Raw genomic sequence first — 111,542 nt, 5'->3', positions numbered from 1 at the left:
CGCGGCAGAGACGTACATCGCGATCGCCCCCGACAACATGGACCCGTGCGATCTGCGCCTGGCCAAGGGCGACGAGGCCGTCCGCGATCTGGTCGAACCCCGCACGCCGCTCTTCGAGTTCGCGCTCCGCCAGATCGTCGGCCGGTACGACCTGGAGACCCCGGCGGGCCGCGCCGCCGCGCTCGACGAGGCGGCGTCCGTCGTCGCCAAGATCAAGACGGGCAGTATGCAGCGCGAGGTCGCCGTCCAACTGGCCGGCTTCGTCGGCATCCTGGACCAGGAGTACGTCGTGCACCGGGTCAACCAGCTCGCCCAGTGGGCCCGTGGGCGGGGCGACCGGCGAGGACCGGATCCGGCCTCCTCCCGCCCCGGCGCTCAGCCCCAGCAGGTCCGGGCCCCCGCCGCCCCCTTTGGCCCCGCGCTCAACCTCCGCAGCCCGGCGCACCGCACCGAGCGCGAGCTGCTCAAGCTCGCCCTGCAGCGGCCCGTCCTGGTCTCCCCGGCCTTCGACGCCTACGGGGTCGACGAGTTCACCGCCCCGCCGTACGCCGCGGTCCGGCAGTGCATCGCGGAGGCGGGCGGCGCGGAGCTGGGCGTCCCCGACACCCGCGAGTACCTCGTCCAGGTGCTCGACGCGACCCCCAACGACACGGTGCGCAAGCTGGTCACCGAACTGGCGGTCGAGGTCTTCCACGGCAAGTCCATCGACGAGGCGTACGCGGGCGAGCATCTGGTCAAGGTCCGCCTGCGCGCCGTGGACCGCCGGATCAACGACGTCCAGGGCAGCCTCGCCCGCCTCGGCAGCAATGTCGCCCCGGATCATCTGGCGGCCGCGCAGAACGAGGTCTGGGTCCTCCAGCAGTACGCCCAGTCCCTGCGCAACAACGGCGCCGACGCGCTCTGAAGCGAGGCTTCCGCGCGCCCCGTGGCCGTGCAGGCATGCCGGGGCCGGCCGGCCGCCGTTGCGTCCTCGGTCGCCGCACGGGCCGCAAGAGCACGCCGTTCCCGGGCCCCGTCCCCGTCCCGGCGCCCGTAACCGGCCGGTCACGGACCGGACTCAGAAAGTCCCCGCACGCCCCTCGTGGCAGCGATGTGTCTTCCCCCACACTGGGGGGCGGTGCCTGAGTCATCGGAGCGCGGCCGGCCCACCGCACGGTGGTCCACCATCCCCCGCGATCCGGCAGCGATCACCTGGAGGTCGCCCCCGTGCAGACCCGGACCGTGACCGAAACCGAGCATGTCTCGGCCATCCCCGCGCAGAACCGGGCCGTGCATCATCCGGAGGCCGCGGTGGAGCCGCAGACACCGTCCGACCCACCCGAGGCACTCATGGAGGAACCGCCGGAGGTGCCCGACCCCCCGGAGCCCAGGGGCCGCCCCGAGACCGCCGGGACGTCCTCCGACCTCTTCCGCCAGTATCTGCGGGAGATCGGCCGGATCCCGCTGCTCACCGCAGCCGACGAGGTGGAGCTCGCCCGCCGCGTCGAGGCCGGACTCTTCGCCGAGGAACGGCTCGCGAGCACCCCGGACCCGGACACCCGGCTGGCCGTCGACCTCGACCGGCTGGTGGTCATGGGGCGGATGGCGAAGCGCCGTCTCATCGAGGCCAATCTCCGCCTCGTCGTCTCCGTCGCCAAACGCTATGTCGGCCGCGGGCTGACCATGCTCGATCTCGTCCAGGAGGGAAACCTCGGACTGATCAGGGCGGTCGAGAAGTTCGACTACGCCCGGGGCTACAAGTTCTCGACGTACGCGACCTGGTGGATCCGTCAGGCCATGTCCCGCGCCCTCGCCGACCAGGGGCGGACGATACGGGTCCCGGTCCACGTCGTCGAGCTGATCAACCGGGTCGTACGCGTCCAGCGCCGGATGCTCCAGGAGCGCGGCTACGAGCCGACGCCCGAGGAGGTCGCCGACCAGCTCGACCTCACCCCGGAGCGGGTCGGCGAAGTCCTGCGGCTCGCCCAGGAACCCGTCTCGCTGCACGCCCCGGTCGGCGAGGAGGACGACGTCGCCCTCGGCGACCTGATCGAGGACGGCGACGCCGCGTCCCCGGTCGAGTCCGCCGCGTTCCTGCTGCTGCGCGAGCACCTGGAAGCGGTGCTCTCCACCCTGGGCGAGCGCGAGCGGAAGGTGGTCCAGCTGCGCTACGGGCTGGCCGACGGGCGGCCCCGCACCCTCGAGGAGATCGGCAGGATCTTCGGCGTGACCCGCGAACGCATCCGCCAGATCGAGTCCAAGACCCTCAACAAGCTCCGGGACCACGCCCACGCCGACCAACTCCGCGGCTACCTCGACTGATCACGCGTGACGGGGCCCGTACCGCCGTCGGCGGTACGGGCCCCGTCATGTTTCCGGCCGCTCCCGTCAGTCGACTTCGGCGACCGCCTGCGCGAACTGCGCCGAATACAGCCGGGCGTACGCCCCCTCGGCAGCCAGCAGTTCGTCGTGCGTGCCCTGTTCGACGATCGAGCCGTTCTCCATCACCAGGATGACGTCGGCATCCCGGATGGTGGAGAGCCGGTGCGCGATCACGAAGCTCGTACGGCCGTGCGCCAGGCGCGCCATCGCCTTCTGGATCAGCACCTCGGTACGGGTGTCGACTGAGCTCGTCGCCTCGTCGAGCACCAGGATCACCGGGTCGGACAGGAACGCCCGCGCGATGGTGATCAGCTGCTTCTCGCCCGCGCTGACGCCGGAGCCCTCGTCGTCGATCACCGTGTCGTAACCGTCCGGCAGGGTGCGGACGAAGCGGTCGGCGTGGGCGGCCCTCGCAGCCTCCTCGATCTCTTCCCGGGTGACCTCGCGCGAAGCGCCGTACGCGATGTTCTGCGCTATCGACCCGCCGAACAGCCAGGTGTCCTGGAGGACCATGCCGATTCCCGACCGCAGGTCGTCGCGCGACATCTTCGCCACGTCGACCCCGTCGAGCGTGATCCGACCGCCCGTCACCTCGTAGAACCGCATCAGGAGATTGACGAGCGTGGTCTTGCCCGCGCCGGTCGGGCCGACGATCGCGACCGTGTGGCCCGGCTCGACGTTCAGCGAGAGGTCCTCGATGAGCGGCTTCTCCGGGTCGTAACGGAACGACACCTTCTCCAGCGAGACGCTGCCCAGCAGCTCCTTCGGGCGCTCACCCGTGCCGGGCGCGGGGTCGGCGCCCTGCTCCTCGGCGTCCAGCAGCTCGAAGATGCGCTCGGCCGACGCGACACCCGACTGCACCAGGTTCGCCATCGAGGCGACCTGGGTCAGCGGCATCGAGAACTGCCGCGAGTACTGGATGAACGCCTGCACGTCACCGATCGACAGCGAACCCGAAGCGACCCGCAGACCACCGACGACGGCGATCAGCACATAGTTCAGGTTGGAGACGAACATCATCAGCGGCTGCATGATCCCGCTGTTGAACTGCGCCTTGAAGCCCGCCTCGTACAGTGCCTCGTTCTGCTCGGCGAAGTCCCGCGCGGACTCCTCCTGCCGCCCGAAGACCTTCACCAGGGTGTGCCCGGTGTACATCTCCTCGATGTGGGCGTTGAGCTTGCCCGTCACCTTCCACTGCTGCACGAACTGCGGTTGCGACCGCTTGCCGACCTTCGCGGCCACGACCACCGACAGCGGCACCGTCACCAGAGCGACCAGCGCCAGCAGCGGCGAGACCCAGAACATCATGATCAGCACGCCGACGATGGTGAGCAGGGAGCTGATGAGCTGACCCATCGTCTGCTGCATCGTCTGGGAGATGTTGTCGATATCGTTCGTCGCCCGGCTGAGCACCTCGCCGCGCTTGGCCCGGTCGAAGTACGACAGCGGCAGCCGCGACAGCTTCGTCTGGATGTCCTCGCGCAGCTGGAACACGACCCGGTTGATGATCCGGATCGACAGCCGGGTGGCCACCAGCATGAGCAGCCCCGCACCGACATAGACCGCCAGCGCCACCAGCAGTACGTCGCGCACCGCACCGAAGTCGATGCCGTGACCGGGGACGAAGTCCACCCCGGAAAGCATGTCGGCGAGGCCGCTGTTGGTCTTGCGCAGGCCCTCCACGGCCTGCTCCTTCGTCGTGCCGTCGGGCATCCGCCGGCCGATGACCCCGGCGAACACCAGGTCGGTCGCCCTGCCGAGGATCTTCGGCCCGACCACCGACAGCCCGACGCTCACCACGCAGGCCGCCAGCATCACGTACAGCGAGGCCTTCTCCGGAGCGAAGCGCTTCAGCAGCCGCTTCGAGGACCCCTTGAAGTCCATGGACCGGTCGGTCGGCGCCCCGCCCGCCATCATGCGTCCGCCAGGACCGGCCATTACGCGGCCTCCGCTTCCGTCAGCTGGGAGAGCACGATCTCCCGGTACGTTTCATTGCCGTCCATCAGTTCGTGATGGGTACCGGAGCCGACGACCCGGCCCTCGTCCAGTACCAGGATCCGGTCGGCGTCGCGGATGGTGGACACCCGTTGCGCCACGATCACCACGGTCGCCTCGGCCGTCTCCTGCGCGAGTGCCCCGCGCAGCGCGGCGTCGGTCGCGTAGTCGAGCGCGGAGAACGAGTCGTCGAAGAGGTAGATCTCCGGCCGCTGCACCAGCGTCCTGGCGATCGCCAGCCGCTGCCGCTGCCCGCCGGACACATTGGTGCCGCCCTGCGCGATCGGCGCGTTCAGGCCGTGCTCCAGCGCCTCGACGAACTCCTTGGCCTGCGCGACCTCCAGCGCGTGCCAGAGCTCCTCGTCGGTGGCGTCCGGGTTCCCGTACCGCAGATTCGTCGCGACCGTCCCGGAGAACAGGTACGGCTTCTGCGGCACGAGGCTCACGGTCTTCGCCAGCAGCGCCGGCTCCAGCGTCCGTACGTCCGTGCCGTCGACCAGCACCTGGCCGTCCGTCACGTCGAACAGCCGCGGTACGAGCCCGAGCAGCGTCGACTTCCCGCTGCCCGTCGACCCGATGATCGCGGTGGTCTCGCCGGGGCGGGCCACCAGATCCACCGACCGCAGCACCGGCTCCTCGGCGCCCGGGTAGCGGAAGTCCGCCCCGCGGACCTCCAGATGACCGTGGGCGCGCAGCTCGCGCACCGGCTTGACGGGCGGAATCACGCTCGACTCGGTCTCCAGGACCTCCTGGATGCGCTCGGCACAGACCTCGGCGCGCGGCACCATCATGAACATGAAGGTGGCCATCATCACCGACATGACGATCTGCATCAGATAGGAGAGGAACGCGGTCAGCGCGCCGATCTCCATGCCGCCGCTGTCGATGCGGTGGGCACCGAACCAGACCACGGCGATCGAGGACACGTTCACGACCGTCATCACGGTCGGGAACATCAGTGCCATCAGCCGGCCCGTGGACAGCGCCACATCGGTCAGCTCGGTGTTGGCACCGCGGAAGCGCTCCTCCTCGTAACGGTCGCGGACGAAGGCGCGGATGACGCGGTTGCCGGTGATCTGCTCACGCAGCACCTGGTTCACCGTGTCGACCCGCTCCTGCATGGTGCGAAACAGCGGCCGCATCCGCTTGACGATCAGGCTCACCGCGATGCCGAGCACCGGCACCACCGCGAGCAGCACCGCCGACAGCGGGACGTCCTGGCCGAGTGCCATGATGATGCCACCGACGCACATGATCGGCGCCGAAACCATCAGGGTGAACGTCATCAGCACCAGCATCTGGACCTGCTGGACGTCATTGGTCGTACGCGTGATCAACGAGGGCGCGCCGAACCGTCCGACCTCACGTGCGGAGAACGACTGCACCCGGTCGAAGATCGACGCGCGGACATCACGGCCGAGGGCGGACGCGGTGCGGGCGCCGTAGAAGACGGCCCCCATGTTGCAGACCACCTGGCCGATGCTGACGGCGATCATGATGCCGCCGAACTCCAGGATGTAGCCCGTGTCCCCCTTGACGACACCGTTGTCGATGATGTCGGCGTTCAGGGTGGGCAGATACAGGCTGGCGCAGGTCTGCAGGAATTGGAGGAGGACCAGCAACAGGATGGGTTTCTTGTACGGACCGAGATGGGCCCGCAGGAGTTTTATGAGCACGCGTGTCTCTCGGAGTCGGCAGAGGTCGGGAGACGACCCATTTTCCGGTACCCCCGAGGGGGACCGCGAACGATTTTCTTCAAGACCAGGTCAAAAAACTGACCGAGTACACATGCGGAAGATCGATCTCCGGCGGGTGTACCCGGTCATGTCACGCAGGGTGTGCGGCTCAGGGCGCGGAGTCGAACGCCCCCGGATGGATCTGGTCCCGCGTCGCCACGTACTGCTGGCGGACCGCCTGCCCGACCGCCAGTTCCTCGCCCGGCTCCAGCACCTGCGCCGCGGCACCCTGCCAGGCCGGGGGAGTGAGCGGATCCGCCGTCCCCTGCGAGACCCCCAGGGCCCAGGCCGCCTGCCGGGCCGCGCCCAGCGCCGCGTACTCGGCGGGCTGCGGCACGACCACCTGCGTACCGAACAGCGCGGGCGCGAGCCCCTGCACGGCGGGCAGTTCGGCCGCCGCGCCCAGCAGGAACACCCGCCGCACCTCGACCCCGCGGCCGCGCAGCACATCGAGCGCGTCGGCCAGCGAGCACAGCATCCCCTCGAACGCCGCCCGCGCCAGATGCTCCGGCTTCATCGACTCGCGCCGCAGCCCGCACAGCGTCCCCGCCGTGTGCGGCAGATGCGGGGTGCGCTCGCCCTCCAGATACGGCAGGAGTACGAGCCCAGAGGCGCCCGGCGTCGACTTCAGCGCCAGCGCGGACAACTCCTCGAGCCCCTCCACGCCCAGCATCTCGGCGGTCCCGCGCAACGCGCGTACCGCGTTCGACGTGTACACCACCGGCAGATGCATGCCCGTCGCGTCCGCGAACGAGGTGATCATCCCGCTGGGATCGGACAACGCCTCGTGGTGCACCGCCATGACCGAACCCGACGCGCCCAGCGACACCACCGCGTCGCCGACCCCGACACCCAGCCCGAACGCCGCCGCCATCGTCTCGCCGGTCCCCGCGGAGATCAGCAGCCCCTCGGGCGTCGTCCCGGCCGCGTCGGAGGGGCCGAGCACCTCGGGCAGCGCCGCCTGGTGCCCCAGCGCGAGCTCCACCAGATCGGGCCGGTAGGAACCGCTGCCCGCCGACCAGTAACCGGTGCCGGACGCCGCGCCCCGGTCGGTGGTCCGCCGGGCCGGCCGCCCCAGCAGCTGCCACACCAGCCAGTCGTGCGGCTGCAGCACCGAGGCCACGCGCCGCGCCGCATCCGGCTCCGCCCGAGCCAGCCAGCGCAGCTTCGCCACCGGCTGCGCGGCCTGCGGCACCGCCCCGACCGCCTCGGCCCAGGACTGCCGCCCGCCGAGCCCGTCGACCAGATCGGCCGCGGCGACCTGCGCACGCTTGTCATTGCCGAGCAGCGCCGGACGTACGAGATTGCCCTGGTGGTCCAGCGGCACCATGCCGTGCTGCTGCGCCGAGACCCCGATGGCCTGCACGCCTTCGAGCAGCCCGCCGTCGGCGGCCTCACCGAGTGAGAGCAGCCACGCCTGCGGGTCGACCTCGGTGGCCTTCGCCTCGACGGGGTGTGCGGCGTATCCCCGGCGCAGCACGGCACCGGTGTCCGTATCGCAGACGACGATGTGCGTGAAGGCGGAAGAACTGTCCAAGCCGGCGACTATGCCCATGCCCAAGATTCTGCCGCACCGCCGGAGCGTTTCCGTACCGGTGATGCGGCAGCGGGCGGGCGGCCCGTTCGGCTACGTGTTGGTGGTGCCCCAGTCGTCCTCGCCGTTCTGGCCGTTCCGCCTGCGGTCCCGCAGCGAGCGCACCCGGTCGGCCACCGAGGCGGGCACTTTCTCGCCGACTTTCCCGCCGACCGCGTGGCAGGCCTTGTCGGCCAGATCGCGGCCGCTGCGGGCCGCGGACTCGGCGGTATTGCGCACGGCCGGATTCTGCGCGAACTGACGTGCGGACTTCTTCATCTGCTCGTAGCGCTCGCGCCCGGCCCGCGTGCCGATCACGTATCCGAGGGCCAGTCCGGCGATGAACGTGAGCCGGTACCGCATGGCTGCCACCCTTCCTTGCTCACTGCGAAGCTTCAGTGCGACGTGTGCTGCCCGCCTACCCGCGGGCGCCTGAGATCACCCCGGGGGATACCGATTGGCAAAGCACCCCCCTGCTTGCGCTAATGTATGTGTCGCAGCGAACGAGCGCCGCCCGGCAGCAGCCAGGTAGGTAGGGTTCGGTGCACATGCAGCAATCCCCTGTAGCTCAATTGGCAGAGCAGCCGGCTGTTAACCGGCAGGTTACTGGTTCGAGTCCAGTCGGGGGAGCGCGATCCCCTGTAGCTCAATTGGCAGAGCATTCGGCTGTTAACCGGAGGGTTACTGGTTCGAGTCCAGTCGGGGGAGCGGAACGGAAGAGGACCCTGCGGGGTCCTTTTTCGCATGCCCACGGCCGTCCGGCGCCGTGGTGTGCGGCGTGGTGCGTGTGGGGCTCAGGTAACTCTTTCGCGTCTACCTCGCACCGTCCGGAACCGGGCAGGGCGCAGCACGGTCTTCATGGTCATGTGTGGCCGACCAGCCGGAGCGAGAGATCGTATGACCGGCTATGCTGCGGCAGACGGCGCGCACACTTGTACGCGCCACGCCGAAAAGGGGCGGTAGCTCAGCCGGTTAGAGCAGCGGACTCATAATCCGTCGGCCGTGGGTTCGAGTCCCACCCGCCCCACTGAGATCCCCAGGCAGAATCGTTCTGACCTGGGGAAACGTGTTTTTCTGGGGTCGTTTTGCGTGTGGCGGACGCCTAACGGGGGTGTGGCGAATGCGAGTCTTCGTGTGCCGTTGATGAGCCTTGGGTGGCTGTGACCTGGTCTTTTGCGGTGACGCCTCTATGGGATGCGTGATGGAGTGATCCCACGGCCGAAGGTGGAGCCCTCTCGGTACCTGGCCTGCCTCCTGCTCAGTGACTGCCGCCGCGAATGTTGGTGACGTATCTTGGCTATGTACGTCATGTACTCGTGGTGAGGGATGGCTGGTATGTCTGTGACGCAGGTCGATCTTGATGACGAGGCGTTGGCCGAGGCGATGCGGCTGATGGGTGCCACGACGAAGAAGGAGACGGTCAACGGGGCTCTGCGGGACTACGTGGCGCGCGTCAAGCGCCTGGAGGCTGCGGAGAAGCTGGCCGCGCGGGGTGAGCGGGGCGAGTTCGAGGCTGCGGCTGCGGCGCACGCGGCGGCGAAGCGAGCCCGGCGGGCAGCGTTCGAGTGATCACGTACCTCCTCGACACATCTGCTCTGTGGCATCTCTTCCGTACGCCGGGGGCGTTGCGGCCCTGGGAGGGACACGTCGCCGCCGGCGTGTTCCATATCTGCGAGCCCACGAGGGCGGAGTTCCTCTACTCGGCTACCAGTCCAGCTCATCGCGATGAGCTGGCCGAGGAGCTGGATGATCTCTGCCGTCTCTCGCCGGTTCCCAAGAACGCGTGGGGCTGGGTCGACACCGCGCAGTACAAGCTCACCCAGAGAGGGCAGCACCGTGCCGCCGGAGCCATTGACCTCCTGGTGTGTGCGACGGCGGTCCATCACGGTCACACGGTGCTCCACGTGGACAACGACTTCGCCACGGTGGCGGCGGTTCTCAAGGAAGTGCAGCAACGGGACGTACGCGGCTGACCCGCAGCCCCACCGAGAGGTTTCCGCAGGGTCGGGGTGTGGTGGCGTAGGGCCTGGCCGGCATCATCGAGGAAGTGAACTGCCCTGGGAGCGTGCGATGGTTCGGCCTACGCCTGGACCGGACATGCAGGGGTGGTCAAGAGCATCGGCCAGTGCCCGTGCAGACCCCCGGCGGGGGTGCGAAGCGGGCCGGGAGAGGAGATTGGTGTCATTGCTGCCTACTGTCAGGGCGCGGCGGCGGGCGGACTGACGGCGAGGTGACGGTCAGGCGGCGCAGTTGTACCGCTTGGCGAGCCTGGTGGCCACTTCTCGCATCACGGTTGCGTTGTTGCGCGTTGCGGTGTTCGGGTCGACGAGACTCTTCTCCTTCAGCCTGGCCAAGCGCTCCTCTTCCTGTGAGGGCACGTCGAGTGACGCTGTGATGTAGGGGGCGGTCGAGCCCATGCGGGCGGCGCAGCCGGCGGGCAGTGTGACCTCGGCCTGGTCGGGGAGTGCCCAGCCGGTGAACCCGGGACCGAGAGGGACGGAGTCCTTCTTGTTGCCGGGGGCGCTCCGGGTGTCTTCGATGAGCAGTTTGTAGACGCCCCGGGGGTAGTCGTTGTCCGGGTTGGCGCGCAGTACGGAGCATCCCTTGAACACTGCGAAGTCAGTGGTCTTGCCCTTGCTCTCCCACTCGTCCGTGCTGACCTCGCCTCCCTTGCCGTCGTCGATCAGTTCTGCGGTCTCCCGGCTGAGCGCACCATGACACAGGGTCTGCGGCAGCGGCGGCTTCTCCGCGTTGTCGGGCCAGAGGCTCGCCGTCACGACGGCCACCCCGGCGGCGCCGAGCACGATGGTCAGCGGCAGCCACTTCTTGTCCATCGGTTATTGCCCCATCCACTTGTCGGCGTCGCCCATGCCGTTTTGGTACCACTGCTCGGTGATCGACTGGAGGTGGTCCTCGTACTCGCCGGGGCTCGCGTCCAGCTCGTCCTTTGAGAGCCCGCGCTCTATCGCCGTCCTGCGCAACATGCCGTACATCTGCTTCTCGCCGTAGTCGTAGTGCTTGATCATGTTGTTGCGGGTCTCGGCGTCGACCTTGGCGTTCTCATCGTTCAGGTGCCCGTTTAGGCCAGCGTCCACCGAACGTTGAATAGCGTCGCCGGCGATCGGGATGGGGGTCAGCAGCCCGCCGACGATGTGGTAGTTGAGCACCCTCTTGTAGGCGTTGGCGTCCTTCTCCGCCTGGCCGAGGTCATAGATGACGTCGCCACGTACGCCGTCGAGGTGGCCGAGCACCGAGGCGGACTGCTTGACCCAGGCCCGCAGCTCCGGGTCCTCCTTGCGGAAGGAGTCCGCCGGGAAGCGGTCGAGCCCTTCGCTGGTGACCACGCTTTGCGAGGCGTGGATCATCTTGTAGGCGTTGGGGTCCTCCGCCGTGGCGCGGATGATCCGTGTGAGGTCGCCCCGGTCGATCTCGAGCTGGTTGAAGTCGGTCGGCCCGTCCATCTTCTTGCCGAGGATCTGGTGCACGTCGGAGCCGTAATCGGCGATCATGTCGGCCATCGGCAGCCGCATGGAGACGGGAACGGCACTCTGGTCCTTGTGGAGCGCCTCCGTGTACTCGCCCATCACCCGCTCGAAGATCGCGGTCTCGGCGGCGTCGTGGTGTACGGGCACCGGGTGTATCGGTGAGCCGGGCACGCGGCCGGTGGACGCGGACTCGAGCGCGAGGCCGAGTTCGGCGCGGGCCGAGGTGTACTGGGTCTCGTCCGGCATCTTGCTCTCGACTTCGCCGCCGGGCCACTCCCGGTCGTCCAGGAAGTACTTGAGATTGTCGGTGGTGTTCGGGTCGAAGTAGTGGGTGGAGGCGGAGGGGTTGCGGCTCATGGCGTTCAGCAGGCCCTTCATCGGGTCCTCCTGCGTGCCCTGCCAGTTCTTCATGACGCCGTCGTAGGCGTCGTCATTGTCCGTCTCCCACTCACGGATGGTGTCACCGACCTCGGTCAGGAACGCCTCGCTGTAGACCGGGTCGCCCTCGTCCTTCCTCCAGGGCGAGGACTTCTCCTTGGGGTCCTTGGTCGGGTCGTACACAGCGTCGTCGCCGGCGTCGGCGGCCATCAGGTCGGTGAGGTTCTTCAGGGTCGCGGCGCCGCCCGCGATGGCCCCGGGGTGCTGGCGGGGCAGACCGTTGCCGTCGCGGGCCGTGGTGATGAGCTTGTCGGTCCAGGCAGAGGTGACCCCGCCGGGGGTACCGATTGAGGAGTCGGGTCCGGTGGCTGTGGCAAGGGAGCCGGACAGTGCCTTGTAGAGGCGGGCGTCGGTGCTGGAGAGCTGGCCGTCGGGGCCGCCCGTCTCCAGGCTGCTGGCGAGCAGCAGCACGGCCTCCTGCTGTTCGCGGCCCCGGTAGCTGAGGTTTGTCATCAGCTGCTCGGCGAAGGCCGGCGAGTCCTTGCCTTCCTCGGCGAGCGTGAGGAGTCGCTCGCGCTCGTTGTCGTCGAGGTGTTCCCAGCGGGCGTAGAGTTTGGCGGCCTCGCGGCCGTTCTCCGCCTGCTGCTGCTCCTCGGCGCGCATCCTTTTGGCATCGGCGACACCACTGAGATCGGTGCTTCCGAAGTCGTTGGGGTGGTTGCGGATCAGTGCCCGCAGGCCCCAGGCGCAGAGCTCATCGGCTTCGTTGGCACGCTTCAGGATCCCGTCGATCTTGCCGCGCAGCGCCTCGAACTGTGCCTCGGTGGCGAGAGGTTCGGTGCTGTCCTTGGACCGGCGGTCAGGGTGTATTCGATGGCTGAGAACGCCGTCGGGGTAGATGGTGATTCCCGGCGGAGGATTTTCATACGTGTGCTTGAGGTCGTCCTGGGCTGTCTTGAAGAGGGTGTGGGCGTCCTTGAGGAGGTCGCGTACTGACTCGGCCTCGGTGACGGCGTCACCGAATTCCTTGGCGGTCTTGGTGACGAACTCTTTGGTGACGGTGGCGTTCTCGCCCTTCCAGCTGGACTTGTCGGCCTTGATCTTCATGGCCGACGCGTCGGTCTGGAGGGGTGAGGTCAGCTTGCCAATCATCTCGGTCCACTGGGTCACCGCCGTGTCGAGCGGGCCGAGTCTGGCAGTGAGGAGCTGCTCGAAGGTGGGCATGGCGCGGCGGCTCCTTACTGGAAGTACTTGCTGATCTGCGAGGCGGGAACGGCACCGTCTGCTTCTGCGGCGACGGGACCGACGATGCGCAGCTGCGTCTCGATCCACTCGTCGTCGGCCTTCTTCGAGACCTTCGTGAAGTCGAGGTGGTTGGAGATATGGGCGCACGCCTGAAGGAGGGTTTTCACCTGCGTCTCCCAGGTCCCGATCACTTCCGTGAACGCCGCGCCGGTGTCGAACCCGTCGCCCTTGAGGCTCGTACCAGCGGTCTCACTCGCTACCTTCGCGTGCTTACCGGTCGACTCGAGGCCGTTGAACAGGTCGAATGCCGCGTGGCCGATGTCCCCCAGCTCGTCGTCCGAGACCACGTAGTCGGCCGAGCCTTTAGCCGGCCCCGGACCGCCACTGTCGCCGACCGTGTTCAGTCTCATCGCGGCGGCGGCCTTCAGCTCGCCCCATTCCTCTTCGAACGACATGATCCACACCCCGTGTACTCATAGATAGTCGCCTGGCGCGCCACGATACCCGCGTGATCAAACGATTCGCCAAGCAAAGGGTCTTCGACATCCTGGGGAGGCGCCGAAGCTCCATCGAGGAAACGGTCACCACAACTCGCGTTGGCTCGGAGGAGCTTCGAGGGAGTCCATCGGCATCGTCGTACTCGTCTACGAGCGGCCCTCGGTCGGACCGGCCGCCGGACGCCGGCAAAGGCGCGCCTCGCTACGGAGTGTCATTCCGTGTGGCCAAGAGGGGCAGCTCGGCCCACCGCCGTGCGGAGACGATCCGATGGTGCTGCAAGGTGAGATTCTTGCCGTGCCCCTCGGAAGCAGGGCGCGTACGCGACGGAGAGCGAGCGGTGTGGCGAACGCCTAACCGAGCCCCGTTCGAGCTGGATCGAGGCGGATGCAGCCGGATGGAAACGGGTGGCTATGTCCGTTGTTTTGGCATCGTCGCAGGTGAGAGGCGTCACCGGTTTGGGTTCGAGTCCCACCCGCCCCACTGAGCAACCCCAGGAAGAATCGTTCTGACCTGGGGAGACGCGTTAACTGGGGTCATTCTGCGTTAGGTGTTCGCCTCACGGTGGTGTGGCGGACGTGGGTCTTCACGCGTCGAAGGCGTCTCCTGCACGGCTGTGACCTGGATTTTTCTGTTTTCGCGGCCGTGGGAGGGTTGGCAGCGGTCCCACGGCCGTGGCGCAGGGATGTGACGGCTGCCCTCCCCAGCCTGCCGCTGACGTTGGCGCAACAGAAAGGCTTCCGGGGATACGCGCTGACCTGCCCGAGGACTCCGGCCCAGGTCTACGCGGGCACACGCGTCGGGCATCGACTGTGTGCTCGGAGGGTGTGTCGATTGGTGCCGGTCATGGCTGGTGAGCGTCAGTCCGGTTGTGGCTGCGGCCACAGGAGCTCGAACTCGGCCGGAGCGAAGAAGCCCGAGGCCGGCAAGATCAACTGCGAGGCAACCGTCCGTGACGACGTCCAGACCGTGTTTGGCCGCCCGGAATCATGCTGGAAGAGTGGGCACGCAAAGCCCTCCGGCCGACCGCGTGAACGGTTCATCCGTATTCGCTGCAAAGCAGTGGCTCACGAACGAAGCGAGCTGAGACGATCGGTACTGACTGAGGGTGTCCGCCTATATCGCGGCACGCAGCTGCAGAGCATCACGGCGGAGTAGCGGTGCTTGAGCGCGCAACGATGACTGGCGTGGCGAGCGGCGCTCGCCGGGTTGGAGGAGGTTCGCGTGCCGCTGCAAGGCCGGGGCGTTTGCTGGGCCGACAGTACGTGCGGGCCCGGTGCCAGCGGCGGCCCCGGGCCCCGCATGCTCTGTTCGCGCCCGCTGCCATCGATGAGCCGGGGCTGACATGCGACCTTGTCTCGCGGTCTGCCTGGTGGCTGATCTCTTGCAGCTTGGCCGGGGACGGTCGCCAGTCATGCGGAATCAGGCGAGCGCCCTCAGGGCCGCTGCGGACGAAACAAGACGGTTCCTGTCGAGTCGCTCGATCACGTCGGCGACCGTGCCGGGTGGGCTCTTCCAACTGTCGGCGATGCGTTGGATCTCTCCGTAGACGATCTCCGGCGCCAGGTCTATCTGCGCTTCGAGGAATGCGTCCGGGTGGACGGCTTCAACGTCCCAGGGCGCCAAGGCTTCCGCAGGGAAATCTTTGAGGTTGAACGTCACGATCACTTGGGCTTTGGTGCGGATCGCCGCAGCCAGGACGTGGCGGTCGTCCTTGTCCGGGAGTTCCAGTATGTCGATGAGCGGCTCGTGCCCCTTGACAAGGCAGTCCCGTACGGCTGCCTTCATCAGCCGCCGTGTCCTGTCGAGGGCTTCGGGGGCGAGGTCCGGCCGGTCGGCCTTCAGGTTGCGAAACGTCTCGTCGAGGATGGTCTCCGTCCACTTCGCCTGCACAAGGCCGGCCCCCGCGACGCGGATGAGGACGTCGCGGAGGATATTCGGGTAGAGCACGTTCGCGTCGTAAACGGCGACGAAGGCCATCGACTACATCATTCCCATCTCCTGGCCGAGCTGAGTGAGCTCGTCTGCTGCTTCACGACGGCGCCGGTCGTCTGCCTGCTTGTACTCCATGAGCGACGACGCCGTGATTCTGCGGTGCGTTCCGACTAGACGGCACTCGATTTCGCCTGCGTCCAAGAGGCCGATGAGGAAGGGCCGGGACACGTTGAGGATGTCTGCCGCTTGCTGGGTGGTGAGCTCCGCAGTGCTGGGGACGATGGACACGCCTCGGCCTGCCCCTAGGTGGGCGAGGAGACCGGCGAGGAGCTCGACGGCTTCACGGGGCAGGGTGAGGGGCTCAAGCTCGTTGTCGTCGAGTGGCTTGACGGCAATCTGTCCGAGGTCGGGGTGCTCGGTGAGGTAGCTGCGGACACGAGTGAGGGCACGGTTCGCTGTGGCGGTCTTCTCGGGCGGGAGCTTAACGGGCCTGATGTCTGTCTTCGTCACGGTGCGCCCCTAAATTTCGTGGCGGGTGGGCGTCATTGCTTGGCGGTGTCTCTAGTATCCGCAATATCCGCAACATGCGCAATAAATAAAACACGGCTGGGTCGAACGTAGGGAGCTGCCGCCGATCCTCGCGAGGGGGATCGAGGGGAACGCAGCCGGATGGAAGCGGCGGCTATGTCCGTTGTTTGGCGTCGTCCCAGGTGAGAGGCGTCACTCGTTTGGATTCGAGTTCCACCCGCCCCACCAGAGCAGAAACGTCGTGACCTGCGGAAACGTCCGTTTGATGGGTGCCGGACAAGCGCGGTACCGCACGGGTCCCTCGTACGCTTGTCTGCACGGCCCAAATTGAGGCGCAAAACTGAGCTCCGGAGGGACCTCTCGCACCGTCTACGGGCGAGCCGACTGGGGCGCACCCCTCGTGGTGCAATGAGACCTTCGGTGATCTCGGCCCCCGGCGGAACGGTTCTGGGGCTTGGTGAAGGGTCACGGACGGTAATGGCCGTCGGGGTGGGTCGAAGGCGTGGCGTTGTCAAGCATGAAGGACCGGCGGTGCAGCCGCGAATCCACGACCTCTGCCGCGCGCGGTTCCTGGCTCATCGCCGGCAAGGTTCCACTGCCCGTGATCCAGGCCCGGGGGCGGTTCTGCCACTCGAGCATGCCGGCGACCACGCTGTCGGTGATCGTGGAGATCGTCTGTTTCGACACGCTTGCGCCGTAGACCTCGGCCAGGTGCGCGGAGATCTCCCCGTGCGTCAGCCCCTTCGCGGACAGTGACAGCACCATCTCGTCCACACCGGTCAGCCGTCGCTGCCGCTTCTTCACCAGCACTGGCTCGAACGTGCCGTTGCGGTCCCGGGGCACCTCGATCTCCACCGGCCCAACCTCGGTCGTCACCGTCTTCGTACGCCGCCCATTGCGGTAGTTCTCCCGGCCTCCCTCGGCCCGTTCCCCGGGTCCGTGCCCCAGGTGATCGGTCAGCTCGCCCTCCAGGGCGGACTCCAGGACCCGCTTCGTCAGCTGCTGCAGCAGACCGCCCTCGCCCGTCAGCCGCAACCCACCCGCCTGAGCACCCGCGATCAACTGCTCGATCAGCCGGTCATCCGCACCCACGGCCAGCACCCCGGCCACCTCCCCGGCACCCGACTCGGCCACACTCAACTCGGTCATCAACTTCCGCTTCCTGCTCGGGAGTTACACCGATCACCGTACAGACCCGAGCCATGGAGGCACTCCACCACCGCAATACACACGGCGCACTCCGTCCTCGACTCCGGTGACGATGCCGCCGCCCAGGGCTACCCGACCGCCTTCGGTGATGCCCTGTACAACATCGCCAGCGCCACGACCCGCCCGCACCGGGCAGAACTGCGAGCGGCGGCCATGGCGTTCAACCGCGCCCGCCGCTCCGCCATCCGCGCCGACCACCAGGCCGCCACCGCTCTGCGCAAGGCCGCCAAGGAACTCGCCTACGCCTCCAGTGAGCCGGGCGGGCTCGCCGTCGCCCTGCTCTTCGCCACCGTGCATCTGGCCCGCGCCGCCGCCAAGTGGCACGAGCAGCGCGGCCACGAACAGCAGGCCGCTGCCGCCGAAGAAGCCTTCCACCACCTACAGGCGGGCTACCAGCAGGCCGCCCCACCCGTCCTGGCCGACCTGGCCCGCCGCGCACCGCGAGCCGCAACCGCCAGCCGCTTCGCGCAGGACGTTCGCGCAGCCCTCCCCGACCACGCCGACCGGATCCTCGCCGACTCCGCTTGGGCCGCCCTGACCACAACCCTCGCCCACGCCGAGACCGCCGGCCACAATCCCCAACGCCTCCTGGCCAAGGTGGGCTCCGAGCGAGAGCTCGACAGCGCCGAGCACCCCGCCGAGGTCCTCAACTGGCGCATCACCGCTCAACCGAACTGGCGGACGCAAGCGGCTCGCAGGCAAAGCACCATCAGCGACACATCGTCCATGTCCGCCACGCCACACCCTCCGGCCACACCAGCAGCCACAAGGCCCGAAGAGCGCAGTCGAGACCGCTGACCCCGGTCAGATGCCCCGCCACGCCTCGTGGCGGGGCATCGGGTCGGGCTCAACGGCAAAGCTTCATGATGGTGTCGTCGAAGTCAGGAAACTCCTGTGTGGCCTGCGCGATGATCGCCGCTGCCGACGCGCGGCGGTCCGGAGTGAATTGCTCCGCGATAGCCGCCAGGTCGCGGTTGACATGTGGAGCCCAATCGGGCTCGGGCTCGTACGAGGTGGCTGCTTCCCACGGGCCGAAGCCGTCAGCCAGCAGCCACAGGAAGGCACCCAGGTCGCGAGCGACGACGCCCGTCTCTCCTTCGGAGCCCAGAAAGACAACGGGCTGCTCGATCAATTCCCGACCTGGACGAACCAGCCAGAATGCTGCGTTCCCGCCGGTGCCGTCCTGGCCAAATACGCGGAAGCCGTCGCCGTTCAGCTCGCCGTTGCCTGTCCACGCGCGGAACCACTCGGTGGTCTCATCGGCAGTCAGAAAGGACTCGTAGGGTTCGAAGTCGACACCGTCCTCGCCAATGCACTCGAGCCGGACCGCCATGGCAGCGGCAAGCGCGGCGGGGAACTGGCGATCTCCGTTCGCGGTCATGCGAAGAGAGTAGCGATCGGCTTGGGCTCGGCGGCACCGCCTCGATCCACCCCAGTCGGCACAGCGACTCAACACCCTCACCGCACTCAGCCGCGCGACCAGGTTCGCTGCCGTCCCGTTCAGAAACTGAACGGCACCCGGGGTGGCGGCGCTCCTTGAAAGCCGCTCTGACCGCAGTTCCGTGAACGGCTGCTGGTAGTGCTGGCGGATCTCCAGCCGAGGTACTCGTGGGGCATGCTGTCACGGTGAGTGAATCCTCAAACGAGTGGCAGGCTTGGTTGAACAGTCTGGACGCGCGTGGAAGGGCGGCAGCGGAGTCGCTGCGCGCCCGATTCGAAGCACTCGGCGCGGCCGATGCTGCCGACTGGGCCAAGTCGGAGATCTGTGAGGGCCTTCCACACCTTGCGCGGTTCGTGCTGCTGCGAAGTCTGTGGCGCGGTCCGATCGGCGGTTGGGCCGATCCGGATGCCTTCGATCAGCTTCCGGTTGCCCAGCGGCTCCTTGCTGCTGGGGCGAACAAGGAGGATCTCGTTCGCCTGGCACGAGCGGTCGCCTATGAGGCAGTGTTCGCAACGCTCGATGAGCTCGACTCCGGGAGTGATGTGAACGTATCGGGCATCGATGTCGGCTGGCTCGTCATGGAGTCAGCCGAAGACGGCGCCCCGACTGGGCGAGCCCTCTCGGGTCTGCACGAAGATCTCTTGACCATGGACCCGAGCGGGCGTGATGGAGCGGATTTCTGGCAGTAGCCCCGGTGCAGGGCCCGCAGCGTACCCTGATGCCCTCGCTGCTCGTGGCGCCGAGGGCATCAGTCGTCAGGCGGCGCGGGAGTTGGGTAACTGCGAGACCCACTTCGTGACCTCGGTCAGGTGCTCGGGCTGCAGCCCGAGGTGTGGGTCGGGTTGAACGAGGAGCGTCGCCGTTCCCTTGGCGGTGCGCTCTGCCGCCCAGGCGTGGTCGAGGCTGGTGAAGTCGTCGTCGATCCAGACAGCGGGGGCGTTGCCCAGCCAGGCGTCGACGTGGTCGCGTTTCCACAGGTAGCCGTTGGGGTGGCTGGTGGTGATCTGGGGACGCGGCAGGTCGACGTGCGGCAGAGGTGGGAGGCTGAGGAGCGGTCCGATCAGGGTGGTGGCGTCCTGCCGCCAGCTGGTGCACCAGACTGGCGTGACGAGACCCGTAGTGATCACGTCCATGAGCGCGGGGCCGTGGCAGGGGTCGAGCCAGACGGTGACCGGGTTGTCGGCGCTCCGGCCGGTGGGGACGACGTCGTGACGGGCGTGGGTGGCCGGGGTCGAGCCGTCCGCGTCGGGGAAGGGTATGAGGACGCCGTCGATGTCGAGGAGCAGGTAGGGCGGGCGCATCGGTTCCTCCAGGGGAAGCCGGGGCGAAGGGCTGGTCAGAGCTTGCGAGCGCGGACCAGCAGGGTGGTGGGCCAGTGGCCCATGCGGGGGTCGTGGAACTCCTGGGCCGAGGTGAGCCAGAAGCCGGCCTGGCTGAGGTGCCTCTCCCAGCGGTCGGTGTCGAACTCCCAGCGGGCAATGGGGAGCCGGGTGCGGTCGGGGAGGGTGACGAAGTCGCGGCGGGGCCGATCGTCGCCGGAGGGGCTGCGACCGCCGCGCTGCGGGTGCGGAACGGAGAAGGCGAGCACCCGGCCGGGCGTGAGGCGTTGGGCGATGGCCGGCAGCAGGAGCTCAGGAGCGACGAGCCCTACGGCGCCGAAGACGGAGTAGATCGCGTCCAACTCCTCGTTGGAGGCGTGCAAGTAGTGCAGGGCGTGCCCGGCAACGAAGGTGAGGTTGTTCAGCCGTCCGTAGTGGGAGCGGGCGCGGCGGACCTGGAGACCGACGAGATCGACACCGGTGACGTGGACGCCGTGACGGGTGGCGAGGTGAGCGGCGTTATGGCCGGGACCGCAACCGAGTTCCAGGAGTCGCTTGCCGCGCAGGTCGGGGCCGAGGATCTCGGCACCGGGTCCTTGGCCGGGCCGGGTCGTCCACTCCATCCGTGCGGGTACGGACAGCGGTTCGGCGAGTCCGGCGGCGGTCCGCTGGAGGGCGTGGGCGTGCCACGGGGAAGCCTGGGCGAGCACGTCAGATCTCCAGGTGGAGGAGCACATCGGTGAGGTGCCGGCGGACGGACTTCATGTAGGCGGGGTCGGTGGCCGGGTCGTCGATCCAGCGGACGGACTGCTCCATGAACCACTCGACGGCCCACATGCGGTGCCAGCCCAGGGCCCAGTTCTCGGCGGTGAGCCCGCCGCGTCGGGAGAGGGCGTCGGGGGTGCCGCCAGCGGTGACGTACTGCTCCAGGAAGACGCGAAGGCGCACGGGGTGCGGGGGTTCGATGGTGCCGTGCCAGCTGGCGAGGTCGAGCAGGCCGGGGCCGGTGAAGGCGCGGGCGAAGTCGAGCAGCCTCCAGCCCTGCTTGCCGATGTGGAGGCTGGTGGGGTGGAACTCGGAGTGCACCCAGCCGAATGGCGCCATCGTCGCTCCGGCCGAGCGGCTCTCGGCTGCCTGGGCGATCCGGTCGAGTGCGTCCTCGACGTCGTCGGCGTCCTGCCACCGGTCGGCCTTGCGCAGCCTGCCGAGGTGCTCCAGCGCCCGGGCGGGCAGCGCGCGCAAGCGCTCCTGGTCGAGTACGGGCAGGGCGGGAGCCGTACGGGCGCCGTGCAGGACCACGGCCGCGGCGACGCCGTCGAGGTCGTCGGCCTCGCGGACGGTGGGGCCAAGGTCGTCCATGAGCATGCCGAGCCAGCCATCCAGGACGGCGGAGGAGTGGACCTTGGGGACGGGGACGCCGAGGGTGTGGGCCAGGCGGAGGGCCTGGTCCTCGTTGTCGAAGGGCCTCTTGGCGTACTTGAAGATGGCCGTGGCACCGTCGGCGAAGGCCACGCGCTCGACGCCGGACATGGACCACACGCGTACCTCCTCCCGTACGGCAGTGGTCTGGCCGGCCACGGTGAGCAGGTTGTCGAGGAGTTCGGCGCTGGGGTTCGTGGTCACGTGAGGGCTCCGGGAATGTTGCGGCGTCCGGGGCGGGCGAGGGATGCCGGCCCGCCCCGGAGCCTGATCGGGTGGTGGGGTTACGCGGCGGGGTTCACGCGGTGGGCGTAGACCTGCTCGATCCAGCCCTCCTTGAACGCGGCGAGGTCGTCGCGGAAGTTGGCCATCGAGGCACCGTAGGGCGCGACGACGCCGCCGGTCTGGTCCGGCACGGACTGGCAGCCGTGCACGATCCGGCCGCCGAGCGCCGTGTGGGCCTTGATGGACTCGATCCGGCGGTGTTCGTTGAACCAGCCGCCGTGGTAGACCTCGTCGAGCATGCCGCCCGTCTCGTCGTCCAGGTCGAAGACGACGGAGGTGGCGGCGGGGAAGAACCAGCACGGGCCGACGTTGGAGATGTGCCCGTCCAGCTCGACCTTGTTGAGCGCCATGAGCGTGGCGGCCTCGCGGAGCATCCGCAGGTGGTCGGCGGTGATCTGCGGCAGGCCGAGGCCGGCCAGGTGCTCGTCGCGGAAGAGGTACGTGTACACCTCGTAGGCGGTGGTCAGCACGCGGGCTGCGTCGGAGGTGGACTCTCCGTACTGCTTGATGAAGTCCAGCGCGAGCTGCTCGACCGCGCTCTCGGTCGTCTCGTCCATGTCCAGGAGCTGGGCCTTGACCAGCTCCCAGTCGGCGACGAGCCACGTGTTCGACTCGAAGCGGAAGAAGTACTCGGCCGGGTCGATGGTGATGCGCCGGCCGTCGACCTGAACGCCGGGCAGGCGGCTCCAGCGCGGGTCGAACGCCTCGGGCAGCTCGACCGTGATGGCCTTGGTGTCGATGGTGGTCACCGTATCTCCGTCTCTGTTGGGCCGGATTCGGGCACAGGAATGCCCGAACCAGGTGTGGGCGTACGGAATTTCGGGTTGCCGCCCGGACCAAGGGGGAGCCTGGATCACGGTCGTGCCGTTCCGGGCGGCTGCTGATAAGTGAACCCGTGGTCACGCTCAGTGGGTACGGTGGAAGGCAGTTGAAGCGGTATACGCGGTTTACAGCTCCGGAGTGGAGGCGATCGTGGCGACGAAGAGCGGCCCCAACTCCCCTCTGCGCGAAGTCATCGACGCGGCCGACTGCACCTACGAGGCCCTCGCCAGAGACGTGCGGCGCGTTGCCGCCGAGAACGGCGAAATCCTCCAGACCAACAAGTCCGCGATCTCTCACTGGGCCAACGGCACCCGCACACCCTCGGGCCAGGTCGGCCAGTACCTCGCCGAAGCCCTGTCCCGCCGCCTGGGCCGCGTCGTCACCCCGACTGCGATCGGCCTCCAGGCGGGTGACGCCGAGGCCACTTCGAACGGCGATCCGGTTGTGACGGTCACCGACCTCGGCCGCGCGGACGTCGAACGCCGACGCTTCCTCGGCATCGCCGCCTTCACCACAGCCGGCGTGGCCATGCCTCTCCTCCATGACCACGAAGCCACCTCCCGGATGCTCCGCGCCCGCACCGGCCGCTCCCTCGTTGGAGCCGAGGACATCGACGTCGTACGCCAGATCACCGCGGCCTTCAGCGCCGCCGACGAACGCCTCGGCGGCGGCCACGGCCTGACCACCGTCACCGCCTACCTCGCCGACACCGCCGCCCCGATGCTCCGCGGACGCTTCCCCAGCGAAGCGTTACGCCGAGCCGCCTTCGGAGCCGTCGCCGAGCTCGCCCACCTCGCCGGGTGGAAACACCACGACCTGGGCCACGAAGGCGCTGCCCAGCGCTACTACCAGGTCGGCTACCAGCTCGCCTGCGAAGCCGACCCCCACGGCCACGCCGCCTGGATGATGCGTGCCCTCGCCCACCAGGCCCTGAGCCTCAAGCAGTCCCACCACTGCGTCGACCTCGTCGAAGGTGCCCTGCGACGCGGCCTCGGCCACGTCGACGGCCAGACAGAAGCCCTGCTCCACATCACCCACGCCCGCGCCTACGCGGCCACCGACGAGAACCCGTCGGCCGCACGTGCCCTCCTCGCCGCTGAAGACGCCCTCCTACGGGACGACGGCCCCCAACCCAGCTACTCCCGCGTCAGCGGCCCCGCCGCCGGCACCGTGGCCAGCCATACCGCCCGCACCCTGACCGACCTCGCCGACCACATCGGCACCGAGCAGCAGCACCGAGACGCTCTCACCCGCTGGGATCCCGAGAAGTACAAGCGCGTACACGCGCTCACCCACGCCGACCTCGGCGACAGCCTCGCCGCCCAGGCCCGCGCCGACGAAGCCGTCGCCGCCTGGACCCAGGCCCTCGTCCTCATGGAGGGCATGACCTCCGACCGCACCCGCAAGGCGATCACCTCAATCCGCTCCACCCTCGCGGTCTACCAGCGCCGCCGCGTTCCCGGCGCCGCCGATCTCGCCCGCCGCGCTCGCGAGGCCCTCGCCTAACATGCCCAACAATCCGCCCGACGAAGGGAACACCGTGGCCCAGCAGACCGACGACCGCTCCCAAGCCCTCAAGCCAGCGCTCGAATCGATGACCCTGCTGGTCGCGGCCGTCATCGTCCACGACAAGGCCACCAACCGTGTCGTGCTCCTCCAGCGCAGCGAGAACGCCAAGTTCGCCCAGGGGCTGTGGGACCTGCCCGTCGGCAAGAGCGAGCCGGGGGAACCCATCACGGAGACGGCGGTCCGCGAGCTCTACGAGGAAACGGGCCTCACGGTGAAGCCCGAGTCCCTCAAGGTCGCCCACATCATCCACGGCGCCTGGGGCGTCGAGGCTCCCAACGGCTTTCTCACGGTCGTCTTCGCCGCCCACGAATGGACCGGCGAACCCGAAAACCGCGAACCCCGCAAGCACTCCCAAGTCCGCTGGGTGGACGCCAACGCTGTCCCGGAAGCCTTCGTCGACACCACGGCAAACGCCCTCCATCAGTACCTGTCTGGCGGACGTACTGTCTCGCTCGGCGGATGGGCCTGAGTCCTGATCCCGGTACGAAAAAAATGGGCCGCCGGCGTGAAGGAGCTCACATGGGGGTGGACAGCCCCTTCCAGTGCCAGGACAGGCGGCGCAGGAGCTCGTCGGGGGTGTCGTCTGAGTGGATCTCGTGGAGCAACTGAGCGAGACGCAGTGCCTGGGCCACCTTCACCCCCGGAGGCAGACCGAGTGCGCGCATGACGTCGGCCGCGCCGACGGCGAGCGATCTGCCCGTGTCGGCGAGCAGGGCCCACTCGGCCATGAGCCGCATGGCCCGGGTGAAATCGGCTTCGTGCGGCAGCTGGGAGACCGCTTTCTCCCAGCGGCCACGGTACTGGTCGTGGATGACGTTGAGCTGCCGGTCACTGAGCTTTTCGAGCCCGAGATCACCCGCAGCCTCCTGGAGGCTCAGCTGGTACCTAGGATAGTCCCGCCGCTCGAGAGCCGACCGCCACTGGTCGACCAGGGTTTCCCGGTCGGGGCTCCTCTCCACGGACTTGGCGGTTTCGAAGACGAACTGGGTGTGCGCCTCGTTCTGCGTGAGCAACCGCGCCAGACACTCGTGCCACTCGTCGGCCGTGTGCGGCACGGCCGACCCGCACGCCCCCTCGAACCACTCGATGCAGGTTTTCTCCGTCTTCTCGTCCTTGGGCCGGCTTCGGTCGACGTGGTGGACGAGGAAGGTACGCAGCCGCCCCAGCACATAGACAAACTTCTCGTCGGGCACCGTGTGCCCCAGTGCGTCAGTCTGGGATTCCAGCCAGCCGTGGCTCACCGACCACGCTTCCTTGTACCAGGCACTCGTCCATACGGTCGTGGCGAAGAACGCTGTCTGCGGATGGGAGAAGTCCGGCGGAGGGAGGCTGACGTCCATGCCTGCCTCTCGCTCCAGCAGACGGCGGGTCAACTGGTCCAGAGACTTGTGTAGTCGGATGATCCGGTTCCAGGCGGCTTCCGGCGCAGCGGCAGGTGTCGTCGTCACAGCGCACCTTTCGTCTCGCGGTGGCGCTCCCCTGCGGGACCGAGGAGTGTGGGGCCGCGCCGTTCACCTGGTTCGCGAGGGGGCTCCAGCCAGGGGCCGCGCATGTTGAACACCACATAAGCGTCGAGCGTGCGGCCGACGATCGTCTGGTCGGTGCCGAACTGGTACGGGTCGAACGGGAACTCCCGCTGGTAGTCCTCGATCCAGCAGCGGCCGCCCCTGAAGTCGGAGTCCACGCGCAGCACCCGGGCCCGGAACACCTTGGGCGTCCCGTCGTCCGAACTCGCCAGGTAGACGTTGATGACGCGGCGGCGGTCGCGCTGCTCCAGAGAGAGGCGATCCAGGCTCCGGAAGGCGTCCAGGGCGTGGTCGACCCGCCCCAGGTGGAAGAGTGCCAGCGCACGCATGAACAGGACCCGCAGCGAGGCCACCGCGTCGTACGTTGTCGCGAGCTCCGTGAGGTCCAGGCATTCCTGCCAGGCCGAGCCGTCCAGCGGAAGCGTCTGACGCTCTCCCGACATGAAGCGTTCACCTGTCCGGGCGAACCACAACAGGTCCACCGCGATACGGATGCACCTCGCGTCCTGCAGCCGGCTAGGCCGTTCGCGGAGATGCGCAAGCGCACGCCGGACGCCCTCGGGCTGAGGGGCGTTCTGAAGGAAGCCGCTCACCTTGAGGGCGTAGAAGAAGGCCGCCAGCGGCTCGTCGTACTCCTCGAGTTTCTTGAGCTGCTGTGCGGCCAGCACTCGGTCGCCGGCCCAGGCTGCTATGTCCTCGAACTTGCTGTGGTAGAGGGCAGCCTGGTGCGGGTCGAGCGTTTCCGGGTCGATCGCCGTCAGTGCGGCCAGACAGTCACCGAGCAGAGTGGCGGCGGCCTCGTCGGACAGGACACCGGTCTTGAGCGTGTCACGGCTTACCCAGCACAGGACGTCGATCGGGTAGTAGTTCGTTCCGTCACAGGACAGGGCGGACTGCACGCTCCGCTGGATGGCACGCAGTTCGTCGATGACATGCGCCTCGTCCGGCGGGGAATCGGGCAGTCGGCCGCCGGGCCCCGAGTGCAGCAGTTCGTACAGCCGGGACCCTCGCACACTGGCCTGCTCGACGTAGAGGTTCAGCATGATCTGTGGCCGACGGCCCAGGCCCTCGGCAGTGCGCAGAGCCTCGTCCACGGCCTCTTGCGCCGCCTCCAGGGCTGCCCGGCGCATGTCGGGGTCCGTGCCCTCACGCCGCTGGTCCCGGACTGCCCATTCCCTGCGCAGATTGACCTCTTTGTGGGTGAGCCTGGCGTGCACCACCGGGTCGGACACATGCATGCGCAACTCCGCGATGGAGTCGGCGAAGGCGAGGTAGTGCGCCCCGTACAGACGCTGCTCGTGGTCCACCTGTGGGCCGATCCGGGTCAGCAGCTCGATCGCGAAGTCGATCTCGGGTCCGCCGTTGCGTGCTCGTGCGTCGGGGCGTGCGAGTTCGAGGACCTCGGCGATCTGGGCCGCCTCCCGATCCTTTCCAGAGCCCCGTGCTTGGGTCAGCAGCCTCGCCTCCAGCTGGTTGCGGCCGCCGAGGGTGTAGTTGCCGAGGTCGTCCTCGTCCCAGTGGATGATGTCTATGCCGCTCAGCAGATCCGGAAGGTTGCGCACGCCGTCGCGGCCGATGGTCCGCAGCGCGAGTTCCAACGGCATGCGAAGCCCGTGGCTGTGGATCAGCAAGATCAGGCTCAGCAGCCGCTCGTAGGGATCGTCCTCCGCGGTGGACGGCGCGTCGCCGGGGTGGTCCAGAAGCACTTTCAGGCCGTTCAGTAACCCGGCCTTCACCAGTGCGTGGGCCATGGTGGTGTTCGCCCGGAAGTCCATGCGGGTGCGGGCGGCGTGGCTGAGCCGCTGCTCCGAGTGCCGCAGCTCCAGGGTCAGTCCGCTCGCCAGGGAGGCGTGCACCTCGGGGAGCAGGCGGTACAGCGCCGACAGGAACGTGTTGTCACGGGAAACCGCTTGCTCGTCACCGGGCTTGAGCCGGACGCCGAAGTCTGCCAGGTACTTGATGAAGCGCTGCAGCTCCTTGCCCACGAGCGTCGCTGGGGCCTCGATGAAGTCGCGCCCCCGCACGTACCGAGGGCCGGCGGGAGCGGACCTGTCGGCCCGGCCGGGTCTGCGGTCCCGGGCGGCGCCGAACAGGTCCTCGTCCCAGTAGCAGCTGCCCACAACGACGACCTTCCGCCCGCGGCTGCGCAGATAGTCGAAGAGCCGCTGGTACTCCTGCGGTTCGAGCATGCAGTCCCAGACGATCAGGGTGCTGCCGCCCGACTGCTCCTCGGCCCAGAGACAGAAGTCGTCCAGTGCCTCGTACTCGGGGCGTGTCGATCGCCGGGGGATGTGCAGCACGACGCGTCGTCCGTTGCGTGCGGTCCGGAACGCCAGACGGGCCAGCGCGACGCTTTTTCCTGTGCCGGACTGCCCGACGACGAGGAGCGGTGTCTGCTGGTCCCGGGAGCCGGCGGTCTGCTCGACGAGATCCGACAGGGTGGGCTCGAAGGACCGCTGGAACGGCAGTCCCCGGGCGTGCGCCCACCACGCCGGAGAACCGTCGCTCGTACCGAGGAACTCCCGGAACTTCTGGTAGCGACGGTCGGCCGACTCGGCGGGCGGATCGTCGAGCAGGTCCACGTCCACGGGGCGGGCGTGCGGGAGGATGCGCTGCCAGCGGCTTCGGTCCATGGTCAGCAGCCGGTCGCCGACACGCAGGGCATGGGCATGCGCGGTCGCTGGGCGCTCCTGGGTCAGCCGGCCCGTATTGCGCGCCTCCACCACGACGGAAGCGAAGGACTCCCGGTGTGGGACGAGGACCTGGAGATCGACGGCTTCTTGGATGTGGTCGTCGGCCAGAATCTCGTCGGTCGCGGAGAAGAGGTGCACCTGGCCGGGCACGGAGTCGCAGATCTGGGCATACAGCGTTTCGGGGGTCAGCCAGTCGTCGAGCCCCCAGCCCTCCACCACCAGAAGCCCCCTCGGGGTGAGGGCGTCGGATACCACACGGCCCAGGGCTTCGGCCGCGATCGCCCGACGGCGGGTGAGCTCGGGCCGGGTCGCGGGAGGCTGGTCGTCGGCGGGCTGGTCCACCCCTCCGAAGAGCATGAGCGCCTGGACGTCGCAGACGTTGCGGGAAACCCGCGTCCGATCGCGCTGTGGGACGCCCTGCTGGACGGTCCGCCACTCACTCTGTAGACCCGCGCGCCATGCCGGGTCCACCGCCGACGAGAGCACACCGTTCCAGGGGAATTCCAGGGTCGTCCTCACCGGAGGCGGCAGCACCAGCGCACGCCCCGCGTCGGTGAGCGCCTTGTACGCGGCCTGGCGTTGGTCCGCGTCGACACTGAGGACCGTCCGGTAGACACTCGGCTGGAGCCCATCGCCCCCCAGAGCCCTGGTAAGCGGACCGGTCAGTGGGTCGGAGCCGGTATCGATCGACAGGTAGCGTTGGCCGAGCAGCAGGAAGCATGGCCCACGGTCCAAGCGTTCGAGCAGGGCCTGCTTTCCCACGGGCATGTCGTCTCCAGCCTGTCGGGTGTGGTGCTGAGTGCAGTCGCAGCGCGCGGCGGTAATTCTGCCTTACAGGAAGGAAGTTGAGGGCAGAATGAGATCGAAGATGTTGGTGGACCAGTCGGTGGCGGAACGCTTCGTGTCTCTCTCGACTGAAGTGCGACCACACTGCGAAATCGCAGGCTATAGCTTGGGGCTTGTGCTCTCAGGACTGGCACGCGCAGGCAGAAGCGCGTCTCCGAGTTCCGCAGCGGTGCGCTGGTCTTCCACCGCGGTCTGGCCGTGGCTGTCGACGACCGTGCCGGAGGGCTGGCCCAGTAGCCCTCCGGAAGGTCGTCGACCTGGTCAATCCCCGAGAAGCCAGCCATACCCAACTGCTTCGCAAGATTGTCGAAGGCGCCGACGAGAAGGCCGGAGCAGCTCGTCGACGAGTTGCCGCGTGGTCGCCGATGCGACACCGGGCACCATCGACGTGCCGGATGTCGCGATGGCCCGCCAGGGCGTCGAGGAGGAACAGCCACGGCTGAGAACGGTCCGCACCCAGTCCGCAGGACACCCGTAATCGCCCGTCGGAGGCCAACGCATACCAACGGGGAAATGCCTGTTCAGAGCGCTGTACGGCGCTCCGCCGCAGGTCAGGATCAGCCCGCAGGCATTCCGCTTCAACGTCTAGTGCTGTGACCGCGTAGGTTCGCCGGGTTGGGTTGGGTCGAGCCGCAGTTTTCAAAGATCTCAGTCTGACCGGAGCCCGGTGTCAGAGCATCCCGGTAGCGTGCCGGCAACCAGATCTGACGACCCTCCGGGAGAACCACCGTGGACATCCTGCTCATCGCTGGCTTGTGGCTCGACGGATCCGCATGGGACGACGTCGTGCCCGAACTCACCACGCTCGGCCACCATCCCGTGCCGCTCACCCTCCCGGGCCAGGGTGACGGCGCCGCCTCCGCGACGCTTGACGACCAGCTGGCAGCAGTGCTTGCCGCGGTTGACGCGGCACCCGGAAAGCCTCTGGTGGTAGGGCACTCCGCAGCATCGACCCTGGCCTGGCTGGCTGGCGACGCACGACCAGAAAAGGTGGCCAAGGTCGCCTTGATCGGCGGCTTCCCCGCCGCCGACGGGCGGGCCTACGCCGAGCACTTCGCGATCGAGGGCGGCGCCATGCCCTTCCCGGGGTGGGATCCTTTCGAGGGCGCGGACGCCGCTGACCTGGACCAGCAGGCCCGGGACCGCTTCGCGTCCGCCGCCGTTCCTGTCCCCGAGGCGGTCGCCAGGGGAGTCGTGCGCCTGACCGACGAGCGCCGCTTCGACGTCCCCGTTGTGGTTGTCTGTCCCGAGTTCACCCCCGCCCAGGCCCAGGAGTGGATCGCCGCCGGTGAGAGTCCTGAGCTGGCCCGCGCTACTCACCTTGAGTACGTGGACCTCGACTCGGGACACTGGCCGATGGCCACCCGCCCCCGCGAACTCGCCCGCGTCCTGGGCGAGGCTGCCAACTCCTAGCGGCGCCGGGTTGGGTCGTCAGGCCCCGGCCGGTAGTGGTCTACCGCCCCAGCGGAGGCCCTTCTCGCTGCGGATGCGGGCACGCTCCTTGCGTTCGGCGGCCAGGACGTTGCGGTGGCGGGCGTTGGCGTTGCGCCATCGCAGGTAGGCGTGCAGAGCCCGGGTCTGCACGGTGTGGTTGGGGTGGTGGGAGTTGGCGATGGTGAACTGTCTCAGCGGTCCGAAGTGGGCCTCGATGGGGTTCGCCCACGAGGCGTAGGTCGGGGTGAAGCACAACTCGACCTTGTTCTTCTTCGCCCAGCGGCGGATGTCCGCCCCGGTGTGGGAGGAGAGGTTGTCCAGGATGGTGTAGATCGGCGCGTCGTCGGGTCGGGTGGCGCGGATCGACTTGAGCGCGGCCAGGGTGTTGGCGGTGCCCTTGCGGCGGCGGTTGACGCCCCACAGGCGGTCGTCGCCGACGGAGTAGCAGCCGCGACTCGATCGCTCGTACGGGCTTGCCGGTGGGTGTCCCGACTGTCTGATAATCGTTGCATCTATAGCCAGGAAGGCTGGATGCGACTCTCGTACTCCTGCCCGTCATGGGGCTCATGTCGACTCCGTCGGCCGGTCTTCTGGTCACCCGCCATAACTGATTAAGAGCTGCGACCTCGATCGCTCGTACGGACTTGCTTCAGGGGTGGCCTGGCACTTCCTGCTCGTGTTCGATCTGGAGAGACGAGATGACGCAACGGCCGCCACAGGTATGGGCCGGGATCGACGTGGGGAAAGGGCATCACTGGATCACCGTGGTCGATGCCGATGGCGACCCACTGTGGAACCGCAAGGTGATCAACTCCGAGCCCGACATCCTGACCGTATTCGGTGAGGTTATGGATACAGCGGACCACGTGACGTGGGCACTTGACCTCGTTGACGGGCCAGCAGCGTTGCTGCTGGGGATCCTGGCCAACCACAGTCAGAGTCCCCGGTACGTCACAGGCTCAAAGTTCGCAGCGTTCAAGAAGAGCTTCAGCGGCCAGGGAAAGTCCGACTTGAAGGACTCCTACGTCATCGCCGAGTTCGCCCGCTGTCTCCGGCGGCAGACAGTCCCTGTGCCGGCGCCTCCGAGGATCACCAAGGAACTCACCCTGATCCTCTCCCACCGCAATGGCCTGTCAGTCGAACGCACCAGAACCATCAACCGCATGAGGGCCATGGTCACCAGCATCTTCCCGGAGCTGGAGCGGTCCTTCGATTTCGCCCGATCCGACGGCCCGCTGGTCTTGCTTTCCGGATACCAGACACCAGCAGCCATTCGGCGGATGGGCGAGAGCAGGCTCACAGCATGGCTCGCCAAGCGCGGTGTAAGGAAAGCAGCAATCATCGCAGAGAAGGCAGTGACGGCCGCTAAGGCGCAGGACTCAACTATTAGCGGAGAGGATCTGGCGGCCGAGCTGGTAGCCGAACTCGCCCAGAAGATCACGCAGATGAACGTCCGCCTGAAGGAGCTGGAAAGCAAGATCAAAGAAATTCTCTCCCAGCACCCCCAGGCGCCCGTTGTCCTTTCCATGCCCGGCTTCGGCGAGCTGCTTGCGGCTGAACTTCTCGCAGCGGTCGGTGATATTTCCAGGTTCCCAAGTGCTGGACGGCTCGCTGTGGCATCAGGAATGGCCCCCGTCTCCAGGGACTCCGGCTCGAACACGGGGAACCGCCAGCGCCCTACCCAGTACAGTCGGCCCCTACAACGGGCCTTCTTCCTGTCCAGCCAGTCCGCATGTCTGACCGCGGAGACGTGGGAGAGGGAGACGTATCTGCGCAAGTACCAGGGCTACACGCACGACAGGGGCCGTCATAAGAAGGCCGTCATCGCTGTCGCCCGCCAACGAGTCTCTATCCTGTGGGCCATGCTCCGAGACGGCCGGCTCTATGAGAGGGAGTACAACCCCCGCGAGAAGGCGGCCGACGAGGCTCAGGCGGCTTGACCAAACCCATTAAGAGTCGTGGAAGTAGCGCACCCCGTGGGTGCGGTGGTAGGTCGCAGGATGCCGCTCCGGCCGGCCCTGCTCGGCCCAGCACGACCCGGCGGTGGGGCGAATCCCGAGCGGCCCGAACTCATCGAACGCGAACACCTGGTCCGGGAATCGCTCCAGCACCTCCTCGATCCGGTCCAGCTTGGCGTCACGCTCCGGGTCGGGCGACTCCTTCCACGTCTTGGTCCGTTGGAACGTGATGCCGCGGCGGGCGAGCAGGCACCGTAACGCCTCGCGTCCGATCCTGATCCCGCGGCCGTGCACTTTCCGCAGGTGGGAGGCGAGTTTGCGGATGGACCAGCGTGTGAAGGGCTGACCGAGCTTGGTCGGGCGGGTAGTGGCCGTCGCCACGACGAAGTCCTCGTCGTCAGGGCTGAGCAGGCGGGGACGGCCTCCCGCCCACCGAGGGTCCAGGCAGGCCAGGCCGATCTCGTTGAACCGATGGATCACGTCGCGGACGGTGTCCTCACCGGCCTGGACCAGCTGGGCGATCACCGGAACCCGGTTGCCTCCGGCCGAGGCCAGCAGCATCATCGCGCGGCGAGTAGCGCACCGAGCTGGTGCTGCCCCGGCGCACGATCTGCTGCAGCTTCTGCCCCTCCTGGTCGGTCAACCTGCGCACACGGACAGGCTCGGCCACCGCACCTCCAGGAGTCGGATCGGACGTCACCGCACATCCAACCGCCACGACCACCGACCCGGCGAACCTATGCGGTCACAGCACTAGCGGTCCTCGACCGGTGCGACAACACCCCTCGATGCACTCCTGTTGGCCAGTCAGTCGGCACCCGGCCCGGAACGTACTGGTGGGAGGTGGTTCAGCAGGTGGGTTATTCGGGGCCGTTCGCGCTGAGTGCCGCGTTCAAGCGGGAACGGGGCGTCAGCCCGCAGGACTTCCGCCGGGGCAAGCGGTCCGAGGAGACTCTGGCCACCGGCTCGGACGGGCGGACAGTTGTCCTCAGATGCTGAGACGCGTCCGGCCGTCGGGCTCCGGTCCGGTGAGCTGAGGAAGGGCGGGGTACGGACCTGGGCGCGGCCCGCGGCGGCCCTTCGGGGTGGTCACCGGACCACCCCGAAGGGCCGGGCTGTTCTTCGCCTACGACATCTCCGTCATGCCGGGCCTCGCGGAGCTGGACGGCCGTTTGCCGGTCAACGATGGCACCCGGGCACCCCGTCCGCCGGCAGAAGAACGACATCACCGCGATGCCCGCGCGGCGCCTTTCCCGGCTTGCTGATCAGGAGGCCAGGCGCGTGAGCGTGTCCTGGAAGGAGACGGTGTTCTTGCGGGGCCGGTTGTGGGGGAGCTTGGCCAGGATTGCGGCCATCCCGCACGTGTTGGTCACCCCGGAGAACACGAGGCCGGCGCCGACCGCGCCGGACAGCCAGTGCGCCGGCTGCCAGGCGAAACCCGCGAGGAAGCCGACGACGACCAGCGACCCGGCGGCCAGCCGGACCTGTCGGTCCATCGGCCAGGTGGAGCGCGCTCCGGCGGGCCGGTCGACGGGGTGGCCCGCGGCCGCCCAGCCGCTGGTCCCGCCCTCCAGGGTCGCGGCCTCGATCCCCAGGGCGGACAGCTGGGTGCAGGCCTTGGCCGAGCGGTTGCCGGAGGCGCACACCACCAGCAGCGGTGCGAGGGCCGAGGCGTCCTTCAGCGCGCCGGCGGCTTCGTCCAGCCGGTCCAGGGGGATGTTGTGGGCTTCGGGGAGGTGGCCGCCGGCGTACTCGCAGGGAGTGCGGACGTCGATCACGGTGAATTCCGCGTAACGGGCGAACACCTGGGAGGAGGTCAGGGAGGCGGGACTGGTCACGGAACAATGCCTTTCGGAAATGGGTTGCCCTCCACGTGCGATACCCATGGGGGTATATGGAGGAGGATATGTGGAACTCGACATGACGGCCACTGAGCTGAAGTCGGCGCTGAACCGGCTTCGGCGTGCGCAGAGCCAGCTCGCCGGAGTGATCAAGATGATCGAGGAGGGGCGGGACTGCGAGGGTGTCGTCACGCAGCTGGCCGCCGTCTCCCAGGCCCTGGACCGGGCCGGTTTCTCGATCACCGCGACCGGGCTGCAGCAGTGCATGACCAGCGACGATCCGCAGGTGCGGGACTCGGCGCAGATGCGGGCCCGGCTGGAGAAACTCCTCCTGTCACTGGCCTGATTCCGGCCACCGGCCTGAACAGTTGCCCCATGGGGTGTCACAGCACGGCACCCACTGCCATCGTCACGGCGACGGCCAGCAGCAGAACGCCGAAGACGAGCTGGAGGGTGCCCGGTGCGACCTTGGCGGTCAGGCGTTTGCCGTCCCAGGCGCCCAGAACCGCCGTCGCGATGAACGGCATGATCAGGGCCCAGTCCAGGGTGACGTCGGTGGCCGTCCTGGCCGCCAGGGCCACGAGCGCGTTGGCGATGATGACCAGCAGACTCGTGCCGACGGCCGCGCTCATCGGTACGGCCAGTACGGCCACCAGTGCCGGGACGGCGAGGAAGCCGCCGCCGACTCCCAGGAACCCGGTGACCGCGCCCAGTCCGGCGCCGGCCCCGGCTGCACGCCCCGCCGAGACCGTCCCGCTGCCCGTGGGGGTCCTGCGGCGCAGCATGCGCAGGGCGGCCAGAGCGGCCAGTACGGCAAAGGCCAGGGTGAGCACGGCGGCGGGGATGTGCGCGGACAGCAGGCCCGCCGCGGCGGCGGGCAGGATCCCCGCGGCCGCGAACAGCAGTCCCGCACGCCAGTTCACGGCTCCCGTCCTCGCGTGGGCCACGAGGGCGGTCAGCGACGTGACGATGACGATGATCAGGCTGGCTGTGGTCGCCTCCGCCGGGCTGAAGCCGAGCAGGTAGATGAGTGCGGGGACCGTCAGGATGCTGCCGCCGGCCCCCAGCGATCCGAGAGCCAGGCCCACCAGGGCACCGGCGGCCAGGGCCAGCACGAACGCGGTCATATGACGGGGCTCGCGAGGACGTGTGCGTGGTGCGTGGCGCCTGTCAGGCCGTCTGTGTTGTGCGCGGGGTCCGCGAGGGCGTGTGCGTGGTGCGGTATGCCTGCGAGGGCGTGTGCGTGGTGCGTGGTGCCTGCGAGGGCGTCTGTGTACTGCACAGTGGGCCCTGTCGTGGTGGGGCGACCGCCCCCGTGTCGGGAAAAGATCATCTTGCGTTCCTTACGTGACGTGCTCCCGCCGGCCGGGCAGTGGCCCGCACCGGACGGGACAGTGCAGTCAGTGCCGGTCAGGGGCTACGACGGCGAGTCCCGCTTCCGCGGCGGCGGCGTAGCCGTCGTCGATGGCGACCACGTCCCGTCCGGCGGCGTCCAGCACGGAGGCGGCGATGGCTGCCCGCATCCCTCCGGCGCAGTGCACCCAGACGGTACCCGCGGGCACCTCGTCCAGGCGCTCGTGGATCTGGTGGACGGGGATGTGGACACTGCCCTCGATCCAGCCGCCGGCCCGCTCGCCGTTCCGGCGCACGTCCAGGACGACCGGCCGCTCTCCCCGCGCCCGTGCGGCGGCGAGGCCGGCGAACGTCGCGCGCGGGAACGAGGCGGGTGCCTCGTCCTCGGCGACCCAGTCGAAGGGCGCGCCGACCGCGGCGGCGGCCGGCCGGTCGATGCCCACGCGGGCCAGCTCCCGCTGGGCCCGGGTGATTTCCTCGGCGCTCTGCGCCAGGAGCGTGACCGGCTTGCCCCACGGGATCATCCACGCCAGATACGTCGCCAGCTGGCCCTCGATCTCGAAGTTGAAGGCCCCGGACACATGTCCTTCGGCGAACGCGACACGGCTGCGCAGGTCGACGACCCACTCACCGGCGGCCAGCCGCCGCGCGATCTCACCGGCGTCGGCCCGCCGCGGCTCGGTCAGGTCCAGCGGCGCGGGGCCCGCGGCGTTGGCCGGGCCCATGTGCGTGTAGTAGGCGGGCACATCGTCCAGGCCCGCGAGGAGGCCGGCCACGAACGTCTCCACGTCCTGCGCCAGCGCGGGGTTCGAGACCTTCTCCGCCCCGATGGTGCTGTGCTCGCCCCCGGCCTGGGTGGAGGAGCAGAAGCTGCCGAACCCGTGGGTGGGCATGACCGCCACCGCATCGTCCAGCTCGGCCGCCAGGCGGTGGGCGGAGGCGTGCTGGGCACGGGCCAGCTGCTCGGTCAGCCGGGGCTCCACGAGATCCGGTCGGCCCACGCTGCCGATCAGCAGCGATCCGCCGGTGAAGGCGGCGACCGCCCGGCCGTCCTCCTCAAGGACGTAGGAGGTGTGGTGCGGCGTGTGGCCGGGCGTGGCGACCGCCTTCAGCTCGATGCCGTCCTCGATCCGCTCGACGTCACCGTCGGCCACCGGCACCCGCTCGTACGCCACCGATGCCCCGGCCGGCACCAGATAGCGGGCCCCCGTGAGCCGGGCCAGTTCCAGCCCGCCGGTCACGTAGTCGTTGTGCACATGCGTCTCGGCGACCGCGACGATCCGCACACCGCGTTCCGCGGCGGCGGCGATGACCCGGTCGATGTCCCGGGGCGGGTCCACGACGACGGCCGCCCGGGCTCCCCCGGCCAGGTAGCTGCGGTTGCCCAGACCTTCGGTCTCCAGGGTGTCGGCAAAGAACACGGCAATCTCCCTCGAAAAATTTACCCCCCGGGGTATCTGTCGTCTACCGTAACAGAGATACCAGGGGGGGTATTTCTGGAGGGCGTGCGACGCCCGTCACCCAGGGGTGCTGCGGGTCCCGGCCTCGGCCTGTTCACGCCATGGACCCGCAGCCCCCGGGGCCGTACTCGTCCTGATGCCGGGTTCAGGCGGTCAGTGGCACGGGCGCCCGGGCGCCGATGCGGCCGGTGCGTGCCAGCCCGTACACGGCACCGGCACAGCCCAGCCCGGTCACCGTCAGCGCCGCCCAGGTCAGCCACAGCGCGCGGTGGGCGGCGGCGAAGTCCCACAGTGCGCCGGTGGCCAGGTTCCCCAGCGTGATGCCGAGGCCGGAAACGGTGTTGTAAAGGCCGTAGTGCGTGGCCACCAGCCGGTTGCCGGAGAGTGCCACGACGGTGTCCATCTCCAGCGGGTAGACCACCGCACTGCCCGCCGCCAGCAGGACGACGGCCGCCGCCAGGGCCGCCAGCTCGACCGGGGTCCGCCACATCCCCGTACCGGCGGCCTGGGCGAGGGCGAGCGGGGTGAACGCCAGGCCCATCGCGGCCAGCCCGCGCACCATCGCCTGTGAACGGCTCCACCGCGCCTTCGCCCAGGCGGTCAGCCTGAGCTGTCCGGCGACCGCCACCGCGGCGGAGAGCACGAACAGGCCGCTCGTGACCTTCGTACCGTCCGCCCCGAGCGCGGCGTCGGCGGCCATGGGCAGGGCCAGGTAGACCTGGAAGGTCAGTACGTAGGCGCCGGTCATCGCGAGCGAGAACAGCAGGAACGGCCGGTTGGCCACCACCTGGCGCCACTGCGCGAGCACCCCGCCCGCATCCCCGCCGTCCTTGGCGGCGGTGGCGCGGCGGGCAGGCAGCGCGCGGCCCTGGAGCACGGTGAGCGCGGCGAAAATGGCGGCCGCGACGGTGCACACCAGGCGGAAGTCGGCCGCCAGCAGGGCGAGTCCGACCAGCGGGCCCAGCAGCATCCCGGCCTGGTAGTAGACGTTGAACGCGGCGAAGGCATCCACCCGCCGCTCACCGGCCTCGGCGGCGAGGTAGGCGCGCACGGCCGGGTTGAACAGGGCCCCGGCGAACCCGGTGGCCGCCGACGCGGCCACCAGGGCGGGCAGGCTGTCGACCCACCCCAGCAGGGCGAACCCGCCGGTGCGCAGCAGACAGCCGACCATGATCGGGACCTTGTAGCCGAAGCAATCGGCGATGGTGCCGCCGATCAGGAACATGCCCTGCTGGGAGAAGTTACGCACCCCCAGCACAAGGCCCACCGCCCAGGCCGCCAGCCCCAGTTGCCCTGCGAGGTGAGCGGCGAGATAGGGCATGAGCATGTAGAACGCGAGGTTGATGGCGAACTGGTTCACCATCAGCAGCCGCACCGCCGGAGAAAAGCTCCGGGTTGTCGCCAGCAGCGCCTTCACCGGGCCACCCCCGCCAGCCCGCGCTCCTCGGCAGCCGTGCGGGCGGTCCCGGCCAGCGGATCGAGGACCGTCGTGCAGCGGCTCCAGCGTGCGACGACCCGCTCACCGGGATGCGCCAGCTCGTCCGGCGCGTCGGCGGGTTCCTGGCCGAGCAGCTGGTGGGTACGGCACCAGGTGTCGTCGAAGACCGTGCCCACATACCTCTGCGGGCCGTCGGGGAACACCGCGGCGATCCGCGTCTCCGCCGCCGATGTGGCGGCAAGCCGGCGGGCGACCAGCGCGACCGCGCCCACGCTCCACCCGCCCGTCGCGTACCGGGCCCTCGCCAGGGCGCGGGCCGACCAGACCGCCTCACCGGCGGCGACCCAGTGCACCTCGTCGAACAGGGCGTAGTCGACGTTGCGCGGGAAGATGCTGGAACCCAGCCCCCGCATCAGCCTCGGCGCGGCGGGCTGGCCGAAGATGGTGGAGCCGCAGGTGTCGACCCCCACGATCCGCAGGGCGGGGAAGAAGCCGCGCAGCACCCGGCCGATGCCGGCCGAGTGTCCGCCGGTGCCCACGCTCACCACCAGGGTGTCGATACGGCCGAGCTGGGCGATCAGCTCGTGGGCCAACGGGGCGTAGGCGGCCACGTTGTCGGGGTTGTGGTACTGATCCGGACACCAGGCGTCCGGCCGGGTCGCCAGTAGCTGGTCGACTTCCTCGCGGCGGGCCTGCTGCCAGCCGCCCACCGGATGCGGCTCGGTCACCACATGCAGTTCGGCGCCGTAGGCGGTGAGCAGGCCACGCATCAGCGGCTCCATGCCGGGGTCGGTGACCACCGCCACCGGATGCCCGAACGTCACCCCGGCCAGCGCCAGGCCCAGGCCCAGGGTGCCGGACGTCGACTCCACGATCGGCGCTCCCGGCAGCAGCTCGCCGCGTTCGCGTGCGCGGGCCACCATGTACAGCGCGGTCCGGTCCTTGATCCCGCCGGGGTTGTGTCCTTCGAGTTTCGCCCAGAACCCGCGGCCGGCGGTGGTGAACGGCTCACCGACCCACAACAGCGGGGTGTCGCCGACGAGTCCGGCCGGTGTTTGCGCGGCTGGTCCGGACGCGAGCAACCGGGCGGGCGAACAGGCGGAAGCAGAAGCGGAAGCGGTAACGGAAGTGGTGCAGGTGTGCGGAGAATTCATGGCGTGTGGTCTCCCGCGACCCCGCCCTCGGCGGGCCGCGTGATCGTGACGGCTGTTCAGGACGCGAACGCCACCACGGCACGACGGGGCCATCCGGCCACTCCCGTCACGCCGCGCGGCGGGTCCCGGTCACGTCCGCCACACGCCCAGCACCGACCGCATCCGTTGCTGCTCGCCCTGATCCCCGGGCGCCCCCGCCTCCGGCGCTCTGCGCCGGGCAATCGCCAGCGACTCCGGCTCCACCGCGCTCGCGGGCGCGATCACCTCCGGCGCCGGTGCCACGCACACGTCCCGGGACAGCACACCGGGGTCATCGCCCCCCGTGCATTCGGCGAACCGCAGCCCCCGCTCCCCGATGGCCGGCGCGGATACCGGGCTCGACGCCGACGCGGCAGTCACGACCGCGGCCGCGGCCGCGACCGGAAGCGAGTCGGACACGGCCGCGCGCCCGAACTCGGGCCCATGGGCGCAGGCCAGCGCGTGCATGAGGGCGGCCAGCACCGCGGCGAGGACCGCAGTGGCCGCCGACCGGGAGTGACGCCGCAACACGAGCACATCACACAGGGTACCTGGTTGATTACACAAAGTGCTTGTTGGATTCGGCCGCACCCTCGGTCGGAGCGGCTCTTCTCCGCTCCTCGATACGCCCGCGGGTGTGACGCCCGGGGCGGTGGAGCCGCTGGTCGGAGTGTGAATACGAATGCGGCGTACGCCGTCGCCCCTTCGCCCGCCTACCTCGCGGTGCTGCGCTCACCGGTCGGTCTGGGACTGGCCGCTTCTCTTCTGCTCGTCGCCGTGATCGTCACGGATGTGCTGTCGCTCGCCTCGGGGGGATACCTGTACGGCCTGCTGCGCGGCGCGGCGGACCCCGGGGCGGCCCTGCTCGCGGTTCCCGGGGTCGAGAAGAGGCAGCTCGTCTACGACCTCTTCGGCCTGCTCCAGAGCATGGTCTACCTCACCACCGGAATTGTTTACCTGTGCTGGCTCTACCGCCTGCGCGACAACGCCGAAGTCTTCGCCCCCGGCACTCACCGACGGGGTCGCGGCTGGACCGGCTGGGGCTGGCTCGTCCCGGTCGTCAACCTGTGGTTCCCGCGCCGGATCAGCCTCGACATCTGGAACGCGAGCCGCCCCGAGGGGCCGTACGCACCCGACCGGCCGGGCCGTGGCCCGATCAACCTCTGGTGGGGCTTCTGGCTCGCTCAGGGCTTCGTGGCCCTGAGCGGGGGAGTGGTCTACGGCATGGCCGAATCGATCGGCACGGCGAACGTGGGACTCGGCCTGCTCACGCTCGCCGACCTTCTCGACATCGCCTGCGCCGTACTCGCCATCCGGTTGGTCCGCACTCTGACGCACATGCAACATGTCAAGGCAATGCATGGGCCGGTCGCCCGGTCCGGAGAACCCGTCGGCTGAGGGCGATCCGGAGGCGGGCCGAGCAGCGAGGTTGACGGGTTCACGCTGACCTGTTGATGCCATGACCTGCGGGTATGCAGGCTGCCGTATCGCTACCGGGTGGCTCGTACGTCCGATCCCCTGCGGCGTCAGGTGACGTACGGACGCACTCGATTGCGGGCGGCGGGGCGTGTTTCCGGGGGTCTCCGGAGAGTCACTTATGACAACGCTCCGAAGATTTACGGTATTTCGTAAGATTTCCGCTGATTGCGGCGTCTACGAGTTGTTGGCCGTAGGGGGCGGACGTAGTGTCGGTAGTGCCGCAGCAAGAACAAGGAGCGGCATGCAGCGTAACCCTCCAAAGGAGGCGAAGATGAAGGTACGCAACATCTTCGACCACAGGGACAGGGACCACGGTGACTACGGACGCGGACGCGGACGGGGTCGTGGAGACGACTTCGGCGACCGCGGCGGACGTGGAGACGACTGGGGCCGTGGCGACTTCGGCGACCGTCGTGGCGGCCGCGGGGGTTACGGGGGTTACTGACCCGAAATTCCCTTCCCATCCCCAAAGCGAGGCGGGCTCGCGCTCCGGCGTGGGTCGGCCTCGCGGTCTTGGGGTCCGCGCCTATGGAGATGGTCCATAGTCCGAGCACCTCTGTGACGTGAGCCCATGCGCCTGCGCAGTTCATCACGAGGCCCAGCGCCCTCCGAAGAGACTTCTCAGGACTCGGTGACGGATGTACCGATTCGCACCGACCCCATCAGCATCATGGTGGCGTTCCGGCGCTTCTGGCCACTGACCGCAGGAGACCGGCGCTGGCTCGTCTTCATCTTCCTGTGCGCCGTCCTCGCCGCCGTCGCCGAGACCATCACCGTCCTGCTCTTCGCCGAACTCACCGACTCGGCCCTGCAGACCGGCTCGGTCAGCGCCTTCTGGAAACCGGCGGGCCAGTGGCTCGCCGTGGCCGTCATCGGCGCGGTGGTGGGATATCTGGGCCACTCGATCGCGGCCTGGACCGCCGAACGCTTCGTGATGCGGCTGCGGGCGCGGGTCTTCAGCCATCTCCAGACCCTCCCGCCGCACTTCTACCAACGCAATCGGCGCGGTGACCTGGTGGAGCGGCTGACCGGTGACGTGGAAGCCATCGAAGCGCTCGTGGTCTCCGGCATCGTCGGGGCGGCCTCGGCCGTGTTCAGCACACTCTTCTACGCCGCCGCGGCCCTGTGGCTGCGCTGGGACCTGGCCCTCGCCACCTTTCTCATGGTGCCGCTCTTCTGGTTCACGACCAGCCGATTCACCCAGCCACTGCGCGCGGTGTCCCGGCGCGGCCGCGCGGCCGACGGCGCCATCACGGCAGTCGTCGAGGAGACGCTGGTCAACGTCGTCATGACGCAGGCGTACAACAGGCAGCCCGACGAGGAGGCGCGGCTCTTCGGCAAGGCACGCATCCGCCTGAAGATGGCGGTTAAGGCCGTCCGCCTCACCGAGTTCTACGAGCAACTCGTCGAAGTCCTCGAAACGTTGTGCGTCCTGACGATCATCGGCCTGGGGGTGTGGGAGATCTCCGCGAAACGGATGACCCTCGGGCAGCTCCTGGCCTTCGCCGCCTTCATCGGCTACCTCTACCCGCCGATCCGCTCCCTGGGCCAGCTCGGTCTGACGGCCACCGCCGCGACCGCGGGAGCCGAGCGGCTGCTGGAGATCCTCGACGCCCGACCCGCCGTCACCGACCCGGCCGCCTCCGTGCCCGCCCCGCCCCGGAGCCGTGCGCTCGGCGAGGTGGAGGCGCGCAATGTCCTCTTCCACTACCCGGGCAGCAGCGAGCCCGTTCTCCGGGACCTCTCGTTCACCGCGAGTCCCGGGGAGCTGCTGGTCATCACCGGCCCCAGCGGCGCGGGCAAGTCGACGCTGGCGGCTCTGCTGCTGAGGTTCTACGACCCGGATGCCGGCAGCATCCATCTGGATGGCGTGTCCGTGGATCAGCTGCCGCTGACCTACTTGCGCGGGAACATCACGCTGCTGCCGCAGGAGACGCTCGTTCTGCACGACACCATCGAGGAGAACATCGGTTGCGGACGCACCGATGCGACCCACCGTGACGTCGTGGAGGCCGCACGGGCGGCCGACGCCCACGCCTTCATCCAGACTCTGCCAGAGGGATATGACACCGTCATATCCACTGGCACGTCCCGGCTCTCCGGAGGGCAGTTGCAGCGGATCGCGATCGCCCGCGCCATGCTGCGCGACGCGCCCGTGCTCCTGCTCGACGAGCCCACCACCGGACTGGACAGACTGGCTGCACAGCGCATCCTCGCACCGCTGCGGCGCCTCGCCGAGGGGCGCACCACCATCGTGATCACACACGATCTGGCCCTTGCCGCAGACGCCGACCGCATCCTCGTCCTGGACGAGGGACGCCTGGTGGAGTCGGGCACGCACACCCAACTCCTGGGCCGGAACGGTCTGTACGCCACCCTGTTCGAGCGCCGTACCCAACCCTGTAACGGCACCGTGTACCCGTCCGCCCGCCCGTCGGGAATCCACTGGCGGTAGGCGGGCGGTCACGGTGCCCAACTTCGCGGCCGGCCACGCTTCCTGACGCGGAGGCCCGCAGGCGTACGAGCCGTACCCGATGGCCGTCGGACCGTCGGACGCACGCCGGTCGCTACCATCCGCTGTGACCGAAACAGCCGAAACAGCCGAAGAACCCGCACACCGCCAGTGCTCCTCGCCGTCGCCTGCTGGGGCACCGCCATCGCGCTCTTCGGCCTGACCCGTCAGCTCTGGCTCGGACTGATCTTCCTGGCGCTCGCCGGCGCCGCGGACACCACCTCGATGGTCTTCCGGAACACCATGCTCCAGGCGGCCGTGCCGGACGAGATGCGGGGGCGGCTGCAGGGCGTGTTCATCGTCGTCGTGGCGGGCGGACCGAGGCTCGGCGACTTCCTCGCCGGATCGGTCGCGGACCTGACCTCGCCCGGCCTGGCCGTGACCGGCGGCGGGATCGCCTGCGTCGTCGCCGTGTCGCTGCTGGGGCTGCGGTGGCGCGGATTCGTGCGGTACGACGCGAAGAACCCGCAGCCGTGACGGCTCGGCACCGGACCCCGGCTCCCGGACCCCTTTCCCGGCTTTCCCGGATCCCGCTCCCGGACCCCGCTCCCGGATCGGGCCGGATCCGTTCTGATCCCGCCTGATCCGGGCGTAAGGCCCTGCCCGTAGCCCGTAGCCCGTGACCCGTAGCCCGTGACCCGTCAGGCAGACAGCGACCGCTTCATGATCTTGCCCAGGTCGTTGCGGGGCAGCGCCTCCAGGTAGCGGACCGTACGCGGGCGCTTGTGCGGGGCCAGCTGGGCGGCCACATGGTCCGCGAGTTCGTCCTTCGCCGGGGGCGCGGCGGGGTCGGCCGGCACCACCCAGGCGACGATGCGCTCGCCCAGATCCGGGTCCGGTTCACCGGTGACGGCGGCCTCGCGGACGCCGGGGTGGTCGAGGAGCGCGTTCTCGATCTCACCGGCGCCGATCTTGTACCCGCCGCTCTTGATCAGATCGGTGGCCTTGCGGCCGACGATCCGTACGTAGCCGTCGGGATCGCGGGTGGCCATGTCCCCCGTACGGAACCAGCCGTCCTCGGTGAGCGCCGCGGCCGTGGCGTCGGGGCGGTTCAGATAGCCGGTGAAGAGGTTCGGGCCGCGCACCTGGATCTCGCCGATGGTGTCGGGGTCGGTGAGTACGGTGCCGTCCTCCTCGACCAGACGGAGTTCGACGCCGCGCAGGGGGCCGCCGACCGTGCCGGGGCGCGGTTCGCCGTCGGCCCGGACGCCGGTGTTCATCAGGGTCTCCGTCATGCCGTACCGCTCGATGACCCGGCGGCCGGTCGCCGCCGCGATCCGCTCGTGGTCGTGGACCGGCAGCGCGGCCGAACCGGACACCAGCAGCCGGGCCCCGGCCAGCGCCTTCGCCAGCCCGGCCGCGTCCGGGCCGGAGCCGTCGAGGGCCTCGGCCAGCCGGTGGTACATCGTCGGTACGCCGAAAAGCATCGTGCCGCCGGACGACAGCTCCCGCGCCACCCCGTCGGTCGAGAACCGGCCCAGGTGCCGCACCGATCCGCCCCGACGCAGCGGCCCGAGCACGCCCAGGATCAGACCGTGCACATGGAACAGCGGCAGGGCGTGGACGAGCACGTCGTCGCCGGTCCACCGCCAGGCGTCCTCCAGCGCGTCCAGCGACGCGGCGATCGCCCGCCGCGGCAGGACCGCGCCCTTGGGCGGGCCCGTGGTGCCGGAGGTGTAGACGATCAGCGCGGGGGACTCGGGGGAGGGCTCGGGGAGCGTGGGGCACGCCGCGCCGTCCGGGGCCGTCCCGACATCGATCCGGTCCAGTGCGTCCAGCACCGGCGGGAGGACGTCGCCCGCCCCGGCCAGCACCATGCCTGGTTCGCTGTCGGCCACGATGTGCCCGAGTTCGCGCGTCCCCGTCTTCGGGTTGAGCGGCACCGCCGGCACCCCGGCCCGCAGCGCGGCCACGACGGCGACCACGGTCCCGGGCGTGGGAGTGGCCCAGACGGCGACCCGTCCGGCACCGGTGAGACGTGCGGCGAGCGCGGCGGAGGCCATGGCCAGCCGGTCGTACGTCAGGGAGTGTTCGCCGAACCGGATGGCCTCACGGACGGAACCGTCATCGGGCACACACAGAAGAGAAGTCACGCACCGCACCCTAAGACCTACCGTCGGTCCAGGGCCTGTCCGGCCATGATCCGCCGGACAGGCCCGGCCGTGGGTCCGCCGGGCTGCGCCGTGCGAGGCAACGCGGCCGGAACGCGGCCCCGGGTACGGCCCCGGTGCGCCTTGCGAGGTCGCGAACCGGACAAAGCTGAGACAATCGCAGCATGGACCGTCTGGACAGGGAGATCCTCGGCATCCTCCAGGAGGACGCCCGGATCTCGTACCGCGATCTGGGCGTACGGGTCGGGCTCAGCGCCAACGCCGCGGCCGACCGGGTGCGCCGGCTGCGGCGCGACGGCGTCATCCGCGGCTTCACCGTGATCATCGACCCGGCCGCCGACACCCGTACGGGTCTCGTCGTCTTCATCGACGTGACGCTGCGGATCGACACGACGAACGAGGTGTTCGAGCGGGCGGTGCTCGCGCTGCCCGGCATCACCGAGGTCGTGCATGTGACCGGCGGCCACGACTACCTCGTACGGGCCACCCTGGCCGACACCGCGGCCCTGGACGGACTGCTGCGCAGGCTCAAGCGGGAGGCCGGTGTCGCCCACTCCAACACCCGCGTCGCGCTCAGAGCGGCGCCTGCCAGATGACGGGTCGCGCGGGCCGCTTTCAGAGCGGCGCCTGCCAGGTCACGGTCGACGAACGCGAGCCGCCCTCCTCGCGGCCGTCGTCGGCGACCGACAGCCGGACCGCGGCCCGCCCGTCGGGGGCGCCTCCGCGTCCGGGGGCCCCGCGCGCGGGTGCGCCGCCGCCCTGTTCTCCGTCTCTTCGGTCATCCGCGCACCCCCGCAGTGCTCAGCAGGCAAGCGGGTCGAGGACCATCGGCTCGATCTTCCCGTCCAGCATCGCACCGAGCCCCAGTACGGAGCACACGTCGGGCCGGTCCGCGATGTGCACGGGCATGCCCGTCGCCTCCCGCAGCATCCGATCGAGGCCGGGCAGCAGCGCGCTGCCGCCGACCATCATGATCCCGCAGTCGACCAGGTCGGCCACCAGGTCGGGCGGGCAGTCGCGCAGGATCTTGCCGAGACCGTCGAGCACGGCGGTCAGCGGGGCGTGGATCGCCTTCCGCACGGCGGCGGTGTCGACCTCCACCGAGCGGGCCAGACCGGTCGCCACGTCCCGGCCGTGGATCTCGGTCGTGGCGGGCCCGTGCGAGCTCAGACCACTGCCGTTGAGCGCCAGTTGCAGCGGTCGTACGGACTGGCTCGGCAGCATCAACTCGTGGTGATGGCGCAGATACTGGATCACCGTGTGGTCGATGGCGTCGCCGCCGACCGGGACACGTACGGCGGTCACGATCGAGCCGAGCGAGAGCACCGCGATCTGGGTGGTCGCCGCCCCGCACACCATGATCATGGTCGCGGTCGGCTGCTCGACGGGGAGCCCGCAGCCGACGGCCGCCGCGATCAGGGTGTCGACCAGCTCGACCCGCCGGGCGCCCAGCCCCACCAACGTCTCGATGGTGGCTCGCTGGGCGAGCGGATCGCTGTCGTGCGGGGTGCAGGCGGCGGCCCGCAGCCGGGGCTTGCGGCGCAGTTGGCGGCGGAGCTTCTCGCCGAGCAGTTGGCGGAGCATCCGCTGGGCCATCTCGATGTCGATGACGGTTCCACCGGTGACCGGGCGGACCACCCGGATGTAGTCGGGGGTGCGGCCCGTCATCTGTTCGGCGAGTTCGCCGACGGCGATGAGCGAGCCGGTACGGGTGTTCATGGCGGCGGCGCTCGGCTCGTCGACGACGAGCCCGAGTCCCTTGACGTACACACGGGTCCGGGCGGCCCCGAGGTCGACGGCGACATGGCAACGGCGCAACTGCTCAAGGCTGACGGTCACGGCAGGTTCTCCCGAGAGCACTGAGGGGGTTCCGGCGGCAGCCGGCTCTCTTCGCATCGTGCGCCGTTCGGAGTCATCGCGCCCGTCGGGATGAGCCGTAGGAGGTACGGGGCTGACGGAGTGACAGCGCAGCCGGTACGCAGAGGTCAGCCGGGCAGCAGTCGCTGGAACAGCCCCCAGGTGAATTCGGCGACATACGATTCACCCGTGTCGGGCGTGTTGATCGCGAGCGCCCACCGGGTGGGCGCGCTGCCCTCCATCGGGCGGGCCGGCGCGAAGGCCCGGGCGACCTCGTCCACCGTGCCCGACCAGGGGCGCAGATCCGCGACCGTACGCAGTTCGGGACCCGGCGCTCCCGGCGCCCGCACCAGCCATTCGTTCCATACGGTCCCGCCCGGCGCGACCATCACCTCGAACCGCAGATCAGGCCAGAGCGGCACCGGCCACAGCAGCGCGTCGCACTCCAGGTCGCCGATCGTGCGGGGTACGGACGACTCGGGCTCACCGAGCACCGAACGGTAGCGCCGCAGCGCGCCCCGCCCCCGCGGCGCCCGCACCATGGCCTGCCAACGCCGATTGGCCTCCCGCATCTCGGCGAGCGAGGCGCTCAGCTCCTGCCGGGCCTCGTCGACGAGGGCGGGCTGATGGTCGGCCATCCGGCGCAGCAGGACGAGCTGGAACTCACGGGGGCCGAAAGGCGTGGGCGCGGTCATGGATTCAACGGTTCCACACAGGATCCTCACATGGGCGGCTTTCTATGTTGTCCTACAGGCATCTAATCTGCGGGCGCCATGGATTATTGCCACCCGTGTCAACGGCATCTCAACGGCGCCCTGGCCTGCGCCGGATGCGGAACCCCCGCGGAGGCGCTGAGCCACTACGCCACGCCCGCGTTTACCGGCCACGAACCGGACGCGGAGCGCGAACCGTCCGCACCGCCCCGGCCCGGGGGACGCCGCCGGGGGCGCGGTGCTGCCCGGCCCACGCGCGGCACTTCCGGTTCCCGCAGGCCGGACCGGAGGGCCGGGGCGCAGCGGCGTGGCAAGCGCGCACACCGCCGTCGGGGCCGGACGGCCCTGCTCGTCGTGCTCGGCGTGGTGCTCGCGGCGGGGCTGCTGAGCCTGGCCGAGCTGGCCATCGAGCCGAACGGCGACGACCGCGCCTCGGACTACGTACGCGAAGCGGTCCTGGATACGACCGAGCCGGCCCCGGTCCTCTCGGCGAGCGACGCGGCCGAACGGCCCGGCCCGGTGGACGGCCCCTCCGTGGTCCCGGCCACCGACACGCACCCCGCCGGTGCCACGGGCGCGGGCGGGGCGACGGGCAGCGCCCGCCCCGAGGGTTCCGGTGCAGTGCCGGTAGTACCGGAAACCGCCGCGCCCGCCACCGGGCCGTCCGCCTCCGCGGACCCGTCGCCCGGCCCCGACGCCACCGAGGGGACGTCCGGCGATCCGTCGCCCCCCGCCCGGCCCGGCAGCGACCCGACACGGTCGGCACCCCCGGCGTCGCCCACCCCGACCCCGACGCCGACGCCGACCCGGTCCGAGACATGCTGGTTCCTCTGGTTCTGCTCCTGAGCGTCCTGCTCGCGGCCCGGTTCTGCTGCTGACCCGGGTCTGCCCCTGAGCCGTTCGCCCGCCCGGCCCCCGGCCACGCCCTGCCCTCAGTCGTGGCGCGGGCCCGGCTCCCCGAGCATCCGCCGCAGAAGGTCCCGCAGCGTCGCCCGGTCCTCGTGCGACAGCTCGGCAAGCGGCTCCCGGGCGAACGTGAGCGAATCGCGCAGCTCCTGCGCCGTCCGCGCGCCCTTCTCCGTCGGGGCGGCCAGCTTCACCCGTCGGTCGGCCGGATCCGGCCTGCGCTCCACCAGGCCGCGGGTCTCCAGCCGGTCGACGATGCCGGTGACGTTCGACGGCTCGCACTTCAGCTTCTGGGCGATTTTGCGCATGGGTATCGGATCCAGGGCGAGCAGCCCGAGGACGCGCGCCTGGGCGCCGGTGAGGGAGTAGGCCGCCGCGGCCTCGTCGTACTCCTCGTGGTAACGCGCCACGACGGTGCCGATGAGCTCGACGACTTCGAGGGTCAGAGGGTCTGTACGGGTGGTGGCCATGACACCCACGATAACCAGTTACTTGACATTGTGAAATATCCAGGAGCATGGTTGTTTCACGTTGTGAAGTATTTTCATCGAGGAGACCCGGAGCCCATGTCTGCAGCACTTCCCGCGTCCAGCCGTGAATGGCACCTCGTGGCCCGCCCGCACGGCTGGCCGAAGGCCGAGGATTTCGCACTGCGTGAGGCCCCGGTCACCGCTCCCGGCGAGGGCCGCGTCCTCGTCCGCAATCTGCACTTCTCGGTCGACCCCTACATGAGGAGCCGGATGAACGACGTGAAGTCGTACACCCCGCCCTTCGAGCTCGATCACCCCATGGACGGCGGAGCGGTCGGCGAGGTCATTGCGTCGAACGCGGCGGGCATCGCGGTCGGTGACCACGTCCTGCACGGTCTCGGCTGGCGCGAGTACGCCGAGGTCCCGGCCGAACGCGTGGTGAAGGTCGACCCGTCGCTCGCCCCGCTCTCCGCCTACCTCGGCGTGCTCGGCATGACCGGTCTCACCGCCTACGCCGGCCTCTTCGAGGTCGCCTCCTTCAAGGCGGGCGACGCCGTCTTCGTCTCCGGCGCGGCCGGTGCGGTCGGCAGCCAGGTCGGCCAGATGGCGAAGCTCAAGGGCGCCTCACGGGTCATCGGTTCGGCCGGATCCGACGAGAAGGTCAAGCTCCTCATCGAGGAGTACGGCTTCGACGCGGCGTTCAACTACAAGCACGGCCCGGTCGCCGAGCAGCTGCGCGAGGCCGCTCCCGACGGCATCGACGTCTACTTCGACAACGTCGGCGGCGAACACCTCGAAGCCGCGATCTCCTCGCTCAACGTGCACGGCCGCGTCACCGTCTGCGGGATGATCGCCCAGTACAACGCGACCGAGCCGACCCCCGGCCCGCGCAACCTCGCCCTCGTCATCGGCAAGCGGCTGCGCATCCAGGGCATGCTCGTCGGCGATCACGCCGCGCTCCAGCCGCAGTTCGTCCAGGAGGTCGCCGGCTGGCTGGCCTCGGGTGAGCTGAAGTACCGCGAGACCTTCGTCGAGGGCATCGAGAACGGCTTCGACGCCTTCCTCGGCCTGCTGCGCGGCGAGAACACCGGGAAGATGATCGTCTCCCTCGCCTGAAGTCGAGCTGTCGGTCGCCTGACCGCTCGCAACCGACCGAGGGCCGCATCCCCGTCACGGGGGTGCGGCCCTCGGCCGTGCACCGGGCCCACCGCGCCGGGAGAGGCCCCCGCCCACACCAGTACCCTGACGCCATGCGTGATCTAGGGGTGGGCTTCGGCTACTTGATCAAGGGACAGCGATGGGTCGGCCGGCACGGACGCTGGTTCGGCTTCGGGCTGCTGCCCGGACTCATCACCCTCGTTCTGTACGCGGCAGCGCTCGTCGGTCTCGGCTACGGCGCCGACGACCTGGTGAGCGGGGCGACCCCCTTCGCCGACGACTGGTCGTCGCCCTGGGCCGGCCTGCTCCGCACCACCCTGACCGTGCTGGTCTTCGCCCTCGGGCTCTTCCTCGCCGTGATCACGTTCACTGCCGTGACGCTGCTGGTCGGCCAGCCCTTCTACGAGTCGCTCTCCGAGCAGGTCGACCGCACGGAGGGCGGTGAGGTCCCCGAGTCCGGACTGCCGCTCTGGCGGGAACTGTGGATCTCCGCCCGTGACAGCGTCCGCGTCCTGGTGCGGGTGGGGCTGTACTCGGTGCTGCTCTTCGCCCTCGGATTCATTCCGGTCGTCGGTCAGACCGTCGTCCCCGCGATCGGCTTCTGCGTCACCGGCTACTTCCTCGCCGAGGAACTCACCGCCGTCGCGCTCCAGCGCCGCGGCATGGTCCTGAAGGACCGGCTCGCCCTGCTGCGCGGCCGCCGCCTGCTCACCCTCGGCTTCGGCGTGCCGCTGGGCCTCGCCTTCCTCGTCCCGTTCGTCGCCGTGTTCCTGATGCCGGGCGCCGTCGCCGGGGCCACCCTGCTGGCCCGCGACCTGGTGGCGCCCGACGAGGACGAGGACGAGGACGACGGCGCGGCCCCCGCCCCGTACACCCTCCACAAGGGCTGAGACGCGAACCGCTGCTCGTCCGGCGGGCGTCACCCCTGGCCGGCCCGGCCCGCCGAGCGGCGCCTGCCGGACACCGGTCAGCTGGTGTGCACCTCCAGCGCGGACCTGACGGCCGACTCCAGGGCCCCCTCGATCCAGGCCGGCTTGATCGAGGTGTGGCAGCCGGCGAAGTGCAGCGGCCCCTCCACCGAGCGCACATCGGCGAACAACTCGGTGTGCTGGCCCGGCAGCAGCACCGACGCCTCGCCGTACGCGTACGGGTCGCGCATCCACGACTGGGTGGCGCCGACGCCCGTGTAGAAGACCTCGACACGCTGCCCGTACACGTCCTGCACCCCGCCCAGGGCGTGCGGATAGCGTTCGTCGTCGTCCAGCGAGTCCCACTTCAGCGCGTCGTCGGCCCAGCTGTACGAGGCGAGGACGACACCGCCCGCGCTGCCCTCGACCGGGTGGGACGGCTGGAACATGAAGCGGTTGGGGTTGTCGGTGACCGATCCGCCGCCGATGACGTGCGCCGCCTCGGGCTGGTCGCGCGCGGTGGCCCGGTACGCCGCGTAGTGCATTCGCTGGTTGGGCGGCAGGTGACCGGGCGGTACGGAGGGGTGGGCGCCGAGCAGTGAACCGTCGGCCGGGGCCCTGCCCAGCCGGTAGGCGTCGTACAGGCCGGGCCTGATGCGGTCCAGCTCGGTCTTCCAGTCCTTCTCCTCGAACTCCCACCAGCGGCGGCTGAATTCGAGCAGCACCTTGGTCGCCGCGTCGTAGTGGATCTCGGTGATCGCGCGCCGCTTGCCGTACGAGAGCAGGGGCGCGACGGGGATGTGGCGCAGCCCGGAGAACGGCACGGTGATGATCGCCCGGTCGCCGGTGAACGTCTCGCGCGCCAGCGGCTTGCCGTCGCGGCCCTCGGAGATCGTCTCGACCCGGACGCTGTTCGCGCCGTAACTGATCCTGGTGGCCCGGCGGTCCAGCCGCACGAGGTCCCGGACCCGCTCGTACATCGCGTCGGCCAGGGTGGCCGTGCCGTCCGGCAGTTCGAAGAACGCGGTGTCCGGGCTGATCAGGGAGGCCCCGATGAAGCTGTGCACAAAGGCGAGATGGAGCCGCGAGGTGAGGTTCTCGACCGTGCCGATGAGGTCGATGGTGCGCTCGTCGAGCTTGGCCGCCTCGGTCAGGAAGCGGAACATCGACCAGTGCCCGTACCGCTGGACCACCCGTGCCCAGCCCTCGACGAGCTCGCGGCCCTCCTTGCCCTCGAACTCCTGCCGCACGGGCTTGAAGGCATCCCGCACGATCGCCGCGGCGGTCTTGTTCTCGAACTCGGCGGGGACGCCGAACGAGCGGTTGATCGCCTGCGGCTTCGCCGCGTAGTCGGCCTTGCGCATCCGGACGCCGTTGACGTGGATCCAGGTGTGGTTGACCGGCCGGCCCTCGGCGTCGACGTCGACCAGGTAGAAGGGGCGGCGCTTCAGGTCGAAGCTGTCGATGAGCCCGGTGACGAGCGGGTGGCTGTCGGGGATCCGCATGGCGCCGGCCTCGGCGTACTGCTTCGGGTCGGCGAACGGCGCCTTCGCGTGCTCGTGGCCGCCCGTGCGGAAGGTCTTGATCCGGCCGCCGACGCGGTTGCCGTTGGCCTCGATCACGGTGACGGTGTGCCCGGCGCTGCGGAGCAGATGGGCGGCGGTGAGCCCGGCCGGGCCCGCGCCGACGACCAGCACCTTCTTGGGGGCCTTGCGGCTGCGCGGCAGGCCCTTGGACAGCAGGATGTCGCGGTACGCGGGGACCAGCGGCTGGTCCTGTTCGTCGCGTACGAGGATGGCGCGGGCGATGGTCAGGCAGGCGTTCCAGTCCGAGCCGGGGGCGGCCGTGGGGGCAAGCACGGCGGCGGAGGCGGCGGCGTCGAGGGCGTGGGGCGCGGCGGCGTTCGCGGAGCCGACGGCGGTCGTGGCGAGGGCGGCGGCACCGGCGGCGGCGCCCGTGATCATCGTGCGCCGGGAGGGCAGGCCGGAGGAGGCTCCGGTGGGCTTGGAAGTCATGCGGCCCACCTTGGGGCGCCCGGAAGGATGCCCTTCGCCCGGACGCGCGTAGAGCGCCCGGAAATCACCCGCAGGTGGGGCTCTCCCCTGCCTTGGCGACGGCGCGTCAGCGCACCGAGAATCCGTACACCGTCGACGAGACGTACTCCTCGCCCGGCCGCAGCACCGTGCTCGGGAACTCCGGCCGGTTCGGGGAGTCCGGGAAGTGCTGCGTCTCCAGCGCGATCCCCGCGCACGGCCCGAACGGCCGCCCGTCGAAGTGGTCCGCCGTGTACAGCTGCATCCCCGGCTCCGTCGTGCCGACGGTCAGGACACGCCCCGACCCCGCGTCGTACAGCTCGGCCACCGGACCCGTCCCCGCCTCGTCCAGCACGAAGTTGTGGTCGTAGTCCGGGCCGAGCGGCCGCGGCTCACGGAAGTCGAACCGGGTCCCGTCCACCGGCAGGAACTCGCCCGTCGGCAGCGACTCGGCGTCCGCCGGGGTGATCCGCCCGGCCGCGATCCGCAGCAGCTGCCCGAGGGCGCTGCCGCTGTCGGCACCCGCGAGGTTCCAGTACGTGTGATTGGTCAGGTTGACCACCGTCGGGGCGTCCGTCGTCGCCCGGTACGCGATCCGAAGCGCCCCGCCCTCGTCCAGCGTGTACGTCACCGACACCGCCAGACGCCCCGGGAAGCCCTCCTCGCCGTCCGCGGAGACCAGGGACAGCCGGACACCGTCCGCCACCTCCCGCGCCTCCCACACGCGCTTGTCGAAGCCCCGGGCCCCGCCGTGCACATGGTTGCGCCCCTCGTTCCGCGTCACCCGGTGCGTGCGCCCGTCCAGCTCGAAACAGGCTCCGCCGATCCGGTTCGCGTACCGCCCGACGAGCGCGCCGAAATACGGGCCGGTGAACGTCTCGTACCCGGCGAGGTCCGGCAGCCCGAGCGCGACACCCGCCCGCGCTCCGTCCCGGCCGGGCACCTCGACCGACTGCACGATGCCGCCGTACGTCAGGACGCGCACCCGCGTACCGCCCCGCTCCAGCGTCCAGCGGTGCACGACGGCGCCGTCCGCGAGGGTGCCGAACTCTTCCGCACGTATCACCGCGCCAGAACCTGTGTCCATGATCACAAAGCCTACGCGGGGGGCCTGGCCGAAGTGACATTGCGGTACGCGATCTCCGCCAGCCTCGCCTGTCCGTTGCGCCCCGGATGGAACCAGTCCCACTGGCTGAGCTGCTTGCCCGTGAACGCGTAGTCGAAGACCGCCCCGCCGTCGTACCGGCAGCGCCGGTCCTTCGCGCACACGTCCCGCAGCACCTCGTTGTAGGCCACGACCCGCTCCTGCACCGAGGCGCGCCGGGCCACGGCGGGCGCCCCCATGTCGTCCGCGTCCCCCAGCATCGACTGACAGATCCCCAGCTTCCAGATCTGCTTGCCCAGCGCGTTGCCGCGCCCCGTCGACCAGAGCCGCTTGAGATCCGGCACGCTCGACACGTACACCTGCGCCTTCGGCGCCCCGGCGCGCAACTGACGCATCGAAGCCTCGAACGACGCCCGGAAATCGGCCACCGGCGTCATCAGCCGCACCGAGTCCCGGCACGCGTCGTTGGCGCCGATCATCACCGTCACCAGAGCCGGCTTCTCCTTCGCGGCCAGCGCCATCTGCTCCGGCAACTGCGCGATCCTGGCTCCTGTCTCCGCGTGGTTCCAACTGCGCGCGGCGGCCCCGGACTCACCGAGCAGCCGCACGGCGAGGCTGCGCACCTCCCGGTCCGTGCCGGTCGCCCAGGACGCCTCCGGACAGTCCGCCAGCACCGAACAGGCGTCGAAACCGCGGGTGATGGAGTCACCGACGGCGGCCACCGACCCCGGACTGCGGTCCCAGACCGGCCCCGGTCTGGCGGACGGCTTGCGCTGCTCGGCCGCCGCCCCCTTCGTCGTCCCGTCCCCATCGGCGTCGCAGCCGGTCAGAGCGACGGCGCCGAGCAACGAGACCGCCGCCAGGACAACGGCCGCGGTACGCGAACGGTGACGGGCGGAACGATCCTGCATCCCTTGGTCCCCTCGGTTATGCCTCCGGCAACCCCCCGCGGCACCTGGCGGCGGGCCCGGGTGCCCCGCAGGGTGAAAGCTGAGCGAATGATGTGCCCAGGACCGACCGTACGTCACACCTCGGCCGCCGCCGCACGGTAGCTTTTCCTCGTCGAACCAGCGGCGCCCTGCCTCGCCCGGCTCCACTCGGGTGGCTTTCCGTAAATCACATCACGTCACATACTGTCCCTTTTCAGGAGATTCACCCCGATGCTGTTTACTGACGAGAACCTCGGGGGCCGGCTGAGAAGAGACGGTACGGGCGCGAGGCCGCTGGGGAAGGCGAACTTCGTCCCACACTGGAGGTCCCGGTGACGACACGTGGAGTTCTGTACGTTCACTCCGCACCGCGCGCGCTCTGCCCCCATGTCGAATGGGCGGTGGCGGGTGTCCTTGGTGTGCGGGTCCAGCTCGACTGGATCAGACAGCCGGCCGCGCCCGGCACCTGGCGCTCCGAGTTCTCCTGGGAGGCCCGCCCCGGCACGGCGTCGAAGCTGGCTTCCGCGCTGCGCGGCTGGGATCTGCTGCGCTTCGAGGTGACGGCGGAGCCGAGCCCCACGTCGGAGGGCGAGCGCTACAGCTCCACACCCCGACTGGGCATCTTCCACGCCGTCACCGGCATGCACGGCGACATCCTGGTGCCCGAGGACCGGCTGCGTGCGGCGCTGGCACGGTCGGTGCGGGGCGAGACCGACCTGGAGGCCGAGATCGCCAAGCTGCTCGGCAAGCCATGGGACGACGAACTGGAACCCTTCCGTCACGCAGGCGAGGGCGCACCGGTGCGGTGGCTGCACCAGGTGGTGTGAGGACGCGAAATTCAGCCCCTCCGGCGTCTGAGAAACCCAGCCCCTCCGGCGTCTGAAAAAAAACCCAGCCCCTCCGGCGATCGAGGAGCGGGGGTCCGGGGGCAGAGCCCCCGAAACGCCCCGTGCAACGGACGAAACCCGTCTCCCCAGCTTGGGGAGACGGGTTTCGGTGTACCGGCCCGCGGACCGCAGGTCAGACGCTGCGGAACGCGAGGACCACGTTGTGCCCGCCGAATCCGAACGAGTTGTTGATCGCGGCGATCGGACCCTCCGGCAGCGGCCGCGGCTCATCGCGCACGATGTCCGCCTCGACCGCCTCGTCGAGGTTGTCGATGTTGATGGTCGGCGGCGCCATCCGGTGGTGCAGCGCCAGGACCGTCGCGACGGTCTCGATGCCGCCCGCACCACCCAGCAGGTGACCGGTCATCGACTTCGTCGCGGAGATCGCGACGTGGTCGAGGTCGTCGCCCAGCACCTTGCGCAGCGCCTTCAGCTCCGCGACATCGCCCTGCGGCGTCGACGTGGCATGCGCGTTGAGGTGGACGACCTCGGACGGCTTGAGGTCCGTCTGGTCCAGCAGGTTCTGCATCGCGGCGGCGATGCCGCGGCCGGTCGGCTCGGGCTGCGCGATGTGGTGGGCGTCCGCGGACAGTCCCTGGCCCAGCACCTCGCAGTAGACCTTGGCGCCGCGCGCGGCGGCATGCTCCGCGGACTCCAGGACGACGACTCCGGCACCCTCGCCGAGTACGAAGCCGTCACGGCCGGTGTCGTACGGACGGGAGGCCTTCTCCGGCTCGTCGTTGCTCTTCGACATCGCCATCATGTTGGCGAACGCCGCGATCGGCAGCGGGTGGATCGCCGCCTCGGTGCCACCGGCGAGGACCACATCGGCACGGCCGGTGCGGATCATCTCGACGGCGTACCCGATCGCCTCGGCGCCCGAGGCGCAGGCGGAGACCGGAGTGTGCACACCGGCCTGGGCGTTGACCTCCAGGCCGACGTTGGCAGCCGGGCCGTTGGGCATGAGCATGGGCACGGTGTGCGGGGAGACGCGGCGTACGCCCTTCTCCTTGAGCACGTCGTACTGGTCGAGCAGGGTGATCACGCCGCCGATGCCGGAGGCGATGACCGAACCCAGCCGCTCGGGCTGGATCTTCTCGTCCTCGCCGGCCTTGCCGGTGAAACCGGCGTCCGCCCACGCCTCACGGGCCGCGATCAGCGCGAACTGCGCCGAGCGGTCCAGCTTGCGGGCGAGCGGGCGGGGCAGGACGTCGCCCGGGTCGACTGCCGCGAGCGCGGCAATCCGGACGGGCAGTTCGGCGAAACGTTCGCCCTCGAGAGGCTTGACGCCGGACCGGCCGGCCATCAGACCTTCCCAGGTCGACGCCGAGTCGCCACCCAGCGGAGTGGTTGCGCCGATACCGGTGACGACCACGGTGCGATTGGTCGAGTTCACTGGAAAATCTTCTCCACGTGTAGAGGGTCGTGAATCAGCGGCGCCACCGCCGGGTGGCGACACAGGAGCCGGGCTGATCAGCCCTGGTGCTTGAGGATGTACTCGGCGGCGTCGCCGACCGTCTTGAGGTTCTTGACGTCCTCGTCGGGGATCTTGACGTCGAAGCGCTCTTCGGCGGCGACGACGACCTCGACCATGGACAGCGAGTCGACGTCCAGGTCGTCGGTGAAGGACTTGTCCAGCTGGACGTCCTCGACCGGGATACCGGCGATCTCGTTGACGATCTCGGCGAGACCGGTGACGATCTCTTCCTGAGTGGCGGCCATGTTGGCGCTCCTTCGGTGTATATCTGCAGGGGTTGGGGCGTCCGGGCCGAAAGGCCTGGTGTGCCTAGGGGAGAGTAACGACCGTCGCGGCGTAGACGAGACCCGCCCCGAAGCCGATGACGAGCGCGGTGTCGCCGCTCTTCGCCTGACCGGTCGCCAGGAGCCGCTCCATAGCGAGCGGAATCGAGGCGGCGGAGGTGTTGCCGGTGGTCTCCACGTCACGGGCGACCGTGACGTTCTCCGGCAGCTTCAGGGTCTTCACCATCGAGTCGATGATCCGCATGTTGGCCTGGTGCGGAATGAAGACGTCCAGGTCTTCCGGGGCGATCCCGGCCGCGTCCAGCGCCTGCTGGGCGACCTTCGCCATCTCGAAGACGGCCCAGCGGAAGACCGCCTGGCCCTCCTGCGTGATGGCGGGGAACTTCTCCGGGCGCTCGGTGTGGAACTCGTCCCACGCCACCGTCTGCTTGATGGTCTCGGACTTGTCGCCCTCGGAGCCCCAGATGGTCGGTCCTATCGCCGGCACCTTCGACGGGCCGACGATGACCGCACCGGCGCCGTCACCGAACAGGAAGGCCGTCGCCCGGTCGGTGAGGTCGGTGAGGTCGCTGAGCCGCTCCACGCCGATGACGAGGACGTACTCCGCGGAACCCTCGACGATCATGCCCTTGGCGAGGGTGAGCCCGTAGCCGAAGCCCGCGCAGCCGGCCGAGATGTCGAAGGCGGCGGGCTTGCCCGCACCGATCTTGTGGGCGATCTCGGTCGCGATGGCCGGGGTCTGCTTGAAGTGCGAGACGGTGGAGACGATCACGGCGCCGATCTGCTCGGGCGTGATCCCGGCGTCGGCGATGGCCTTTCCGGACGCCTCGATGGACATCGTGGCCACGGTCTCCTCGTCGGAGGCCCAGTGGCGGGTGGCGATGCCGGAGCGCGAGCGGATCCACTCGTCGGACGAGTCGATCGTTTCGAGGATCACCTCGTTCGGCACGACACGGGTCGGGCGATAGCCGCCGACACCCATGATCCGTGCGTACGGGGCGCCCTGGCTGGGCTTGATCTTCGACATGCTCTCGGGCTCCTTAGGCACCCGCGTGCTCGATGAGGAGCGCGCGGGCCGCGTCGAGGTCGTCGGGGGTCTTCAGCGCGAGGGTCCGTACACCGGGCAGTGCGCGCTTGGCGAGACCCGTGAGGGTGCCACCGGGGCACACCTCGATGAGCGCCGTGACACCCATCTTCTTGAAGGTCTCCATGCACAGGTCCCAGCGGACCGGGTTCGCCACCTGGCCGACCAGCCGGGAGATGACCTCGTCGCCGAGGGCGACGGCCTGCCCGTCGGCGTTCGAGACATATGTCACGGCCGGGTCGGCGATCTTCAGCTCCATCGCGGCCTCGCGCAGCCGGTCGACGGCGGGCGCCATGTGGTGCGTGTGGAAGGCACCGGCGACCTTGAGGGGCACCACCCGGCGTACGCCCTCGGGCATGTCCTCGGTCAGCGCGGCGATCTGCGCGACGGTGCCCGCGGCGACGATCTGGCCGCTCCCGTTGACGTTCGCCGGGGTCAGCCCGAGCTTCTCCAGGTGCGCGACCGTCACCTCCGGGTCGCCGCCGAGCAGCGCCGCCATACCGGTCTCGGTGACAGCGGCGGCGTCGGCCATGGCGAGCCCACGAGCACGTACGAGACGCAGCGCCGCCTCGTCACCGATGACGCCGGCGAGAGCCGCCGCGGTGATCTCCCCAACGCTGTGACCTGCGACGATGTCGGGCGACGCGCCGAGCGCGGCGGCGGACAGCAGACCGGCGGCAACCAGCAGCGGCTGCGCCACCGCGGTGTCACGGATCGCCTCCGCGTCAGCCTCGGTGCCGTAGTGGGTGAGGTCGAGCCCGATGGCATCGGACCAGGCCGCGACGCGGTCGGTGGCACCGGGGAGGTCGAGCCAGGGAGTCAGGAAGCCGGGCGTCTGAGCGCCTTGGCCGGGAGCGACGAGTACGAGCACCCTCACACTCTCTCTTGTGAACGGTCCGGAACACCCGTGGGGACAGGGACGAAGAACCGTATGGGGAATTGTTGATGTCCGACAAAAGTCTAGGACTGGGGATCTCTGGCGGCCAAGCGCCCCAGGATCAGGGCGATTCGCAGAGTGAACGCCGAGCGAACATCTGAAGGTGACCAACCGGTGACGTCAGTCACACGTCGGAGCCGGTAGCGCACGGTGTTGGGGTGGACGAAGAGCATCCTCGCCGCGCCCTCCAGGCTGCTCGCCTGCTCCAGATACACACTCAGCGTCTCCAGGAGCGCGGAACCCGCCTCTTCCAGCGGTCTGTAGATCTCCTCCACCAATTGGTCCCGTGCGGCGGGGTCACCCGCCATCGCGCGCTCCGGCAGCAGATCGTCGGCCAGCACCGGCCGCGGGGCGTCCTGCCAGGCGCTGCACGCCTTGAGCCCGGCCGCCGCCGCCTGCGCGGAACGGGTGGCCGCCAGCAGGTCGGGCACCACGGGCCCGGCGACCACGGGACCTGCCGCGTACGGGCCGATCAGCGCCTTCGCGACCTGAAGCGGATTGTCGCTGCCACCCGCGATGACGACGAGGCGGTTGCCGAGCACCCCGGTCAGGACCTGGAGCTTCGCGTGCCGGGCGGCCCGCCGGATCGCCTCCACGGTCAGTTCGCTGTCGCCGTCCGGGGCCGTACCGAGCACCACGCAGACGTGCTCGGGGGAGTTCCAGCCGAGAGCCGCGGCGCGTGACACGGCGCCCTCGTCGGCCTCACCGGACAGCACCGCGTTCACCACGAGCGATTCCAGCCGGGCGTCCCAGGCGCCCCGGGCCTCGGCGGCCTGCGCGTACACCTGGGCGGTGGCGAAGGCGATCTCCCGGGCGTAGACGAGCAGCGCCTCCCGCAGTACGGACTCGTCGCCGGGCGCGGCGACCTCCTCGATCGCGGCCTCCATGACCTCGATCGTCGTACGCACCATCTCGACGGTCTGCCGCAGCGTGATCGCCCGGGTCAGCTCGCGCGGAGCCGTGCCGAACACATCGGTGGAGATGGCCTGCGGGGTCTCCGGATGCCGGAACCATTCGGTGAACGCCGCGATTCCGGCCTGGGCCACCAGGCCGATCCAGGAACGGTTCTCCGGTGGCATCGCCCGGTACCAAGGAAGCGTCTCGTCCATGCGGGCGATCGCGTTGGCGGCCAGCCGACCGGAGGACTGTTCCAGTCGTTTCAGGGTCGCGGCATGCAGATGGGCGGCGTTCGCAGCGGGCTGCTCAGGATCGGATCGGGGCACGAACACAAGACTGCCTTATCGAACCACGTGAACGGAGGGCCGGGGCGGTGGCGGGTCGTATCACCGGGTATCGGACGGGGGTCTCATCGCGCTCCGGCCGGGCTACCGTGGGCAGGTGATTTCCGTACACCGCGCCGAAGACCGCTTCCAGGGCGGGGACCAGGAAGCCGGCATCCTGTCCCGGCACGCCTTCTCCTTCGGCAGCTTCTACGACCCGGACAATCTGCGCTTCGGCGCGGTCCTGGCGTGCAACGAGGAGCGGCTGGAGAGCGGTGCGGGTTTCGAGGAACACCCGCACAGCCATACGGAGATCGTCACCTGGGTCGTCGAGGGCGAGCTGACCCACCGCGACTCCACCGGCCGCGCCACGGTCGTACGGCCCGGTGACCTCCAGCACCTTAGCGCCGCCTCCGGCGTGCGCCACGTCGAACGTAACGACGGCGACGCCCCGCTGACGTTCATCCAGATGTGGCTGGCCCCGCTCGAACCGGGCGGCGAACCCTCGTACACGACCGTCCCCGACATCGCCGACTCCACCCCGTACGCCCTCCCGGCGGCCGGTGCGATGCTGCATGTGCGCCGGCCGGGCGCGGGGGAGCGGGTGGAAGTGCCGGACGCGGCGCGGGTGTACGTCCATGTGGTGGCCGGGGGCGTACGGCTCGGCGACGAGGTGCTGGAGCCGGGCGACTCGGCGCGGATCACCGGCGAGGAAGGGCTGGAGCTGGTGGCGGAGGGGACGGCCGAGGTGCTGCTGTGGGAGCTCAGCGGCTGAGAACAGGGGGGTGGGCTACACCTTCGGAGTGTCGGTGAACCTGTCCAGCTCGCGCATCGCCTCGGAGTGGGCGCTCATCCGGCGGCTCACACTGCCACTGGTGAAGAGCGCCACACCGACGATGGACACCGGAAGGGACAGCCCGAGCACGGCTACCGCCTCGGGCCAGTCGCGCTCGTCGGCGCAATAATCCCCGCGCTGCAAGCCCTGGTTGGCTGTGCCGTACTCGGTGAACAGCCGGGATTGGCACTCTGCGGGGTACTTGTCGTCGGGCTTCCTGTCCACCTCGTACGGCGTCAGCAGCAGTACGGCGCACCAAACCCACAGCAGTGCGGCGAGGGACAGCAGACCGATGCCCCAGGCCCGTATCCGCGTGGCCCGGTCGCGGAAGTCGAGGTCGTACTCACGTGATCGCATGGCGGACGAATCTAGCAGCGCCCGCACATGCCCCACCGCGGCCCGTCGGCCCAGGTCAGTCCGCGGCCCGTCGGCGCCACATCGACCACATCGGCGGCCCGGACCGAAACGTCATCTCCTCGTGCACGACGAAGTCGTGCCGCTGGTAGAAGGTGAGATTGCGGCGGTTGCTGGACTCCAGGAAGACCGGCCGCCCGTCCGCGTCCGCCCGCTCCAGCAGCCCAGCGAGCACCCGCGCCCCGCGCCCCGTGCCGCGCGCGTCCGCATGGGTGCCGATGTACTCGACGTACCAGTGCTCGGGACCGGCCGGATGGCGGTGCTCCATGGCGAACAACCGAGCGGCGGTACGCGGGAGTTGACCCCTTGCCGCGCGTACGAGCGGCCCCGCGTTGCGCAGCAGGTACGTCACCGGCAGCTTCCACTTCCCAGGCTCCGCCCACACCGCCGCGACCGTGCGCTCCGGATCGGTCCACACCCGGCCGGCCGGGACCTGCTGCGCCAGATGCGCGGTGAACAGCAGCCGCAGCCGCCGGTCCCGGTCGTGCGGCATCAGCCAGGACCAGACGGGGTCCTCGGCATAGGCGTTGGCGAGTACGGAGGCGAGCGCCGGGACGTCGGAGGCGGCGGCGCGGACTATGTCGGCCATGGCCGAAGAGAGTAGCGGTTCCCCGGGGCGGAGGGCACGGCGTCGGGGGCGCCTATCCAGAGGGACAGGAAGGGGGCTCGGGGACGACCATGGGTGGTCGTCCCCGAGCCCCCTCCGTCGCACAGGGCTTCCGGTGACGTCAGCGGAGCCCGTCCACGAAGCTCTGCCAGGCGTCGGCCCCGACGGTCATGACGGGGCCGTCCGGGTTCTTGCTGTCGCGGACGGGGACGGCGCAGGGGAGGCCGTCGGCCACCTCGACGCAGTCGCCGCCGGTGCTTCCGCTGTAACTCGACTTACGCCAGGCCGCGCTGCCGGTGACGGTGCACTCGACGCATTCGCCGCCGTTGGTTCCGCTGTACGACGACTTCCGCCACTGTGCTCCGGTCAGGTCATGCCTGATCTCCATAGCGTTCCTCCATCACACGAGCGATCAGTGTCGCCGAGTCCTCGGGGGAGAGGGCTGTGGCTTGCAAGCGAGCGTAGCCGACCGAACGTTCCTTGATCACCTGGGGATTGGCGGTCATGTGCCCCTGATCGTAGCTCTCCACGTAGAACAGGTCAGGGTCGTCGTCGAACCTGAGAAGGGTGAACGACCCCATCATTCCTGTGTGCTGGCCGACGGAGAACGGAAGTACCTGGATCTGTACCCATGGGTCGTCGCGGAAGTCCAACAGGCGTGCCAGTTGCGCGCGCATGACGTCACGTCCGCCGACCTCCTGGAGTAACGCGGTCTCGCTCAGGATGATCCACAAGGCGGGCGGATTCTCGCCCTTCAGGATCCGCTGGCGCTCCAGGCGGGCCGCCACCATCTCGTCGACCCTGCTCGGGTGATCGACACCGAGGAGGGCCCGCGCGTACTCCTCCGTCTGCAACAGCCCGTACACCAACTGCGCCTGGTACGTGGAGATGTACGCAGCCTTGGCCTCCATATCCGCGTACGGCTGGAACCAGGTCGGCAGCTGGCTGCGCAGGACCAGGCCGACGAGGCGCGAGAACACGCCGTCCGTGCCGAGTGCCGCGTCCACCCGCTCGGAGAAGTCGCGGGTGGGGATCTTCTTCGTCGTCTCGATCTGGCCGATCAGGGAGCCCGTGCAGAAGATGATGTCGCCGAGCTGTCCCTGTTTGAGGTTGTGGGCCTCTCTCTGGCGGCGCAGCTCCCAGCCGTAGTAGTCCAACGGGGAAGCGCTGGGATCGAGAGTCTGGATGTTGGCCACGGCGGGGGGTACCTCCGGCGTTCAACGCCTCACGGCGTTCGTTTCCGTACGTAGCCGAGCGTAATCGCGTCGCTGCACTCTGGTGACATGAATCACGTAATTGATCCCCTGGCCGACGACTCGCTGGAGGCGACCTACCGGGCCGACTTCGCGATGGGCGAGCACTCGGCCCGGCATCTGCGCCACATCCTGCGCCTCTACCTCACCGGCTGGGGGCTTCTCGACGTGGCCGACGCGGCGGAGTTGGCGCTCACCGAGCTGATCGCCAATGTCGTACGGCACGTCCCCGACCGCCGTTGCCAGACGCTCATCTTCCTGCTCCCGGCCGGGGGCGTGCGGGTCGAAGTCGCGGACGGCTGCCCGGAACCGCCCCGCGCGGTACTGGGTGATGCCTTCGACGAGGGCGGCCGGGGACTGGTGCTGGTCGAGGCCGTCACCGACCGCTGGGGCACGGAGCCGCGCCGCGACGGCACCGGCAAGACGGTGTGGTTCGAGTGCCTGTCCGGGAAGGCGGCGGACCGGCCGGACGAGGCGTGGCTCAGCGGCCGGAACGGAGCTCCGCGAGCACCGCGTCCGTGAACGCGGGCCAAACCTCGACCGCCCACGGGCCGAAGGCCCGGTCGGTGAGGGCGACGCAGGCCACCCCCGCGACCGGGTCGATCCACAGGAACGTGCCGGACTGCCCGAAGTGTCCGAAGGTCGCGGGTGACGAGGAACTGCCCGTCCAGTGCGGCGACTTGTGGTCACGGATCTCGAAGCCGAGCCCCCAGTCGTTGGGGTTCTGGTGGCCGTAGCCGGGCAGCACACCCTTCAGGCCGGGGTGTACGACGGTCTGCGCGGCGAGCACCGTACGCGGGTCGAGCAGCCTCGGCGCCTGCACCTCCGCCGCGAACCGCACCAGGTCGTCGACGGTCGAGACGCCGTCCTTGGCGGGCGAGCCGTCCACCGCCGTCGCCGTCATGCCCAGCGGCTCCAGCACCGCCTGGCGCACGTACTCCGGGAACGGGATGTCGGTGGCCTTGGCGATGTGGTCACCGAGGGCCTCGAAGCCCGCGTTGGAGTAGAGCCGCCGGGTGCCCGGAGCTGCTGTCACCCGGTGCTCGTCGAAGGCGAGCCCGCTGGTGTGCGCGAGCAGGTGCCGGACGGTGGAGCCCTCGGGTCCGGCCGGCTCGTCGAGCTCGACCGCGCCCTCCTCGTACGCGACCAGCGCCGCGTAGGCCGCGAGCGGCTTCGTGACGGAGGCGAGCGGGAAACGGTGCGCGGCCGGGCCGTGCGTACCGACGACGGTGCCGTCCGCTCGTACGACGGCCGCAGCCGCGGTGGGGGCGGGCCAGTTGTCGATCATCGCCAGGCTCTGCATGCATACGAGCGTAACGGGCAGGGATGTCGAGTCACCAGCCGCCCGACGACGGCACACTGCTTCGGCACCGAAGGGTCGGCTGATGGCTTGGCCCGTTGGTTACCCGACGCAGGCAACTGCCCGTCGGGGGCGCACGTTCCAGCGCGGAATCGGCGTCAGGTGGAGATAGGGCGGACCGACGTCAGTGGAAAAGGCGGGAGAAGAATGTCGGGCAGTCCGCTCAGTGTGACCGAGCTGGAAGCCACGGAAAGGATTCCTTGTTGGGCTGGGTGGCAGGTCTCCAGTCTCGGGAAGGGGGTGTTGTGGTGGGTGGTATGCGGGAATTGGCGGCGCCGTTCGTGGCGCCCGGGCCGTGCGGGGTGGCAATCCGGGACCGCCTCAAGCACCTCACATCCCAGGACGAGAAGGTTCTGCGCGCGGTCGGTGAGCATCAGGGCCGTCTGGCCTCCCGGGAGAGGCTCTGCATGCGCACGAGCGTAACGGGCACGTTCGAACGTCTCGGTCCCCGCCTCGGCTACTTTCTTTCCCCCGTGCTGTACAGCCTGTGCCCCGTTCTCCCTTCGTTGGAGCCCCAATAGTCGGTGTATTCCTTGTCGTCGACACGTCCGGAAACGCGGAACCTGCCCACGGTGGTATCGGGTTCCTTCACCTGGAGAGAATGCTTGCTGCCTTTGTTGTCGATGTAATCCACCCTCAGGTGGTATTCGACGTACTCCCTGCCCAGCAGTTTCGACTCCACGGCCATGACGAAACCGTCCCCGGGCTCGAGGACCTGTGATTTCCGGGTGAAATAGGGCTTTCCGTTCTGTGTGAACTTGGGGTACCGGTTGTCCAGGTTCAGTTCGACCGGGATGGTGTCCGATTCCATGCCCCCGAGGGGCACGATCATCGTGGTGTCGATCGCCTTGGTGCGTCGTGTGATCACCGGGACGATGTTCACCACCCTGACCGGCGAGGAGGACGCGTTGGTGACAGTCACCGTGTAGGCGGTCCTGTTGAGGGTGACTGCGCCAATTTTCCGGAGCAGGCGGTTCCATGTCTCCGGAGTCGCCCCGCCGGTCAATACCGCCTTGTCCTCGGCGCTTTCGACCCTTTTCTCCGAAACCAAATAGGTGCCGCCTTCGTCCGGCAGGACCACCACTTTGATCGGCGTCGACGGGTCCGAGTGGGGCGGGGCCGAAGCGGCCGGTCCCTTCTCGTCGAACAGTGCGTCGGTGATGAATCCCTGAAGTGATGACCCCAGGCCGGTGATGAAGCTCACGATCACCGCGGATAAACCAGTCAAAACCGCCGCTACGATCGCCGTCCGAGTGGCATTCCCATGGGATTCCGACCGTCCCGCGCCCCGGCGTCGTTCGGACACACGCCGAAGGCGTTCACGCTGACCGGACTGTCGCACCATGATGTCCCCCGCATCGAAATTTCTTGATCCTAGCGTGGCCCCGAGACGGGACGCACTCGGATTCCGTCCTCGATCGCGCTTGCTTGGAGTGCACTCCAAGGTTCTAGCGTGGGGGCCATGACGGTGATGGAGAGCACTTCCGTGAAGGTGGACGTCTGCGTCTCGGCCCCGCGGGCGCATCCGCGTCCCGAGGGGCAGGACCGCTACACCATCAGTGAGGTCGTCGCCTTCACCGGGCTCACCGCGCACACCCTGCGCTGGTACGAGCGGATCGGGCTGATGCCGCACGTCGACCGGTCGCACACCGGGCAGCGCCGCTTCACCAACCGGGACCTGGACTGGCTGGCTTTCGTCGGCAAGCTGCGGCTGACCGGGATGCCGGTCGCCGACATGGTCCGGTACGCGGAGCTGCTGCGCGAGGGCGAGCACACCTTCGAGGAACGGCAGGAGCTGCTGGAGGCGACCCGCCGCGACGTGAGGACGCGGATCGCGGAGCTCCAGGACACCCTCGCCGTCCTCGACCACAAGATCGACTTCTATGCGAGTGCCCGTCGGGCGCCGGAAAGGCCTTGCACCTGATGACTGAGAACAAGATCGCCACCGTGGAGCTCGGCAGCGGCGGCCCGCAGATCGGTGTGCAGGGACTCGGCTGCATGGGCATGAGCGAGTTCTACGGGGACACCGACGAGGCCGCGGCCCGCGAGACGCTGGAGACGGCGCTGGCGGCGGGCGTCACCCTCTTCGACACCGCCGACATCTACGGGAGCGGCGCCAACGAGACGTTCCTCGCCCCGTTCGTCGGGGCGCACCGCGAAGAGATCACGCTCGCCACGAAGTTCGCCATCGAGCGCAAGGACGACGACCCGCACTACCGGGGCGTCCGCAACGACCCCGCGTACATCCGCCGCGCCGTCGAGGACAGCCTGCGCCGGCTGAACACCGACGTCATCGACCTCTACTACATGCACCGCCGCGACCCGGGCGTCCCGCTGGCCGAGTCCGTCGGCGCGATGGCCGAGCTGGTCCGGCAGGGCAAGGTCAAGCAGCTCGGGCTGAGCGAGGTGACCGGCGCGGAGCTGCGCGAGGCGCACGCCGTGCACCCGATCGCCGCCCTCCAGTCGGAGTGGTCGCTCTTCAGCCGGGACGTCGAGCGCAGCGCCGTGCCCGCCGCCGTCGAGCTCGGGGTGACCTTCGTGCCGTACTCGCCGCTCGGCCGGGGTTTTCTGACCGGGGCGTTCGCGGACGCGGCCAAGGACCTTTCGAAGGGCGACTTCCGCCGGTTCCAGCCGCGCTTCACCGGCGACAACGCGAAGGCGAACGCCGCGCTGCTGGAGCCCGTCCACAAGATCGCGGCGGCGCACGGGGCGTCCGCCGCGCAGGTGGCGCTCGCCTGGGTGCAGCAGCGGGCCCAGGTGCACGGTCTGACCGTGGTGCCGATCCCGGGTACCCGCAAGAGCAGCCGTCTGCTGGAGAACGTGGCCGCCACCCGGCTCACGCTGACGGACCAGGAGCTGGCGTTGCTGGAGCCGATCGCGGGGCGGGTTGCGGGGGACCGGTACCCGGACATGAGCTCCACGTCCGCCGCGCGCGAGTAGTCGTTTCCGGGGGCCCGGGGCGCCCGGCGATTCGTTGTGCCCTCGATCGCCGGGCGGGCTTGAGAGATGCCCTCGATCGCCGGGCGGGCTTGAGAGATGCCCTCAAGCGCCGGGCGGGCTTGAGAGATGCCCTCGATCGCCGGGCGGCCTTGAGAGACGCCCTCGATCGCCGGGTGGGCTGGGTTTTGCCGCCCTACGCCAGCCCCGGCGTGTACGCCTACAACTCGGCGAGCAGCTGCGCCTTCTTCGCGCTGAACTCGTCGTCCGTCACCAACCCGGCCTGGTGCAGCTCCCCGAGGTGCCGGATCCGCTCCGCGATGTCCGCGGGATCGCGCCGCGCCGCGCCCGCGAGGACGGTGGTCGGCGCGGCGGACGACGGCTGCTTCCTGCGTACGGATTCCAGTACGGCCGCCGCGAACGGCAGCGACTCGTGCACCGGGCCGTAGCCGAGGCCGAAGACCACCGCGGCCGGGTCCTGATCGGCCCGGGCGGGGCGGGGCGCCATCGGCTGCGCGCTTGGCAGCAGGCCGGCGGCGAGCCCCGTGCCCAGCTCCGTACCGGTACTGCCCCCCACACCCGCACCTGCACCCGGGCCGGAAGCGGTGCTCATGCCGAGGCCGGCCCCCGCGCCCGGTCCGGCAACCGCGCCCGCCAGGCCCCTCGGCACCAGCCGCAGATAGCCGTCGAAGGCCTCCGGCGAGCGCCACTCGACCCCGCACAGCTCCGTCACCGGAAAGGTCTGGTCGCCGGCCTTCCACTTCGCCGTGGAGGCACCCGTCCAGAACCAGCGGAAGGAGATCCGGTCACCGTCGAAGCTGGCCCGGCCGTCGTACGCCTTGAACTGCATCGGGGCCTCGGGGGCCGCGACCAGGAACCGCTCGGCGGGCTCCGCGGCGTCGGGACCGAGCCGGGCGCGCAGCTCGTCCGCGTAGTACTCGGCGAGCGTCTCGCGCTCGGCCGGAAGCACCAGCCGGTACGGATCGCTGCCGGCCTTCAGCTGCCCCGCCGCGGCCACCAGCAACGGGTCGGCACCGGGTCTCGGCACCGCGTGCAGGACCACCGTGCCCCGCTTGCCAGGGGTCAGCGTCACCGACGACAGCGCCGTGTGCGGGACGCGGCGCTCACGCAGGCTCTGGAAGAGCTTCGGTGTGCGTATACCCCGTTCGAAGCGGATGAACACGGAGTCGGTGTCGAACTCCCAGGTGGCATGAATTCCGGCCAGCACATCACCCATGTGCCTCATCGTATGCGGCACTTGCTCGCACGTCCCCCTCGGTGTTGGCCCCGATATGCGGCCGGCTGCGTTCGTCGGGCCCGTCAGATCCCCGGGCCCCGGCCTCCGGTGGCGACTCCGTCGTGACAGGTACTGTCGGAGCTCGCACAGCTCACCGAGGCGTAGGCCCCGACGCCGATGGCGGCGAAGTTGCTGAGGCTCTCGGTGCCCGGCTCGAAGTAGCCGCTGTGGCCGACCGCTCCGCCCGCCGAGACAATGCGTGCGCCGAAGCCGGGGTCGACCGGGTCGGCGCCGTGGCCCAGCCCGCCGAGCTCCAGGTTCGGCACGTCCGCGATCCAGTCGCCGTGGTCCCGCGTCGCCCACACCCTGGCCTCGGTGTGCAGCTGCCCGGCGTTCTCCACCCGCATGCCGGGGCTGCCCGCGACCGCGATGTCAGTGACCCTGGAGGGCAGTTCGTGCGCGGCGACACCGCACAGCACCGAGCCGTAGCTGTGGCAGAACAGCGAGACCGGGGCCTTGCCGGGCAACGCGTCCACCAGGGCGTTCAGCCGCAAGGCCCCGCGCTCGGCGAGGTTCCCCAGGGCCGCGTCCACCCCGATCCCGGCAGGCGTCGTGTAGTCGGCCCAGGCGATGACGGCGGTACGGGTACCGGGGCGCGCGGCGCGCTCCGCCGCGTACAGCGACTTCGCCATGCCGACCGGGGCGGCGTTCACCATGGGGGCGGTCCGCTCCAGCGTCAGCAGATTGGTGTCCACGCCGGGGACGATCACGGAGATCCGCGTGGCCCGGTCGAGATCACCGAACACCTCGGCGGCGCGGCCCTTCCCGGACGGGTCGAAGGCGAGGATGTGCCGGCCGTTCTCCAGCATCGACTGGAAGCGGTCCATCCGCCGGAGTGCCTCGGCGCGGCCGTCGGGGGAGAGCCTCTCGTCGTGCGTCCGCTGCCGCTCGACAGCCTGCGCCTGCACCAGGGCCTGCTGGTTGGCGTGGTAGCGCAGGGTGACCGGGGCGCCGTTCAGATTGCCCACGACCAAGGGGTACTTGTCGGCGAGTGCGGTGCGCTGCGCGGCCGTGAGCGTGGCGAAGAACTGCGCCATCCGGCCCGGCGGAGCGTCGGCGTCCGGCAGCACATGACCGGCAACGCTGCCGCGCGCCCACGCGGCGAGTGCGAGGGTCCGTGGCTCGTCGGAGCGTTGGTGACGTACGGCGGTCCAGCCCGTGGTCGCCAGCATCACGAACACAACCGCGACGGCGAGCAGCGCGCGCCATGCGGTGAGCGTGGGGGAGGTGTCGAAGGAAGTCACTTCTGCCCACATTAGGAGACGCGGGACGACAGCCGTGAACAGGGTGACGCACATCACCCGGCTGTCGGGAATTCAAGACCGGTCAATTCACGCTGTGTTGGTGCGACGCGCACGCTCAGGCGCGCGGAGAGCCTCCGGAGCGTCGCATATGGCCGATGAGGCACGGCTGTTGTGAAGTCGGTCATGTCGGGGCAATGAGGCGTACAGCACATCTGCGCGTCGGCGCGTCGGCGCGTCGGCACATCAGCGGATCGGCGGCTCGACAGCTCGACGGCTCGACATAGCGACACCTCGGCGCGCCGACGCGTGCGCGCCGAGCCCACCGCACACCGGACGGAGCCTCCATGGCGCTACCCGAGCCCCGCGCCGGTCTCCGCCCGCCAGTTCCCGGCCAGTGCCGGGCCGAGCTGGTCCAGGTACGTCTCGGTCAGCGCGCGCAGCGAGTCCGCGCTGGCGTCCCGCCCCTGCCCCCAGAGCTGCCCGGTCACCCGCATCACCCCGCAGAACGCGGCGACCGCGACCCTCGGCCGGGGGTCCGTCTCCACGTCGAGCCCCTCGCGCTCGGCGATGAGCAGCGCGATCTGGTTCTCCAGATCGATGTGGCGTCGCAGGTGGGCGGCGAGCAGCGACGGCGTCGACTCGATCATCTGGTACGTACGCATGTGGAGTTCGACCGTGACGATCGCCTCGATCGCCTCGCCGATGGTGTTCCAGGCGCAGAGGACCGCGCGGCGCAGCGCCTCGAACGGGGTCTCCGAAGCGGGACGCCGGCGCAGCTCCGAGAGGAAGTGCGACTCCACCATCTCCTGGATGGCGAAGGCGGCCTCCTCCTTGCTGGCGAAGTGGCGGAAGAAGGTGCGCTGGGAGACCTCGACGGCGTCGACGATCTCGTCGACGGTGGTCTCCTCGTACCCCTGGGTGGTGAAAAGTTCGAGGGCGGCGTGCAGCAGGGCGTCCCGGGTGCGCCGCTTCTTCCGCTCGCGCAGCCCGGTCGGACGCCTGTCAGGTCCCGTCGGACGCCTGTCAGGTCCCGTCGGAGGCTCGCGCAGCCCGCTCGGATGCACGGCCCGCTGCCCATCGGTCACGGAAATGGTCCTCTTTCTCCTGATAATCCCAGCTCAGCGTACCTGTGAGCTACGTGACAGTTACTGTCTTGTGAAATGGTTTGTCAACTGTCAGCGGCTGACATTAATCTCCCGCACATGACTAGTCAGACCACCGTCGAAAAGGCGTCGCGGGAGCCACAGGGCGCAGCCGTGCCCGCACCTGCCAAGGGGCTGCGCGGCCACCCCTGGCTGACGCTCTTCTCCGTGGCCATCGGCGTGATGATGGTCGCGCTCGACGGCACGATCGTCGCGATCGCCAACCCCGCCATCCAGCAGGATCTCGGCGCCTCGCTCGCCGACGTCCAGTGGATCACCAACGGCTACATGCTCGCCCTCGCGGTCTCCCTGATCACCGCGGGCAAGCTCGGTGACCGGTTCGGCCACCGCCAGACCTTCCTCATAGGTGTCGTGGGCTTCGCCGCGGCATCGGGGGCCATCGGCCTCTCGCACAGCGTCGCCCTGGTGATCGTGTTCCGGGTGCTCCAGGGCCTCTTCGGCGCCCTGCTGATGCCCGCCGCGCTCGGCCTGCTCCGCGCCACCTTCCCGGCCGAGAAGCTGAACATGGCGATCGGCATCTGGGGCATGGTGATCGGCGCCTCGACCGCGGGCGGTCCGATCCTCGGCGGCGTGCTCGTCGAGCACGTCAGCTGGCAGTCCGTCTTCTTCATCAATGTGCCGGTCGGCGTGATCGCGCTCGTGCTGGGCCTGGTGATCCTCAAGGACCATCGCGCCGAGAACGCGCCGCGCTCCTTCGACATCGGCGGCATCGTGCTGCTCTCGCAGGCGATGTTCTGCCTCATCTGGGCGCTCATCAAGGGCGCCGAGTGGGGCTGGGGCGACTACAAGACGCTCGGCTTCCTGGGCGCCGCCGTGGCCCTGTTCGTGGTCTTCGCCTTCTCCCAGAAGAACGTCAGGGAGCCGCTGATCCCGCTGGCGATGTTCCGGTCCGTGCCGCTGTCGGCGGGCGCGGTCCTGATGGTGCTGATGGCCTTCGCCTTCATGGGCGGGCTGTTCTTCGTCACCTTCTACCTGCAGAACGTGCATGGTCTGAGCCCCGTCGACAGCGGTCTGCACCTGCTGCCGCTGACCGGCATGATGATCGTCGCCTCGCCGCTCGCGGGCGCCGTGATCACGAAGTTCGGCCCGCGGGTTCCGCTGGTCGGCGGCATGGTGTGCACGGCGGTCGCCATGTTCGGCATGTCCCAGCTGGAGATCGGCACCAGCACCCTGACCATGTCGATCTGGTTCGGGCTGCTCGGTCTCGGCCTTGCCCCGGTGATGGTCGGCGCCACCGAGGTCATCGTCGGCAACGCCCCGATGGAGCTCTCCGGCGTCGCGGGCGGTCTGCAGCAGGCCGCCATGCAGGTCGGCGGCAGCCTCGGTACGGCGGTACTGGGCGCGATCATGGCCTCCCAGGTCGACTCGAAGCTGGCTGGCAACTGGACGGCCGCGCAGCTTCCGCCCCTCTCGCCGAAGCAGCTGGACGCGGCGTCCTCGGCCGTCGAGGTCGGCGTCCCGCCGATGGACGCCAACACTCCGCCGGAGGTCGCGGCGAAGATCGCGGGCGTCGCCCATGACACGTTCGTGTCGGGCATGAGCACGGCATTCATGGTCGCCGGCATCGTCGCGGTGGTCGCCGCGCTGGTCGCCACGCTCACCAAGCGCGGTGCGAACGCCGAGGCGGGCGCGGGCGCCGGTCACATCTGACGGTTCGTCATGACGCTTGCCCGGCGTCAACACAGTGCGTACGACAGCCCCACCGGACCGTTCCGGCGGGGCTGTCGCCTATCAGGGTGGTGTGGCCCGCGGCCACTTCCCCGGGGGTGGCTCCGCAGGTCAGGGTGCAGGCAACTGATTCGCACCACCACGGGGGTTGATTTCCATGCGCATGACCGTTCTCGCCGCCACCCTGGCCACCACCGCCCTGGCCGCCACCGCGCTGATCCCGCCGGCCGTCGCCGACTCGGCGGTCCGTTCCGACTCGGCGGTCCGTTCCGCGTCCGCGGTCCGTTCCGCATCCGCCCGGCCCGGGGCCTGCGGAAGCGGCCAGCTCTGCCTCTGGGAGAAGCCGGACTTCACGGGCGCCCGGCAGATCCACGAGCTGGCCACGATCGACATCGAGAGCTGCGTCCCGCTGCCGGCCGGCAGCAAGGTCCAGTCGCTCGCCAACCGCACGGGCCGCCCGGTCACCACGTACCAGTCGGCGGAGTGCGCCGAGACCGGCGAATTCGAGACCTATCCGGGCGGCGGCACCTGGGTGCCCCAGTCGCCGTACCAGGTCAGGGCGTTCAAGGTCTGGGAGAGCTGACCCGCGGACGCCGAAGGGCGGCGGGACCAGCAGGTCCCGCCGCCCTTCGGCCGTGATGCGCCGTACTTACGCGTCGCCGCCGGCCGCGCCCGGGTCGGCCGCGGCCACGTCCAGCAGGTCGTACCGGTCGATCGCCGTCTTCAGCAGCGAACGGTCGACCCGGCCCTGCTTCGCGAGCTCGGTGAGCACCGCGAGGACGATCGACTGTGCGTCGACGTGGAAGAACCGGCGGGCCGCGCCACGGGTGTCGGCGAAGCCGAAGCCGTCCGTGCCCAGCGACTGGTACGAACCGGGCACCCAGCGCGCGATCTGGTCCGGCACGGAACGCATCCAGTCCGAGACCGCCACGAACGGGCCCTCGGAGCCGGAGAGCTTCCGCGTGACGTACGGGACGCGCTGCTCCTCCGCCGGGTGCAGCAGGTTGTACCGCTCCACGTCCACGGCTTCGCGGCGCAGCTCGTTCCAGGAGGTCGCCGACCAGACGTCCGCCCGGACGTTCCACTCGTCGGCGAGGATCCGCTGCGCCTCGACCGCCCACGGCACCGCCACACCGGACGCCATGATCTGGGCCGGGATCTCGCCCCGCTCGGCGGCCTTGTAGCGGTACACACCCTTCAGGATGCCTTCGACATCCACGTTCTCCGGCTCGGCCGGGTGCTGGATCGGCTCGTTGTAGACGGTGAGGTAGTAGAAGACATCCTCGTTCTCTTCGGGGGTCCCGCCGTACATCCGGCGCAGACCGTCCTGGACGATGTGCGCGATCTCGTAGCTGAACGCCGGGTCGTACGCGACGCAGCCCGGGTTCGTCGAGGCGAGCAGCTGCGAGTGGCCGTCCGCGTGCTGGAGACCCTCACCGGTCAGCGTCGTACGACCGGCGGTCGCACCCAGCACGAAGCCGCGCGCGAGCTGGTCGGCCATCTGCCAGAACTGGTCGCCGGTGCGCTGGAAACCGAACATCGAGTAGAAGACGTACACCGGGATCAGCGGCTCGCCGTGCGTGGCGTACGCCGAACCGGCGGCGATCAGCGACGCCGTGCAGCCGGCCTCGGAGATGCCGTCGTGCAGCATCTGACCGGTCGGCGACTCCTTGTACGCGAGCAGCAGATCCCGGTCCACCGCCTCGTACTGCTGACCCAGCGGGTTGTAGATCTTCGCGCTCGGGAAGAACGCGTCCATACCGAAGGTGCGGTACTCGTCGGGCGCGATCAGCACGAAGCGCTTGCCGATCTCCTTGTCCCGCATGAGGTCCTTCAGGATGCGGACGAACGCCATGGTCGTGGCGATCGACTGCTGACCCGAGCCCTTCTTGGCGATCGCGTACGTCTTGTCCTCGGGGAGGACCAGCGGCTTCGCGCGCACCACACGGGTCGGGACATAACCGCCCAGACTCTTGCGGCGGTCGTGCATGTACTGGATCTCTTCCGAGTCACGGCCCGGGTGGTAGTAGGGCGGGTAGCCCTCGTCCAGCTGCTTGTCCGTGATCGGGATGTGCAGCCGGTCGCGGAACCGCTTGAGGTCCTCGACCGTGAGCTTCTTCATCTGGTGGGTCGCGTTGCGGCCCTCGAAGTTCGGCCCCAGCGTCCAGCCCTTGACCGTCTGCGCCAGGATCACCGTCGGCTGGCCCTTGTGGGCCTTGGCCGCCGCGTAGGCCGCGTAGACCTTCCGGTGGTCGTGACCGCCGCGGCCCAGGTGCAGGATCTGCTCGTCGGTCATGCCCTTGACCATGTCGCGCAGCCGCGGGTCGTCCCCGAAGAAGTGCTCACGGATGTACGCGCCGGACTCGGTGGCGTACGTCTGGAACTGGCCGTCCGGCGTGGTGTTCAGCTTGTTGACCAGGATGCCCGTGCGGTCCTGCGCGAGCAGCGGGTCCCAGGAACGGTCCCAGACCAGCTTGATGACGTTCCATCCGGCGCCGCGGAACTGCGACTCCAGCTCCTGGATGATCTTGCCGTTGCCGCGCACCGGGCCGTCGAGGCGCTGCAGGTTGCAGTTGACCACGAAGGTCAGGTTGTCCAGGCTCTCGCGCGCGGCGATGGAGAGCTGACCGAGCGACTCCGGCTCGTCCATCTCGCCGTCGCCCAGGTACGCCCACACATGCGACTGGGAGGTGTCGGCGATGCCGCGCGCCTCCATGTAGCGGTTCATCCGGGCCTGGTAGATCGCGCCGAGCGGGCCGAGGCCCATCGAGACGGTCGGGAACTCCCAGAAGTCCGGCATCAGCCGCGGGTGCGGGTAGCTGGACAGGCCGTTGGGCGCCTTCGACTTCTCCTGGCGGAAGGCGTCGAGCTGCGCCTCGCTCAGCCGGTCGAGCAGGAAGGCGCGGGCGTAGATGCCCGGGGACGCGTGTCCCTGGAAGAAGATCTGGTCGCCGCCGAGGCCGTCGTCCTTGCCCCGGAAGAAGTGGTTGAAGCCCACGTCGTACAGCGAGGCCGAGGAGGCGAAGGTGGCGATGTGGCCGCCGACCCCGATCCCCGGACGCTGGGCGCGGGACACCATCACGGCCGCGTTCCAGCGGGTCGCGTTGAGGACCTTGCGCTCGATCTCCTCGTCGCCGGGGAAGAACGGCTCGTCCTTCGTGGCGATCGTGTTCACGTAGTCCGTACTGCGCATCTCCGGCACGGCGACGCGCTTCTCGCGCGCACGCTCGATGAGCCGGAGCATCAGGTAACGGGCCCGCTCACGGCCTCGCTCGTCGACCGCTGCGTCGAGCGAGTCGAGCCATTCCTGGGTCTCTTCGGGATCGAAGTCCGGGACCTGGCTCGGCAGGCCGCCAATGATGATCGGGTTGCGATCGGATCCGGAAGCCACGCTGTTCCTTCGCTGTTCGGTGCTGCTCTACGGGGCCTGGTACGGGAGAACATGCCCCCGGGATGTATGCATGTACGCCATCACCATCGTGTACCGCGGGGGCGTAAACGTCACCTCTACCGAGGGGTAACCGCCGTGTTGTGAGACATCACATCCGTGGCGCGGGGATGTGCTGGTCCAAACCGCAACCTTACGCCCAAGCCGTCCAAGCGTTCCCAAAGGATGTCCGAATCCGAATGGTGGATCGAAACGGCATAAGCTGTGGAAGGACGTAAAGGGTGTGGTGGGTGGTGTCGGCCCCGCGAGGGGCTGCCGACCGTGCGGCGACGTGGCGGGGAACGTCCCCGTTTAGGCGGTCTCGCACGCTGGGTACTTGCGCGATCCGCCGCTCCCGTGTGGACTACGGCCAACGCCCCGCGCACGCGCGTGGCTGAAGCATTTTCCGAAACATGATCAGGAGGCAACCCGTGAGCGCGACCGCGGACCACGCGGAGGAGCGGACCAACCCGGCAGCACGCCTGGGGTTCGAGCCCGGACAGGTGGTCCAGGAGATCGGCTACGACGACGACGTCGAGCAGGAGCTCCGTGAGGGCATTGAGGCCACAATCGGCCAGGATCTCGTCGATGAGGACTACGACGACGTCGCAGACGTCGTCCTGCTGTGGTTCCGCGACGAGGACGGCGACCTTACGGACGCGCTGGTGGATGCCATTGGTCTGATCGAGGACGGCGGCGCGGTCTGGCTGATGACGCCGAAGACCGGCCGTGACGGATACGTCGAACCGAGCGACATCAACGAGGCTGCACAGACCGCCGGTCTCTCCCAGACCAAGAGCATCAATGCGGGCAAGGACTGGACGGGCAGCCGTCTGGTCACACCGAAGGCGGCCAAAGCCAAGCGCTGAACCGCGTTCGCCACGCACTCGCCCCGAAGACCCCCGACGGCATGGACCGCCGGGGGTCTTCCTTCTCGGCCGCCCCGGCGGCCCGCGCGGGCGCCGCAGGGCCGCTACGGGCGCTGTACGGCCTGCTGCGGGCTCTGCGTAGGGTGGGAGGCACCCGGACAGCCCAGCCCGGTGAACGTAGCGAAGGGACGCGTTTCATGGCGATCGAGGTCGGCACCCAGGCCCCGGATTTCGAGCTGAAGGACAACCACGGCCGGACCGTGAAGCTCTCCGACTTCCGCGGCGAGAAGAATGTCGTACTCCTGTTCTACCCGTTCGCCTTCACCGGCGTGTGCACGGGTGAGCTCTGCGCGCTCCGTGACGAGCTGCCGAAGTTCGAGAACGACGACACGCAGCTGCTGGCCGTCTCCAACGACTCCATCCACACCCTGCGCGTCTTCGCCGAGCAGGAAGGTCTGGAGTACCCGCTGGTGTCGGACTTCTGGCCGCACGGCGAGACCTCGCGGGCCTACGGCGTCTTCGACGAGGAGAAGGGCTGCGCGGTGCGCGGCACCTTCATCATCGACAAGGAGGGCGTGGTGCGCTGGACCGTCGTCAACGGTCTGCCCGACGCGCGCGACCTCAACGACTACATCAAGGCTCTCGACACGCTCTGATCCGGGTTCGACGGTCCGGGGCCTTCGCTTCGGGGCCTTCGCTTCGGGGTCTCGGCTCCGGGGTCTCGGCTCCGGGTCTCCGCTCCGGGCCAGTGGATCTGCGGGCGGCCCGGCCAAAAGCCTGCTTTGGCCGGGAACCGGTCACTAGGATCCAGTCGTTGATCGGATGCCAACGCAACGTGGAGGCGCCGGCTCCTGCCGGCCCCCAAGGAAACCAATGGGAGGACTCGTGGGAGTCAGCCTCAGCAAGGGCGGCAACGTCTCGCTGACCAAGGCCGCGCCCAACCTGACCGCGGTCATCGTCGGTCTGGGCTGGGATGCCCGTACCACCACCGGTGGTGACTTCGACCTCGACGCCAGCGCCCTGCTGACGAACGCCGAGGGCAAGGTCGGCAGCGACGGCAACTTCGTCTTCTTCAACAACCTCAAGAGCCCCGACGGCTCCGTGGAGCACACCGGTGACAACCTCACCGGTGAGGGCGAGGGCGACGACGAGGTCATCAAGGTGAACCTGGCCGGCGTTCCGAACGATGTCGACAAGATCGTCTTCCCGGTCTCGATCTACGAGGCCGAGACCCGGCAGCAGAGCTTCGGCCAGGTGCGCAACGCGTACATCCGCGTGGTCAACCAGGCGGACAACAGCGAGCTGGCGCGCTACGACCTGAGCGAGGACGCCTCGACGGAGACCGCCATGGTCTTCGGCGAGCTGTACCGCAACGGGGCGGAGTGGAAGTTCCGTGCCATCGGTCAGGGTTACGCCTCGGGGCTGCGCGGCATCGCGCAGGACTTCGGCGTCAACGTCTGACAAGGCGGAACCGGGCAGCGCCGTCACGGCTCCGTCCGGCCCACGTCAGCATGTATTTCCGTCCGGCGCCGCACGATGTGCGGCGCCGGACGCGCTAGACAGGCCAACGGCTCGAAGGCTCGACAGCGCGAAGGCTCGGCGGCTCAATGGGCTCGACAGCTCAACAATCGGTTCATCGACTCGGGGAGGACACACCATGGGCGTCACGCTCGCCAAGGGAGGCAACGTCTCCCTCTCCAAGGCCGCACCCAACCTCACCCAGGTGCTGGTCGGGCTCGGCTGGGACGCACGATCCACCACCGGCGCCGACTTCGACCTCGACGCCAGCGCGCTGCTGTGCCAGTCGGGCCGGGTGCTCGGCGACGAATGGTTCGTGTTCTACAACAACCTCAAGAGCCCCGACGGTTCCGTGGAGCACACCGGCGACAACCTCACGGGTGAGGGCGAGGGCGACGACGAGTCGGTCATCGTGAATCTCACTCAGGTACCCGCGCACTGCGACAAGATCATTTTTCCGGTCTCGATCCATGAGGCGGACAATCGAGGGCAGACCTTCGGCCAGGTCAGCAATGCGTTCATCCGCGTGGTGAACCAGGCGGACGGCCAGGAACTCGCGCGCTACGACCTCACCGAGGACGCCTCGACGGAAACGGCGATGATCTTCGGCGAGCTCTATCGGTACAACGGCGAGTGGAAGTTCCGTGCGGTGGGACAGGGGTACGCGTCAGGACTGCGCGGGATCGCTCTAGACTTCGGGGTCAACGTTTCGTAAAGCCGCGCACCGCGCGGGGGAGCCCCGTACACACCCGGGGGAGACCCGTTACACACACGATGGGGTAGCCAGTGCTTCTGAAAACCTTCGGCTGGTCGTTCGCGGTTACCGCGCTCGGCCTGGTCGCAGCGATGATCTACGGGGGGTGGGAAGCCTTCGGCGTGGTCGCGATTCTTTCCGTCCTCGAGATCTCGCTGTCCTTCGACAATGCGGTGGTCAATGCCGGAATCCTGAAGAAGATGAATGCCTTCTGGCAGAAGATCTTCCTCACGGTCGGTGTGCTCATCGCGGTCTTCGGTATGCGGCTGGTGTTCCCCGTCGTGATCGTGGCCATCACCGCCAAGATGGGTCCGATCGAAGCGGTCGATCTCTCGTTCAACCAGCCCGACCGCTATCAGGAACTGGTCACGGACGCCCACCCGGCTATTGCCGCGTTCGGTGGCATGTTCCTGCTGATGATCTTCCTCGACTTCATTTTCGAGGACCGTGACATCCAGTGGCTGCACTGGATCGAGCGCCCGCTCGCCAAGCTCGGCAAGGTCGACATGCTGTCGGTCTGCATCGCGCTGATCGTGCTGCTGATCGCTTCCATGACCTTCGCGACGAGCGCGCACCAGCACGGCGGCGGCCACGTGGACAAGGCGGAGACCGTCCTGCTCGCCGGAATCGCCGGCCTGATCACCTACCTCATCGTCGGCGGACTCTCCGGCTTCTTCGAGAACAAGCTGGAGGAAGAGGAGGAGCGGGAGCACGAGGCGGAGGACGAGGCCAGGAAGTCCGGCAAGAAGATCTCCGCGATCGCACTCTCCGGCAAGGCCGCGTTCTTCATGTTCCTCTACCTGGAAGTGCTCGACGCGTCCTTCTCGTTCGACGGCGTCATCGGTGCCTTCGCCATCACCAATAACATTGTGCTGATGGCCCTCGGCCTCGGTATCGGCGCCATGTACGTCCGTTCGCTCACGGTCTACCTGGTCCGCCAGGGCACCCTGGACGACTACGTCTACCTGGAGCACGGCGCCCACTACGCCATCGGCGCGCTGGCCGTCATCCTCCTCGTCACCATCCAGTACCAGATCAACGAGATCATCACCGGTCTCGTCGGTGTCGTGCTGATCGGCTGGTCCTTCTGGTCCTCGGTGCGGCGCAACAAGGCGCTGGAGGCCGCGGGCGGGGGCGACGACGCGGGTTCCAAGGCAGAAGTCACGTCCGGGGTGTGACCCGGTAGGGATTGAGGAACGCTCTCAGCGGGGCGGTCCGTACGGCGACGGTTCTCCGGGAACACCCGGACCCGGCCCGGCGGCCGCCCCGCAGTGATGTGGGCGCCCGGTGCTACACGGGGCGGCCGCAGGGCCGGGGCACTTGTGTTTCTACCGATACGTGTGGGGGTTGGGGATGGCGTTCTGGGACAGCCTGTGGCCACGGAGAGAGACGCAGTTCGAGTCGGGCAACGCGTCGACCAACTCCATCGTGCTCACCAGGCGGCACGCCACGGTCTCACTGACCAAACAGGGTGCGCTGACCGGCAATCTGCGGGTCAACCTCTCCTGGCGGATGCGTACGTCCGACATCGAGGGCAGGTCGCGGACGAGCGGCCGGCTGCTGCGGCCGATGAAGCTTTTCCAGCCCGATGTGGTCCAGGCGCACACCCAGGGCATGGTCAACGTCGACCTGGACCTGGGCTGCATGTACGAGCTGAAGGACGGTACCAAAGGTGTGGTCCAGCCGCTGGGCAACCTCCTGGGCGACCTGAACGCGCCACCGTACATCCGGCTCAGCGGGGACGACCGTTTCGGGGCGCCGTCGGGCGAGACCGTCTACGTCAATCTCGACCAGCGCGACCAGTTCAAACGGCTGCTGTTCTTCGTCTACATCTACGACCAGACGCCGGCCTTCGACCGTACGCACGCCAAGGTGACGCTCTACCCGGGCAACGGCCCGCGGATCGAGATCGAACTCGACGAGCGGGCCCCGCAGGCCCGCTCCTGTGCCGTCTTCACGGTGGAGAACGTCAAGGACGAGCTGATCGTGCGGCGCGAGGTGAAGTTCGTGTACGGATTCCAGTCGGAGCTGGACCGGCTGTACGGCTGGGGCATGCAGTGGGGACGCGGCTACAAGTCCCGGGCCTGAGGCCCGAGGGGGCGCAGGCCGTCTCAGGGCTGTACCAGTCTCAGGACCGTACGAGTCTCAGGACCGTACGAACTGCGGCCCCTGCGGCGGCAGCACGAAGTTCGGGTCGGGGGCGGGCGCAGCCGCCGCGGCGGGCTGCGGGTAGCCGTAGGCGGGCTGGGCGGTGGCGGGCTGCGGATAGCCGTACGAGGGCTGGGGCACGGGCCGGGGAGCCGGCTGGGCCACCGCGGGCTGCGGGTAGCCGTACGCGGGCTGCTGGTGCTGGACCGTGATCTGCGAGTCCGGACCGGGTGCCGGTGCCGGCGGGAACGTGGGCGCGGGCGGCGGGAAGCCGGGCGCCGTCACGGGGGAGGGCGACGGGGCCGCGGCAGGCGAAGGAGCGCCTACGGGCGAGGGCACCGGATCGGGTTCCGCCGCGGCCTCCGCCTCGTCCACCGAGATGCCGAAGGCGGTCGCCAGCCCCACCAGACCGGTCGGATAGCCCTGTCCCACGGCCCGGAATTTCCAGCCATCGCCGCGCCGGTAGAGCTCGCCGCAGATGATCGCCGTCTCCTCGCCGGTCTCCGGCCGCACATCGAAGACGGCGAGCGGGTCCCCGCCCGCCGACGCCGCGTCGTACAGCAGGATGCGCAGATCGAGCACCTGAGCGAACGCGGCTCCGTCGGAGGACGCGGCGACGACCACCTGGTCGACCGAGGGGTCGAGCGCGCCGAGGTCGGCCTCGATGCTGTCCGTGAGCCCTTCGGGGACGCTGCGCTTCGGCAGTCGTCGCACCAGGCCGGAGGGGTGACGGGGCTGGTTGTAGAAGACGAAGTCCTCGTCCGAGCGCACGCGGCCACCGGGTCCGAGCAGCAGGGCCGAGGCGTCCACATCCGGAACCCCGGCGCCCGGGGTCCAGCGCAGCACGGCCCGTACGGCCAAGGCGTCCAGAGGGACGTTCGAACCCTTCACCATCGCGTGCGTCATGCCCGTCATCCTGCCTGCTGACTGCCCGCGCGGACAACGCGGGGGTCGCACCGGATGTCTCGCCGGTGCGTCGGAACCACGTCGGAACCACGTCGTCCGCAGAGCTCCGACCCGTCGGGAAATGGACGAGTTACCCGGAATTCATGCACGTGGGGAACTGTCGACACCCGCCCGTACGTACTATTACCGGCCATACGTTTTCCGGTCGATCCGGCAGTTCGGGGGAATCACATGCGTCATTTCGGGCATATTGCGCCCGCTGTGCGAGAGGGTCTGTTCTTCCAGGAGCCGTGCGAGTTCGGTGCGGGCTCTTCGCCGCGCACGCTTTCGGCCGCCCTGGGAGCGACCCTGTACAGCCCTGCCACCAGGCCGAGACTTGCTGACGACGTCATCAAGCAGGCCGGGCGCGGGGTCGTCTCGATGGTGCTGTGCCTGGAGGATTCGATCGACGACTCCGAGGTCGTCGGCGCCGAGGAGAACCTGGTCAGACAGTTCGCCGACCTCGACGCGCGGGGCGTGGAGGTGCCCCTTCTCTTCATCCGGGTCCGGGAACCGGGCCAGATCACCGACGTGGTGCAGCGGCTCGGCTCCGCGGTCCGTTTGTTGTCTGGTTTTGTACTTCCCAAGTTCACCGAAGAGCGTGGCGTTCCCTTCATGGAAGCGCTCGGCAACGCCGAAAAGGCGTGTGGGCAGCGACTGTTCGCGATGCCGGTTCTCGAATCGCCCGAGCTGCTGCATCTGGAAACCCGCGCGGAAACACTCCGGGGAATAGCCCGCACCGTCGACAAGTACCGCGAGCGGGTGCTCGCCCTGCGGCTCGGCGTCACCGACTTCTGCTCGGCGTACGGGCTCCGCAGGGCGCCCGACATGACGGCGTACGACGTACAGATCGTCGGCGCCGTCATCGCCGACGTGGTCAATGTGCTGGGCCGCTCGGACGGCACGGGCTTCACGATCACCGGTCCGGTGTGGGAGTACTTCCGGCTCCAGGAGCGCATGTTCAAACCGCAGCTGCGCCGCAGCCCCTTCCTGGAGGGCCGGGCCGAGGAACTGCGCACGGCACTGATCGAGCACGACCTGGACGGGCTGCTGCGCGAGATCGAGCTCGACCGGGCCAACGGCCTGCTGGGCAAGACCTGCATCCACCCGTCGCACGTCGCACCCGTGCACGCACTGTCCGTGGTCAGCCACGAGGAATTCAGCGACGCCCAGGACATCCTGCGGCCGGAACGCGGCGGCGGTGGCGTCCTGCGCTCCGTGTACACGAACAAGATGAACGAAGTGAAGCCGCACCGCGCCTGGGCCGAGCGGACCCTGCAACGGGCCGAGGTCTTCGGCGTGGCGAGGGAAGACGTCGGCTTCGTGGATCTGCTGGCCGCGGGCCTCGCGGAATGAGCGTGTCTCGATGAGCGAGCGCGCGGCAAGGAAAGAGACGGCGAACGTGGTGTGGTCGGGCAGCTGGGTGGCGGAGCGACTGGGCGTCGACCTCGTCGGCGACGGAAAGCCCGACGGCGACGGGGAGCTGAGAGAGCTGCTGGGCCTCGCCCTGCGCCGCAACCCCAAGCGGGCCCACCTGCTCGTGTCCAACGTGCTCGGCAAGCACGTGCCGCAGAAGCCCTCCGTGGTGTACGGCGCCGGATTCGAGCTCGGCCGGCGGGTGCACGCACTCCTCGGTGACGCCGAGGCCCGCCGGGCGGTCGTGCTCGGTTACGCGGAGACGGCCACCGGACTCGGCCACGCGGTCGCCGACGGGCTCGGCATGGCGCCGTACCTGCACTCGACGCGCCGCCCCGTCGACGGCGTGGAGCGGGCAGGCGGCTTCGAGGAGTCGCACTCGCACGCCACCTCGCACCTGCTGCTCCCCGAGGACCCGAACCTGCTGGCGGGCGAGTGCGACCCGGCAGGCGAGGGCGCGCCCGTGGCGGACGCGCCCCTGGTGCTGGTGGACGACGAGTTCTCCACGGGCAACACCGTCCTCAACACCATCCGGGCGCTGCACGAGCGGTACCCGCGGAGCCGGTACGTCATCGTCGCCCTGGTGGACATGCGGTCCGCGGCCGACCGGGGACGGCTGACCGGGTTCGCCGCGGAGATCGGCGCGCGCGTCGACCTGGTGGCGAGGAGCTCGGGCACGGTCGCCCTCCCGGAGGGCGTCCTGGAGAAGGGCCGGGCGCTGGTCGCCGCGCAGGAGAGCGCCGCCGCGAGCCCGGAAGCGGCCGCCGGGACTGTTCGCCGGCCGTGCACCCGGGTGGACCTCCAGTGGCCCGCCGGTGTGCCCGACGGCGGACGGCACGGCTTCACCCCCGCCCACCGGGCCGCCCTGGAGCCGGCCCTCCCGGCCATGGCCGCCCGCGTCGCCGCGGCACTGGGCGACGCCCGCCGCGTACTGATCCTCGGCTTCGAGGAGCTCATGTACGCCCCCCTCCGCCTGGGCACGGCCCTGGAGGACCACATCGACGCGGAGGTGCGCTACTCCACCACCACGCGTTCCCCCGTCCTCGCCGTGGACGACCCCGGCTACGCGATACGCAGCCGGCTGGTCTTCCCGGCCCACGACAACCCGGCCGACGGACCCGGCGACCGGTACGCGTACAACGTCGCGGGCGCCGGTTTCGACGCCGTGGTCGTGGCCGTCGACTCCACCGCCGACACCCCCGAACTCCACGCCCCCGAAGGCCTGTTGGCGCAGCTCGCCGCCCACGCCGACCACGTCCTGCTCGCGGTCGTTCCGTCGTACGTCCCGTCGAAGGACCGGCCGGACCTTCCCCCACACGTAGCGTCGGACCTCCCCGCACGCGTCGCGCCGGACCTTCCCGTCGCGCCGGACCTTCCCGTACACGTCGCGTCGGACCTCCCCTCGTACGTCTCCGAACGGCAGGAACCCCCCATGCTGCCCGAGCCCCTCCGTGGCCCCGCCTTCTCCTCCTACGCACCGGACGACGTCGGCTGGCTGCTCCAGGACCTCTCGGGCACCGAGCTGGAGGCGCCCATCGAGGAGCGCGAGGAGGCGATACAGAGCGGTGGCGCGCACTACGCCGAGTCGCTGCCCGTCGAATACCAGCCGTCCGCCCAGTACCAGGACCTCTTCAAGGCCGCGCTGGAACTGTCGGCCGCCCGCGTCGCGCGTGCCGTGGGAACCGTCACCGAGACGGTTCTCGCCGAGCGGACGCCCCGCCCCGTCCTGGTCTCGCTCGCCAGGGCCGGCACCCCCGTCGGCGTACTCATGCGCCACTGGGCCCGGCACCGGCACGGGCTCGACCTGCCGCACTACGCCATCTCCATCGTCCGGGGGCGCGGCATCGACGCCACCGCGCTGCGCTGGCTGGCCGCCCACCACGATCCGGCGGATGTCGTCTTCGTCGACGGCTGGACCGGTAAGGGGGCGATCACCCGTGAACTCGCCGTGGCGCTCGCCGAGTTCGACGGCTTCAACCCCGAGATCGCGGTCCTGGCCGACCCGGGCGGCTGCGTCCGCACCTACGGCACCCGCGAGGACTTCCTCATTCCGTCCGCCTGTCTCAACTCAACCGTTTCCGGGCTGATTTCGCGGACCGTCCTGCGCTCCGACCTGGTCGGTCCGGAAGACTTCCACGGTGCGAAGTTCTACCGGGAGCTTTCGGACGCCGATGTGTCCGGCCACTTCCTCGACACCGTCGCCGCCCACTTCGACGAGGTCGCCGACGCGGTGGACGCCGAGGTCAAGGAGCTGCTCGCGGCCGACCGCGCGCCCACCTGGGAAGGCTGGGCCGCGGTGGAACGCATCAGCGAGGAGCACGGCATCCACGACGTGAACCTCGTCAAGCCGGGCGTCGGCGAGACGACCCGCGTACTGCTGCGCCGCGTCCCGTGGAAGATCCTCGCCAAGCGCGGCGCGGGCGCGGACCTGGAGCACATCCGTCTGCTGGCCGAGCAGCGGGGCGTACCGATCGAGGAGGTCGACGAACTCCCGTACACCTGCGTCGGGCTGATCCACCCGAAGTACACCAGGGGCGCGACGGGCGCGGACGGCACGGCGGTGGAGTCCAAGTGACCACCCCGCCCACCGCCCCCGTCCCCGCCACCGCTTCCGTCCCCGCCGCCTCGGCCGCCCCCGTGACGCTGGTGGCCAGCGACCTGGACCGCACCCTGATCTACTCGGCCGCCGCGCTCCAGCTCCCCATGCCGGACGCCGAGGCCCCCCGGCTGCTCTGCGTAGAGGTGTACGAACACAAGCCGCTCTCCTACCTGACCGAGACGGCCGCGACACTGCTGGACGAGCTCGCCCGCTCCACGGTCTTCGTCCCCACGACCACCCGCACCCGCGAGCAGTACGGGCGCATCCATCTCCCCGGCCCCGCACCGCGGTTCGCGATCTGCGCCAACGGGGGACACCTCCTGGTCGACGGGGTGTCCGACCCCGACTGGCAGACACGGGTGGCCCATCGGCTCGCCGACGAATGCGCCTCGCTGGCCGAGGTCCGCGCCCATCTGCTGGCCGCGGCCGACCCCGCCTGGCTGCTCAAGGAGCAGGTCGCCGAGGACCTCTTCGCCTACCTCGTCGTCGAACGCTCGCTGCTGCCGGAGGGCTGGGTCAAGGAGCTGGGGCAGTGGGCGGAGAACCGCGGCTGGACGGTCTCCCTCCAGGGCCGCAAGATCTACGCCGTGCCGGGCCCGCTGACCAAGAGCGCCGCGATGGACGAGGTCGCCCGACGCACCGGCGCCACGCTCACTCTCGCCGCCGGTGACAGCCTCCTCGACGCCGACCTGCTCCTCGCCGCCGACCACGCCTGGCGCCCGGCCCACGGCGAACTCGCCGACACCGGCTGGAGCGCCCCGCACGTCGACGTGACGGCCGAGCGCGGCGTGGCGGCGGGCGAGGAGATCCTGCGGCACTTCCTGCGGGCCTCGGGCCCGGGGCGGACGCCCTCGTCCGGCGGGAAGTAGCAGTATGTGAGGACGGGCCCGTCCGCCCGGTACGACCGACGAGGAGCAGCGATGTCCAAGGGCAACGAAACCAAGATCACGGACGAGCTGTACGCGTACATGCTGGCGCACAACCCACCGCTCGACGCGGTGCAGCGCGAGCTCGTCGAAACCACGTACGCCCGCCTGCCCGAGCACGCCGGCATGCAGTCCGCCGAGGAACAGGGGCCGCTGCTCGCCTTCCTCGTCCGGCTGACCGGGGCCCGGCACATCGTGGAGGTCGGGACGTTCACCGGCTTCTCCGCCCTGTCGATGGCACAGGCACTGCCCGCAGACGGGCGGCTGATCGCCTGCGACATCTCGCAGGAGTGGACCGCGTACGGGCGCGAGGCCTGGGAGAAGGCGGGCGTCGCCGACCGGATCGAGCTCCGTATCGCCCCCGCGCTCGACACACTGCGGGCGATGCCGGCCGAGCCGCACATCGACCTCGCCTACCTCGACGCGGACAAGGGCAACTACATCCCGTACTGGGAAGAACTGGTGCCCCGGATGCGGCAGGGCGGCCTCGTCGTCACGGACAACGTGCTCTTCCACGGCGGGGTGACCGACCCGCAGGCGACCGGCGCAGCGGCGGCGATCAAGGAATTCAACGACCATGTGGCCGCCGATCCGCGGATGGACAGCGTGCTGCTCACCGTGGCCGACGGACTGACGCTCTCCCGCAAGCGGTAGGAGCCGCGAGCCGACGGCCCCGGCCGGCCGCTCTCTCAGCCGCAGCAACCCCCGCCGCAGCAGCCGCCCCCGCCGCCACCACCGGCCGACGGTGCGGCGGGCGCGGACTTGGCCGACGACCCGCCCACGGCCACGGTGGACAGCAGCTTCACGGTGTCGGCGTGCCCGGCGGGGCAGGAGGCCGGGTCCGAGGACTGGGCCATCGGGCGGCTGAGTTCGAACGTGTCTCCGCAGGAGCGGCAGCGGTACTCGTAACGAGGCATGCGTCCAGGCTATCCGGCACGGACCGAGACGCAGTACGGGTTACGGGTCCCGGGTTACGGATCACAGGTTTACGGGTGGTCAGCGCGACGGACGACCGGCATTGCCGCTGTCGTGGCCCGCCGGACCCTTCGCAGTTCCTGCTCGGCCTCCTCGGGGTGGCGGGCCCGCCAGTACGGATTGTCGTGCGGAAGGCCGCCGCTGACCCGCCCGTACATCCCGAAGACCATCAGCATCAGTCCGACCACGAAGCTGAACAGCACGTTCTGGAGGTGGAAGGCGAGGAAGTTGTAGTCGGTATCGAGCAGGGCGAGATTGACGAAGCCGCTGAGGATGAAGGCGATGCCCAGAATCATGTTGAGCGACGAGGCGATGTTGCCGCCGATCACCATCCCGACGAACAGCAGCAGGCCGACACAGATGGACAGAACGCTGAGGGCGCCGTTGGTGTTGAGGCCCGCGACGGTGGCTCCGCCGGTGCTGAAGAAGCCGATCTTGTCGATCAGCCCCAGGATCCCGAAGGCGAGCAGCACCAGTCCCATCAGCCCCGCTCCGACCCGGTAGACCCGGTTGAGCCGGTGATCGACGGGCAGGTGCTTGTCGAGCGGGGCGGTCCTGCGACGGCGGCGCGGGGTGTGCCGTCCGGGGGCGTGCAGTACATGGGTGGCCATGTCGGTCTCCTTCAGGCGTACTACCAGGATCCGCCCACGGTGTTGCTGCCGCACATCAGGAAAACGGGGAGCCCGTACATGCGGAGCCCGCAACCGACCCGCTACCGAGCCGGTGCAGCTCAGGCGCCCGCCCCGCGCTCCTCACGGATGTCGGAGACCACCCGCGCGGCCGTCTGCCGTACGGCTTCGGTCTCGGTCAGGAAGTGCCAGTAGTCCGGGTGGCGTTCCTCCAGTCCGGCGATGGCGCGATCCAGCCGGGCCACGGCGTCGTCCAACGGGCGGGCATGGCGCGGTTCGGGAGTGTGGCGCCCGGCCATGGCCAGACGCTGGGCGTCCCGGACCGCGAACCGCGTCCGCTGGATCTCCTGCTGCGGGTCCTTGGCCACGTCGTTCAGCCGGTGCAGCCGGTCGCCCGCGGCGGACACGGCCTCGTCCGTGGCGTTCAGCAGGGCGCGTACCGTGCTCAGCCGGGAGGTCGCGTCGGCCCACCGCTGCTCGTCCCGCGCCGCGGCGGCTTCCTTCAGCTTCTTCTCGGCCTGCCGAACATTGCTCGCCGCCTGCTCCGGCACGGGCTGGAGGTCCTGCCAGCACGCGGCCGAGAACCGCCGCCGCAGCTCGCTCAGCACCGGCTCCACCGAGCCCGCCCGGGTCGTCAGCGCCTGGGCACGCGTACGCAACGACACCAGCCGATGGTCGATCTCGGCGGCCCGCTCGGGCAGCCGTACCGCCTCGGCCCGTACCGCCTCGGCGTCGCGCAGCACCCGATCGGCACGCTGCAAGGTCTCCGGAACGCCATGCCGGCCGGCGCCCTGGTTGAGCTTGGTCAGCTCGGGCGCGAGGGCCGCCAGTCGCGCGGCGAGATCATCCGCTCGCAGTCCGGACGCCCGCACCGCATCGAGAGCATTGCTCGCGCCGAGGAGCGCCTGCCGGGCCCGCTCCACGGCGGGCGCGAGCTGGGCGAGCTGCGTCTCCGCGTTGCCCAGCAACGGCCCCAGACCCTGCGCGAACCGGTCCAGGTCGCCCTTGACCCGAACCAGCTCGTCCTTGGCGGTGGTCAGTTCGGTCCTGGCCCGGGCCGCGACGGCCGGCTCCAGATCGTCCCGGTCCAGGTCGTGTGCGTCGACCGCGGTGATGTACGTATGGCTGGCCTCGTCGATCCGCCGGCCGAGTGCGGCGAAATCGTCCACGGCCTTGCGCGCACCGGGCGAGCTGTCCACCGCGGTGATCGTCTCGATCGAGATCCGCAGATCGCGCTGGGCGGTGTCGAGCTCGTAGAAGGCGGCAGCGGCGGCGTCCTTCGCGGCCTGGGCGTCGGCCCGCTGATTCTCCCCGCGCCCGCCGAACCAGCGCCGCGTACCGCCACCGGCGAACGCGGCGGGCAGCGCGGCGGCGAACAGCGGCACGGGCAGCAACATCAGCACAAGGACATCCCCGAAGCGCCTGGCGCCCCCGAAGCTCCTGACATTCCGGACACCCGTGGCGCTCCTGGCGCTCCCGATCCCCCCGATCCCCCCGGCACCCATGACACCTTTGACACCCTCGACGGCGGAACCCCCACCCGCTCTCGCCTGCGGCCGCGCGTGTGTCGCCGTCACATCCCTCTCCCGTGCCGTTTCGCCCTGCCCGGTACATTCTCCCACCAGTAAGGACGAACACACGGGCCGGTTAGTTCACGCTTCGGACGGTGACTTGCCCGTTGCCGCTCCGGGCCTTCACCACGTGGCTGCTGTCCTTGCTGCGTGGCGCGTCCACCGAGACGCTTCCGCTGTCGGCTACGGCGTCCACCGCATACCTCACGGAGCCGGTCGGCAGGTCGATGGTGATCCCTCCGTTGTCACTGACGGTGTCCACGAGATCCGGCACGGAGGCGAACCCCAGCCGGACCGTGCCGTTGTCGGACCGCGCCGAAACGGTCCTGGCCGAAATCCCTTCGGTGACGATGCCCCCGTTGTCGCTCTCCAGCCTGAGCGGCCCACTGGAGTCCCGGACGGTCACCTTCCCGTTGTCGGCGCGGAGGGTGAGCGGAGTATCGAAGCCGGACGCGACGACCTTCCCGTTGTCCCCGTCGACGACCACCGCGACCCCGCGCGGCACCTTCACCCGGTGCTCCGAGGCGCAGTCGCTGATCATCGCCCGGCACTTCACCTTGAGCGTGAGCGTGTCGTCCCGCATCTTCCACTGGGGATCGGGCCCGTTCCCCAGAACCACCCACCCGCCGACACGACGGGTCACCTCGACCTTCCGCACATCGGCCGGTACGAGCTCCAGCGCCGACTGCCCGGAATGGATGGTCAGCGTCTTCCCACTGAGCGCGAACGACTTGTGCTCGGCAGGAGCGTCCCCCGCATCCGCCCCACCACAGCCGGTGAGACCGAAACCGAGCAGCACGGCTCCGGCGGACGCGATGAGAGTGCGGGTACGGAGTGCCACGATGAACTTCCCCCGAGTCGTACGGCGGGCGGTCCCCGACGGTGTGTGCCCTTCACCGTACGTACGCGGCCCCACCGGCAGAATCCGGACGGCTACCGTATGAGGGGTGGGGATATCCCCCGCACGAAGCCCCGGCCACACCACGCCCCCGCCCACTGCCCACCACTGCTGTCCCGGAACCGTTTGTGACCGTGGGCCGTAGGCCATGTACGCTGTTGCCTCATCCACGGGTGCGTAGCTCAGGGGTAGAGCGCTGCTCTTACAAAGCAGATGTCGGCGGTTCGAAACCGTCCGCGCCCACCAGTAGGCAACACGGAAAAGGCCCAGGTCACCGGCGGTAAGCCGAGAGCCTGGGCCTTGTTCGTTCCTCCGCGATTCCGGCGGGGGAGTGGCGTCGTGCCACTTACGTGCCAGATGCCTCCTCGGGCTCCCCTTCAGCGGGATCGGCCGGCCGGACCTTCTTGATCTGCTCGTCGACGTGGTCAGCGATCGCGTGGTCGCGTCCGTTGACCAAGTGCTGGTAGATCAGAGCGGCCCGGACCGACGAATGCCCCATCCGCTGCATCAGCTCACGTGTCGTCGCACCGCCGGTCGCGGCGAGGGTGTTGCCCGTGTGCCGGAGGTCGTGAAAATGCACGTCACCGAGCCCAGCTTTCTCGACAGCCCGCAGCCAGATGCGGCGGAAGTTGTTCCGGCGAAGCTGGCCGCCACGCGCTCCGGTGAAGATCAGACCGGTACGGCTCGGCTGGGCGTGCTCGTCGAGATGCGTGACCAGCTCTGCCCCGAGCGAAGCCGGGAACGCGACGGTACGGACGCCGGCCGCACTCTTGGGGGCTTTGATCAGCAGCCCGTCTGTCCGTGTCTCGGCAAGCGCACGGCGTACGGCAACAGTGCGCCGCTCAAGGTCGACGTCTCGCCGCTGGAGAGCTGCCAACTCGCCGAAGCGCAGGCCGGTGAAGGCAGCCAGGAGGATGAACACGCGGAACCTCACGGGCACGATCTCGGCGAGTTGGAAGACTTCCGAGACTTCGAGGAAAGGCCGTTCCGCGGTCTTCGCGGCGCCAGCACCCTTGATGCGGCACGGATTGCGCTGGATCACACCGTCGTCCACGGCCGTGTTCATGATGGCCCGGAGGATCTGGTAGGCCTTGGCCACAGTCGGCTCGCCCACACCTGCGTCCAGGAGATCAGCCCGCCAACGCCGGATCTGCGGCGTCGTGATCTCGCTCAGCACGACGCGTTCGAAGGTGGGCAGGACGTGCAGGCGCAGCGCGCTGCCATTGCGTTCCCGAGTGGTGGCGGCGTAGTCACGTTCCTTGAACCAGGCGTCGGCGTAGACACCGAACACGATCCTCTCGTCCGGATCTTGCCAGCGCCCCTCCATGATCTCGGCCTCCTTCCGCACCAGCCATCGATCGGCATCGGTCTGGGTCGCGAAGGTCTCCGGCGCCGAACGCAGGAGGCCATCCGGGTCGGGATAGCGAGCCTGAAACCGGCCGGACGGCAGCTTGCGTACCGAGCCGAAACGACGGCGCTTGCCTTTCTGGTTCGCCATCAGGCCACCGCCCCAAAACGTCGACGACTCGTGATGATCGGCTGCACGGTGTTGGCCGCGACAAAGTCAGCCAACGCATGCTCAGGGATGCGCACATGACGCCCGACCTTGACGAAGACGATCCGGCGCTCTGCGATCAGTCGACGCGGGAAGCGTTCGGTCGTTCCGAAGTACTCGGCGACTTCGGGAACGCTCATCAGACGGTTCTTCATGCTTCGGTTCCTTCCTGGGCGAGTTGGTCTTGCAGTTCGGCGCGGTGTTCGCGGGCGGTGTCGCGGTTGTGTTGGATGTCGCGGTGGATGTTGGCGGCGAGCCAGGATTCGCCGGGGGTGTGGCCGTGGCCGGCGTAGGCCCAGTGGGCGAGGGTGAGGGTGGTTGCTTCGGGGTGGTCGTCGGGGTCGGGTAGGCCGAGGGCTTCGCGTTGCTGGTGGGCGCGGTAGTCGGCGCGGACCTGGCGGAGGGCGCCGAGGGTGGTGGAGTAGCGGCGGGATTTGGTGGAGAAGTGGCCGCGGAAGCCGAGCATGTGGGCCCAGTCGCGGAGCTTGCGATCGGGGTATGCGTGGTGGAGGTCGAGGCACGCTTCGATCAGCCGGCGCGGGTGGTCCGGGACGTTGAGGAGAGTCAGGGCTTCTTTGTTGCCGATGCGGTGGTCCACGGTGCCGGTCGTCTCGGCCGCTTTGGTGGCGTATTTGGTGACGTAGGAGGCCACGGCTTGTTCGGTGAGGTCTTCGCCGTTGCCGAAGGCGCCGATGGGCTGTACGTCGAGCTGTGTGCCCCAGCGCAGACCCCACTCACTGGGGAACCCCGCCTCTTCGTTTGCGGGCACGGTGACCTCGACCCGGGCGGCAGCCGCACGAATGGCGTCGTCGAGGAGGCCGAGGGTGGCCCAGGCGGGGGGCGGTGAGTCCGGGCCGTCGGGTCCGTCGAAGCGGATCACGGCGTGGAAGTGGACGGCTCCGCGCTTTTGGTATTCGGCGACCTTGCCGAAGGAGAGCCGGGACTGTTCGCGGGCTGCTTTTTGGGTGAGGCCGGCGCGGCGGGCGATCTCGCGACGGAGGTAGATCGTGAAGTAGCGCCACAGGTCGGAGGCGTGGTTGTTCCAGAGCACGGCGCCGGCATAGTCGTACCTTGCCGGATCAATCGGGGTGCCGAGTTCGGGGGCGGTTTCGGGGTGGTGGGTGCCGCAGCGGCAGGGTCGGTTTCCGGGTCGGTTGTGGACGGGCCCGAAGGACGGGGCGGTGAGGGTGGCGAAGACGCGGGGGTGGTCGCGGATGGTGTGGGGGGTGCCTTTGTCGGGGTCGCCGGTGAGGCCGGCGCGGATGAGGTGGTAGGTGTCGCCGGCGTAGGTCCAGGCGCAGGCGGGGCAGCGGGAGGCGCGGCGGTTGCCGCAGGCGATCCGTAACCGGCCGCCGGGCTCGGTGTCGGTGGTGTAGTGGTGCAGGAGGGTGCCGGTGGCCCGGTCGGTGGTCTTGGTGGCGCCGGTGAGGTGGATGGGTTGGGCGCATCCTCCGGTGCGGCGGATCTGTTCTTTCCAGCGGTCGAAGCCGGTGGACCCGGCCACCCTCAGCACGTCGGCGAGGGTGATCGGGTCCAGGCCCGCCGCGGTGGCGGAGTCATTCATGGTTAGCGTCCCGTGCGGTTGTGGGCGGGCCCGTGGTTGGCGGTGTAGCCCTCCACCAGGGCGCGGACCTGTGCGTCACCGGTGGCCGTGGCCGAGGCTCCGCAGTGGCAGACAGCGGATCCGGTGGCGGGGGTCGAGGGGGACGGCTTGCTGACGTGCAGGCCGGGGCGATCCGGGGTCGGGGTCAGGTCAGCCACGGCAGTCACCGCCCAACCCGGATGAGTTCGGCCGGGGTGGTGTGGCCGGTTCCACGGCAGGCGGGGCAGTCGGCGGTGATGGTGTGGCGGTGGCCATCGGGGGTGGTCTGCCCGGTAGTGATGGCGACCTTGGGGAAGCCGTCGCAGTGGGCGCAGATCGGCCGGGGCAGGGTGTGCTGGGGCATGATGGGGTCTCCCTTTCGGGTCTGCTTGATCTGGAAGGTGTTGAGGCGCCCGGGGCGGCGGAAGTTTGGCGACCGAGGCCGCCCCGGGGGCTGTTAGCGCTGGTTGTTCTGGTTGTTCAGGAGCGAGCGCAGGACGACCGCGCAGACCGCGACGGATGCGGCGGTGATGGCGACCGCGAGGAGCATCGAGACCAGGACCGCGCCGACGACGAGGACCACGGCGGTCCCGCCGGCGACAGCGACGACCAGGGCGCCGGGAGTGAGCTGCACCGCGGACCGGGTCGCCGGGACGGGCATCGGTACCGGGGCCGAGGTGGTGGCGGGGGTGTGCTGGCAGTCGCAGGCCGGCGGGTGGTCGAGGCTGGCGGGCGGCCGCACGAGAGACGTGCCTGCGGTGGGGGCGGTGTCCGGGGTCGGGTATTTCGGGGTGAACATGTCGTGCTCCTCTCAGGGGTTGCAGCGGTGGGTGCGGGCGGCGAGTTCGGCGGCGGAGCGGTTGCGGTAGTCGGCGGAGAAGTTGCAGCCGGGGGCGGTGCAGGCGGCGGTGTGCTTGGTCCGGCCACGGCCGTCGTAGTGCGTGCCGACCTGCACAGGGCCTATGCGGATCACGTCGGTGAAGCGGTTCGGGCGCGGCATGGTCAGTCCTCCTGGCGGAGGGTGTTGCCGGGGAACTCACTGCGGATGCGGTCCGCTTCGGCCGGATCGGTGGTGCGGTCGGCGGCCTCTTCCGCGAGGATCCGGGCGAGGGTGGGGCGACCGGAGTCGGCCATCTCTCGGGCGGCGTCGAGGTAGTCGGCGGGGCGGTTGAAGTTGAAGAGAGCCATGACGAGTTGTCCTTTCTGATCAGGCGAGTTGGGCGGAAATGGCGTCAGCGAGCGGGATGGAGATGCCGAGGCGGGCGCGCAGGGTGGCCGGGTCGATCGGGTTCCCGGTCGTGGCCTGGTGGGAGTCGGCGACCTTGCGGGCGTGGTCGAGCAGGGCCGGAGGAACAGCCACAGCCGGGGCCGGAGCGGGAGCCGGTGCGGGCGGTAGTTCCGGGGCTGGTTCGGGCTCCCGTTCCACGGTGATGTTCGAGGCCGGTTCGGGTTCCGGGTCGGCCAACGACGCCGCAGTCGGGGCCGGTTCGGGTTCGGTTGGCGTGTCCGCGGGGATGGGTGCGTGGGCGAGGAGGGTGCCGCCGAGGAAGGCGAGGGCGGGCCATCCGGCGACGAGGATGCGGAGCCAGGCCGGTACGGCGTTCAGGTCGAGGAGTCCGGCGGTGGCGATGTTCGCGCCGAGGGACGCGGCCAAGGCGATCACGAACCAGACCCAGGCGGGGCGGTTGCCGGCGTGGGTGCGCATGCGGCGCCATGCGGCGACGAGCAGCAGATCCACGCTGATCGGGTAGGCCCATGCCTTCCAGCCATCCTGTCCGGCCGCCAAGGCCAGATCATGAAGGTGAGAGAAGGACAGAGCACCGGCGATGACGGCCTGAACGAGTACGGCGTCGAGGCGGATGGTGCGGGACATAGGGGTCACCTCCTTTTCGGGGTGAAGCCGGGGCCGGGCGGGAGTTCGATCGACCGCCCGGCGCCGGGGCAGTGGGGTCAGGACTCGGAGGCGGTACCGGAGCCGAGGCAGGCCAGGCAGAGGCCGTCCTGCTGGCCGACCGGGCGGCGCTTGCGGCCGACGCGCACGGTGACGGCGACGTTTCCGGTCCCGCCGCAGGGCTCACACTTGGCCGGTTGTGCCGGTACGGGAGCCTTTGCGGGTTTCGTGGTGGCCCTCTTGGTGGCCATGGCGGTGCTTCCTCTCGGATTCCCGGGCATGGGCGGGGTAGGGACCTGGCGCGAGGCGGTCACGCCGACCGGGAAGCAGTGGGGTGTTACTCGGTGACCGGAACCGGCTTGACCAGCGGCGGAGAACCGGCCGGGACCGTGCTGACGGGGACGGCCGGGCGGAACGGGGCCAGAGCCGGAACGGCGGGGGTCATGTGCGCGTACTCGCGGCAGATGGCCACCGCGTCGGTCGCGGTCATCTGGGGTGTGCGGATGCGGGACCAGCCGCCGGAGGAGTCGCCGGCCACGGCCACGCCCGGGCGATCCGGCGCAATCGTGGTGACGGCGAAGACCGCTTCGGGGGCGATGTCGCCCAGGCCCATGTCCGCGGTCTGTTTGTCGTTGACCCGGTGCACGACACGGCCGGTGAGCTGGGCACGGAGCATGGTGGCGCCCTTGCCGAGTTCGGAGCCGAAGCGCTGCCCACAGATCTCCAGGTAGATGCCGACCGCACGGGCCATCTGTGCCAGACGGATCATGTGCATCACCATCCGGTCGCGCCGTTCTTCGTCTTTCTTCGCGGCGGTGAGGAACAGTTCCGCCACCTCGTCGACCAGGACCACCAGCGGCACGGGCCGCACCTTCGCGGGTAGGTCCCACAGATCGGAGACGCCGTGATCGCTCAGGATGTCGAAGCGGGCTTCCATCTCCCCAACGAGCGCTTCCACCAGGGACGATGCCTCATCCGGCGTGACCGCCAAGGCGGAGAGCCGGGGCGCGTACCCGCGCTGTTCGACACCGCGCTTGCAGTCGATCCCGACCAGGCCCACCGGAAGTTTCGCGAGACCGGCGATCAGGTTGCGCTGATACATCGACTTGCCCGACTGATTCGCCCCGAGCGTCAGGGAGTGCGGGATCTTCTGGTAGTCGCGGACGAACGCGGTCCCGTCCTCCCGCAGGGCCACCGGCACCACCATCGGGCCCGAGGTCAGTTTGCGGGGCAGGCGGCGCGGCATCTTCACCCGCCGCAGGACGTCGTAGCCGGTCATGCGCAGCTCGACGAAGCCGGGCTTGGTCCCCACCACGTGCACCGAGTGGACACCCCAGGCATGCCGGAGCCTTTCCGAAGCGGCGGCGACATCGGCCGGTTCCAGACCAGCGGGGAGCCGGAGCGTGGCGCGCATCCCGGTGGAAGAGCCCCGGACCCGGCGGACCTTCGGCGGGACCGGCTGCACATCCTGGCGACGGGCCACGTTGCGGACCATGAACGCCCGCAGGCGGGACGGCTGCACCGTCAGCCCACACACATCCATCGTCGACCGGTACGTGGCCGAGAACCGGACCCGGGCGACCGGCAGACCGGCCAGCGACCAGAACACGCGAGGAGCGCGAACCCTCGCATAGCCGAGACCGCCGGCAGCCGATAAAACCCCCGCCACCTCGATCACCGTGGCGATGTCGGACACGATCAGACCCCGGCCGTAATGGCGACCGCACGGAACGAGATGCCGTGTCGGGTCTGGCCGTTGAAGGTGTTCTCCCAGTCGCGGGCCTTGAGACCGATCACCGTGACCGGCATCCCTGGAGCCAGGTTCTCCGGGACACCCGTGCTCGGCACGGTCACCTGGTAAAGGTTGCCCTCCCCCTCATCCGAGATCAGCAGACCCACCGTCGCGAGCGGGGCACCGGTCTCCCGGTCCACCGCGATCTCACCGGTCTGCTTGCTCACGAGCTTCGGCGTCGGAGGCGTCGCGACGAACACGACAGCGGTCGAAACATCGATCTTGAACGACGGCATGAGATTCCCCTGTCTTGACTTCGGAGCAGCCAAAGAAGGCCCTTCACTCCCCGCTGTCCTAGGACTGCGAGTGCGTAAGAAGACAGTGGCATGCAGTCCTGGGACTGTCAACAGTCCCGGGACTGTGTTTGACTTGTCCTGTCGAAAGGGGTTCGCAATGGCGCCCAAGTGGCGAGAGCTAGCAGACAAGCTGGCCGAACAGATCAAGCGCGGTGAATACGTGCCCGGCCAGCAGCTTCCGCACATCAGGGAGCTTGTCGACGCCGGCGAGGGCTCCAAGTCCACGGTTCACGCCGCCTACAAGGCTCTCGAAGCAGAAGGTCTCGTCACCTCGTCGCGAGGCCATGGCACCGTCGTACGGCAACACGTCCCGCTCAAACGGCTCGGTATCGCCAGGTACGACAAAGCCAAGTGGCGGGACGGCGACGAGGTGGCGTTCATCGCGGACCGCGTGGCGTCCGGACGCACCTACCGCCGGAACGAGCAGACTCAGGCAGTTGATCTAGTTGAAGCCTCGCCCGAGGTGGCCGCGGCGCATGGACTACCTGTGGGAGCTGAGGTCTATGCCCGCGCACGGTTGGTGAAGGAGGGCGACCAGCCAACGCACACCCTGACCAGCTACTACCGGCCCGAACACGTCGAGGGCACGAGGCTTGTGGACCCCACGCCAGGGCCGGCGGGGCGCGGCGGCGGATACCGCGTGCTGTACGACGCGGGTTACGAGATCGACCACATGAAGGAGGAGATCTTCGCCCGTGCTGCAACGTCGGACGAGGTGAAGCTCTTGCAGCTACCGCCAGGCGAACCAGTCGTCGAGCTGCATCGGACGACCTACACGGCCGCTGGCACGGTGGTTGAATTCGCCGTCGGTGTACACGCGGCCTCACGCTTTGCCTGGGAATACGACTTCAAGGTCCCGGACTCGGCGAAGGACAGGGAAGAGCAGCAATGATCTCAGCGCAGGCATGGGCAGATACGCGGCGCTTGTGGGACTACCACCAGATGGGCCACACAGTCCGGCCATGCTCGGTCGCAATCGGCCTGGGCAGCCACGACCTCGGCGTGGCCGATACGGCGGTTGCCCTATACAAGCGCGGCATGGCTCCACTGCTCGTGTTCACCGGCGCTACCAGCCCCACAACGCGGGAACGCATGCCCCGCGGCGAAGCTGTCCACTACCGAGAGCGGGCGATCGAGCTTGGCGTGCCGTCCTCGGCGGTTCTCGTCGAGCCGCGGGCTCGCAACACCGGTGAGAACATCCGGTTCTCCAAGGCCCTACTCGAAGAGGCGGGGGCGGAAGTGTCCTCCGTCCTCCTGATCAGCAAGCCGTACGAGGAGAGGCGCGCCTATGCGACAGCATGTAAGGCGTGGCCGGAGGTTGAGATCGTCAGCGCATCCACGCCGATGACGTTGGACGAGTACCTCGACTCCATCCAGGACGCTCGCTTGGTGATCGACATGCTTGTAGGTGCACTACAGCGTTTGCTGATCTACCCGGACCAGGGCTTCACGATCAAGCAGCTGGTGCCGGATGACGTGATGGAGGCATACGAGCGACTGTGCCGAGAAGGCTTCACGAGTAGGCTCCTCACCACCGACAAGCCATCCACCTGAGATCACACTCGGCCCGCAGCACGGTTGCCCCCTGAACGAATGCCCCCACGTTCATTCGCCCCATGGCCGCAAGGTGATCACTAACGCTTGACCCGAGCCGGGTTGTTACAGGTTTCTCTACCTCATCAAGGCACCCGGCTGCGCTCCGCTTCGCCGGGCGCGCTTCCCGGCTCTGGCTGCGCCCGCGCTCCTGCCTGCGGCCCGCTCGGCGCTGCCGCCGCCGACGCGCGCCCGCAGTGGATAGGCCCGAGGGCATGAGACGAGAACCTAGGCCCGCGGCTTCACGACATGCCTCCGGCGGGGGCGCTCAGACTCCGGGATGGACGGGGCGCCGTTCGCGAGTGCCGGCCGAATCGTGGCGAGCGTCGTGGGCTCCCATCCCGACCACCTTCGACCCAGGCAGAGCCGAGCAGTCGCGGCCCAGGGCGTCAAGGTCGTTCGTACAGTGGCGCGCTCCACCTTGACGCCCTGAACCACGACCGCTCCACGGTGTGTGGGTCGAAGGCGGACGGGATGGGAGTTGGGGTGAGTGGTGGGTGGAGGTCAGCTGGGTGCGTATGAGGGTTTCCCGTCGGAGCACGACCTGCGAGCATGTACGTCCTCGGTCTCCGACAGGGGACTGACTATAGAGGAGGCCCGTGAAGCAGCGGCTTGCCCAGTTCGGAGTCATCTTTCTGGGCATCGAGGCGTGGGTAGCCCTTCGCGACACAACTTCAGTTGTGTCGTTGGTGATCGGCTGCGTATGCATTGCAATACTTGCTTGCTGCTTCGCTCTCCGTGTCTGCAGAGAGATCCAGACCATCAAGGACGACAACAAGCAGGCCCGGGACCGCCAGGAAGCGCGCAGGCGCGAGCAACAGTAGGTAATTCGCTGACCGGCCTGCGACGATCGTGTCAAGCCCGCGCCCCACAGCTGACATCACCGTCTACGCGGACGTCGGCGCATTCGTCTCGCTGTTCCTCGTAGCGAGCGTTACAGCAGCGGAGTACCGCAACCACAGCAACCGCCCCCGTCCGCTACCGTCTCTCCGGGGTCTCGTAGCGGCCGGAATGGCCGTCGCTGACCGATCTCGCTAGAGCTACGGATCAGAAGTGCCCGTGCCCCTCCCGTGCCCGATCGAGCGGGAACTGACGGGGAACCACGGAGTCTGACGGACAGCACTCATGAGAACGGCCCCTGACCGAATCGCCTGGTCAGGGGCCGTTCATCTGCGGTGGGTGTGGGATTTGAACCCACGGTGACATCGCTGCCACGACGGTTTTCAAGACCTCTGCCCGACTGCCGGCTATCGGCCGCCCGCGCGTCTGCACCGCCTGAATACCGATGAGCCAACCCTGCGACTCAGCGTGAAAGCGTCTGACGGGTGGTTCCAGCGGTTGCTGGGAGGCAATAGACGACCTCATCGCGTCAGATGGGGTCGTTGGCGCTGGTCATGGATCGCAGGAAATCTCAGCCAACCATTCTGGGGTGTAGCACTCGGCGAACGACCACTTCTGGTCCGAGTTGTGATCGTCTGTGCTGTCGGTGTACACCTCAAGCCTGCCTTGCGGCGTCAAGCGGTAGTACTCGCGAATCGGGTCACCCTCCACGGTGGGATAGGTTGCCTTCAGTTCCGCGCTCTCGCCGTTCTTGAGGGCTCGCTGGAGGCAGACAATTTCCCGCGCCGCCTGCTTCTGCATCTCCTCACCCTGATCCAGGCTCACCTCGCCACAACTTGAAAACTCGGTTCTAGACTCCCAGCGTTCCTTGACTGGATCGTTCAGCATGCCGCAACCGGCAGCCAGCAAGGACGTTAGCGCTACCGCGACGAGCCGCGCGCGAATCGAAACAGCCGCCACGCAGCGACGACGGGCCCTCCCTTGAGCTATCACGTTGCCCCCTTCCTGGCCGTCAGACGCGGCTTCGATGAAACCGGTTCCGTGCGCGTGCGTGCCAGATCCGTGCCAGATCGAGCGGTCAGCCACGGTCAATCGGGGGGTGTGACGGCGCAGAGGTCGTTGGCAGACCCGGCTCCCCCGTGTGGCAGTTGAACTGCAAGGACTGTCCCGCGAGCGGTGCCAGGCTTACAAAGCAGATGTCGGCAGTTCGAAACCGTCCGCGCCCACCAGTGCAAAGGCCCCCAACCGATCATGGTTGGGGGCCTTTGACATCCACTTCTGACATCAACGGGTGCGGTCACCCTCGGTCGGGACGCCGCTTGAGCATGCGGTCCAGGCGACTCACTGCCTCGCGCTGGGTGTCCTGGACGCCGTGGGTCGTCAGCCAGCCGCCTTGGCGATGATGCGCTCCATCTCCTCTGGGCCGAAGGCCCGCAGAGTCGTGGAACGGACGTTGCCCACCCCACCGAGCTGCAGGAGTGCTGCCGTGGCAGTTTCGTCGTCGGGCGCCTCGACGATGGCCACGAGGTCGTACGGACCGACGGTCCAGTAGATGCTCAGGAGCTTCGCCCCGAGCTTCTGTACCGCTGACCCGAAGGCCTCGGAGCGCTTTGCGGTGTCCTTGTAGTTTTGGACCCCTTGATCGGTCCAGCTCAGCAAGGTGACGTACGTCGGCATGTTCTTTCACCTTCACGAGGAGACACATCGTGAGGCCAAGCCTGGACATCTGGGCCAGAACCTGCACGAGATACGCACCCGAACGAGCAATACGAGCGACCACAGGCATCGAGGGGCAGGCTGACATCAACGACAAGCGAGTTCCCCTGCCCGGCTGGGTACCCGCCCGCCGCCGGGCCATCGGGGACCGCATCTGCGCCGCCCGCACCCACCGAAACCTCATCCAAGAGGGACTAGCCGAAGTCGCCGGCCTGGATCGTAAAACCGTGAACCGGACCGAGCAGGGGGCGCACTCACTCCTCCTCGATCACCTTCTCCTCATCGCCAACGCACTCGACGTACCGCTCGCCGACCTCGTGCGCGAGTAGAGAGCCCGGCTGGCAACACGTCCGGCTAGCCGCGGGCGCGGACGAGCAGGGTGCCGATGTGTCCAGGCTCGGGAGCGTCAATGACGCGCGCCTCGACGTCGCGGAAACCGTGCCGCTCCAAGAGCCCGGTCCACCGGCGGGGCGTGTAGCTGTAGCGGTAGGTGAACATCGCCTTCCCGGCGAAGCCTCCCTTGTACATGCCCTGCGGGCCGTAGGCGCCGGGGATGGCCGGCGGATGGGAAAACGCGAGGACACCGCCAGGGTTCAGCCGCTCGGCCAGGAGCGGGAGCAGCTTGGCCGGATCGGTGAACCACGCCGCTCCGAAGATGGAATAGATGGCGTCATAGCTCTGCGTGCTGTCGCGGAGGTGGTTGAGCACCTCCGTGCAGACGAAGTCCACGCCCATGGGCCCCCAGCGCTCTGTGGTCTTCTTCACCATGACAGACGAGAGATCCACTCCGGTCGCCTTGATGCCGCGCTGCGCGAGGTACGCCAGTGCGCGGCCCGTACCGCACCCAATCTCCAGTACGGACTGAGGCTCGCCGAGTACCTCGGCCCCCGGACCATGCCCGGCGTACTGGGTCCAGTTGAATACCGGCTCCATGTCGTCCTTGAAGGCGCTGCCTGCGTAGGTGTCCCAGAGTTCGGTCTCGGCTGTGATGTCGTGTCGTGCGGGCACGGCACTCCCTTCGTGGACGGGAACAGGCGAAGCCCCTGCCCTCCTCGGGGGAAGAGGGCAGGGGCAGCCTAGGGGGTGGTCAGTGGCTGTCGGGGGCCTTGTTGTCGCACGGCGAGCAGTTCGCGCCGTCGATGGCCCACAGCTCCTCGTCGATGTCGAAGCCGTTGGACCGCAGGAAGTCCGCGGTACGCAGGCACAGGCCGTCAGTCCGGCGCTGGATGAATGGGGCGTGGTGCTTGTACCGGCCGCCGTTGTAGACGTCGCACAGGGCGAAGTACACGGGGGTGTCGAGGATGAGCTGGTGCACACCGATGTCCACGATCTTGCCTACGCCGAGATGGACGTCGGCGTGCTCCATCGCGGTGATCGTGTACATCACGGCGTTCGCGAGAATGCGCTCGGCCATGTTGCGGACCATGACGTTGTCGCGGAGGAGGAGCGCGATCCCGCGCTCCCAGATGGTGCCGCCGTCGGTCACGTTGATGGCGAGGTGGCGGATGTGTGGCTGGACGGCGTTGAGGATGGTCTGGGGGTCGCGGGTCCGCGTCTGCGCCTGAACTACTGTGCTCATAGGGGCAATTCCTCCTGCACGTTGATGGTGCGATGGACTTGCGGACCCGCTCCAGCCGTCGACCTGTCCAGGGGCGTGGCGGCTGGAGCGGGGGTCATTGGGGCTGCGCGACGGCGCAGCAGGGCCCGGCCCATACCTCCGTGTCGAGGACGTGGGCGCCGAGCTGGCCACGGATGATGCCGACGCTCACCGCACCGGTGGTGAGGAGCTTCTTGCACCAGATGCAGGCGCGGCCGGCGGACTGGTCCCACGTCAACGTCCCCAGATCGGGGAGCGGGCGGACGGGGGCGGTCATGACTTCTTGGCCTTGCACTGGTCGCACTCGCAGGCCGGGAACGCGGACGACTGGTCCACAGTCTTGAGCGGGACTACCTCGGCCTCTGGGCGGACAACACGCGTTCTGCCGTACCGGTCCACCTCGTACACCTTGATCGTCATCGTCACGACGACGCCCCTTCCACTACCCTGAGTCGCCCGGCCATCACTGAGGCTGCGCCAAGCTCGTTTCCGCAGTTCAGCGGGGCTGGCGTGATCCGCCGGTGAGGTCCTCACGCTGGTAGGCGGCATGATCGTCGGGGCGAGATCGTCCGCCCGTCTCGTCACCGCTGTACTTCGCTGTTCGCCAGGACGAGCAGGGCTCGCAGGAGCGTGGTGGCCTGCCGGGTGTCGGTGCGGAGCTTGGTCAGGGTCCGCCAGTTCTTGAGGTTCGCGAAGCCGTGTTCGTTGGCGGCGCGTTCGCGGCTGACCAGGCGGTTCGTCTCCTTCTCGGCGGCGGTCAGCTGGTGGTTGCGGGTGGCCTTGCGGCCGGTGATGATCACCGGGTCGTCGTCGGGTTTGTCGTCGAGGCCGACGAAGCCGAGGTCGGCCAGGGCGCCGAGGCCGGCTTCCCGCAGGTGTCCGGTGATCTTGTTGTGGCGGGCGGTGGTGATCTCGCTGGACCGGCCGGGCTTGGCCGCGGAGATCCAGATCAGGTTGCCCTTCTCGTCGGTCAGCGCGAGAAACAGCAGGCCATGGGCCTTGTGCTTGCCTGAGTAGTTCTTCCGGTCGTCCTTCCCGGTGCGGCGGTGGGTGCGGATCAGGGTGCCGTCGAGGAGGACCACGACCCCGCCGCTGCGGGCGATCTTCTTCAACGCCCGGTCCAGGCGCGGGGCGCGGGCGGCCAGCAGCTTGACGACTTCCTTCACCCAGCGGCGGACGGTGGACTCCCCGACACCGTTGCCGCCGGCCATGTCGGCCAGACGCTGGTCGTGGCGCAGGACGGCGAGCACGATGACGGCCTGCCGGCCGGGTTCGGCCTTGCGCCAGGGCGAGCGCATCTGGTTCCGGTGCCGGCGTATCAGGTCGGCGACGAGGCTGATGGTCCGCTTCGACAGCGGGAGGCGGACCTGGTAGACAACTTCCTGAGCGCCCTCGGCGGGCTGGTTTTTGCTCACACATCTGCCAACTCCCGCCGGGGGCCCTCGCGTTACGGCAGGAATCGGCCCGTCCGGCCGTCGACACCGCTGGTCAGCGTGGTCGGTAGCGGCCCGATGCGGTGCGGACGAGCCAGCCGCGGTCGGAGAGTTTGCGCAGCTGGCCCCGGACCGGCTCGATCTTCGCCGGGGTCGTCTCCCGGCCCAGCGCGAGGGCGACATCCTTGGCCATCACCGGACCGTCCGCCCCGGCCACGATCTCCATGATCCGGCGGTACTCCGAGGTCAGGGCCTGAAGCCCCATCCCCTCGACGCGATCGGGCACCACCCGCATCCCGCCCGCACCCGGGCCCACCGTCACAGCAACCGGCTCCGGCTCCGGCTCCGGCTCCGGCTCCGGCTCCGGCGACACGATGCCCGGCGGTCGCCGTCCACCGTCGGTGGCCTCAAACCATTGCCCGAACACCACCTCGGCGGCCTCCAACCGGGCCACCTCCAGCTCGAGTTCGCCCAGCTCCTTGCGCAGCAGTTCGGCACGTTTCGCCAGCTCAAGCCGCCGCTCGATCGTCCACGTCAGTACGTCCGTCATGAACATTCCTCCCGACGCGGAACCTACGCAGCAGCCCCCGAACCTCACGCCAGAACCCGCAAGAACGCCCACGCCAGACGATCTCGTGCTAACGATCAGGCCACCTGTCAGCGTGAGTACCTCACCGGCGCATCACACCAGCCCCACTGAACTGCGGAAACGAGCTTGGCGCAGCCTCACTGTGACTACGACGGTATTGAGCAGGGGCCGCCGCTTGAACTGACTGCGGGTACGGGTGCCTGGCCGCGTTCGACAGGCAAGGGGGATGTCATGGACACCGGATCACGCACCACCCTGACCGATGGTCAGGGAACGCCACAGAGGAGTCGCAGCGGCATAGTGTCCGGGTACGTCTTCCGCCTGGTCCGTGAGCAGTTGGGCCACACACAGGAGGCCCTCGCGGAGCGGTTCCGGGTCTCGCCCGACACCGTCGCAGGATGGGAATCAGGACGCCGGCCCCTGACGGCTGTGCCGGTCGGGCAAATGCTCATGTACCGCCACCAGCTCCTGCAACTGGGCAGCGCGCCAACCCTGCTCTTAGCCTTGGAGCTGGCTATGGAGGCAGACGTATTGCTGGCCGGTGCCCTCGACGAGGACACGTCCGCCGACGACAGCCCGATCGGTGCATGGGTCATGCAGCGGGACCTAGTTGAGGTGCTGTCCTGGCCGCTCAACGGCGTGACTCCGACACCGCTACGAGCGCTGCCTGACCCGCCGCGACCGCGCCGGGGCCCCGTACCGCGCGGGCCGGAACTCCCCGCCGCCGACCGCAGGCGCTTCTTCTCCCGCATGCGCCAGGCCGCCGAGCAGGCGCGCGGCAAGGAACGCTTTCTGCTTCGCCGCCAAGCCCTCTACCTGGCCGGGTACGATGATGCGCCCGACACCTCTGAGTGGCTGGCCCGTCAGCAGCGGACTGAGCGCCCCGACGACTGGCTGACCGGTTGGCTCAACGCCCGGTCAGTCGCCGCTGTCGCGGCCAGGCAAGGCGACCAGGAACGGATGGGGCACTTCATCACGACCACCCTCACCGACAACGACGCGGGCGAGGCGGCCAACCTGAACTACTGGGCGTACTGGATCGGTGAGGCGCCGCACATCCAGCTGTCCGACGACTTCATTGCCACCCCGAACCCAGGCCCCTGGCAGGGGGACAAGCTGATGCGCCACCTCGTGCGCGGCCTGACCCCGCACCACGGGTTCTTCGATCTGAATGTCCACTCCCTGTGGACCCTGCTCGCCGCCCGCCCGAACCTGCTTCGCCCGGGCGCTCCGGTCGGGCGAGACCTACGCACAGCCCTCCGCGTGATGTTGGATAGCCGGGAGTTGTCGGCGCGTGCGCGCAGGGAACTGGAAGGCATCCGGTACGCGATCCGCCTCGCCGAGGCGTGAGAGGAGACGGGCGTGGTTGACGACCTGTCCGCAGTGGGGCGCTTCTTGTACGAGGTGGGCACGCTCAAGCACACGCGCCGAACGGGCTGGTGGATGGCAGGCGTCAAGGATCCGGAGAGCGTCGCCGAGCACTCGTGGCGCACCTCGCTGATCGCCTCGATTATCGCGAAGTTGGAAGGCGCCAACCCGGCACAGGCCGCGTTCCTCGCTGTGTGGCATGACACGCAGGAGACCCGCACCGGGGACGTGAACTACGTTGGGAAGAAGTACGCGCCTGCCGGTGACCCGCAGGAGGTGACCGCGGACCAGACGGCCGACATGCCGGAGGTGCTTGCGTCGGCGATCCGCGACGTCGTCGCCGAGTATGAGGGCAAGGAATCGCCAGAAGCCGTCTGCGCCCGGGACGCGGACAAACTGGAGTGCCTGCTCCAGGGCATCGAGTACAAAGCTCAGGGCTACGAGAACGCACAGCGGTGGATCGACAACAGTCGCGGCCGCCTTGTTACCGAGACTGGCCAGCGTCTCGCGGATGAGCTTCTCGGCCAGGGGACACTGGACTGGCTGCGTACCGCCCTCGGCGAGACAAAGCCCTGACTCCCGACGCCCCGGCCGCTACCATCTCTCCGGGGCCTCGTAGCGGCCGGTATGGCCGTCGCTGACCGATCTGGCTAGAGCTACGGATCCGAAGGCCGCGGCTCAGAGGGCTGGCTCCTGGGCCGCCCGAGGCCGCTCGGTAGCGGCCGACAACGACCAATGATGACCACTCAGGCGGTCGGGGCCAGCGCTCCGAGCTGCAAGAACGCAGGTCGCCAAGATCCCCCCAAAGACCCAGGGCAAGAAGAAGTAGGGCGCCCCTCCCTGGTCTCACAAGAAGCTGGGATCCGCGGTTCGCCGTGGACCCGGGGCTCGAAGTGCTTCGACCTCTCAGCGCAACTGTCGGCGCGTGCAGAGAGTCGTACCCGTCGTGACCGAAGCCCGTACACAGCACAGCGTGATGTTGTCGCCCGCCGTCTCCACGGCAGCAGGCATCGGGAGTCTGGCCCTCGCCGCCGTGGCGAGCTGGAGCAGCCTCCTGTTGGTCGTGCAGGGGCGGGTGGTGCCCGGCTGGGCGGTGAGTGCAACTCTCCTTGTCATGGCGCTCGTTCTCCGATGGGCCCTCACCCGGGTGGGCCGCCCGGCGGGGGCTTCGAGCCTCCCGCGGAAGCGAGCCACGTCGGCACGGCCGGCGAGCAGGTTGCTGATCGTCACGGCGATGCTTGGCACTGCATGGGGAGCGGCGGACGACCTGATCTCGGACGCGGAGTACCACCTTCTGCGCCCTGCGGGGCCGGGGGGCTGCACGGCCGTGGTGCGGGAGACGTCCTTTCTCGTGATCGGCAATGGTGAGGCGTACGCGGTGGGGCGCACCGGCCTGGCCCTGGGTGAGTCGGCATCCTGGACGGTCGACGATGGTTACCGGCCCGTCGATGCAGGCACGTACGAGTTGGACTGGGGGCCTGGCGGCGGTTTTCTGCGCATCAGCGGTACGAGCACCGATCCTGTCGTCCGTGGGGGATCGGCCGACATCGACTGCGGGAGCTGAGGCCGGTCATGCTCACCGGCATGCCCGGCGCGAGGCCCTCGGGGGCCGCACGGTAAAGGGCGCGTCCCGGGGGGCGACAAGAGCCGGCTACCTCACCATCACCGCGGGGCCGTGCCGCTCCCGTGCCAGAACGGGCGGGGACTCACGGTGATTCGGCAGCAACAACGGTGCAGACGCGAGGACCTACGCCAAGGCAGATGTCCGCAGCTCACGCCAGCGACCGCCCCAACTCGCTCCTGAAGTGTTGATCACATGTCGGGTGGGCCGGGCACGGGGCGGGGAGTTTCCAGGCGAAGGACGAGTGCACGCAGGGCGCGAAGTTCGGTGTCCAGGGCCTGTGCGCCTTTGCGGCTGAGGGTGATCCATGTTCGGGGGCGCCGACCGGCGTAGCCCTTCTCCATGGTGATCAGACCTGAGTCCTCAAGCACCTTCAGGTGCCGGGAGAGGTTTCCGTCCGTGACGGCCAGTTGCTTCTTCAGGAAGCCGAACTCGACCCGGTCGGCTTCGCGGGCGACGGTGAGGATGCCGAGCCGCACGCGCTGGTGGACGGTGTCGTCCAGCGCCTGAGTCGGATGCAGTCCTTGCTGGTCGTCCGGCGTAGCGGCGCTCACGAGATGACCGTACGCGGACCGGCGGCGTCGGGCGCGGCTCGGCGGTGGGTCGTCGTCCACTCGGACAGACCGGCGA

At 69.2% G+C, this 111,542-nt stretch carries 114 protein-coding genes, 4 tRNA genes and 6 pseudogenes (2 of these 124 only partly in view); 49 read left to right on the top strand and 75 right to left on the bottom strand.

Translation table 11 applies throughout. From position 1 onward, the window contains the following. Both dnaG and OH735_RS11380 read left to right on the top strand, forming a co-directional pair. Positions 1-904, top strand: partial view of a DNA primase gene (gene dnaG, locus OH735_RS11385; protein WP_406381259.1) — the end only. It extends 1,004 nt beyond the left edge of the window; the window shows 904 of its 1,908 coding nt (coding positions 1,005-1,908); the start codon falls outside the window, past its left edge; the stop codon is at positions 902-904. A gap of 302 nt (positions 905-1,206) precedes the next feature. Continuing rightward, positions 1,207-2,301, top strand: a complete 1,095-nt coding sequence (locus OH735_RS11380; RefSeq protein WP_406381258.1) for an RNA polymerase sigma factor — start codon at positions 1,207-1,209, stop codon at positions 2,299-2,301. A 66-nt stretch (positions 2,302-2,367) separates the two neighbouring features. On the opposite strand, the gene OH735_RS11375 is transcribed toward OH735_RS11380, so the two are convergent. The 4 genes from OH735_RS11375 to OH735_RS11360 form a co-directional block, all read right to left on the bottom strand. Next, on the bottom strand, positions 2,368-4,299 hold the full coding sequence (locus OH735_RS11375) for an ABC transporter ATP-binding protein (RefSeq protein WP_406381257.1): 1,932 nt from the start codon (positions 4,297-4,299) through the stop codon (positions 2,368-2,370). Continuing rightward, entirely contained in the window at positions 4,299-6,032 is a 1,734-nt protein-coding gene (locus tag OH735_RS11370; RefSeq protein ID WP_406381256.1) for an ABC transporter ATP-binding protein, read from the bottom strand. The genes OH735_RS11375 and OH735_RS11370 overlap by 1 nt, the downstream gene beginning before the upstream one ends. 169 nt (positions 6,033-6,201) lie before the next feature. Then, positions 6,202-7,647 (bottom strand): FGGY family carbohydrate kinase, encoded by a 1,446-nt coding sequence (locus OH735_RS11365; protein ID WP_406381255.1) that lies wholly within the window; start codon positions 7,645-7,647, stop codon positions 6,202-6,204. Positions 7,648-7,719: 72 nt separating this feature from the next. After that, on the bottom strand, positions 7,720-8,028 hold the full coding sequence (locus tag OH735_RS11360) for a YtxH domain-containing protein (protein WP_406381254.1): 309 nt from the start codon (positions 8,026-8,028) through the stop codon (positions 7,720-7,722). A 194-nt stretch (positions 8,029-8,222) separates the two neighbouring features. Here OH735_RS11360 and OH735_RS11355 point away from each other — a divergent pair. The 5 genes from OH735_RS11355 to OH735_RS11335 all read left to right on the top strand — a co-directional run bounded on the left by OH735_RS11355 (position 8,223) and on the right by OH735_RS11335 (position 9,638). Beyond that, positions 8,223-8,295 (top strand) — tRNA-Asn (locus tag OH735_RS11355). Positions 8,296-8,300: 5 nt separating this feature from the next. Continuing rightward, a tRNA-Asn gene (locus OH735_RS11350) sits at positions 8,301-8,373 on the top strand. Positions 8,374-8,618: 245 nt separating this feature from the next. Beyond that, a tRNA-Ile gene (locus OH735_RS11345) sits at positions 8,619-8,692 on the top strand. Between the two features lie 308 nt (positions 8,693-9,000). Continuing rightward, positions 9,001-9,234, top strand: a complete 234-nt coding sequence (locus tag OH735_RS11340; RefSeq protein WP_406381253.1) for a type II toxin-antitoxin system VapB family antitoxin — start codon at positions 9,001-9,003, stop codon at positions 9,232-9,234. After that, positions 9,231-9,638, top strand: a complete 408-nt coding sequence (locus OH735_RS11335; protein WP_406381252.1) for a PIN domain nuclease — start codon at positions 9,231-9,233, stop codon at positions 9,636-9,638. Before OH735_RS11340 ends, OH735_RS11335 begins: the two co-directional genes overlap by 4 nt. 264 nt (positions 9,639-9,902) lie before the next feature. On the opposite strand, the gene OH735_RS11330 is transcribed toward OH735_RS11335, so the two are convergent. The 6 genes and pseudogenes from OH735_RS11330 to OH735_RS11305 all read right to left on the bottom strand — a co-directional run. Further along, entirely contained in the window at positions 9,903-10,499 is a 597-nt protein-coding gene (locus tag OH735_RS11330; RefSeq protein WP_406381251.1) for a hypothetical protein, read from the bottom strand. Between the two features lie 3 nt (positions 10,500-10,502). Further along, positions 10,503-12,752, bottom strand: a complete 2,250-nt coding sequence (locus OH735_RS11325) for a DUF6571 family protein (protein WP_406381250.1) — start codon at positions 12,750-12,752, stop codon at positions 10,503-10,505. A 14-nt stretch (positions 12,753-12,766) separates the two neighbouring features. After that, positions 12,767-13,228 (bottom strand): hypothetical protein, encoded by a 462-nt coding sequence (locus tag OH735_RS11320; protein ID WP_406381249.1) that lies wholly within the window; start codon positions 13,226-13,228, stop codon positions 12,767-12,769. Positions 13,229-14,690: 1,462 nt separating this feature from the next. Next, entirely contained in the window at positions 14,691-15,248 is a 558-nt protein-coding gene (locus OH735_RS11315; RefSeq protein ID WP_406381248.1) for a PIN domain-containing protein, read from the bottom strand. A 3-nt stretch (positions 15,249-15,251) separates the two neighbouring features. Continuing rightward, a complete protein-coding gene (locus OH735_RS11310; RefSeq protein ID WP_406381247.1) occupies positions 15,252-15,713 on the bottom strand; it encodes a helix-turn-helix domain-containing protein in 462 nt (153 codons plus the stop codon). A 629-nt stretch (positions 15,714-16,342) separates the two neighbouring features. Continuing rightward, positions 16,343-16,880: pseudogene (locus tag OH735_RS11305) on the bottom strand (transposase); the annotation flags it as partial. A 48-nt stretch (positions 16,881-16,928) separates the two neighbouring features. Here OH735_RS11305 and OH735_RS11300 point away from each other — a divergent pair. Continuing rightward, positions 16,929-17,738: pseudogene (locus OH735_RS11300) on the top strand (mobilization protein); the annotation flags it as partial. Between the two features lie 49 nt (positions 17,739-17,787). Here the strand turns inward: OH735_RS11300 and OH735_RS11295 are convergent. Then, a complete protein-coding gene (locus OH735_RS11295; protein ID WP_406381246.1) occupies positions 17,788-18,321 on the bottom strand; it encodes an SMI1/KNR4 family protein in 534 nt (177 codons plus the stop codon). A 245-nt stretch (positions 18,322-18,566) separates the two neighbouring features. Between OH735_RS11295 and OH735_RS11290 the strand changes: the two genes are divergently transcribed. Then, on the top strand, positions 18,567-19,070 hold the full coding sequence (locus OH735_RS11290; protein WP_406381245.1) for a hypothetical protein: 504 nt from the start codon (positions 18,567-18,569) through the stop codon (positions 19,068-19,070). 66 nt (positions 19,071-19,136) lie between these two features. Here OH735_RS11290 and OH735_RS11285 read toward each other — a convergent pair whose 3' ends face one another. From OH735_RS11285 to OH735_RS11270, 4 genes are all read right to left on the bottom strand, one after another. Then, positions 19,137-19,682, bottom strand: a complete 546-nt coding sequence (locus OH735_RS11285) for an HAD domain-containing protein (RefSeq protein ID WP_406381244.1) — start codon at positions 19,680-19,682, stop codon at positions 19,137-19,139. Between the two features lie 35 nt (positions 19,683-19,717). Further along, positions 19,718-20,410 carry a class I SAM-dependent methyltransferase gene (locus OH735_RS11280; protein ID WP_406381243.1) on the bottom strand — a complete coding sequence of 231 codons (693 nt, stop codon included), beginning with the start codon at positions 20,408-20,410 and terminating at the stop codon, positions 19,718-19,720. Position 20,411: 1 nt separating this feature from the next. Next, positions 20,412-21,323 carry an aminoglycoside phosphotransferase family protein gene (locus OH735_RS11275; protein WP_406381242.1) on the bottom strand — a complete coding sequence of 304 codons (912 nt, stop codon included), beginning with the start codon at positions 21,321-21,323 and terminating at the stop codon, positions 20,412-20,414. 80 nt (positions 21,324-21,403) lie between these two features. Then, the gene (locus tag OH735_RS11270; protein ID WP_406381241.1) at positions 21,404-22,153 is read right to left on the bottom strand and encodes a hypothetical protein; all 750 of its coding nucleotides are present in this window, start codon (positions 22,151-22,153) and stop codon (positions 21,404-21,406) included. A gap of 211 nt (positions 22,154-22,364) precedes the next feature. Between OH735_RS11270 and OH735_RS11265 the strand changes: the two genes are divergently transcribed. Both OH735_RS11265 and OH735_RS11260 read left to right on the top strand, forming a co-directional pair. Then, positions 22,365-23,732: a tetratricopeptide repeat protein gene (locus tag OH735_RS11265; RefSeq protein WP_406381240.1), complete on the top strand. Its 1,368-nt coding sequence runs from the start codon at positions 22,365-22,367 to the stop codon at positions 23,730-23,732. A gap of 1 nt (position 23,733) precedes the next feature. After that, positions 23,734-24,264 (top strand): NUDIX domain-containing protein, encoded by a 531-nt coding sequence (locus tag OH735_RS11260; RefSeq protein WP_406381239.1) that lies wholly within the window; start codon positions 23,734-23,736, stop codon positions 24,262-24,264. Positions 24,265-24,310: 46 nt separating this feature from the next. Here the strand turns inward: OH735_RS11260 and OH735_RS11255 are convergent, their stop codons facing one another. After that, positions 24,311-25,243, bottom strand: coding sequence for a hypothetical protein (locus OH735_RS11255; RefSeq protein ID WP_406381238.1), 933 nt, complete (start codon positions 25,241-25,243; stop codon positions 24,311-24,313). Next, positions 25,240-28,782: a hypothetical protein gene (locus tag OH735_RS11250; RefSeq protein WP_406381237.1), complete on the bottom strand. Its 3,543-nt coding sequence runs from the start codon at positions 28,780-28,782 to the stop codon at positions 25,240-25,242. The genes OH735_RS11255 and OH735_RS11250 overlap by 4 nt, the downstream gene beginning before the upstream one ends. Before the next feature lie 433 nt (positions 28,783-29,215). Here OH735_RS11250 and OH735_RS11245 point away from each other — a divergent pair, with 433 nt between their 5' ends. Together OH735_RS11245 and OH735_RS11240 are read left to right on the top strand one after the other, a co-directional pair. Beyond that, positions 29,216-29,338, top strand: a complete 123-nt coding sequence (locus OH735_RS11245; RefSeq protein WP_406381236.1) for a hypothetical protein — start codon at positions 29,216-29,218, stop codon at positions 29,336-29,338. Positions 29,339-29,589: 251 nt separating this feature from the next. Then, a complete protein-coding gene (locus OH735_RS11240) occupies positions 29,590-30,273 on the top strand; it encodes an alpha/beta fold hydrolase (protein WP_406381235.1) in 684 nt (227 codons plus the stop codon). Between the two features lie 18 nt (positions 30,274-30,291). Here OH735_RS11240 and OH735_RS11235 read toward each other — a convergent pair. Beyond that, positions 30,292-30,747, bottom strand: a pseudogene (locus OH735_RS11235) (transposase); the annotation flags it as partial. A 245-nt stretch (positions 30,748-30,992) separates the two neighbouring features. Between OH735_RS11235 and OH735_RS11230 the strand changes: the two are divergent. Then, positions 30,993-32,234 carry an IS110 family transposase gene (locus tag OH735_RS11230; protein ID WP_406381234.1) on the top strand — a complete coding sequence of 414 codons (1,242 nt, stop codon included), beginning with the start codon at positions 30,993-30,995 and terminating at the stop codon, positions 32,232-32,234. 18 nt (positions 32,235-32,252) lie between these two features. On the opposite strand, the pseudogene OH735_RS11225 reads toward OH735_RS11230, so the two are convergent. After that, a pseudogene (locus OH735_RS11225) lies at positions 32,253-32,922 on the bottom strand (helix-turn-helix domain-containing protein); the annotation flags it as partial. A 173-nt stretch (positions 32,923-33,095) separates the two neighbouring features. Between OH735_RS11225 and OH735_RS11220 the strand changes: the two are divergent. Further along, positions 33,096-33,251: pseudogene (locus OH735_RS11220) on the top strand (AraC family transcriptional regulator); the annotation flags it as partial. 266 nt (positions 33,252-33,517) lie between these two features. Here the strand turns inward: OH735_RS11220 and OH735_RS11215 are convergent. Further along, positions 33,518-34,090 carry a rhodanese-like domain-containing protein gene (locus OH735_RS11215; protein ID WP_406381233.1) on the bottom strand — a complete coding sequence of 191 codons (573 nt, stop codon included), beginning with the start codon at positions 34,088-34,090 and terminating at the stop codon, positions 33,518-33,520. 70 nt (positions 34,091-34,160) lie between these two features. Here OH735_RS11215 and OH735_RS11210 point away from each other — a divergent pair, with 70 nt between their 5' ends. After that, positions 34,161-34,439 carry a metal-sensitive transcriptional regulator gene (locus tag OH735_RS11210; RefSeq protein WP_406381232.1) on the top strand — a complete coding sequence of 93 codons (279 nt, stop codon included), beginning with the start codon at positions 34,161-34,163 and terminating at the stop codon, positions 34,437-34,439. Between the two features lie 37 nt (positions 34,440-34,476). Here the strand turns inward: OH735_RS11210 and OH735_RS11205 are convergent, their stop codons facing one another. The 5 genes from OH735_RS11205 to OH735_RS11185 all read right to left on the bottom strand — a co-directional run bounded on the left by OH735_RS11205 (position 34,477) and on the right by OH735_RS11185 (position 40,053). After that, a complete protein-coding gene (locus tag OH735_RS11205; RefSeq protein ID WP_406381231.1) occupies positions 34,477-35,220 on the bottom strand; it encodes a sulfite exporter TauE/SafE family protein in 744 nt (247 codons plus the stop codon). A gap of 273 nt (positions 35,221-35,493) precedes the next feature. Then, positions 35,494-36,867, bottom strand: coding sequence for a rhodanese-like domain-containing protein (locus OH735_RS11200; protein ID WP_406381230.1), 1,374 nt, complete (start codon positions 36,865-36,867; stop codon positions 35,494-35,496). Positions 36,868-37,051: 184 nt separating this feature from the next. After that, on the bottom strand, positions 37,052-38,323 hold the full coding sequence (locus tag OH735_RS11195) for an MFS transporter (protein ID WP_406381229.1): 1,272 nt from the start codon (positions 38,321-38,323) through the stop codon (positions 37,052-37,054). Further along, on the bottom strand, positions 38,320-39,498 hold the full coding sequence (locus OH735_RS11190; RefSeq protein ID WP_406381228.1) for a PLP-dependent cysteine synthase family protein: 1,179 nt from the start codon (positions 39,496-39,498) through the stop codon (positions 38,320-38,322). The genes OH735_RS11195 and OH735_RS11190 overlap by 4 nt, the downstream gene beginning before the upstream one ends. 129 nt (positions 39,499-39,627) lie before the next feature. Further along, a complete protein-coding gene (locus OH735_RS11185) occupies positions 39,628-40,053 on the bottom strand; it encodes a hypothetical protein (RefSeq protein WP_406381227.1) in 426 nt (141 codons plus the stop codon). A gap of 135 nt (positions 40,054-40,188) precedes the next feature. Here OH735_RS11185 and OH735_RS11180 point away from each other — a divergent pair, with 135 nt between their 5' ends. From OH735_RS11180 to OH735_RS11165, 4 genes and pseudogenes are all read left to right on the top strand, one after another. Further along, positions 40,189-40,914 carry a DUF4328 domain-containing protein gene (locus OH735_RS11180; RefSeq protein ID WP_406381226.1) on the top strand — a complete coding sequence of 242 codons (726 nt, stop codon included), beginning with the start codon at positions 40,189-40,191 and terminating at the stop codon, positions 40,912-40,914. Positions 40,915-41,266: 352 nt separating this feature from the next. Continuing rightward, complete coding sequence (locus OH735_RS11175) at positions 41,267-41,440, top strand: hypothetical protein (RefSeq protein ID WP_406381225.1); 174 nt, start codon at positions 41,267-41,269, stop codon at positions 41,438-41,440. A 126-nt stretch (positions 41,441-41,566) separates the two neighbouring features. Then, entirely contained in the window at positions 41,567-43,450 is a 1,884-nt protein-coding gene (locus OH735_RS11170; protein ID WP_406381224.1) for an ABC transporter ATP-binding protein, read from the top strand. Between the two features lie 168 nt (positions 43,451-43,618). Continuing rightward, positions 43,619-43,984 (top strand): annotated as a pseudogene (locus OH735_RS11165) (MFS transporter); the annotation flags it as partial. A 164-nt stretch (positions 43,985-44,148) separates the two neighbouring features. Here the strand turns inward: OH735_RS11165 and OH735_RS11160 are convergent. Further along, the gene (locus tag OH735_RS11160; RefSeq protein WP_406381223.1) at positions 44,149-45,600 is read right to left on the bottom strand and encodes an acyl-CoA synthetase; all 1,452 of its coding nucleotides are present in this window, start codon (positions 45,598-45,600) and stop codon (positions 44,149-44,151) included. 182 nt (positions 45,601-45,782) lie between these two features. On the opposite strand from OH735_RS11160, the gene OH735_RS11155 reads away from it, so the two are divergent. Continuing rightward, positions 45,783-46,214 carry an Lrp/AsnC family transcriptional regulator gene (locus tag OH735_RS11155; RefSeq protein ID WP_406381222.1) on the top strand — a complete coding sequence of 144 codons (432 nt, stop codon included), beginning with the start codon at positions 45,783-45,785 and terminating at the stop codon, positions 46,212-46,214. Positions 46,215-46,419: 205 nt separating this feature from the next. Here the strand turns inward: OH735_RS11155 and OH735_RS11150 are convergent, their stop codons facing one another. Both OH735_RS11150 and OH735_RS11145 read right to left on the bottom strand, forming a co-directional pair. Continuing rightward, positions 46,420-47,457, bottom strand: a complete 1,038-nt coding sequence (locus tag OH735_RS11150) for a rod shape-determining protein (protein ID WP_406381221.1) — start codon at positions 47,455-47,457, stop codon at positions 46,420-46,422. Positions 47,458-47,603: 146 nt separating this feature from the next. Beyond that, the gene (locus OH735_RS11145; RefSeq protein WP_406381220.1) at positions 47,604-48,170 is read right to left on the bottom strand and encodes a hypothetical protein; all 567 of its coding nucleotides are present in this window, start codon (positions 48,168-48,170) and stop codon (positions 47,604-47,606) included. A gap of 78 nt (positions 48,171-48,248) precedes the next feature. Between OH735_RS11145 and OH735_RS11140 the strand changes: the two genes are divergently transcribed. After that, positions 48,249-49,034, top strand: a complete 786-nt coding sequence (locus OH735_RS11140; protein ID WP_406381219.1) for a hypothetical protein — start codon at positions 48,249-48,251, stop codon at positions 49,032-49,034. An 86-nt stretch (positions 49,035-49,120) separates the two neighbouring features. Here the strand turns inward: OH735_RS11140 and OH735_RS11135 are convergent, their stop codons facing one another. Continuing rightward, positions 49,121-49,564 (bottom strand): MarR family winged helix-turn-helix transcriptional regulator, encoded by a 444-nt coding sequence (locus tag OH735_RS11135; RefSeq protein ID WP_406381218.1) that lies wholly within the window; start codon positions 49,562-49,564, stop codon positions 49,121-49,123. Between the two features lie 96 nt (positions 49,565-49,660). Here OH735_RS11135 and OH735_RS11130 point away from each other — a divergent pair, with 96 nt between their 5' ends. Both OH735_RS11130 and OH735_RS11125 read left to right on the top strand, forming a co-directional pair. Continuing rightward, the gene (locus tag OH735_RS11130) at positions 49,661-50,680 is read left to right on the top strand and encodes an NADP-dependent oxidoreductase (protein WP_406381217.1); all 1,020 of its coding nucleotides are present in this window, start codon (positions 49,661-49,663) and stop codon (positions 50,678-50,680) included. A gap of 134 nt (positions 50,681-50,814) precedes the next feature. After that, positions 50,815-51,612: an EI24 domain-containing protein gene (locus tag OH735_RS11125; RefSeq protein WP_406381216.1), complete on the top strand. Its 798-nt coding sequence runs from the start codon at positions 50,815-50,817 to the stop codon at positions 51,610-51,612. Positions 51,613-51,689: 77 nt separating this feature from the next. Here OH735_RS11125 and OH735_RS11120 read toward each other — a convergent pair whose 3' ends face one another. The 3 genes from OH735_RS11120 to OH735_RS11110 all read right to left on the bottom strand — a co-directional run bounded on the left by OH735_RS11120 (position 51,690) and on the right by OH735_RS11110 (position 55,679). Continuing rightward, complete coding sequence (locus tag OH735_RS11120) at positions 51,690-53,645, bottom strand: flavin monoamine oxidase family protein (RefSeq protein WP_406381215.1); 1,956 nt, start codon at positions 53,643-53,645, stop codon at positions 51,690-51,692. 106 nt (positions 53,646-53,751) lie between these two features. Beyond that, the gene (locus tag OH735_RS11115) at positions 53,752-54,750 is read right to left on the bottom strand and encodes an aldose epimerase family protein (RefSeq protein ID WP_406381214.1); all 999 of its coding nucleotides are present in this window, start codon (positions 54,748-54,750) and stop codon (positions 53,752-53,754) included. Positions 54,751-54,761: 11 nt separating this feature from the next. Further along, the gene (locus OH735_RS11110; RefSeq protein WP_406381213.1) at positions 54,762-55,679 is read right to left on the bottom strand and encodes an SGNH/GDSL hydrolase family protein; all 918 of its coding nucleotides are present in this window, start codon (positions 55,677-55,679) and stop codon (positions 54,762-54,764) included. A gap of 350 nt (positions 55,680-56,029) precedes the next feature. On the opposite strand from OH735_RS11110, the gene OH735_RS11105 reads away from it, so the two are divergent. Continuing rightward, the gene (locus OH735_RS11105) at positions 56,030-56,524 is read left to right on the top strand and encodes a DUF3145 domain-containing protein (protein ID WP_406381212.1); all 495 of its coding nucleotides are present in this window, start codon (positions 56,030-56,032) and stop codon (positions 56,522-56,524) included. Positions 56,525-56,717: 193 nt separating this feature from the next. Here OH735_RS11105 and fabF read toward each other — a convergent pair whose 3' ends face one another. From fabF to OH735_RS11080, 5 genes are all read right to left on the bottom strand, one after another. Then, entirely contained in the window at positions 56,718-57,980 is a 1,263-nt protein-coding gene (gene fabF / locus OH735_RS11100) for a beta-ketoacyl-ACP synthase II (RefSeq protein WP_384447278.1), read from the bottom strand. Between the two features lie 77 nt (positions 57,981-58,057). Further along, positions 58,058-58,306 (bottom strand): acyl carrier protein, encoded by a 249-nt coding sequence (locus OH735_RS11095; RefSeq protein WP_028439857.1) that lies wholly within the window; start codon positions 58,304-58,306, stop codon positions 58,058-58,060. Between the two features lie 64 nt (positions 58,307-58,370). Further along, the gene (locus tag OH735_RS11090) at positions 58,371-59,372 is read right to left on the bottom strand and encodes a ketoacyl-ACP synthase III (protein WP_406381211.1); all 1,002 of its coding nucleotides are present in this window, start codon (positions 59,370-59,372) and stop codon (positions 58,371-58,373) included. A 13-nt stretch (positions 59,373-59,385) separates the two neighbouring features. Next, positions 59,386-60,300: an ACP S-malonyltransferase gene (locus OH735_RS11085; protein WP_406381210.1), complete on the bottom strand. Its 915-nt coding sequence runs from the start codon at positions 60,298-60,300 to the stop codon at positions 59,386-59,388. Positions 60,301-60,389: 89 nt separating this feature from the next. Beyond that, positions 60,390-61,589 (bottom strand): PucR family transcriptional regulator, encoded by a 1,200-nt coding sequence (locus tag OH735_RS11080; RefSeq protein ID WP_406381209.1) that lies wholly within the window; start codon positions 61,587-61,589, stop codon positions 60,390-60,392. 115 nt (positions 61,590-61,704) lie between these two features. Here OH735_RS11080 and OH735_RS11075 point away from each other — a divergent pair, with 115 nt between their 5' ends. Then, positions 61,705-62,361, top strand: a complete 657-nt coding sequence (locus OH735_RS11075) for a pirin family protein (RefSeq protein ID WP_406381208.1) — start codon at positions 61,705-61,707, stop codon at positions 62,359-62,361. Positions 62,362-62,376: 15 nt separating this feature from the next. Here OH735_RS11075 and OH735_RS11070 read toward each other — a convergent pair whose 3' ends face one another. The 4 genes from OH735_RS11070 to OH735_RS11055 all read right to left on the bottom strand — a co-directional run bounded on the left by OH735_RS11070 (position 62,377) and on the right by OH735_RS11055 (position 64,638). Further along, the gene (locus OH735_RS11070) at positions 62,377-62,778 is read right to left on the bottom strand and encodes a hypothetical protein (protein ID WP_406381207.1); all 402 of its coding nucleotides are present in this window, start codon (positions 62,776-62,778) and stop codon (positions 62,377-62,379) included. Positions 62,779-62,833: 55 nt separating this feature from the next. Next, positions 62,834-63,424 carry a GNAT family N-acetyltransferase gene (locus OH735_RS11065; RefSeq protein ID WP_406381206.1) on the bottom strand — a complete coding sequence of 197 codons (591 nt, stop codon included), beginning with the start codon at positions 63,422-63,424 and terminating at the stop codon, positions 62,834-62,836. 139 nt (positions 63,425-63,563) lie between these two features. Beyond that, positions 63,564-63,830: a DUF397 domain-containing protein gene (locus OH735_RS11060; protein WP_406381205.1), complete on the bottom strand. Its 267-nt coding sequence runs from the start codon at positions 63,828-63,830 to the stop codon at positions 63,564-63,566. Continuing rightward, on the bottom strand, positions 63,814-64,638 hold the full coding sequence (locus OH735_RS11055; protein ID WP_406381204.1) for a helix-turn-helix transcriptional regulator: 825 nt from the start codon (positions 64,636-64,638) through the stop codon (positions 63,814-63,816). The genes OH735_RS11060 and OH735_RS11055 overlap by 17 nt, the downstream gene beginning before the upstream one ends. 87 nt (positions 64,639-64,725) lie before the next feature. Here OH735_RS11055 and OH735_RS11050 point away from each other — a divergent pair, with 87 nt between their 5' ends. Continuing rightward, positions 64,726-65,217, top strand: a complete 492-nt coding sequence (locus tag OH735_RS11050; RefSeq protein ID WP_406381203.1) for an ATP-binding protein — start codon at positions 64,726-64,728, stop codon at positions 65,215-65,217. On the opposite strand, the gene OH735_RS11045 is transcribed toward OH735_RS11050, so the two are convergent. After that, on the bottom strand, positions 65,177-65,998 hold the full coding sequence (locus OH735_RS11045) for a serine hydrolase domain-containing protein (RefSeq protein WP_406381202.1): 822 nt from the start codon (positions 65,996-65,998) through the stop codon (positions 65,177-65,179). The genes OH735_RS11050 and OH735_RS11045 overlap by 41 nt on opposite strands. 514 nt (positions 65,999-66,512) lie before the next feature. Continuing rightward, positions 66,513-67,259 (bottom strand): hypothetical protein, encoded by a 747-nt coding sequence (locus OH735_RS11040; RefSeq protein WP_406381201.1) that lies wholly within the window; start codon positions 67,257-67,259, stop codon positions 66,513-66,515. Positions 67,260-67,517: 258 nt separating this feature from the next. On the opposite strand from OH735_RS11040, the gene OH735_RS11035 reads away from it, so the two are divergent. Then, positions 67,518-67,979, top strand: coding sequence for a MerR family transcriptional regulator (locus tag OH735_RS11035; RefSeq protein ID WP_406381200.1), 462 nt, complete (start codon positions 67,518-67,520; stop codon positions 67,977-67,979). Continuing rightward, positions 67,979-68,995 (top strand): aldo/keto reductase, encoded by a 1,017-nt coding sequence (locus OH735_RS11030; protein ID WP_406381199.1) that lies wholly within the window; start codon positions 67,979-67,981, stop codon positions 68,993-68,995. The genes OH735_RS11035 and OH735_RS11030 overlap by 1 nt, the downstream gene beginning before the upstream one ends. Before the next feature lie 217 nt (positions 68,996-69,212). Here OH735_RS11030 and OH735_RS11025 read toward each other — a convergent pair whose 3' ends face one another. The 3 genes from OH735_RS11025 to OH735_RS11015 form a co-directional block, all read right to left on the bottom strand. Next, positions 69,213-70,229: a DUF4429 domain-containing protein gene (locus OH735_RS11025; RefSeq protein ID WP_406381198.1), complete on the bottom strand. Its 1,017-nt coding sequence runs from the start codon at positions 70,227-70,229 to the stop codon at positions 69,213-69,215. 83 nt (positions 70,230-70,312) lie between these two features. Next, positions 70,313-71,533, bottom strand: coding sequence for an alpha/beta hydrolase (locus OH735_RS11020; RefSeq protein WP_406381197.1), 1,221 nt, complete (start codon positions 71,531-71,533; stop codon positions 70,313-70,315). Positions 71,534-71,883: 350 nt separating this feature from the next. Beyond that, the gene (locus OH735_RS11015; RefSeq protein WP_406386523.1) at positions 71,884-72,519 is read right to left on the bottom strand and encodes a TetR/AcrR family transcriptional regulator; all 636 of its coding nucleotides are present in this window, start codon (positions 72,517-72,519) and stop codon (positions 71,884-71,886) included. A 216-nt stretch (positions 72,520-72,735) separates the two neighbouring features. Between OH735_RS11015 and OH735_RS11010 the strand changes: the two genes are divergently transcribed. Continuing rightward, on the top strand, positions 72,736-74,346 hold the full coding sequence (locus OH735_RS11010; RefSeq protein WP_406381196.1) for an MFS transporter: 1,611 nt from the start codon (positions 72,736-72,738) through the stop codon (positions 74,344-74,346). A 175-nt stretch (positions 74,347-74,521) separates the two neighbouring features. After that, a complete protein-coding gene (locus OH735_RS11005) occupies positions 74,522-74,947 on the top strand; it encodes a peptidase inhibitor family I36 protein (protein ID WP_406381195.1) in 426 nt (141 codons plus the stop codon). A gap of 66 nt (positions 74,948-75,013) precedes the next feature. On the opposite strand, the gene aceE is transcribed toward OH735_RS11005, so the two are convergent. After that, positions 75,014-77,755: a pyruvate dehydrogenase (acetyl-transferring), homodimeric type gene (aceE, locus tag OH735_RS11000; protein ID WP_406381194.1), complete on the bottom strand. Its 2,742-nt coding sequence runs from the start codon at positions 77,753-77,755 to the stop codon at positions 75,014-75,016. A 467-nt stretch (positions 77,756-78,222) separates the two neighbouring features. Between aceE and OH735_RS10995 the strand changes: the two genes are divergently transcribed. The 6 genes from OH735_RS10995 (at position 78,223) to OH735_RS10970 (ending at position 83,020) form a co-directional block, all read left to right on the top strand. After that, positions 78,223-78,660: a DUF3052 domain-containing protein gene (locus OH735_RS10995; protein WP_093895494.1), complete on the top strand. Its 438-nt coding sequence runs from the start codon at positions 78,223-78,225 to the stop codon at positions 78,658-78,660. A 197-nt stretch (positions 78,661-78,857) separates the two neighbouring features. Beyond that, entirely contained in the window at positions 78,858-79,316 is a 459-nt protein-coding gene (locus OH735_RS10990; protein WP_093895495.1) for a peroxiredoxin, read from the top strand. 229 nt (positions 79,317-79,545) lie between these two features. Continuing rightward, positions 79,546-80,121, top strand: a complete 576-nt coding sequence (locus OH735_RS10985) for a TerD family protein (protein ID WP_406386521.1) — start codon at positions 79,546-79,548, stop codon at positions 80,119-80,121. A 196-nt stretch (positions 80,122-80,317) separates the two neighbouring features. Next, the gene (locus OH735_RS10980) at positions 80,318-80,893 is read left to right on the top strand and encodes a TerD family protein (protein WP_384460342.1); all 576 of its coding nucleotides are present in this window, start codon (positions 80,318-80,320) and stop codon (positions 80,891-80,893) included. Between the two features lie 71 nt (positions 80,894-80,964). Beyond that, positions 80,965-82,110, top strand: coding sequence for a DUF475 domain-containing protein (locus OH735_RS10975; protein WP_406381193.1), 1,146 nt, complete (start codon positions 80,965-80,967; stop codon positions 82,108-82,110). Between the two features lie 175 nt (positions 82,111-82,285). After that, positions 82,286-83,020 carry a Tellurium resistance gene (locus tag OH735_RS10970; protein WP_406381192.1) on the top strand — a complete coding sequence of 245 codons (735 nt, stop codon included), beginning with the start codon at positions 82,286-82,288 and terminating at the stop codon, positions 83,018-83,020. A gap of 57 nt (positions 83,021-83,077) precedes the next feature. On the opposite strand, the gene OH735_RS10965 is transcribed toward OH735_RS10970, so the two are convergent. Continuing rightward, complete coding sequence (locus OH735_RS10965) at positions 83,078-83,986, bottom strand: TerD family protein (protein WP_406381191.1); 909 nt, start codon at positions 83,984-83,986, stop codon at positions 83,078-83,080. A gap of 231 nt (positions 83,987-84,217) precedes the next feature. Here OH735_RS10965 and OH735_RS10960 point away from each other — a divergent pair, with 231 nt between their 5' ends. From OH735_RS10960 to OH735_RS10945, 4 genes are all read left to right on the top strand, one after another. Continuing rightward, complete coding sequence (locus tag OH735_RS10960; protein ID WP_406381190.1) at positions 84,218-85,381, top strand: HpcH/HpaI aldolase/citrate lyase family protein; 1,164 nt, start codon at positions 84,218-84,220, stop codon at positions 85,379-85,381. Between the two features lie 10 nt (positions 85,382-85,391). Next, positions 85,392-88,016, top strand: coding sequence for a phosphoribosyltransferase (locus tag OH735_RS10955; protein ID WP_406381189.1), 2,625 nt, complete (start codon positions 85,392-85,394; stop codon positions 88,014-88,016). Positions 88,017-88,078: 62 nt separating this feature from the next. Further along, on the top strand, positions 88,079-88,909 hold the full coding sequence (locus OH735_RS10950) for an HAD family hydrolase (protein ID WP_406386519.1): 831 nt from the start codon (positions 88,079-88,081) through the stop codon (positions 88,907-88,909). Positions 88,910-88,960: 51 nt separating this feature from the next. Next, on the top strand, positions 88,961-89,620 hold the full coding sequence (locus OH735_RS10945; RefSeq protein WP_406381188.1) for an O-methyltransferase: 660 nt from the start codon (positions 88,961-88,963) through the stop codon (positions 89,618-89,620). Positions 89,621-89,655: 35 nt separating this feature from the next. On the opposite strand, the gene OH735_RS10940 is transcribed toward OH735_RS10945, so the two are convergent. The 4 genes from OH735_RS10940 to OH735_RS10925 all read right to left on the bottom strand — a co-directional run bounded on the left by OH735_RS10940 (position 89,656) and on the right by OH735_RS10925 (position 92,982). Then, the gene (locus tag OH735_RS10940) at positions 89,656-89,883 is read right to left on the bottom strand and encodes a zinc ribbon domain-containing protein (protein ID WP_114244342.1); all 228 of its coding nucleotides are present in this window, start codon (positions 89,881-89,883) and stop codon (positions 89,656-89,658) included. A 69-nt stretch (positions 89,884-89,952) separates the two neighbouring features. Further along, positions 89,953-90,552 (bottom strand): DUF4383 domain-containing protein, encoded by a 600-nt coding sequence (locus OH735_RS10935; RefSeq protein ID WP_406381187.1) that lies wholly within the window; start codon positions 90,550-90,552, stop codon positions 89,953-89,955. A gap of 119 nt (positions 90,553-90,671) precedes the next feature. Then, complete coding sequence (locus tag OH735_RS10930; protein WP_406381186.1) at positions 90,672-91,967, bottom strand: hypothetical protein; 1,296 nt, start codon at positions 91,965-91,967, stop codon at positions 90,672-90,674. Positions 91,968-92,217: 250 nt separating this feature from the next. Beyond that, positions 92,218-92,982, bottom strand: coding sequence for a DUF4097 family beta strand repeat-containing protein (locus tag OH735_RS10925; RefSeq protein WP_406381185.1), 765 nt, complete (start codon positions 92,980-92,982; stop codon positions 92,218-92,220). A gap of 228 nt (positions 92,983-93,210) precedes the next feature. Here OH735_RS10925 and OH735_RS10920 point away from each other — a divergent pair. Further along, positions 93,211-93,285: transfer RNA gene (locus OH735_RS10920), tRNA-Val, on the top strand. Between the two features lie 100 nt (positions 93,286-93,385). Here the strand turns inward: OH735_RS10920 and OH735_RS10915 are convergent. The 12 genes from OH735_RS10915 to OH735_RS10860 form a co-directional block, all read right to left on the bottom strand. Further along, positions 93,386-94,537 (bottom strand): tyrosine-type recombinase/integrase, encoded by a 1,152-nt coding sequence (locus tag OH735_RS10915; protein ID WP_406381184.1) that lies wholly within the window; start codon positions 94,535-94,537, stop codon positions 93,386-93,388. Next, positions 94,537-94,749, bottom strand: coding sequence for an excisionase family DNA-binding protein (locus OH735_RS10910; RefSeq protein WP_406381183.1), 213 nt, complete (start codon positions 94,747-94,749; stop codon positions 94,537-94,539). Before OH735_RS10910 ends, OH735_RS10915 begins: the two co-directional genes overlap by 1 nt. Further along, positions 94,746-96,158: a replication initiator protein RepSA gene (repSA, locus tag OH735_RS10905; protein WP_406381182.1), complete on the bottom strand. Its 1,413-nt coding sequence runs from the start codon at positions 96,156-96,158 to the stop codon at positions 94,746-94,748. The genes OH735_RS10910 and repSA overlap by 4 nt, the downstream gene beginning before the upstream one ends. 2 nt (positions 96,159-96,160) lie before the next feature. Then, a complete protein-coding gene (locus OH735_RS10900) occupies positions 96,161-96,355 on the bottom strand; it encodes a hypothetical protein (protein WP_406381181.1) in 195 nt (64 codons plus the stop codon). 5 nt (positions 96,356-96,360) lie between these two features. Next, positions 96,361-96,540 (bottom strand): hypothetical protein, encoded by a 180-nt coding sequence (locus OH735_RS10895; RefSeq protein ID WP_406381180.1) that lies wholly within the window; start codon positions 96,538-96,540, stop codon positions 96,361-96,363. Positions 96,541-96,633: 93 nt separating this feature from the next. Then, positions 96,634-96,975, bottom strand: coding sequence for a SpdD protein (locus OH735_RS10890; RefSeq protein WP_406381179.1), 342 nt, complete (start codon positions 96,973-96,975; stop codon positions 96,634-96,636). A gap of 12 nt (positions 96,976-96,987) precedes the next feature. After that, positions 96,988-97,176 carry a mobile element transfer protein gene (locus OH735_RS10885; protein WP_406381178.1) on the bottom strand — a complete coding sequence of 63 codons (189 nt, stop codon included), beginning with the start codon at positions 97,174-97,176 and terminating at the stop codon, positions 96,988-96,990. 2 nt (positions 97,177-97,178) lie between these two features. After that, positions 97,179-97,364, bottom strand: a complete 186-nt coding sequence (locus OH735_RS10880; protein WP_406381177.1) for a hypothetical protein — start codon at positions 97,362-97,364, stop codon at positions 97,179-97,181. Between the two features lie 19 nt (positions 97,365-97,383). Beyond that, positions 97,384-98,049, bottom strand: coding sequence for a DUF2637 domain-containing protein (locus OH735_RS10875; RefSeq protein ID WP_406381176.1), 666 nt, complete (start codon positions 98,047-98,049; stop codon positions 97,384-97,386). A 77-nt stretch (positions 98,050-98,126) separates the two neighbouring features. Then, entirely contained in the window at positions 98,127-98,318 is a 192-nt protein-coding gene (locus tag OH735_RS10870) for a hypothetical protein (RefSeq protein ID WP_406381175.1), read from the bottom strand. Positions 98,319-98,404: 86 nt separating this feature from the next. Beyond that, the gene (locus tag OH735_RS10865; RefSeq protein WP_406381174.1) at positions 98,405-99,763 is read right to left on the bottom strand and encodes an FtsK/SpoIIIE domain-containing protein; all 1,359 of its coding nucleotides are present in this window, start codon (positions 99,761-99,763) and stop codon (positions 98,405-98,407) included. A 2-nt stretch (positions 99,764-99,765) separates the two neighbouring features. Further along, positions 99,766-100,095 carry a hypothetical protein gene (locus tag OH735_RS10860; RefSeq protein WP_406381173.1) on the bottom strand — a complete coding sequence of 110 codons (330 nt, stop codon included), beginning with the start codon at positions 100,093-100,095 and terminating at the stop codon, positions 99,766-99,768. A gap of 157 nt (positions 100,096-100,252) precedes the next feature. Between OH735_RS10860 and OH735_RS10855 the strand changes: the two genes are divergently transcribed. The 3 genes from OH735_RS10855 to OH735_RS10845 all read left to right on the top strand — a co-directional run bounded on the left by OH735_RS10855 (position 100,253) and on the right by OH735_RS10845 (position 102,572). Beyond that, the gene (locus OH735_RS10855) at positions 100,253-101,047 is read left to right on the top strand and encodes a GntR family transcriptional regulator (RefSeq protein WP_406381172.1); all 795 of its coding nucleotides are present in this window, start codon (positions 100,253-100,255) and stop codon (positions 101,045-101,047) included. Then, positions 101,044-101,709, top strand: a complete 666-nt coding sequence (locus OH735_RS10850) for a YdcF family protein (RefSeq protein WP_406381171.1) — start codon at positions 101,044-101,046, stop codon at positions 101,707-101,709. Before OH735_RS10855 ends, OH735_RS10850 begins: the two co-directional genes overlap by 4 nt. A gap of 638 nt (positions 101,710-102,347) precedes the next feature. Next, positions 102,348-102,572, top strand: a complete 225-nt coding sequence (locus OH735_RS10845) for a hypothetical protein (RefSeq protein ID WP_406381170.1) — start codon at positions 102,348-102,350, stop codon at positions 102,570-102,572. Between the two features lie 568 nt (positions 102,573-103,140). Here OH735_RS10845 and OH735_RS10840 read toward each other — a convergent pair. Together OH735_RS10840 and OH735_RS10835 are read right to left on the bottom strand one after the other, a co-directional pair. Next, positions 103,141-103,680 carry a hypothetical protein gene (locus OH735_RS10840; protein WP_384955979.1) on the bottom strand — a complete coding sequence of 180 codons (540 nt, stop codon included), beginning with the start codon at positions 103,678-103,680 and terminating at the stop codon, positions 103,141-103,143. Positions 103,681-103,968: 288 nt separating this feature from the next. Continuing rightward, positions 103,969-104,265 carry a GYD domain-containing protein gene (locus tag OH735_RS10835; protein ID WP_406381169.1) on the bottom strand — a complete coding sequence of 99 codons (297 nt, stop codon included), beginning with the start codon at positions 104,263-104,265 and terminating at the stop codon, positions 103,969-103,971. A gap of 29 nt (positions 104,266-104,294) precedes the next feature. Between OH735_RS10835 and OH735_RS10830 the strand changes: the two genes are divergently transcribed. Continuing rightward, entirely contained in the window at positions 104,295-104,633 is a 339-nt protein-coding gene (locus tag OH735_RS10830) for a helix-turn-helix domain-containing protein (RefSeq protein ID WP_406381168.1), read from the top strand. 25 nt (positions 104,634-104,658) lie between these two features. On the opposite strand, the gene OH735_RS10825 is transcribed toward OH735_RS10830, so the two are convergent. The 6 genes from OH735_RS10825 to OH735_RS10800 form a co-directional block, all read right to left on the bottom strand. Continuing rightward, positions 104,659-105,312 (bottom strand): class I SAM-dependent methyltransferase, encoded by a 654-nt coding sequence (locus tag OH735_RS10825; RefSeq protein ID WP_406381167.1) that lies wholly within the window; start codon positions 105,310-105,312, stop codon positions 104,659-104,661. 79 nt (positions 105,313-105,391) lie between these two features. Then, positions 105,392-105,883 (bottom strand): hypothetical protein, encoded by a 492-nt coding sequence (locus OH735_RS10820; protein WP_406381166.1) that lies wholly within the window; start codon positions 105,881-105,883, stop codon positions 105,392-105,394. Between the two features lie 94 nt (positions 105,884-105,977). After that, positions 105,978-106,178 carry a hypothetical protein gene (locus OH735_RS10815; RefSeq protein WP_406381165.1) on the bottom strand — a complete coding sequence of 67 codons (201 nt, stop codon included), beginning with the start codon at positions 106,176-106,178 and terminating at the stop codon, positions 105,978-105,980. Beyond that, positions 106,175-106,327 (bottom strand): hypothetical protein, encoded by a 153-nt coding sequence (locus tag OH735_RS10810; RefSeq protein WP_406386952.1) that lies wholly within the window; start codon positions 106,325-106,327, stop codon positions 106,175-106,177. The genes OH735_RS10815 and OH735_RS10810 overlap by 4 nt, the downstream gene beginning before the upstream one ends. A gap of 155 nt (positions 106,328-106,482) precedes the next feature. Next, a complete protein-coding gene (locus tag OH735_RS10805) occupies positions 106,483-107,316 on the bottom strand; it encodes a transposase family protein (protein ID WP_406381164.1) in 834 nt (277 codons plus the stop codon). Between the two features lie 73 nt (positions 107,317-107,389). Further along, on the bottom strand, positions 107,390-107,884 hold the full coding sequence (locus OH735_RS10800) for a hypothetical protein (protein ID WP_406381163.1): 495 nt from the start codon (positions 107,882-107,884) through the stop codon (positions 107,390-107,392). Between the two features lie 270 nt (positions 107,885-108,154). Here OH735_RS10800 and OH735_RS10795 point away from each other — a divergent pair, with 270 nt between their 5' ends. Together OH735_RS10795 and OH735_RS10790 are read left to right on the top strand one after the other, a co-directional pair. Continuing rightward, positions 108,155-109,273, top strand: coding sequence for a helix-turn-helix domain-containing protein (locus OH735_RS10795; protein WP_406386518.1), 1,119 nt, complete (start codon positions 108,155-108,157; stop codon positions 109,271-109,273). Positions 109,274-109,285: 12 nt separating this feature from the next. Continuing rightward, positions 109,286-109,867 carry an HD family hydrolase gene (locus OH735_RS10790; RefSeq protein WP_406381162.1) on the top strand — a complete coding sequence of 194 codons (582 nt, stop codon included), beginning with the start codon at positions 109,286-109,288 and terminating at the stop codon, positions 109,865-109,867. 330 nt (positions 109,868-110,197) lie between these two features. On the opposite strand, the gene OH735_RS10785 is transcribed toward OH735_RS10790, so the two are convergent. Further along, a complete protein-coding gene (locus OH735_RS10785) occupies positions 110,198-110,407 on the bottom strand; it encodes a hypothetical protein (protein WP_406381161.1) in 210 nt (69 codons plus the stop codon). 118 nt (positions 110,408-110,525) lie between these two features. Between OH735_RS10785 and OH735_RS10780 the strand changes: the two genes are divergently transcribed. Continuing rightward, entirely contained in the window at positions 110,526-110,855 is a 330-nt protein-coding gene (locus tag OH735_RS10780) for a hypothetical protein (protein ID WP_406381160.1), read from the top strand. Positions 110,856-111,103: 248 nt separating this feature from the next. On the opposite strand, the gene OH735_RS10775 is transcribed toward OH735_RS10780, so the two are convergent. Together OH735_RS10775 and OH735_RS10770 are read right to left on the bottom strand one after the other, a co-directional pair. Continuing rightward, the gene (locus OH735_RS10775) at positions 111,104-111,466 is read right to left on the bottom strand and encodes a transcriptional regulator (protein WP_406381159.1); all 363 of its coding nucleotides are present in this window, start codon (positions 111,464-111,466) and stop codon (positions 111,104-111,106) included. Further along, positions 111,463-111,542: the final stretch of a hypothetical protein gene (locus OH735_RS10770; RefSeq protein ID WP_406381158.1), read on the bottom strand. 751 nt of this gene lie beyond the right edge of the window; 80 of the gene's 831 nt are visible here — the last part of the coding sequence; the start codon falls outside the window, past its right edge — the gene reads right to left on this strand; its stop codon occupies positions 111,463-111,465. Before OH735_RS10770 ends, OH735_RS10775 begins: the two co-directional genes overlap by 4 nt.

This window comes from Streptomyces sp. NBC_01618, assembly GCF_045209435.1.
In the GTDB taxonomy this organism is placed as follows: Bacteria; Actinomycetota; Actinomycetes; order Streptomycetales; family Streptomycetaceae; genus Streptomyces.
This window is presented reverse-complemented; position numbering and strand designations above follow the sequence as displayed.

Excerpts from the sequence above, each read along its gene's own strand:
- OH735_RS11260 (WP_406381239.1), top strand. The coding sequence starts at position 23,734 with ATGCCCAACAATCCGCCCGACGAAGGGAACACCGTGGCCCAGCAGACC.
- OH735_RS10980 (WP_384460342.1), top strand. The coding sequence starts at position 80,318 with ATGGGCGTCACGCTCGCCAAGGGAGGCAACGTCTCCCTCTCCAAGGCC.
- OH735_RS11155 (WP_406381222.1), top strand. The coding sequence starts at position 45,783 with ATGGACCGTCTGGACAGGGAGATCCTCGGCATCCTCCAGGAGGACGCC.
- OH735_RS11205 (WP_406381231.1), bottom strand. The coding sequence starts at position 35,220 with ATGACCGCGTTCGTGCTGGCCCTGGCCGCCGGTGCCCTGGTGGGCCTG.
- OH735_RS11295 (WP_406381246.1), bottom strand. The coding sequence starts at position 18,321 with ATGACCGCGAACGGAGATCGCCAGTTCCCCGCCGCGCTTGCCGCTGCC.
- OH735_RS11050 (WP_406381203.1), top strand. The coding sequence starts at position 64,726 with ATGAATCACGTAATTGATCCCCTGGCCGACGACTCGCTGGAGGCGACC.
- OH735_RS10815 (WP_406381165.1), bottom strand. The coding sequence starts at position 106,178 with ATGACCGCCCCCGTCCGCCCGCTCCCCGATCTGGGGACGTTGACGTGG.
- OH735_RS11065 (WP_406381206.1), bottom strand. The coding sequence starts at position 63,424 with ATGGCCGACATAGTCCGCGCCGCCGCCTCCGACGTCCCGGCGCTCGCC.
- OH735_RS10785 (WP_406381161.1), bottom strand. The coding sequence starts at position 110,407 with ATGACAAGGAGAGTTGCACTCACCGCCCAGCCGGGCACCACCCGCCCC.
- OH735_RS10970 (WP_406381192.1), top strand. The coding sequence starts at position 82,286 with ATGGCGTTCTGGGACAGCCTGTGGCCACGGAGAGAGACGCAGTTCGAG.
- OH735_RS10880 (WP_406381177.1), bottom strand. The coding sequence starts at position 97,364 with ATGGCTCTCTTCAACTTCAACCGCCCCGCCGACTACCTCGACGCCGCC.
- OH735_RS11025 (WP_406381198.1), bottom strand. The coding sequence starts at position 70,229 with ATGGGTGATGTGCTGGCCGGAATTCATGCCACCTGGGAGTTCGACACC.
- OH735_RS11190 (WP_406381228.1), bottom strand. The coding sequence starts at position 39,498 with ATGAATTCTCCGCACACCTGCACCACTTCCGTTACCGCTTCCGCTTCT.
- OH735_RS11045 (WP_406381202.1), bottom strand. The coding sequence starts at position 65,998 with ATGCAGAGCCTGGCGATGATCGACAACTGGCCCGCCCCCACCGCGGCT.
- OH735_RS11315 (WP_406381248.1), bottom strand. The coding sequence starts at position 15,248 with ATGGCCTTCGTCGCCGTTTACGACGCGAACGTGCTCTACCCGAATATC.
- OH735_RS11135 (WP_406381218.1), bottom strand. The coding sequence starts at position 49,564 with ATGGCCACCACCCGTACAGACCCTCTGACCCTCGAAGTCGTCGAGCTC.
- OH735_RS10915 (WP_406381184.1), bottom strand. The coding sequence starts at position 94,537 with ATGGCGAACCAGAAAGGCAAGCGCCGTCGTTTCGGCTCGGTACGCAAG.
- OH735_RS10855 (WP_406381172.1), top strand. The coding sequence starts at position 100,253 with ATGGCGCCCAAGTGGCGAGAGCTAGCAGACAAGCTGGCCGAACAGATC.
- OH735_RS11060 (WP_406381205.1), bottom strand. The coding sequence starts at position 63,830 with ATGGAGATCAGGCATGACCTGACCGGAGCACAGTGGCGGAAGTCGTCG.
- OH735_RS11175 (WP_406381225.1), top strand. The coding sequence starts at position 41,267 with ATGAAGGTACGCAACATCTTCGACCACAGGGACAGGGACCACGGTGAC.
- OH735_RS11035 (WP_406381200.1), top strand. The coding sequence starts at position 67,518 with ATGACGGTGATGGAGAGCACTTCCGTGAAGGTGGACGTCTGCGTCTCG.
- OH735_RS11005 (WP_406381195.1), top strand. The coding sequence starts at position 74,522 with ATGCGCATGACCGTTCTCGCCGCCACCCTGGCCACCACCGCCCTGGCC.
- OH735_RS10930 (WP_406381186.1), bottom strand. The coding sequence starts at position 91,967 with ATGTTGCTGCCCGTGCCGCTGTTCGCCGCCGCGCTGCCCGCCGCGTTC.
- OH735_RS11145 (WP_406381220.1), bottom strand. The coding sequence starts at position 48,170 with ATGACCGCGCCCACGCCTTTCGGCCCCCGTGAGTTCCAGCTCGTCCTG.
- OH735_RS10870 (WP_406381175.1), bottom strand. The coding sequence starts at position 98,318 with ATGGCCACCAAGAGGGCCACCACGAAACCCGCAAAGGCTCCCGTACCG.
- OH735_RS11090 (WP_406381211.1), bottom strand. The coding sequence starts at position 59,372 with ATGTCGAAGATCAAGCCCAGCCAGGGCGCCCCGTACGCACGGATCATG.
- OH735_RS10820 (WP_406381166.1), bottom strand. The coding sequence starts at position 105,883 with ATGAGCACAGTAGTTCAGGCGCAGACGCGGACCCGCGACCCCCAGACC.
- OH735_RS10850 (WP_406381171.1), top strand. The coding sequence starts at position 101,044 with ATGATCTCAGCGCAGGCATGGGCAGATACGCGGCGCTTGTGGGACTAC.
- OH735_RS11010 (WP_406381196.1), top strand. The coding sequence starts at position 72,736 with ATGACTAGTCAGACCACCGTCGAAAAGGCGTCGCGGGAGCCACAGGGC.
- OH735_RS10780 (WP_406381160.1), top strand. The coding sequence starts at position 110,526 with ATGCTTGGCACTGCATGGGGAGCGGCGGACGACCTGATCTCGGACGCG.
- OH735_RS10875 (WP_406381176.1), bottom strand. The coding sequence starts at position 98,049 with ATGTCCCGCACCATCCGCCTCGACGCCGTACTCGTTCAGGCCGTCATC.
- OH735_RS11325 (WP_406381250.1), bottom strand. The coding sequence starts at position 12,752 with ATGCCCACCTTCGAGCAGCTCCTCACTGCCAGACTCGGCCCGCTCGAC.
- OH735_RS10795 (WP_406386518.1), top strand. The coding sequence starts at position 108,155 with ATGGACACCGGATCACGCACCACCCTGACCGATGGTCAGGGAACGCCA.
- OH735_RS10945 (WP_406381188.1), top strand. The coding sequence starts at position 88,961 with ATGTCCAAGGGCAACGAAACCAAGATCACGGACGAGCTGTACGCGTAC.
- OH735_RS11375 (WP_406381257.1), bottom strand. The coding sequence starts at position 4,299 with ATGGCCGGTCCTGGCGGACGCATGATGGCGGGCGGGGCGCCGACCGAC.
- OH735_RS10910 (WP_406381183.1), bottom strand. The coding sequence starts at position 94,749 with ATGAAGAACCGTCTGATGAGCGTTCCCGAAGTCGCCGAGTACTTCGGA.
- OH735_RS10965 (WP_406381191.1), bottom strand. The coding sequence starts at position 83,986 with ATGACGCACGCGATGGTGAAGGGTTCGAACGTCCCTCTGGACGCCTTG.
- OH735_RS11230 (WP_406381234.1), top strand. The coding sequence starts at position 30,993 with ATGACGCAACGGCCGCCACAGGTATGGGCCGGGATCGACGTGGGGAAA.
- OH735_RS10955 (WP_406381189.1), top strand. The coding sequence starts at position 85,392 with ATGAGCGAGCGCGCGGCAAGGAAAGAGACGGCGAACGTGGTGTGGTCG.
- OH735_RS11110 (WP_406381213.1), bottom strand. The coding sequence starts at position 55,679 with ATGCAGGATCGTTCCGCCCGTCACCGTTCGCGTACCGCGGCCGTTGTC.
- OH735_RS10885 (WP_406381178.1), bottom strand. The coding sequence starts at position 97,176 with ATGCCGCGCCCGAACCGCTTCACCGACGTGATCCGCATAGGCCCTGTG.
- OH735_RS11125 (WP_406381216.1), top strand. The coding sequence starts at position 50,815 with ATGCGTGATCTAGGGGTGGGCTTCGGCTACTTGATCAAGGGACAGCGA.
- OH735_RS11130 (WP_406381217.1), top strand. The coding sequence starts at position 49,661 with ATGTCTGCAGCACTTCCCGCGTCCAGCCGTGAATGGCACCTCGTGGCC.
- OH735_RS11320 (WP_406381249.1), bottom strand. The coding sequence starts at position 13,228 with ATGTCGTTCGAAGAGGAATGGGGCGAGCTGAAGGCCGCCGCCGCGATG.
- OH735_RS11115 (WP_406381214.1), bottom strand. The coding sequence starts at position 54,750 with ATGGACACAGGTTCTGGCGCGGTGATACGTGCGGAAGAGTTCGGCACC.
- OH735_RS11095 (WP_028439857.1), bottom strand. The coding sequence starts at position 58,306 with ATGGCCGCCACTCAGGAAGAGATCGTCACCGGTCTCGCCGAGATCGTC.
- OH735_RS10940 (WP_114244342.1), bottom strand. The coding sequence starts at position 89,883 with ATGCCTCGTTACGAGTACCGCTGCCGCTCCTGCGGAGACACGTTCGAA.
- OH735_RS11140 (WP_406381219.1), top strand. The coding sequence starts at position 48,249 with ATGGATTATTGCCACCCGTGTCAACGGCATCTCAACGGCGCCCTGGCC.
- OH735_RS10800 (WP_406381163.1), bottom strand. The coding sequence starts at position 107,884 with ATGACGGACGTACTGACGTGGACGATCGAGCGGCGGCTTGAGCTGGCG.
- OH735_RS11360 (WP_406381254.1), bottom strand. The coding sequence starts at position 8,028 with ATGCGGTACCGGCTCACGTTCATCGCCGGACTGGCCCTCGGATACGTG.
- OH735_RS10960 (WP_406381190.1), top strand. The coding sequence starts at position 84,218 with ATGCGTCATTTCGGGCATATTGCGCCCGCTGTGCGAGAGGGTCTGTTC.
- OH735_RS10835 (WP_406381169.1), bottom strand. The coding sequence starts at position 104,265 with ATGCCGACGTACGTCACCTTGCTGAGCTGGACCGATCAAGGGGTCCAA.
- OH735_RS11340 (WP_406381253.1), top strand. The coding sequence starts at position 9,001 with ATGTCTGTGACGCAGGTCGATCTTGATGACGAGGCGTTGGCCGAGGCG.
- OH735_RS10860 (WP_406381173.1), bottom strand. The coding sequence starts at position 100,095 with ATGCCGTCGTTCAAGATCGATGTTTCGACCGCTGTCGTGTTCGTCGCG.
- OH735_RS11285 (WP_406381244.1), bottom strand. The coding sequence starts at position 19,682 with ATGCGCCCGCCCTACCTGCTCCTCGACATCGACGGCGTCCTCATACCC.
- OH735_RS10895 (WP_406381180.1), bottom strand. The coding sequence starts at position 96,540 with ATGCCCCAGCACACCCTGCCCCGGCCGATCTGCGCCCACTGCGACGGC.
- OH735_RS11170 (WP_406381224.1), top strand. The coding sequence starts at position 41,567 with ATGCGCCTGCGCAGTTCATCACGAGGCCCAGCGCCCTCCGAAGAGACT.
- repSA (WP_406381182.1), bottom strand. The coding sequence starts at position 96,158 with ATGAATGACTCCGCCACCGCGGCGGGCCTGGACCCGATCACCCTCGCC.
- OH735_RS11120 (WP_406381215.1), bottom strand. The coding sequence starts at position 53,645 with ATGACTTCCAAGCCCACCGGAGCCTCCTCCGGCCTGCCCTCCCGGCGC.
- OH735_RS10890 (WP_406381179.1), bottom strand. The coding sequence starts at position 96,975 with ATGTTCACCCCGAAATACCCGACCCCGGACACCGCCCCCACCGCAGGC.
- OH735_RS11365 (WP_406381255.1), bottom strand. The coding sequence starts at position 7,647 with ATGGGCATAGTCGCCGGCTTGGACAGTTCTTCCGCCTTCACGCACATC.
- OH735_RS11330 (WP_406381251.1), bottom strand. The coding sequence starts at position 10,499 with ATGGACAAGAAGTGGCTGCCGCTGACCATCGTGCTCGGCGCCGCCGGG.
- OH735_RS11250 (WP_406381237.1), bottom strand. The coding sequence starts at position 28,782 with ATGCCCGTGGGAAAGCAGGCCCTGCTCGAACGCTTGGACCGTGGGCCA.
- OH735_RS11070 (WP_406381207.1), bottom strand. The coding sequence starts at position 62,778 with ATGCGATCACGTGAGTACGACCTCGACTTCCGCGACCGGGCCACGCGG.
- OH735_RS10990 (WP_093895495.1), top strand. The coding sequence starts at position 78,858 with ATGGCGATCGAGGTCGGCACCCAGGCCCCGGATTTCGAGCTGAAGGAC.
- OH735_RS10935 (WP_406381187.1), bottom strand. The coding sequence starts at position 90,552 with ATGGCCACCCATGTACTGCACGCCCCCGGACGGCACACCCCGCGCCGC.
- OH735_RS11030 (WP_406381199.1), top strand. The coding sequence starts at position 67,979 with ATGACTGAGAACAAGATCGCCACCGTGGAGCTCGGCAGCGGCGGCCCG.